This window comes from Craurococcus roseus (genome assembly GCF_039523795.1).
Lineage (GTDB): Bacteria > Pseudomonadota > Alphaproteobacteria > Acetobacterales > Acetobacteraceae > Craurococcus > Craurococcus roseus.
In genome coordinates, this window is the sequence record NZ_BAAAFZ010000050.1 from 2027 (window position 1) to 90070 (window position 88044).

At 73.0% G+C, this 88044-nt stretch carries 79 protein-coding genes and 1 pseudogene; 33 read left to right on the forward strand and 47 right to left on the reverse strand.

What is annotated here, in order from left to right:
* Positions 1-22 precede the first annotated feature (22 nt).
* The 4 genes from ABD067_RS15850 to ABD067_RS15865 all read right to left on the reverse strand — a co-directional run bounded on the left by ABD067_RS15850 (position 23) and on the right by ABD067_RS15865 (position 3855).
* Positions 23-526, reverse strand: a complete 504-nt coding sequence (locus tag ABD067_RS15850) for a hypothetical protein (RefSeq protein ID WP_343896319.1) — start codon at positions 524-526, stop codon at positions 23-25.
* Positions 523-1089, reverse strand: a complete 567-nt coding sequence (locus ABD067_RS15855; protein WP_343896320.1) for a hypothetical protein — start codon at positions 1087-1089, stop codon at positions 523-525. Before ABD067_RS15855 ends, ABD067_RS15850 begins: the two co-directional genes overlap by 4 nt.
* A gap of 265 nt (positions 1090-1354) precedes the next feature.
* Positions 1355-2434, reverse strand: a complete 1080-nt coding sequence (locus tag ABD067_RS15860; RefSeq protein WP_343896321.1) for an ERF family protein — start codon at positions 2432-2434, stop codon at positions 1355-1357.
* Between the two features lie 608 nt (positions 2435-3042).
* Positions 3043-3855: a DUF169 domain-containing protein gene (locus ABD067_RS15865; protein WP_343896322.1), complete on the reverse strand. Its 813-nt coding sequence runs from the start codon at positions 3853-3855 to the stop codon at positions 3043-3045.
* Positions 3856-3957: 102 nt separating this feature from the next.
* Between ABD067_RS15865 and ABD067_RS15870 the strand changes: the two genes are divergently transcribed.
* Entirely contained in the window at positions 3958-5454 is a 1497-nt protein-coding gene (locus ABD067_RS15870; RefSeq protein ID WP_343896323.1) for an amidohydrolase family protein, read from the forward strand.
* Positions 5451-5981, forward strand: a complete 531-nt coding sequence (locus ABD067_RS15875; RefSeq protein ID WP_343896324.1) for an AAA family ATPase — start codon at positions 5451-5453, stop codon at positions 5979-5981. The genes ABD067_RS15870 and ABD067_RS15875 overlap by 4 nt, the downstream gene beginning before the upstream one ends.
* Positions 5982-6208: 227 nt before the next feature.
* On the opposite strand, the gene ABD067_RS15880 is transcribed toward ABD067_RS15875, so the two are convergent.
* Both ABD067_RS15880 and ABD067_RS15885 read right to left on the reverse strand, forming a co-directional pair.
* Positions 6209-7261 carry a DUF5666 domain-containing protein gene (locus ABD067_RS15880; RefSeq protein WP_343896325.1) on the reverse strand — a complete coding sequence of 351 codons (1053 nt, stop codon included), beginning with the start codon at positions 7259-7261 and terminating at the stop codon, positions 6209-6211.
* A complete protein-coding gene (locus tag ABD067_RS15885; protein ID WP_343896326.1) occupies positions 7261-8091 on the reverse strand; it encodes a DUF6502 family protein in 831 nt (276 codons plus the stop codon). Before ABD067_RS15885 ends, ABD067_RS15880 begins: the two co-directional genes overlap by 1 nt.
* 155 nt (positions 8092-8246) lie before the next feature.
* Between ABD067_RS15885 and ABD067_RS15890 the strand changes: the two genes are divergently transcribed.
* Positions 8247-9809: a fasciclin domain-containing protein gene (locus ABD067_RS15890; protein ID WP_343896327.1), complete on the forward strand. Its 1563-nt coding sequence runs from the start codon at positions 8247-8249 to the stop codon at positions 9807-9809.
* 28 nt (positions 9810-9837) lie between these two features.
* Here ABD067_RS15890 and ABD067_RS15895 read toward each other — a convergent pair whose 3' ends face one another.
* The 8 genes from ABD067_RS15895 to speD form a co-directional block, all read right to left on the reverse strand.
* A complete protein-coding gene (locus ABD067_RS15895; protein WP_343896328.1) occupies positions 9838-10803 on the reverse strand; it encodes a Bug family tripartite tricarboxylate transporter substrate binding protein in 966 nt (321 codons plus the stop codon).
* A gap of 75 nt (positions 10804-10878) precedes the next feature.
* Entirely contained in the window at positions 10879-12522 is a 1644-nt protein-coding gene (locus tag ABD067_RS15900) for an acyl-CoA synthetase (RefSeq protein ID WP_343896329.1), read from the reverse strand.
* Between the two features lie 14 nt (positions 12523-12536).
* Positions 12537-12899 (reverse strand): DUF6285 domain-containing protein, encoded by a 363-nt coding sequence (locus tag ABD067_RS15905; RefSeq protein WP_343896330.1) that lies wholly within the window; start codon positions 12897-12899, stop codon positions 12537-12539.
* Complete coding sequence (locus ABD067_RS15910; protein WP_343896331.1) at positions 12892-13893, reverse strand: phosphotransferase family protein; 1002 nt, start codon at positions 13891-13893, stop codon at positions 12892-12894. The genes ABD067_RS15905 and ABD067_RS15910 overlap by 8 nt, the downstream gene beginning before the upstream one ends.
* Positions 13886-15097 carry an acyl-CoA dehydrogenase family protein gene (locus ABD067_RS15915; protein ID WP_343896332.1) on the reverse strand — a complete coding sequence of 404 codons (1212 nt, stop codon included), beginning with the start codon at positions 15095-15097 and terminating at the stop codon, positions 13886-13888. The genes ABD067_RS15910 and ABD067_RS15915 overlap by 8 nt, the downstream gene beginning before the upstream one ends.
* Positions 15098-15110: 13 nt before the next feature.
* Positions 15111-15881: an SDR family NAD(P)-dependent oxidoreductase gene (locus ABD067_RS15920; protein WP_343896333.1), complete on the reverse strand. Its 771-nt coding sequence runs from the start codon at positions 15879-15881 to the stop codon at positions 15111-15113.
* Positions 15882-15919: 38 nt separating this feature from the next.
* Positions 15920-16783 carry a polyamine aminopropyltransferase gene (speE, locus tag ABD067_RS15925; protein ID WP_343896334.1) on the reverse strand — a complete coding sequence of 288 codons (864 nt, stop codon included), beginning with the start codon at positions 16781-16783 and terminating at the stop codon, positions 15920-15922.
* Positions 16780-17220: an adenosylmethionine decarboxylase gene (gene speD, locus ABD067_RS15930; RefSeq protein ID WP_343896395.1), complete on the reverse strand. Its 441-nt coding sequence runs from the start codon at positions 17218-17220 to the stop codon at positions 16780-16782. The genes speE and speD overlap by 4 nt, the downstream gene beginning before the upstream one ends.
* A gap of 278 nt (positions 17221-17498) precedes the next feature.
* Between speD and ABD067_RS15935 the strand changes: the two genes are divergently transcribed.
* A complete protein-coding gene (locus ABD067_RS15935) occupies positions 17499-19184 on the forward strand; it encodes a flavin-containing monooxygenase (RefSeq protein WP_343896335.1) in 1686 nt (561 codons plus the stop codon).
* The gene (locus ABD067_RS15940) at positions 19181-20017 is read left to right on the forward strand and encodes an alpha/beta hydrolase (RefSeq protein ID WP_343896336.1); all 837 of its coding nucleotides are present in this window, start codon (positions 19181-19183) and stop codon (positions 20015-20017) included. The genes ABD067_RS15935 and ABD067_RS15940 overlap by 4 nt, the downstream gene beginning before the upstream one ends.
* Here the strand turns inward: ABD067_RS15940 and ABD067_RS15945 are convergent.
* The 3 genes from ABD067_RS15945 to ABD067_RS15955 are packed head-to-tail and all read right to left on the reverse strand — an operon-like array spanning position 20014 to position 22873.
* The gene (locus tag ABD067_RS15945; RefSeq protein WP_343896337.1) at positions 20014-21300 is read right to left on the reverse strand and encodes a TRAP transporter large permease; all 1287 of its coding nucleotides are present in this window, start codon (positions 21298-21300) and stop codon (positions 20014-20016) included. The genes ABD067_RS15940 and ABD067_RS15945 overlap by 4 nt on opposite strands.
* Before the next feature lie 5 nt (positions 21301-21305).
* Complete coding sequence (locus ABD067_RS15950) at positions 21306-21815, reverse strand: TRAP transporter small permease (protein WP_343896338.1); 510 nt, start codon at positions 21813-21815, stop codon at positions 21306-21308.
* Positions 21812-22873, reverse strand: a complete 1062-nt coding sequence (locus ABD067_RS15955; RefSeq protein WP_343896339.1) for a DctP family TRAP transporter solute-binding subunit — start codon at positions 22871-22873, stop codon at positions 21812-21814. Before ABD067_RS15955 ends, ABD067_RS15950 begins: the two co-directional genes overlap by 4 nt.
* A 99-nt stretch (positions 22874-22972) precedes the next feature.
* Between ABD067_RS15955 and ABD067_RS15960 the strand changes: the two genes are divergently transcribed.
* On the forward strand, positions 22973-23734 hold the full coding sequence (locus tag ABD067_RS15960; RefSeq protein WP_343896340.1) for an SDR family NAD(P)-dependent oxidoreductase: 762 nt from the start codon (positions 22973-22975) through the stop codon (positions 23732-23734).
* On the opposite strand, the gene ABD067_RS15965 is transcribed toward ABD067_RS15960, so the two are convergent.
* A complete protein-coding gene (locus ABD067_RS15965; RefSeq protein ID WP_343896341.1) occupies positions 23731-24705 on the reverse strand; it encodes an alpha-ketoacid dehydrogenase subunit beta in 975 nt (324 codons plus the stop codon). The two genes, ABD067_RS15960 and ABD067_RS15965, sit on opposite strands and share 4 nt — an antisense overlap.
* Entirely contained in the window at positions 24705-25700 is a 996-nt protein-coding gene (locus ABD067_RS15970) for a thiamine pyrophosphate-dependent dehydrogenase E1 component subunit alpha (protein ID WP_343896342.1), read from the reverse strand. Before ABD067_RS15970 ends, ABD067_RS15965 begins: the two co-directional genes overlap by 1 nt.
* Before the next feature lie 65 nt (positions 25701-25765).
* Here ABD067_RS15970 and ABD067_RS15975 point away from each other — a divergent pair, with 65 nt between their 5' ends.
* From ABD067_RS15975 to ABD067_RS16005, 7 genes are all read left to right on the forward strand, one after another.
* Positions 25766-27409 (forward strand): acyl-CoA synthetase, encoded by a 1644-nt coding sequence (locus tag ABD067_RS15975; RefSeq protein ID WP_343896343.1) that lies wholly within the window; start codon positions 25766-25768, stop codon positions 27407-27409.
* Between the two features lie 159 nt (positions 27410-27568).
* Positions 27569-29134 (forward strand): glycoside hydrolase family 16 protein, encoded by a 1566-nt coding sequence (locus tag ABD067_RS15980; protein ID WP_343896344.1) that lies wholly within the window; start codon positions 27569-27571, stop codon positions 29132-29134.
* 64 nt (positions 29135-29198) lie between these two features.
* A complete protein-coding gene (gene proB / locus ABD067_RS15985; protein WP_343896345.1) occupies positions 29199-30353 on the forward strand; it encodes a glutamate 5-kinase in 1155 nt (384 codons plus the stop codon).
* A 22-nt stretch (positions 30354-30375) separates the two neighbouring features.
* Positions 30376-31056 carry an EI24 domain-containing protein gene (locus ABD067_RS15990; RefSeq protein WP_343896346.1) on the forward strand — a complete coding sequence of 227 codons (681 nt, stop codon included), beginning with the start codon at positions 30376-30378 and terminating at the stop codon, positions 31054-31056.
* Between the two features lie 296 nt (positions 31057-31352).
* Entirely contained in the window at positions 31353-31847 is a 495-nt protein-coding gene (locus ABD067_RS15995) for a bactofilin family protein (protein WP_343896347.1), read from the forward strand.
* Between the two features lie 243 nt (positions 31848-32090).
* Positions 32091-32618, forward strand: a complete 528-nt coding sequence (locus ABD067_RS16000) for a hypothetical protein (protein WP_343896348.1) — start codon at positions 32091-32093, stop codon at positions 32616-32618.
* Positions 32615-33547: an AEC family transporter gene (locus tag ABD067_RS16005; RefSeq protein WP_343896349.1), complete on the forward strand. Its 933-nt coding sequence runs from the start codon at positions 32615-32617 to the stop codon at positions 33545-33547. Before ABD067_RS16000 ends, ABD067_RS16005 begins: the two co-directional genes overlap by 4 nt.
* Before the next feature lie 19 nt (positions 33548-33566).
* On the opposite strand, the gene ABD067_RS16010 is transcribed toward ABD067_RS16005, so the two are convergent.
* Entirely contained in the window at positions 33567-34046 is a 480-nt protein-coding gene (locus ABD067_RS16010; protein WP_343896350.1) for a response regulator, read from the reverse strand.
* Positions 34047-34156: 110 nt separating this feature from the next.
* Complete coding sequence (locus tag ABD067_RS16015) at positions 34157-34636, reverse strand: MarR family winged helix-turn-helix transcriptional regulator (RefSeq protein ID WP_343896351.1); 480 nt, start codon at positions 34634-34636, stop codon at positions 34157-34159.
* A 409-nt stretch (positions 34637-35045) separates the two neighbouring features.
* Between ABD067_RS16015 and ABD067_RS16020 the strand changes: the two genes are divergently transcribed.
* The 5 genes from ABD067_RS16020 (at position 35046) to ABD067_RS16040 (ending at position 39393) form a co-directional block, all read left to right on the forward strand.
* Positions 35046-36041, forward strand: coding sequence for a Bug family tripartite tricarboxylate transporter substrate binding protein (locus ABD067_RS16020; protein WP_343896352.1), 996 nt, complete (start codon positions 35046-35048; stop codon positions 36039-36041).
* Positions 36042-36065: 24 nt separating this feature from the next.
* Positions 36066-37190, forward strand: a complete 1125-nt coding sequence (locus ABD067_RS16025) for an SAM-dependent methyltransferase (RefSeq protein ID WP_343896353.1) — start codon at positions 36066-36068, stop codon at positions 37188-37190.
* A 138-nt stretch (positions 37191-37328) separates the two neighbouring features.
* Positions 37329-38711: a hydrolase gene (locus ABD067_RS16030; protein WP_343896354.1), complete on the forward strand. Its 1383-nt coding sequence runs from the start codon at positions 37329-37331 to the stop codon at positions 38709-38711.
* A 79-nt stretch (positions 38712-38790) separates the two neighbouring features.
* Complete coding sequence (locus tag ABD067_RS16035; protein ID WP_343896355.1) at positions 38791-39234, forward strand: Uma2 family endonuclease; 444 nt, start codon at positions 38791-38793, stop codon at positions 39232-39234.
* Positions 39235-39393, forward strand: a complete 159-nt coding sequence (locus ABD067_RS16040; protein ID WP_343896356.1) for a hypothetical protein — start codon at positions 39235-39237, stop codon at positions 39391-39393. It abuts the gene before it with no gap.
* Positions 39394-39462: 69 nt separating this feature from the next.
* On the opposite strand, the gene ABD067_RS16045 is transcribed toward ABD067_RS16040, so the two are convergent.
* From ABD067_RS16045 to ABD067_RS16055, 3 genes are read right to left on the reverse strand one after another with little or no spacing between them, the layout of a single operon-like run.
* Positions 39463-39753 (reverse strand): hypothetical protein, encoded by a 291-nt coding sequence (locus ABD067_RS16045; protein WP_343896357.1) that lies wholly within the window; start codon positions 39751-39753, stop codon positions 39463-39465.
* Positions 39728-40204 (reverse strand): DUF488 domain-containing protein, encoded by a 477-nt coding sequence (locus ABD067_RS16050; RefSeq protein ID WP_343896358.1) that lies wholly within the window; start codon positions 40202-40204, stop codon positions 39728-39730. The genes ABD067_RS16045 and ABD067_RS16050 overlap by 26 nt, the downstream gene beginning before the upstream one ends.
* A gap of 13 nt (positions 40205-40217) precedes the next feature.
* The gene (locus tag ABD067_RS16055; protein WP_343896359.1) at positions 40218-42530 is read right to left on the reverse strand and encodes an NADP-dependent malic enzyme; all 2313 of its coding nucleotides are present in this window, start codon (positions 42528-42530) and stop codon (positions 40218-40220) included.
* A gap of 209 nt (positions 42531-42739) precedes the next feature.
* Here ABD067_RS16055 and mutS point away from each other — a divergent pair, with 209 nt between their 5' ends.
* Together mutS and ABD067_RS16065 are read left to right on the forward strand one after the other, a co-directional pair.
* The gene (mutS, locus tag ABD067_RS16060) at positions 42740-45487 is read left to right on the forward strand and encodes a DNA mismatch repair protein MutS (protein WP_343896360.1); all 2748 of its coding nucleotides are present in this window, start codon (positions 42740-42742) and stop codon (positions 45485-45487) included.
* Positions 45484-48303: a [protein-PII] uridylyltransferase gene (locus ABD067_RS16065; protein WP_343896361.1), complete on the forward strand. Its 2820-nt coding sequence runs from the start codon at positions 45484-45486 to the stop codon at positions 48301-48303. Before mutS ends, ABD067_RS16065 begins: the two co-directional genes overlap by 4 nt.
* 213 nt (positions 48304-48516) lie before the next feature.
* Here ABD067_RS16065 and ABD067_RS16070 read toward each other — a convergent pair whose 3' ends face one another.
* From ABD067_RS16070 to ABD067_RS16080, 3 genes are read right to left on the reverse strand one after another with little or no spacing between them, the layout of a single operon-like run.
* Positions 48517-51504, reverse strand: coding sequence for a hybrid sensor histidine kinase/response regulator (locus ABD067_RS16070; protein WP_343896362.1), 2988 nt, complete (start codon positions 51502-51504; stop codon positions 48517-48519).
* A 3-nt stretch (positions 51505-51507) separates the two neighbouring features.
* Entirely contained in the window at positions 51508-52881 is a 1374-nt protein-coding gene (locus ABD067_RS16075) for a TRAP transporter substrate-binding protein (protein ID WP_343896363.1), read from the reverse strand.
* Positions 52769-53788, reverse strand: coding sequence for a Bug family tripartite tricarboxylate transporter substrate binding protein (locus ABD067_RS16080; RefSeq protein WP_343896364.1), 1020 nt, complete (start codon positions 53786-53788; stop codon positions 52769-52771). Before ABD067_RS16080 ends, ABD067_RS16075 begins: the two co-directional genes overlap by 113 nt.
* Positions 53789-53919: 131 nt before the next feature.
* Here ABD067_RS16080 and ABD067_RS16085 point away from each other — a divergent pair, with 131 nt between their 5' ends.
* Positions 53920-54819, forward strand: a complete 900-nt coding sequence (locus ABD067_RS16085; RefSeq protein ID WP_343896365.1) for an MBL fold metallo-hydrolase — start codon at positions 53920-53922, stop codon at positions 54817-54819.
* Here the strand turns inward: ABD067_RS16085 and urtE are convergent.
* The 6 genes from urtE to ABD067_RS16115 all read right to left on the reverse strand — a co-directional run bounded on the left by urtE (position 54809) and on the right by ABD067_RS16115 (position 61298).
* Positions 54809-55507: an urea ABC transporter ATP-binding subunit UrtE gene (urtE, locus tag ABD067_RS16090; protein ID WP_343896366.1), complete on the reverse strand. Its 699-nt coding sequence runs from the start codon at positions 55505-55507 to the stop codon at positions 54809-54811. The genes ABD067_RS16085 and urtE overlap by 11 nt on opposite strands.
* A gap of 3 nt (positions 55508-55510) precedes the next feature.
* Entirely contained in the window at positions 55511-56248 is a 738-nt protein-coding gene (gene urtD / locus ABD067_RS16095; protein WP_343896367.1) for an urea ABC transporter ATP-binding protein UrtD, read from the reverse strand.
* Entirely contained in the window at positions 56245-57276 is a 1032-nt protein-coding gene (urtC, locus tag ABD067_RS16100; RefSeq protein ID WP_408871566.1) for an urea ABC transporter permease subunit UrtC, read from the reverse strand. The genes urtD and urtC overlap by 4 nt, the downstream gene beginning before the upstream one ends.
* Positions 57277-57344: 68 nt before the next feature.
* The gene (gene urtB / locus ABD067_RS16105; protein ID WP_343896368.1) at positions 57345-58889 is read right to left on the reverse strand and encodes an urea ABC transporter permease subunit UrtB; all 1545 of its coding nucleotides are present in this window, start codon (positions 58887-58889) and stop codon (positions 57345-57347) included.
* Positions 58890-58917: 28 nt separating this feature from the next.
* Positions 58918-60180: an urea ABC transporter substrate-binding protein gene (gene urtA / locus ABD067_RS16110; RefSeq protein ID WP_456305255.1), complete on the reverse strand. Its 1263-nt coding sequence runs from the start codon at positions 60178-60180 to the stop codon at positions 58918-58920.
* A gap of 149 nt (positions 60181-60329) precedes the next feature.
* Positions 60330-61298, reverse strand: coding sequence for a DMT family transporter (locus ABD067_RS16115; protein WP_343896369.1), 969 nt, complete (start codon positions 61296-61298; stop codon positions 60330-60332).
* A 115-nt stretch (positions 61299-61413) separates the two neighbouring features.
* Between ABD067_RS16115 and ABD067_RS16120 the strand changes: the two genes are divergently transcribed.
* Positions 61414-62076: an MBL fold metallo-hydrolase gene (locus ABD067_RS16120; protein ID WP_343896370.1), complete on the forward strand. Its 663-nt coding sequence runs from the start codon at positions 61414-61416 to the stop codon at positions 62074-62076.
* On the opposite strand, the gene ABD067_RS16125 is transcribed toward ABD067_RS16120, so the two are convergent.
* A complete protein-coding gene (locus ABD067_RS16125) occupies positions 62073-62393 on the reverse strand; it encodes a hypothetical protein (RefSeq protein WP_343896371.1) in 321 nt (106 codons plus the stop codon). The genes ABD067_RS16120 and ABD067_RS16125 overlap by 4 nt on opposite strands.
* 202 nt (positions 62394-62595) lie before the next feature.
* On the opposite strand from ABD067_RS16125, the gene ABD067_RS16130 reads away from it, so the two are divergent.
* Positions 62596-63570, forward strand: coding sequence for a Bug family tripartite tricarboxylate transporter substrate binding protein (locus ABD067_RS16130; protein WP_343896372.1), 975 nt, complete (start codon positions 62596-62598; stop codon positions 63568-63570).
* Between the two features lie 57 nt (positions 63571-63627).
* Here ABD067_RS16130 and ABD067_RS16135 read toward each other — a convergent pair whose 3' ends face one another.
* From ABD067_RS16135 to ABD067_RS16150, 4 genes are all read right to left on the reverse strand, one after another.
* On the reverse strand, positions 63628-65040 hold the full coding sequence (locus tag ABD067_RS16135; protein WP_343896373.1) for a homospermidine synthase: 1413 nt from the start codon (positions 65038-65040) through the stop codon (positions 63628-63630).
* A 17-nt stretch (positions 65041-65057) separates the two neighbouring features.
* Positions 65058-66296: a type III PLP-dependent enzyme gene (locus ABD067_RS16140; RefSeq protein ID WP_343896374.1), complete on the reverse strand. Its 1239-nt coding sequence runs from the start codon at positions 66294-66296 to the stop codon at positions 65058-65060.
* A 402-nt stretch (positions 66297-66698) separates the two neighbouring features.
* Positions 66699-67601, reverse strand: coding sequence for an agmatinase (gene speB, locus ABD067_RS16145; RefSeq protein WP_343896375.1), 903 nt, complete (start codon positions 67599-67601; stop codon positions 66699-66701).
* A 13-nt stretch (positions 67602-67614) separates the two neighbouring features.
* A complete protein-coding gene (locus ABD067_RS16150; RefSeq protein WP_343896376.1) occupies positions 67615-67941 on the reverse strand; it encodes an NIPSNAP family protein in 327 nt (108 codons plus the stop codon).
* 131 nt (positions 67942-68072) lie between these two features.
* Here ABD067_RS16150 and ABD067_RS16155 point away from each other — a divergent pair, with 131 nt between their 5' ends.
* Positions 68073-69053: a Bug family tripartite tricarboxylate transporter substrate binding protein gene (locus tag ABD067_RS16155; RefSeq protein WP_343896377.1), complete on the forward strand. Its 981-nt coding sequence runs from the start codon at positions 68073-68075 to the stop codon at positions 69051-69053.
* Between the two features lie 6 nt (positions 69054-69059).
* Here the strand turns inward: ABD067_RS16155 and ABD067_RS16160 are convergent, their stop codons facing one another.
* Positions 69060-70262, reverse strand: a complete 1203-nt coding sequence (locus ABD067_RS16160) for a CaiB/BaiF CoA transferase family protein (protein ID WP_343896378.1) — start codon at positions 70260-70262, stop codon at positions 69060-69062.
* 121 nt (positions 70263-70383) lie between these two features.
* On the opposite strand from ABD067_RS16160, the gene ABD067_RS16165 reads away from it, so the two are divergent.
* On the forward strand, positions 70384-71619 hold the full coding sequence (locus ABD067_RS16165; protein WP_343896379.1) for an MFS transporter: 1236 nt from the start codon (positions 70384-70386) through the stop codon (positions 71617-71619).
* Entirely contained in the window at positions 71616-72713 is a 1098-nt protein-coding gene (locus ABD067_RS16170; RefSeq protein WP_343896380.1) for a mandelate racemase/muconate lactonizing enzyme family protein, read from the forward strand. The genes ABD067_RS16165 and ABD067_RS16170 overlap by 4 nt, the downstream gene beginning before the upstream one ends.
* Positions 72714-72719: 6 nt before the next feature.
* Here the strand turns inward: ABD067_RS16170 and ABD067_RS16175 are convergent, their stop codons facing one another.
* From ABD067_RS16175 to rpsU, 3 genes are all read right to left on the reverse strand, one after another.
* Positions 72720-73925, reverse strand: a complete 1206-nt coding sequence (locus ABD067_RS16175) for a pyridoxal-phosphate-dependent aminotransferase family protein (protein WP_343896381.1) — start codon at positions 73923-73925, stop codon at positions 72720-72722.
* Positions 73926-74008: 83 nt separating this feature from the next.
* The gene (locus tag ABD067_RS16180) at positions 74009-74917 is read right to left on the reverse strand and encodes a hypothetical protein (RefSeq protein ID WP_343896382.1); all 909 of its coding nucleotides are present in this window, start codon (positions 74915-74917) and stop codon (positions 74009-74011) included.
* Positions 74918-75096: 179 nt separating this feature from the next.
* Positions 75097-75300 (reverse strand): 30S ribosomal protein S21, encoded by a 204-nt coding sequence (gene rpsU / locus ABD067_RS16185; RefSeq protein ID WP_007006360.1) that lies wholly within the window; start codon positions 75298-75300, stop codon positions 75097-75099.
* A gap of 590 nt (positions 75301-75890) precedes the next feature.
* Here rpsU and ABD067_RS16190 point away from each other — a divergent pair.
* The 6 genes from ABD067_RS16190 to ABD067_RS16215 all read left to right on the forward strand — a co-directional run bounded on the left by ABD067_RS16190 (position 75891) and on the right by ABD067_RS16215 (position 81887).
* Complete coding sequence (locus tag ABD067_RS16190; RefSeq protein ID WP_343896383.1) at positions 75891-76391, forward strand: QcrA and Rieske domain-containing protein; 501 nt, start codon at positions 75891-75893, stop codon at positions 76389-76391.
* A 77-nt stretch (positions 76392-76468) separates the two neighbouring features.
* Complete coding sequence (locus tag ABD067_RS16195; protein ID WP_343896384.1) at positions 76469-78325, forward strand: methanol/ethanol family PQQ-dependent dehydrogenase; 1857 nt, start codon at positions 76469-76471, stop codon at positions 78323-78325.
* A gap of 97 nt (positions 78326-78422) precedes the next feature.
* Complete coding sequence (locus tag ABD067_RS16200; protein WP_343896385.1) at positions 78423-78998, forward strand: hypothetical protein; 576 nt, start codon at positions 78423-78425, stop codon at positions 78996-78998.
* A gap of 304 nt (positions 78999-79302) precedes the next feature.
* A complete protein-coding gene (gene def / locus ABD067_RS16205; RefSeq protein WP_343896386.1) occupies positions 79303-79809 on the forward strand; it encodes a peptide deformylase in 507 nt (168 codons plus the stop codon).
* Positions 79806-80405: a COQ9 family protein gene (locus ABD067_RS16210; RefSeq protein ID WP_343896387.1), complete on the forward strand. Its 600-nt coding sequence runs from the start codon at positions 79806-79808 to the stop codon at positions 80403-80405. Before def ends, ABD067_RS16210 begins: the two co-directional genes overlap by 4 nt.
* Before the next feature lie 63 nt (positions 80406-80468).
* On the forward strand, positions 80469-81887 hold the full coding sequence (locus ABD067_RS16215) for a mannose-1-phosphate guanylyltransferase/mannose-6-phosphate isomerase (protein WP_408871565.1): 1419 nt from the start codon (positions 80469-80471) through the stop codon (positions 81885-81887).
* A 31-nt stretch (positions 81888-81918) separates the two neighbouring features.
* Here ABD067_RS16215 and ABD067_RS16220 read toward each other — a convergent pair whose 3' ends face one another.
* Complete coding sequence (locus tag ABD067_RS16220; protein WP_343896389.1) at positions 81919-83328, reverse strand: phosphatase PAP2 family protein; 1410 nt, start codon at positions 83326-83328, stop codon at positions 81919-81921.
* 359 nt (positions 83329-83687) lie between these two features.
* On the opposite strand from ABD067_RS16220, the gene ABD067_RS16225 reads away from it, so the two are divergent.
* Positions 83688-84218 (forward strand): Dps family protein, encoded by a 531-nt coding sequence (locus ABD067_RS16225; protein ID WP_343896390.1) that lies wholly within the window; start codon positions 83688-83690, stop codon positions 84216-84218.
* A 12-nt stretch (positions 84219-84230) separates the two neighbouring features.
* Here the strand turns inward: ABD067_RS16225 and ABD067_RS26460 are convergent.
* The 4 genes and pseudogenes from ABD067_RS26460 to ABD067_RS16250 form a co-directional block, all read right to left on the reverse strand.
* A pseudogene (locus ABD067_RS26460) lies at positions 84231-85524 on the reverse strand (serine hydrolase domain-containing protein).
* A gap of 34 nt (positions 85525-85558) precedes the next feature.
* Positions 85559-86776, reverse strand: coding sequence for an NADP-dependent isocitrate dehydrogenase (locus ABD067_RS16240; RefSeq protein ID WP_343896392.1), 1218 nt, complete (start codon positions 86774-86776; stop codon positions 85559-85561).
* Positions 86777-86898: 122 nt separating this feature from the next.
* Positions 86899-87861 (reverse strand): peptidoglycan-binding protein, encoded by a 963-nt coding sequence (locus ABD067_RS16245; protein WP_343896393.1) that lies wholly within the window; start codon positions 87859-87861, stop codon positions 86899-86901.
* Positions 87858-88044: hypothetical protein (locus tag ABD067_RS16250; RefSeq protein ID WP_343896394.1), on the reverse strand; the 187-nt coding region annotated here is incomplete at its 5' end. The genes ABD067_RS16245 and ABD067_RS16250, both read right to left, overlap by 4 nt.

Below are 88044 nucleotides of genomic sequence, written 5' to 3' on the forward strand. Positions count from 1 at the left end.
CCGCCCCCCCCCCCCCCCGCCGCTACTGCAAGCTGCCCCAGCGTTCCGTCGCCGGCTCGGCGGCGGCCCACTTCCAGCCCTCGTCCTGGCGGCAGGCGCTGGCCAGGAACCAGCGGCGGGTCGCGTCCGCCCCCTCGCCGGACTCCACGGAGAACAGCACCTCCTTGCACTCCGCGAGCGGCGTCTCCACCGCCCGCAGCACCCGCGCCTCGCCCTGCTTGTTCCCGAACGGCAGGTCGTGGCGCACCCGCCAGGGCCGGGCCTCGCCGACCGCCATGCCGCCGACGACCTCGGCCAACGCGTCCTGCTCCGTGCGGGACCGGCCGCGGGAGAAGCGCCGGAGGCCCTCGTCGGCCACGGCCCTGGTGCCGACGCCGACCAGGATGCCGACCGCTGGATTGCCCGACCCCACCGCCGCCGCCGTGCCTGTCACCGCGCCCGCGATGCCGCCGACCGAACTGCAACCCGCGGCGAGCGGCGCGGCCGCGAGCAGCGCCAGCAGCGCCGCCGTCCCGAGGCGCCTCACTGCAACGATCCCCAGCGCTCCGTCGCCGGTTCGGCCGAGGCCCATTTCCAGGTTTCGCCGTCGCGGCACACGGCCGCGATGTAAAAGGCCCGCCGCAGCTTCTCGCCGCGGCCGTTGTCCACCGAGAACACGATCTCCTTGCACTCCAGCGGCCCGGCGCTGATGACGCGGCTCACCGCGACCTGGCCGCGCTCGTTCGGCTCGACGGGTACCGTGTGGTCGGTGGCCCAAGCGCCGACGCCGCCCACCGGCAGCGGCCCGGCCACGCCGGCGATGCGGTCCTGCGCCGCCCGGTGCGTCAGGCGCTGCGCGTACTGCAAACCGGCGCGGCCGAGCGCCTGCACGCCAAGGCCGATGCCGGTGGTCGCAGCGGCGTTCGCGCCCACGCTGTCCGCGACGCTCGCGCTGCCGATGCCGGCGACCGTGGAGGTCCCTTCGGTCAACAGCGCCTGGCAGCCCGGCAACGCGAGCAGGGCGAGGAGGGGCAGCGTCGCCGAACGGCGGGGCGCGCGGGCGGGGATGGCGGCGTCATGGGAGGGGGCTTTTCTCGTGGTCCGTTGCATGGCGCCCCGATGGCCCATGCGCGGCGCAGCGGCAACCCTGCGATGCCCCGTTCCGCGAGCGCGCCTCGCCCGTAGCGGCGATCCAAAGGGGGGGCGAAGCGGCCGTTGCACGCCGCGGCGGCCCGCACGGCGCCTTCCGCACGAAGCCGACCCAGGGCGCCGGCTGCGGCAGGCCGGAGCGCTTCGCCTTGGCGCAGGCCCGCATTGTGGGGCCGGACGTGTCCCCGTTGACACGTCCGGCCGAGGCCGCGCCGTCAGGCGCGCATCAAGCGACCGGCTCGGGCCGCCGCCGCGCGGCGGCGCGGCGCGGGCCGCCTTCCGACACCGCGCTGCGCCCGGCTCCAGAATGCTTGGCCACGTCGTCGCCGGCGCCGTTCGCCGCCGCCGCGTCCTCGCCGCCCTCAGACGTCGCCGCCGACGTGGCGCCCGCGCCGCGGCGCGCCCGCCTGATCTGCGCCACCACGTGGCCCTGGAGCGCCCGGTAGGTGTCCGGCGCCTCTTCCTGCATCATCATCAGCGTGTGCGCCCACTCGCCGCCCCAGGCGGTCTCGAAGGCCGCCACGTCGTCCGGCTCCGCCAGCCGCGCCGCGCGCACGAAGGCGGAGGCGCACATCTGGCCGAGGCTGTTGCGCAGGCCCACGCCCACGTGCCGCACGAGCTGCTCCCACTCCGGACGCCCGCGCAGCGCCTCGGTCGCCGCCGTGGCGTTGGCCCAGGCCCGCAGCAGGTCCGTCCCGTCGTCCACGTCGCGCGCCGCCTTGGCCTTGGCGACCAGCGCTTGCACCGGGTCGGTGTGCCGCCCCGCCTCGTCGCGCAGCCGCTCGTGCCGCGGCGTGGTGTCCTTGATGTGGTTGCCGGCGGCGCGGTTGGCGTCGTCGTCCTCGTCGGAGGCGATGCCGAGCAGCGCGGTCACGGCGTAGCGACGCAGGTAGGTGACGGCCGAGCCGAAGCTTTGCGGGTCGCCGCCAGGCGCGGGGAGGGGGATGGAGGTCTCCATCCACTCGCCGCTCCGGTGCAAGAGGCGCGTCACCAGCACCAGCCCGCCCTTCTCGTTGGTCGAGATCGGCTGGAACAGCACCAAGCCCTCCGCCGCCAGCACCGGCCGCGCCAGATCGAGGATCTTGTCGAGCGTCGCGTAGCGGAAGGCGTACTTGCCGCCGCCGCGCGTGCTGACCTCGACGGAGCGGTTGCGCGGCGGGTTCCGCAGCTTGGAGAGCGCGGACACCAGCGCCGACGCGATCTGCCCCGTTTCCGAACTCTCGCGCGCGATGCTGACCGAGTGCGTCGGTGAGGCGTTCCAGCCGGCGTTGGGGTCGGAAGCGGGCGGACGGACGATTTCGTTCATGATATGTTCTCGCTCAACTGCGCTCTTCGGGCGAGCCGTGGTGCCCGCGCGGACGGACGATCCTGGAGAACATATGGTGTCCAGGGGCATCCGATCCAAGCGGAATTTCCTCCCGAAACATTCCCGGTCGGCCCGTCACGGTCGGCAATCGTCCGGATATTATTCCTAGTTAACTGGAAGTGGCAAGCGCAGAATGGCAAGCTCGCCGGATGGCTGAGCGACACGAGCGAAATACACCAAAACACCAAGGCACGCAGCACCCGAGGCGGCCTTTCGGGCCCGACCCCGCCTCCCGTCCGAACAGCCGCCCCGTGCCCTCCCACGGCCGGCCCTCCGGCATTTGTCCGAAAGGAACAAAATCATCCGCGCCGGCCGCCGCCCACCCGCGACGGGCCCAGCCCGCCACTGGCCCCGGGGCGGCTGAAACCCCCGGCCGCCCTCGTGGCATCCGTCCGAAAACGGCAAACCCGCCCCGAACCGCCGACCACTCGCGGCCGCTTGGCCTCGTTGGTCCTCTGGTGCCCGCGCCCAGCGCCCGCGGCCACTCCCGCGGGATTTGTCCGAAAGCGGCAAAACGGCCCCGAGCCGCCGCCCGACCGCCCCGGCCTTCAGGATTTGTCCGAATAGCTCCGCGCCATGCCCTCGCCCGGATCGGCCTGCGGCCCGTAGGGCATGATCGGGTACCGCAGCCCCGACTTGGACAGGCCCTGCAACCCCTCCACCCCGCGCGCGAGGTCCGCCGGCGGGCACGCCATCAGCAGCTCGTCGTCCGCCACCCCGCCGTAGCGCCGCTCCGCGTAGCAGGGGATCGAGAGGCACACCGTCCGGTCCCTGAGCGCCCGGCCCCAACTGTCCGCGCAGGCGCTCTCGCCGGTGATGGAGAAGTCGTAGCGCTTGTAGCTCTTCCACTGGAGCCCGTTGATGAACAGGATCATCTGCGCCGGGTTGGCGTAGAACAGGCAGATGTCCGGCGGGTCGAGCCGCGCGCTCCGCAAGGGCGAGGCCACCAGCCCGTGGAACCGCCCCGCCGGCACCCGCGGCATCTGCGCCTGGTGCGCCGCGGAAGCCTCGCGGTTCTCGAACCACACGCCCTCCATCTTGCGCCCCGACAGGTACAGCTCGGACGGCTCGTTCAGCCCGACGATGCCGCCGCAGTTCGAGAAGGCCGGGACGTTCTCGTGCGCGATGCCGATGGTGAACCCGGCGATGCGCGCCTGCGTCACGAGCTGGCAGGTCGAGAAGGTCTTGCCCTTCGCCGGCCGCCGCAGCCCCGGCACCGCCTGCATCGCCTCGACGCTCTCGAACAGCTTCATGCCGATCGGGAAGGTTCGCAGCCGCAGCAACTGCGTGAGCTGCTCCGCCATCTGCGCCAACGCCTTCGCGTCCGGCGCCGCCGGCGCGGCATCGACGGGTGCGTTCATGGCGGCCGTTCCTCCCCGTGTCCGGCCCCCATCCTACGACCCTTGCGCCCCGGGGAAAGGCGCCGCCAAGCTCGCCGCGCGAACGGAAGGAGATAGGGACCGATGGGCTTCCTGACCGACGAGGAGATCGCCGAACTCCGCCCCGCCCAGGAGGCGATGTTCCCGTCGCCGATCCCGACGCGGGTCGTCTCCTCCGACGAGTTCGCGCCCATCCCGCAAACGGCCGGGCAGCGCGAGGTCGAGGCGCGCATCAAGTCCATGGCCGACGAGATCGGCGCCAAGCAGAACCGCACCCGCCGCGGCTTCCTGGCGACCACCTCCGGCATGGCCGCCGCCTTCCTGGCCATGAACCAGGTCTACGGCCCCGTCTTCGGCGTTTCCGAGGCCGAGGCGCGGGAGCCCGAGCGCGCCGAGGCCCGGGCCGCCTCGCTGCGCGACCAGTTCATCCTGGACGTCCACACCCACTTCCTGCGCGACGACACGCGCATCATGGGCTTCGTGGAGATGCGCAAGGCCGTCGGCCGCGCCGGCTGGAACCCGGCCCTGAACCCCGAGGAGCAGAGCATCGAGAGCCTGAAATACGGCAACTGGTTCAAGGAGGTCTTCCTTGACAGCGACACCAAGGTCGCCCTCATCAGCGGCGCGCCCTCGGACGAGCCGCAGGACTGGTTCCTGACCAACCGGATGAAGTTCGACGCGCGGAAGAAGGTCAACGACGCCGCCGGCACCCGCCGCTGCATGAGCCACGCCATCTTCACCCCGGGCCAGCCCGGCTGGATGGAGCAGGTGGAGAAGGCCATCGAGGAGCTGAAGCCCGACAGCTTCAAGGGCTACACCATCGGCGACAACACCAACAAGAACCTCGCCCAGTGGCCCTGGCGCATGGACGACGAGAAGCTGATGTACCCGTTCTACGAGCGCCTGCTCAAAGCCGGGCACGACATCGTCTGCGTACACAAGGGCCTGTTCCCGCCGCAGATCGAGGCGCGTTTCCCGCACCTGCTGCCCTACGCGACGGTGGAGGACGTCGGCCGCGCGGCGAAGGACTGGCCGCAGATCAGGTTCGTCATCTACCACTCCGCCTACCGCTTCGCCGGCGGCGGCACCGCCGAGCAGGGCCTGGCGCAGTTCGAGCGCACCGGCCGCGTCGAGTGGACCAGCGACCTCGCCGAGATCCCCGAGAAGCAAGGCGTCTCCAACGTGTACGGCGACCTCGGCCAGATCTTCGCGCAAACGACGGTGGTGCAGCCGCGCCTCGCCGCCGCGCTGATGGGTATCTTGGTGAAGGGCCTGGGCGCCGACCACGTCGTCTGGGGCACGGACGCGGTCTGGACCGGCTCGCCGCAGTGGCAGATCGAAGCGCTCCGCCGCCTGGAGATTCCGGAGGACATGCAGCGCCGGTACGGCTTCGCCCCCCTCGGCCCCGCCGACGGCCCGGTGAAGAACGCGATCTTCGCGGAAAACTCGGCGAAGATGTATCGCTACGACATGCGCCGCGCCGACCTCGACGCCGACGAGGTCTCGCGCGTGAAGAAGGAGTACGCCGCGGCCGGCGGCGAGCGCAGCAACCTAGCCTACGGATACGTCGCGCCAGGATGAGGCCGCCGGCGCCCGTGCTGGTCGTCCTCGGCAGCTTGCCCGGCACGGGCAAGACCACGATCGCCCGGATCGCGGCCTCCCGCCTGCGCGCCGCCTACATCCGGATCGACGCCATCGAACAGGCCATGCGCTCCGCGGGCGTTTTGGCGAGGCCGGACGGCGTCGGCCCCGCCGGCTACATGGCCGCCTACGCACTGGCGAAGGAGAACCTGCGCCTCGGCCTCCCCGTCGTCGCCGACTGCGTCAACCCGCTCCCCGAAACGCGCGCCGCGTGGCGGGAAGCGGCGGCGCCCCTGCCCATCGTGGAGGTGGAGGTCGTCTGCTCCGACCCCGCCGAACACCGACGCCGCGTCGAGGCACGCACCGCCGACCTCCCCGGCTTGGTCCCGCCGACCTGGGCATCGGTGCTGCGCCACGAGTACGCGCCGTGGACCGGGCCGCGCCTCGTCCTCGACACCGCCTCCCTCGGCGCCGAAGACGCCGCGTCGCGCGTCTGCGGCGAGGCGGCCGGCCTGTGCGCCGGATGACGGGCGAGGCGCACGCGGCGGCGCGCGCGGGCCGGGCACCGGCGCGGCGGGAGCGGAAGCCGCGGCCCGCCGTTCCTGAGGCGCACGCGCCATGCGGCCCACCCCGCCGCCCCGTCGGCCGAGCGGCTGGGCACGGTGCGCCCCGTCGCGCGGCGGACCGAGAAGCCCGCGCCGCGCCGTCCGGCAATCGGTGCCCGCCGCGGAAAGGCCGCGGCGCAGCAGCGGCATCAGCGGAGCGACGACAGCCAGCGCGCGATCGCCGCCTCCGCCGCGGCGCCCTCCAAGGCCCGCCGCCGCGCCTCATCGTCGGCCGGCAACGGCAAGCCCTGTTCCACGCGGAACAGGTCGCGGTAGCGGCCCAGCAGCACCTGCCGCACGCCGAGCCGCGCCGGCGCCGGGCTCGACGGGTCGAGCTGCAAGCCGAAGCCCGAGAGGTGGTGGCCCGGGGCGTCGCGGTTCGGGGACACGAAGCCCTCCACCGAGAGCGCGGAAACCCGCCCGGAGAACACGGCGAGGGGCCTTTCCTCGAACCCCTCGGCCACCAGGCCGCCGCCCCCGGCGGGCCGGCCCTGGACGGTGACGAACCGCCCGACCGAAGCGCCTGCCGCCGGCACGCCCCGCGCGTCCACCCTCGTCCCGCCGACCACCAAGCCGCCGCCCTCGGCCCGCAACAGTCCGCGGAGCGACGCCGCCGCCGGGGCGCCGCTGTCCAGCACGCGGAGCGAGGTCGCGACCACCGCCTCGTCCCGCCACAGCCCGCTCACCGCGACCGTTCGGCCCGGCCGCAGCTCCGCGGCCGCTCCGCCCCGCGCGTCGCGCACCGGGACGCCGGGCGCGAGCACCAGCCGCGTGCCGAGCACCGACCAGCCGCCGCCGTCATCAGCCGCCCGCTCCAGCGGCCCGGTGACCGGGTGGAACACCGCGACGCGCGTCGCCAGCAGGCGGCCGGCCCCGCCGCCGCCCTCGCGCGGCGCCGCTTCGGCCGCGACCGTGTCGCCCGGCAGCACCGGCGCGCCGCCCGGCGTTTCGAAGGCCGTGGCGGGGGAGGTTTCCAGCAGCAGCCCGTTGACGCGCAGGCTGCCGAGCCCGGTGACGGAGCCGAAGACGCCGGTGCCGCCGATCCCGCCGTCGTCGGAACCGTGCTCGGCAGCGGCGAACCGCCCTGTGCCGCCGATGCCGCCATCGTCGGGGGCGCGACGGTCCGCCACGCCGCCGCCGACCCCGCGGCACGCGGCCTGGAGCAAGGGCAACGCCGCCAGGAACAGGTGGCGCCGACGCATCAAGCCTTCTCCTCCGGCGGCGCGGCACCGTCCGCCTCGCGCTCGGCGCGGAAGAAGTACACGCCGAAGCGGAAGCGCTCTCCCGCGCCCGCGTCGTCCTGCGCCGCCTGCTGCATCTCCAGGGCGAGGCCGTTGAGGTGCCGCAGCGCCGCCAGCGCCAGCGTCCGCGCCTCCGCCTCCAGGCGGTCCACGTCGGCCGGCCGCAGGTTGTTGTAGTACACGGCGCGCTCCAGGAAACGGCGGTCGTCCGGGCCGGCCAGCAGGTTGCCCGCCGCGGCCGCCATGTGGTCGTGCAGGTTGCGCTCGAAGAAGGCGAGCATCTCCTCGCCGCCCTTCGCGGGCACGAAGGCGTCGGCGAGCAGGCGCACCGCGCCGCCCTCGCCGCCCTCCACGAGCCCGAGCCGCACCAGTTCGTCCAGCACCGTGCGGGGCCGCACGTCCTTGCTGACGCCGGCCACCAGCGCGTCGAAGGCCGCGCGTGGCAGGGCGCGCGGGCGCCCATCGGCGTCCAGGTGGTCGGGGTGGCCGAGCCAGCGGCCGACCACCGTCGCCGCGACCCCCCCCGCGCGTGGGGTTGAAACCGGGTGCGACCGCTCGCGGATGGCGCGCACGTCCTTGCGGTGGACGCCGGTGACGAGGCTGACGCGGCTGTCGGAAGGCTCGCGGCCGCCGAGCCGGAAGTCGCGGGAGGCGACCTCCACGAAGCACTCCTTCAGCGCCGCCACCACCGCCGGCAGCGTGGCGCCGGAGGCGATCAGGACGCGCACCAAGGGACGCAGCAGGGCTTTGGTGGCCGCCAGGACGGACGCGGCTGAGTGGGTAGGACTCACGGAACGATCCGGTACCATTGTGGGAGAATTTCTCGGCGTGTTACAGTAGAGGGCGCGAGGATCACTGATATGTGAGGATATGGATGCAATCTGTCACGCGACAAAGAAGTTTTGTGGGATATTTACCCACAATCGCCAATACAGGAGACCTTGGCATGAGCAGCCTGCTTCCCGCCGACGGCCGTTTCGACCTCCTCCAGAGCGCCCTCGAACTCACCGGCCTCGACAGCGCCCTCGCGGCGCCCGGCGCGGATCTGACCGTGCTCGCGCCGACCGACGAGGCGTTCCTCCGTCTGGCCCAGGGCCTCGGCTACGCCGGTGACGACGAGGACGGGGCGTTCGCCGCCATCGCCACCGCGCTGGCCGGCCTGGCGCCCGACGGCGACGCGGTGCCGTTGCTCGCCGACATCCTGCGCTACCACGTGCTCCCCGGCGCCCAGACCCGCGACGAGATCGAGGCCGCGCGTTCGGTGCCCACCCTGCTCGGCGGCGTGCCGCTCGCGCCCTTCGGCGACGCGATCGGCGACAGCGACCCGGACGCCCGCGATCCCCGCTTCGTGCCGGGCGAGGGCGACATCGCGGCCGGCGACGGCGTGCTGGTGCAGCCGATCGACGGCGTGCTGCTGCCGATCGACGTCCCGGGCCTCGGCGGCGACGAGCCGGCGCCGCCCACGGTCGCCGGCGTCGCCGCGGCCGCGTCCGGCGAAGGCTTCGACTCCGACGGCGGCGACTTCGACATCCTGCTCGCCGCCGCGGGGGCCGCGGGCCTGACAGGCGCCCTGGCGGACCCGGGCGCGAACCTCACCGTGTTCGCGCCGACCGACGACGCCTTCGCCGAGCTCGCCCGCACGCTCGGCGCCCACCCCGATAGCGAGCAGGCGACCTTCGAGGCCATCGCCTCGACCCTCGCGGAGTTGGCGCCGGACGGCGACCCGATCCCGCTGCTGCGCGACGTGCTGCTGTACCACGTGGTGGACGGCCGGTTCGGCCAGGCGCAGGCCGGGGCCGCAGGCCCGCTCGCCACGCTGGCCGGCGGGACCATCGAGGTTTCGGGCGTTTCGACCGCCGACGCCGACCCGGATGTGCGCGACGCCCGCTTCGTGCCGGGCGCAGGCGACATCCTCGCCTCCAACGGCGCCGTGCAGCCGATCGACCGGGTGCTGCTGCCGCTCGACCTGGAGACCGCGAACGACGGCGTCAGCCTCTCCATCGCCGGCGAGCTGGCGAAGTCGGGCGACGGCTTCGACGCCAACGGCGAGGACTTCGACCTGCTGAACGCGGCGCTGGACGCGGCCGGGCTGACGGGGGCGCTGGACGACGCCTCGGCGCACCTGACGCTGTTCGCGCCGACGGACGCGGCCTTCATCGGCCTCGCGCAAGCCTTCGGCTTCGAAGGCGACGGCGAGGAGGAGGCGTTCGGCGCCATCGTGGGCGCGCTGACCGAGGCGGGCCACGGCGACCCGATCCCGCTGCTCACCGACATCCTCACCTACCACGTGGCGCCGGGCCTGCTGGCGGCCGAGGACGTCGTCGCGGCCGAGAGCATCGCCACCCTCTCCGGCGAGGCGATAACGCCGGACGGCGCGGTGCTGGGCGACCTCGACCCGTTCGTGCCCGACCCGGAGGTGATCGTGGCGCGCGCCGACCTGCCGGCGACGAACGGGCTGGTCCACGCGATCGACGGCGTGCTGCTGCCCTTCGACGCGCCGCTGGTGTGACGGCCGGCGCGCGGCGGGGCCGGGGCGTCTATTCCAGCTTCAGCCCCGCCGCGCGGATCACCGTCCCCCACTTGTCCAACTCGTCGCGGACCAGCGCGGCGAACTGCGCGCTGTCCCGCGGCCAGACGGTCGCGCCGCCGGCGCGGATGCGCTCGGCGGTCTCCGGCCGCTGCACGATGCCGAGGATCGCCGCCGCCAGCCGGTCGCGCATCGCCTGCGGCAGCGCGGCGGGGCCGACGAAGCCGAACCAGACGTAGACCTCGAAGTCCGCGAGCCCCGCCTCCTGTAAGGTCGGCACCTCCGGCGCCGCCGGATCGCGCTCGCGGCCGGTCACGGCCAGGATGCGCAGCTTGCCCGCTTGCGCTTGCGGCAGGACGTTCGGCAGGTTGTCCATGGTCCAGTCCACCCGGCCGCCGATCAGGTCCGCGATGCCGGGCGCGCTGCCGCGGTAGGGCACGTGGACGCCTGGGATGCCGGTGCGGTGCTTCAACAGCTCCGCCGCGAGGTGCGGGCTGGAGCCGGTGCCGGAACTGGCGAAGGACAGGCCGCCCGGCTTGGCTTTCGAGCGCGCGATGAGGTCGGCGAGACTCGCCATGCCGCTCTCGGCCGAGACGGTCAGCGCGTTCATCAGCCGCGCCGCCACGCAGATCGGCGACAGGTCGCGCCGCGGGTCGTAGCCGGTGTTGGCGAAGAGGAAGGGGTTCATGGTCAGGTTGGCGGTGTTGGCGACGGCGATGGTGGTCCCGTCCGGCGCCGCCTGGGCCGCAGCGGCGATGCCGATGGAGCCGCTGGCGCCCGGGCGGTTCTCGACCACGCCGATTTGGCCGAGCGCGCCCTGCATCCCGTCCGCCACCAGCCGCGCCAGGGCGTCGTTGAAGGCGCCGGGCGTGTAGGGGACGATGATCCGCACCGGCCCGGCCTGGGCGGCGGCGGGCCGTGCCACGAGCAAGGCGGGCGCGGCGAGGAGCAGGTGGCGGCGGCGCGGCGCGGTCATGCTGGAACCTCCCTGGCCGGTCCTCCAGGCGGGACCGTTGCGGGGCAGGTTAGACCGCGGCCGGGCCGCTTGTCCTCAGCCTTCGGCGCCGCCGTCGTGCAGGCGTTGCCGCAGTTCGTACTTCTGGATCTTGCCGGTCGAGGTCTTCGGCAGCGGGCCGAAGGTGACGCCCTTCGGCGCCTTGAAGCCGGCGAGCCGCGCCCGGCACCACGCGACCACCTCCGCCTCGGTGAGCGCCGCCCCCGCCGCGCCCGGCGACGGCGTGACGAAGGCGTGCGGCACCTCGCCCCATTTCGGGTCGGGCCGCGCCACCACCGCCGCTTCCATGATGGCGGGGTGGGCGTAGAGCACCTCTTCCACCTCCAGCGTGGAGACGTTCTCGCCGCCGGAGATGACGATGTCCTTGGCGCGGTCCTTCACCTCGATGTAGCCGTCCGGATGCGTCACGCCGAGGTCGCCGGTGTGGAACCAGCCGCCGGCGAAGGCCGCCTCCGTGGCGGCCGGGTTGCGGAGGTAGCCCTTCATCACCGTGTTGCCGCGCAGCATGACCTCGCCGAGCGTGACGCCGTCCGCGGGCACGGGCCGCATGGTGTCGGGGTCGAGCACCGCCGCCTCCTCCAGCGTCGGGTGGTTCACGCCCTGGCGCGCCATGAAGGCGGCGCGCTCCTCCAAGGGCAGCGCGTCGAGCCCCGGTTGCGGCATGCAGATGGTGGCCGGGCCGTAGCATTCGGTGAGGCCGTAGAGGTGCGTCACCGCGAAGCCCAGGCCCTCCATGCGCGCGATCACGGCGGAGGGCGGCGCGGCGCCGCCGGTGGCGATGCGGCAGGTTTGGGAGAAGGCCTGGCGCTGCTCCGCCGGCGCGTGGATCAGCATGGTGAGCACCACGGGCGCCGCGCACATGTGCGTCACGCCGTGCTCCGCCACCGCGGCGAAGATCGCCGCCGGTTCAACCCGCCGCAGGCAGACATGGGTGCCGCCCTGCAAGGTCACGGCCCAGGTGTAGGTCCAGCCGTTGCAGTGGAACATCGGCAGCGTCCAGAGATAGACGCTCTCCGGCGAGAGCCCGAAGGCGAGCGCGTTGCCGCAGGCGTTGAGGTAGGCGCCGCGGTGGTGCGTGACGACGCCCTTCGGGTCGCCGGTGGTGCCGGAGGTGTAGGAGAGCGCGATGCTCTCCCACTCGTCCGCCGGCATCCGCCCCGGCGTGGCGGCGTCGCCGGTGGCGAGGAAGGCTTCGTACTCCGTGCCGCCGATCGCCTCGCCGGCGGTGGGCGCCTCCGGGTCGGCGATCTCGACGACGAAGGGTTTCGGCTCCGGCATCTCCGCGAGCGCCGCGCGCGCCACCGCGCCCCACTCCCGGTCCACGACGAGGGCGCGGGCGCTGGAGTGACGCAGGATGAAGCCGACGGCCGGCGCGTCCAGGCGGATGTTGATGGTGTTCAGCACCGCGCCGGCCATCGGCACGCCGTAGTGCGCTTCCAGCATCTCCGGGATGTTCGGCGCCAACACCGACACCGTGTCCCCCGGTTCGATGCCGGCGGCGGCGAGGGCCGAGGCGAGTCGGCGGCAGCGCGCCAGCATCTCCGCATAGGCGAAGCGCCGCGCGCCGTGGATGACCGCCACGCGATTCGGGTACACGCGCGCGCTGCGCAGCAGGAAGGAGAGGGGGGTGAGCGGGACGTGGTTCGCCGGCAGCCGCGGCAGGGTCTCGTGGTCGCGCATGGCGCTCCCTCCTCCTAGCGGCTGCCGCCGAGCGCCCGCGGGTTGCTGATCGAGCAGCGCAGCCGCGTCAGCTCCACCAGCGCCTTCGCCGCCGCGGCATGGCCGGGCGTGCCGGGGTCGCGCTCCCCCGAGCGGATCTCCGCCGCGAGGAGGTTCAACAAGGCGTCGGGCTCGGCGTGCGGCGCGTCGAGCAGCGCGCGCAGCCGGGCGAGGGCCGGCGCGGCGTCCGCCGCCATGCCGCGCCGCGCGATGGCCATGGCGTTCGCCACCATGCGCGCTTCGAAGCGCTTCGACTCCGGCAGGTGCGGCAGCAGCTCGCGCAGCAGCACGTCACGCGCGGTTTCCAGCAGCCCGGCGGCGTCCGGCCGCTCAAGCATCGAGGGCGCCCGTCATGCGCAGCACGTCCATCTCCAGCTCCGGCACGATGTGCCCGGTGAGCGCCAACTCAAGGTTGTTCTCGCGCCCGGACAGGTGCCGCTCCGCCTGGTCTGCCGCGATCACCGCCCAGCGGATCGTGGCGGCCAGCTCCCACCAATGCACGCGCCCCGGGTCCACGCGCCGGCCGCTCGCCGCTTCGTAAGCCTCGTAGAGCGCGGAGCGCGGGCCGATGCCGCCGGCCTCGTGCGCGCCGCCGAAGCGCCAGCACGGCGCGCAGAGCCAGCCGAGGTCGGCGTGCGGGTCGCCCCAGGCCGCGAATTCCCAGTCGAGGACGGCGGTGACGCGGCCCTCGTGGACCATGTAGTTGCCGGTGCGGAAATCGTTGTGGTTCAACACCACATCGCCGGGCGGCGGCGAGCCCCGCTCCAGGTGCCGCAGCCCCCATTCCAGCACTGGCCGCGGCGTGCCGGCGGCGTCGAGCGCCGCGCGCTGCTTCACCACGAAGTCGCGCGCCGGGTCGTCCGGCGGCGGCGCCAGCATCGCCAGGTCGTCGCGCGGCGGCCGGATGGAGTGGATGGCCGCCAGCTCGCGTCCCAGCGCCGCCGCCAGCGCCGGGTCGCCGCCCGACGCCGCGGCCTGCCGCACCAGGACGTGCCCGCGCGCCACGCCCTCGGCGCGGCGCATGACGAAGAAGGGGGCGCCCGTGACTTCGCGGGCGTCGCAGCAGAACAGCGGCTCCGGCACCGTCACGCCCGCGCCGAAGGCGGCGCGGAGCAGCGCGAACTCGGCCGTGCGCGGCAGGCTGACGGCGAGCACGGCGGCGTTGTCCGTGCGCAGCACCCAGCGCTCCGGCGCGCCGCCGCGCGAGACGTCCATCGCCCAGTTCTGCTGGACCGCGCCGCCGGAGAGCAGCGCCATGGACGCGATCTCGACCGGGGCGCCCGCCGCCGCCGTCAGCCAATCGGCGAGGCGGGCGCGCGCCGCTTCATCCACGCCCGGCGGCCCCCCAGGCGAAGAAGTCCTTGCCCTGCTTGCGGAGGAAGTTGGCCAGCACCATGCGGTGGACCTCGCTGGCGCCGTCCACCAGCCGCGCCTGCCGGGCGTAGCGGTAGATCCACTCCACCGGCTCGTCCTTGGAGTAGCCGCGGGCGCCGAGCAGTTGGAGGGAGGTGTCCACCGCCCGGTGCAGCGCGTCGGCGACCACGACCTTGGCCATGGAGACCTCCTTGCGCGCCAAGCTGCCCTGGTCCAACAGCCACGCGGCGCGCATGGTGAGCAGCCGGCCGATGTCCAATTCCATCGCCGCCTGCCCGACCATCTGCTGCACGCTCTCCTTGTCGGCGAGCTTCTGGCCGAACGCCATGCGGTTCTCGATCCGCGCCATGGCGATCTCCAGCGCCCGGCGGCCGAGGCCGGTCCAGCGCATGCAGTGGGTCAGGCGGGCCGGGCCGAGACGGATCTGCGTCAGGCGGAGGCCGTCGCCGACCTCCATCAGCCGGTTCTCGTCGTTGATCTCCAGCCCGTCGAACTCCAGCTCGCAATGGCCGCCGTGCTCCTCTGGCCCCATGATCGGAATGCGGCGGAGGATGCGCCAGCCGGGTTGGTCGGCGTGGAACAGGAAGGCGGAAAGGCCGCGGCGGTCGTCGTCCGAGGTGCGGGCGATGAGGATGAAGTGCTTCGCCTCTGCCGCGCCGGTGATGTAGTGCTTGCGGCCGTGGACCACCCAGCGGTCGTTGCCGCGCCGTTCGGCGCGCGTGTAGGTCATGGAGGGGTCGCTGCCGCAGCCGTCGGGCTCCGTCATGACAAAGGAGGACTGGACCTTCCCGTCGATGATGGGCTGGAGCCAGCGCTCCTTCTGGTCGTCCCGCGTCACCTGCTCCAGGACGCGCATGTTGCCGTCGTCCGGCGCCGCGCCGTGGAACACGACGGGGCCGAAGATGGAGCGGTTCATCTCCTCGTAGCAGGGCGCCAGCTCCGCCATCTTGAGGCCGCCGCCGCCGCGGCTTTTCGGCATCCCCAAGGCCCAGAGGCCCTGCTTCTTCGCCTCCGCGCGCATCTCCTCAAGCAACGGCTTGGCGATGTTCTCGTGCTCGTCGTAGCTGGCGGGGTCGCGCTCCAGCGGTATCAGCCGCTCCTCCACGAAGGCGCGGATGCGGCTCCGGATGGCGTCGGTCTCGGGGGAGAGGGCGAAGTCCATTGGGTGTGCGTCCCTAGAGCGGGTTCACGGAATGGCCGCCGTCCACCACCACGGTGGCGCCGGTCATGTGCGCGCCCGCGTCGGAGGCGAGGAGGAGCAACGGGCCGGTCAGGTCCTCGGGCTTGCCGAGGCGGCGCTGCGGCGAACGCTTGATGAGCGCCTGGCCGGCGTCGGAGGCGAAGAACTCGGCGTTGATCGGGGTGAGCACGTAGCCGGGCGCGATGGCGTTCACCCGGATGCCGTGCCGCGCCCACTCCACCGCGAGCTGCCGCGTCAGTTGCAGCAGCGCCGCCTTGGACGCGGTGTAGCCGGCGACGCCGCCGAGGACGCGCAGGCCGCCGACGGAGGCGATGTTGACGATGCTGCCCGGCTTGCCCGCTGCGACCAGGCGCTGCGCCGCGGCTTGGGCAACGAGGAAGCAGCCGCGCAAGTTCACGTCGAGGACCTTGTCCCAGTCTTCCTCGGTTTGTTGCAGGGCGGGGCGGGTCACGGCGACGCCGGCGTTGTTGACCACCACGTCGCAGGGGGCGCCGAAGGCGGTCTCTGCGGCGTCGAAGGCGCGGGACACGGCCGCGGCGTCCGTCACGTCCAGGGCCACGGGGGCGGCGCGCTCGCCCAGCTCGGCGGCGAGCGCCGCCAGCGCGTCCGCGCGGCGAGCGGCCAAGGCCACCCGCGCCCCGGCGGCGTGCAGCACCCGCGCGAAGTGCTCGCCCAAGCCACCGGAAGCGCCGGTGACCAGGGCCGTGCGGCCCTCCAGGGAGAAGAGCTGCATGGGGTCGGTCATGGGCTGCAGTTCACCACCGGCTCCGGAGGCCGGCAAGGCTATGCCGGCCGCAGGCAGTCCGCGACGTAGGGCGGCAGGTTGAAGGCGCCGGCGTGGATCTCCGGCGTCCAGTAGCGTGTGGTGCCGAGGACGCCGGCCGCGGCCGCGCGCCGCTCCACCTCGGCCGGTGCCAGGGCGCGGCAGGCCGGGTCCTTGGCGCCCCAGCCGATGGCCATGAAGCCGCCGACGTAGGTGGGCACGGCGATGCAGTAGGCGTGGGTGTCCGGGAAGAAGGCCGCCCGGCGCGCCGAGGACCGGCGCAGCTCGTCGCCCTGCATGAAGGGCACGCCGCCTTGGTTCACCACGACGCCGCGGCCGGTCAGGACACGCGCGCACTCGCGGTAGAAGTCCTCGGTGAACAGCACCTCGCCGACGCCGGCCGGGTCCGTGCTGTCCACGATTATCGCGTCGAAGGCGCCGGTCGGCGCCTCGGCAACGTGATGGATGGCGTCGCCGACCACCACCTCGGCGCGGGGGTCGGCCCAGGCGTCCCCGCCGATGCCGGGCAGGTGCGCCTTCGACAGCGCGATCACCTGCTCGTCGATCTCCACCAGCACCGCCCGCCGGACGTTCCGGTGCTGGAGCACGCGGCGGAGGATGCCGCCGTCGCCGCCGCCCACCACCAGCACGCGCTCCGCCGCGCCGTGGGCGAGCAGCGGCACGTGCGCCATCATCTCTTGGTAGACGAACTCGTCCGCTTCGGTGATCTGCACCACGCCGTCGAGCATCAGCACCCGGCCGTGCGAGGCGCTTTCGAATACCAGGATGTCCTGGTAGGGGCTGCGGGCGCGGGCGACCTCCGCCTTGCAGGCGAAGCGCTGCCCCCAATCGGGGTACAGCGCCTCTTCGACCCAGGAGGTCAAGGCTCGTCCGAAAGGCCGCGCTTGTGCTCGGCGAGCTGCACGCGGCCGGGCGAGAAGCCGGCCTTCAGCGCGGGCAGGGCGCGGTAGGGATCGCAGCCGCCGCACACGAAGATGTCCAGCGCCGCGTAGCCCCGCTCCGGCCAGGTGTGGATGGAGACGTGGCTTTCCGCGAGCACGAGCACGCCCGACACGCCGCAGCCTTCGCCGAAGTGGTGGAAGTGGCCGTGCAGGATCGTCGCGCCGGTGTCGGCCGCGGCCTGCCGCAGCACGCGGTCCACGTGCTCAAGTTCAGTCAGGCGATGGGCGTCCCACAAGTCGATGATGAGGTGCGAACCCGCGTAGCGCACGCCGTCGCGTGAAACGAAGTAGTCCTTCGGCTCCGGCTCCGGCTGTGCGGTGGTGGTGGTCGAGGTGTCCGGGTTCCCCGGTTCGGTCAGAGCGTTCAATCCTTGCCCCTTTCCAACGGCAGATGACCAGGGCCTCAGCCTTTCGCCGCGCCTTCCTGTTCGGTGGGAGAGGGCGGGCATATGGGCCAAGGGGGGCCGAGACGCAACCCGCATCGGCCATTTTTCGTTTCAGCTATGGATGCCGGCCGGCCGCTTGGATTGCCCGGCGGCGGAGGCGCGCCGTAGGTTACGCGGGACGGCGCCCGGCTCCGATGACGGAGCGCGCCGACCAGAACGCCAACAGCCCGGCCGTAGGGAGGCCAGAGTCCATGCCCGACGCGCAGCCGCATTCCGACGCCTCGCCCGCCGACCGCCCGCCGGAGATCGCCGCCTTCGACGTCGTGGTGGTCGGCGCCGGATTCGGCGGCCTCTACATGCTCCACCGCCTGCGCGGGCTCGGCCTTTCGGCGCGGGTGTTCGAGGCGGCCGACGGCGTCGGCGGCACTTGGTACTGGAACCGCTACCCGGGCGCGCGCTGCGACGTGGAGAGCATGCAGTACTCCTATTCCTTCTCGGAGGAGCTGCAGCAGGAGTGGCACTGGCCGGAGCGGTTCTCGGCGCAGCCCGACATCCTCCGCTACGCGAACCACGTCGCCGACCGCTTCGACCTCCGCCGCGACATCCGCTTCGAGACCCGCGTCACCTCCGTCGCTTGGGACGAAGCGGCGGAGCGGTGGACGGTGGAAACGGACCGCGGCGACCGGATCACCGCCCGGTTCTGCATCATGGCGACGGGCTGCCTTTCCGCCGCGCGGATGCCGGACATCCCCGGCCTCGACTCCTTCGAGGGCGACACCTATCACACCGGCCACTGGCCGCACGAAGGCGTGGACCTCGCCGGCCGCCGCGTGGCCGTGATCGGCACCGGCTCCTCGGCCATCCAGGCGATCCCGGTGATCGCCGAACAGGCGGGGCACGTCACCGTCTTCCAGCGCACGCCCAACTTCAGCATCCCGTCCCGCAACAAGCCGATGGACGCGGAGTACGAGAACCTCTGGAAGTCGGATTACCGGGCGCGGCGGCTGAAGGCGCGCACCATGCGCAACGGCATCCTCTACCACTTGAACGACAAGGGGGCGATGGAGGTCTCCGAGGAAGACCGGCTGCGAGAGTACGAGGCGCGCTGGGAGGGCGGCGGCATCGCCTTCATGGCCGCCTACAACAACCTGGCGCTCGACGCCGAGGCCAACCGGACGGCGGCGGACTTCGTGCGCGAGAAGATCCGCTCCATCGTGCGCGACCCCGCGAAGGCCGAGGCGCTGATGCCGCGCGACTACCCGATCGGCACCAAGCGCATCTGCGTGGACACGGACTATTTCGAGACCTTCAACCGCGACAACGTGTCGCTGGTGGACCTCCGGAAGACGCCGATCGAGGCGATCGCCCCGAAGGGCGTGAGGACGACCGACGGCACGGTCCACGAGGCGGACGCCATCGTCTTCGCCACCGGCTTCGACGCGATGACGGGCGCGCTGCTCAAGGCCGGTATCCGCGGGCGGGGCGGCCTGGCGCTGGCCGACAAGTGGGAGGAGGGGCCGCGTTCCTATCTGGGCTTGATGGTGGCCGGCTTCCCGAACCTGTTCACCATCACCGGGCCGGGCAGCCCCTCGGTGCTGAGCAACATGATGGTGTCCATCGAGCAGCACGTGGACTGGATCGCGGATTGCCTCGCCTACCTGGGCGCGACCGGGGTGCGGACCATCGAGGCGACGCAGGAGGCCGAGGACGCCTGGGTGGCGCACGGGATGGAGGTGGCGAACCGCACGCTCTACCCGCGGGCGGCGTCCTGGTACATGGGCGCGAACATCCCCGGCAAGCCGCGGGTGTTCATGCCATACATCGGCGGCGTGGGCGTGTACCGCGAAAAGTGCGACGAGATCGCCGCCAAGGGCTACGAGGGCTTCCGCCTCTCGCCGCCGCCCGCAACCGCCGCCCGCGCGGAGGCCGCCGAGTGAGCGCGCCGCCCGCGCCGGACTGGCGCGACATGGACCCGGCGGCGCTCGACGCGGCCTACAACAACCGGCAGGCGGTGCCGGACGCGCAGGCCCTGCTCGACGATTGGGCCGCCGCCTCCGCGCGCCTGCGTGCCGACCGGCCGGAAGGGCTCGACAAGCCCTATGGCGGCTCCGAGCGGGAGCGGTGGGACCTGTTCCCGGCCGCCGACCGCGGTGCGCCGTGCCTGGTGTTCATCCACGGCGGCTACTGGCAGCGGAACCGGCGGGAGGACTTCGCCTGCTTCGCCGAGGGCGCGCTCGGGGCCGGATGGTCCGTGGCGCTGCCGGGCTACACGCTGACGCCGGACGCGACCATCGAAGGCATCGCCGGGGAGATCGGCCGCGCGCTCGACTGGCTCGCCGCCGAGGGGCCGGCGCACGGCATCGCCGGGCCGGTGCTGCTCTCCGGTTGGTCGGCGGGCGGGCACCTGACGGCCCTGCACGCCGGGCACCGCTCGGTGCGCGCGGCCCTCGCCATCTCCGGCATCTTCGACTTGGAGCCGATCCGCGACACCACGCTCAACGACAAGCTGGCGCTGACGGACGACCAGATCGCGCGGTTCTCGCCCATGCGTCTTCCGCACACGGCGGCGCCGATGGGGGTGGCCTACGGCACGGGCGAGTTGCCGGAATTGCAACGGCAGTCGCGCGACTTCCACGCCGCCCGGAGCGCGGCCGGGGGCGCCGGGCCGCTGCTACCCGTCGAGGGCAAGAACCACTTCGACATCATGGAGGAGCTGCGCCGGCCGGACGGGCGACTCCTGGCCGCGGCGCGAGACCTCCTAGGCCCCTAACCCAGCCCCATCACCCGCGGCAGCCAGAGCGCGATATCCGGGAACACCACGACCAGCGCCAATGCCAGGAACATCGCCAGGATCATCCACACCACCCAGGGGATGGTGCTCTCCATTGTCACGCCGGCGATGCGGCAGGAGACCATGAGGTTGACCGCCAGCGGCGGGGTGAACTGGCCGATGGCGATCTTCATAGTGAGGATGACGCCGAACCAGGTGAGATCCCACTTGTAGGCGGTGGCGATCGGGATCAGCACCGGCAGCAAGATCAGGAAGGTCGAAACGCCGTCGAGGAACATCCCGATCACGATCAGCGCCAGCATGAGCAGCGCGATGGTGCCGTACTCGCCCAGGCCGAGGTTGATGATCCAGGCCGCGATCGGCTGGACGATGCCCAGCGTCGAGGTGCTCCAGGCGAAGACGGAGGCGAGTGCGATGACGATCAGGATGACGGCCGACAGCTCGCCCGCCTCCACCAGCATCTCGTACAGGTCGCGCAGGGTCAGGGTGCGGTAGATGACGAAGCCGACGAACAGGCCGTAGGCGACGGCCATCACCGCCGCCTCGGTGGGCGTGAAGGCGCCGCTCCGCATCCCGCCCAGGATCACCACCGGCGCCAGCAGGCCCCAGATCGCCTCCTTGAAGGTTTGCCAGACGGAAAGCCCTTCGCCCACCGGCGCCTTGCCGCCGAAATCCCGCAGCATCGAGATGGCGACGATGGGCACGATGATGGCGAGGCCGGCCAGGATGCCCGGCAGCATCCCGGCCATGAAGATCGCCGGCACCGAGACGCCCGGCACCAGCAAGGCGTAGACGATGAAGGCGATGGAGGGCGGGATCAGGATGTCCGTCGCGGCGGCGGCGGCGACCGTGCTGGCGATGAAGGGGCGCGGGTAGCCGTCGCGCACCATGGAGCGCGTCACCACCTGTCCCACGGCGGCCGAGGTGGCGGGGCCGGAGCCGGAGATGCCGCCGATCACCATCGCCACCAGCACCGCCACGGAGGCGAGCGCGCCGCGCCCGGCGCCCACCAACGCCGTGGCGAAGCGCACCAGCCGCAGCGCCACGCCGGTCCGGTCGAAGACACTCCCAACGAGGACGAACATGGGTATGGCGATCAGCGGGTACTTGGCGATGCCGGCGTAGACGTTGGTGGGCACCGCCAGGATGGGCTGGTCGGCGAGGAAGATGGCGAGCGTGCCCGCGAGGCCGAGCGCCACCGCGATCGGCACGCCGCCGAGCAGCATGATGGCGAAGCCGGCGAACAGGATGGTGCCGGTCATGTTTTTCAGCCGTCGCCGCCGCGCAGCAGCCGCGCGACGCGCCCGAGCGCCCGCAGCACCACGGCCACCGAGAGCACCGGCAGGAAGGCCGTGTACCACCATTGCGGGTGGCCCAGGCCGCTCGACATCACCTCGTATTCGTACTCGTCCCAGGCCAGCATCCCGCCCCATACCGCCAGGACGCCGAAGCAGAGCACGCAGAGCGCCAGCGCCGCCACCTCGGCGGCGCGGCGCGCGGGCGGCGCAAGCCCGTCCACCAAGGTCCCGATGCGGACGTGGCGGCCCGCCGCCATCGCCAGGGAGGTGCCGAGCAGGGCCACCACCACCATCAGCGCCACCGAGTATTCCTCGGTGAAGGCGAGGCTGACATTGGTGAGATAGCGCGTGGCGACGTTGGCGAAGGTGATGAGCGCCATCGCCGCCATGGCGGCGGCGACCAGGACCTTCTCGAACGACAGCGGGACGCGCGTCGGCGGGTCCGGGACCGGGTCGGTCGGGTCGAGCTCGGCGCTCAAGCCGCCGCCGAGCGGACCGCCGCCTCCGCCTTGCGCACCAGCTCCGCGCCGACGGTCGATGCCCACTTGTCGTAGACGGGCTTCGTCGCGGCGGCGAAGGCGCGCTTCTCCTCGGCCGAGAGTGCCGCGACCTCCACGCCGCGCTTCTGCAACTCCTCCAAGGAGGCGCGGTCGGTGCCCGGCGCGCCGAGGCCCTTGCGGGTCAACGCGATCTGCTGCTTGCCGGCTTCCTCGGCGCATTCGCGCACGAGCTGCTGGTCGGCGGCGGAGAAGCTTGACCAAACCTGTTTGGAGAGCGCGAAGATCAGCGGGTCGTTGACGTAGTTCCAGATGGTGAGGTGCTTCTGCGCCAGCGTGTCCATGCGGAAGGCGAGGAAGAGGTTGATCGGGTTCTCCTGGCCGTCCACCGCTCCGGTGGAAAGGGCGGGTTGCAGATCGGCGAAGCTCATCTGCACCGGGTTCGCGCCGAGCGCCTCGTAGATGTCCTTGAAGATGTTGCCGGCGGCGAAGCGGATCTTCAGGCCGCGCAGGTCCGCGGGCGTGCGGAGCGGGCGCTTGCTGTTGGAGATCTCGCGGAAGCCGTTCTCGCCCCACGCGAGCGGCACCACCTCCCGCCGCTCCACCACGCCGAAGATGTCGCGCCCGACCTCGCCGGTGATGAGCGCGTCCAGCGCCCGGTGGTCGGGCATCAGGAAGGGGAGCTGGAACAGGCTCGCTTCGCGCACCTGCGGGGCGATGTTGATGGTGGAGAGCACGGCGAAGTCGATCACGCCCTGGCGCATGGCCAGGAGCTCGCGCGTCTGGTCGCCGCCCACGAGCTGGCTGCCGGGGTAGACCTTGACGTTGATGCGGCCGTTGCTGCGCTGCGTCACCAAATCGGCCCAGATGAAGGCGCCCTCGGCGAAAGGGATCGGCCGGTTGCCGACGACGGACATCTTGTACTCGGGCCGGTATTGCCCCTGCTGCGCCCGCGCCACCCAGGGTGCCGAGAGGGCCGCGCCCGCCCCGGCGGCGAGCAGCGCCGCGCCGCGGCGGCGCATGATGGCCGTCGTTCGCATGGTTCCGGAGTCCCTCCCGTCGCTTCGTGGATTCTCGGCTTGCGGCGCGAAGATGCACCGGCGAGAGGGATGGGGAAAGCAGGGCTGGGAGGAAAAGCCGTGGCCGACGAAAAGGTGCTGGCGATCACGGGCGGGGCGTCGGGCATCGGCCTCGCCATCGCCGGGGCGGCGCTGGCGGAGGGCTGGCGCGTGGCGGTGGCGGACCGGGACGAGGCGGCGCTTGAGCGGGCGCGGGGCGCGCTCGACCCGGCCCGTTCGACTCTCACGGCGCTCGACGTCACCGACGAGGCGGCGGTGGAGGGCTGGATCGCCGGCGCCGCGGGTCCGGGCCGGTTGGCGGGCGCGGTCTCGGCCGCCGGCATCGCCGCCGACGTGCCGGCGCTCGACACGCCGGTCGACCTGTTCCGCCGCATCTTGGACGTGAACGTCGCCGGCACCTTCCTGCTGGCCCGCGCCGCGGGGCGTGCCATGCGCGATTCGGGGGAGGGCGGCGCGATCCTCCTGATCGCTTCCGTGTCGGGCTTGCGCGGGGCGAAGGGGCGCGCGGCCTACGGCGCGTCCAAGGCTGCGGTGATCAACCTGGCCCAGGTCATGGCGATCGACTGCGCGCCGCACGGCATCCGGGTGAACGCGCTCTGCCCGGGCCCGGTGGAGACGCCGCTCGTCGCGCGGGTTCACACGCCGGAGGTCCGCGCGCAATGGCTGCGCCACGTGCCGATGCGCCGCTACGCCGCGCCGGAGGAGATCACCCCGACCGCGCTGTTCCTGCTGGACGGGAACAAGAGCGGCTACCTGACGGGGCAGGCCATCGCGGTGGACGGCGGCTACGCCGGGGCCGGGCTGATGCCGCCGTCGAACTAGCCACGCACCATCGCCTCCGCGGTTTGGACGATGCGCTCCGGGGTGACGCGCAGTTCGGCTTCCAGCGGCGGCGCGAAGGGCACCGGCACGCGCGGAAAGCCCAGGCGGCGCACCGCCCTGACGTTCCCGGGGCCGAGGCGTTCCACCACGCGCGCGGCCACCTCGGCGCCGAAGCCGGCGGCCGTCACCGCTTCCTGCGCCACCAGGAGGCGGCCGGTGCGGGAGACGGAGGCGCAGACCGCCTCTTCGTCCCAGGGCCAAAGGCTCCGGAGGTCGAGGAGGTCCACGCCGATCCCGCGCTCCGCCAACGCGGCCGCGGCGCGATCGGCCGCCGGCACCAGGGCGGACCAGCACACCAGGGTCAGGTCGCCGCCCTCCCGCACCCGACGCGCCACGCCGAAAGGCAGGGGCTCTATCCGCTCCGGCACGGGGCCGACCGATTGCCAGAGGTCCTTGGCCTCGAACACCAACACCGGGTCGTCGCTGCGGATGGCGGCCACCAGGAGCCCGGCGGCGTCGGCCGGCGTCGCGGGCGCCACTGCCACCACGCCGGGCAGGTGGACGAACCACGCTTCCAGCGACTGGCTGTGCTGCGCGGCGGAGGAGCGCCACATGCCGTGCGGCATCCGCACCACCAGCGCCGGCCGCGCCTGCCCGCCGGTCATGTAGCGGATCTTGGCGATCTGGTTCGCCAGTTCGTCCATGGCGCAGAGGGTGAAATCGAAGATGCGCATCTCGATGACGGGGCGCGTGCCGACCAACGCGGCGCCGAGGCCGGCGCCCATGATGGTGCTTTCCGAGATCGGCGTGGACACGGCGCGGGCCTCGCCGAACTCCTCCGGGAAGCCGCGGTACTGGCCGAACAGGCCGCCGCGCGCGACGTCCTCGCCCAGCACCCACACGCGCGGATCGCGCCGCATCTCCTGCGCCACGGCGAGGCGCGTCGCCTCCACCAGCGTGACCTCCGGCATCAGGCGGCCCTCCCGGCGGCGCCGGTGTCCTGCACGTCCGCCCAGGCGGAGGCGGGATCGGGCCAGGGCGCGGCCCGCGCGGCCTCGCGCGCGTCCCGCATCTCGGCCTCCGCCTCGGCGTGCACCACCGCCAGCGCTTCGGCGGATGCGCCCTGCCGCAGCAGCGCGGCTTCCAGCGTGGCGATCGGGTCGCGGGCCTGGAGGGCGGCGACCTCCTCGGTGCTCCGCCACGCCGCGGCGTCCGTGCTGGTGTGGCCGGAAAGGCGTGTGGTGCGGGCGTGGAGCAGGCGCGGGCCGGCCCCGCCTCGCACCGCCGCGAGCAACCGGGCAGCGGCCGCGTCCACCGCCGCGGCGTAGTTGCCGTCCACGGTTTCGGCGGGCACGCCGAGCGCTTCCGCCCGCGCGGCGATGCCCGGGCCGGCGGTGGTGCTTTCGGTGCGGGTGAAAGCGGCGACGCCGTTGTCCTCGCACACGAACAGCACCGGCAGGCGGTACAGGGCGGCCCAGTTCAGCCCTTCGAGGAACGGCCCGCGGTTCACCGCGCCGTCGCCGAAGAAGCAGGCGACCACGGCGTCCGAGCCGAGCAGGCGCAGCCCCTGCGCCGCGCCGACCGCGATCGGGATGCCGCCCGCCACCACGCCGTTGGCGCCCAACATGCCCGCGCCGAAATCGGCGATGTGCATGGAGCCGCCCTTGCCGCCGCAATGGCCGCCGGCGCGCCCGTGCAGCTCCGCCATCATGCCGGCCACGCCCGCGCCCTTGGCGAGGGCGTGGCCGTGCCCGCGGTGGGTGGAGGTGATTCGGTCGTCGCGGCGGAGGTTCAGGCACACGCCGGCGGCGACGGCCTCTTGCCCGATGGAAACGTGCAGCGGGCCGGGTATCTCGCCCGTCCCGTGCGCCGCCACCGCCGCTTCCTCGAAGGCGCGGATGCGGCGCATGAGCCGGTGCAGGTCGAGCAGCCGGGCGGAGTTGCCGGCGGCCTTGGCGTCACTCATGCGGCGTTCCCTCCCGGCCCTCGCCCCGCGAGGATGGGACAACCGGCGCGGCCCGGCGAGGGGTGATGGCCGAAGGGTCGGCTCGTGGCATTGTGGCCGCGGCACGTCCGAATGCGGGAGGGGACATGGCGGGCAGCGCGACGGCGATGAACCTGGGCCGGCTGCTGACGCAAACGGCGCGGCGCCTGCCCGGCCGCGCCGCCCTGGTCTGGGGCGAGCGGCGGTGGACCTGGGCGGAGCTGGATGCGCGCGTGGACCGCTTGGCCGCCGCGCTGCGGGCGAGGGGCGTCGGCAAGGGCGACCGGGTGCTGGTGCATTCGCGCAACTCGAACGCGATGTTCGAAAGCCAGTGGGCCTGCTTCAAGGCGGGAGCGGTTTGGGTGCCGACCAACTTCCGCCTGACGCCGCCGGAGGTCGCCTACCTCGCCGCGACCTCGCGCGCCCGCGCCATGTTGCGCGACCGAGGCTTCGCGGCCCACGCCGACGCGGTGCGCGCCGCCGGGCCGTGGTGCGAGCAGGTGCTCGCGGTGGGCGACGCGCGGCCCGGCGAGGTCGACTACGAGGACGCTCTGGCGGACGCCGACCCGCCGTCGCCCGACCACGAGGCCGATGTGGAGTACGCCGACCCCGCTTGGTTCTTCTTCACCTCCGGCACCACCGGCCGGCCCAAGGCTGCGGTGCTGACGCATGGCCAGCTCGCCTTCGTCGTCACCAACCACTTGGCCGACCTGTTCCCCGGCACGACGGAGCGCGACGCGTCGCTCGTGGTGGCGCCGCTCTCCCACGGCGCGGGCATCCACCAACTAGGGCAGGTCGCGCGCGGCGCCCGCACGGTGCTGCTGCCGGCCGAGCGGCTCGACCCCGAAGCGGCGTGGCGGCTGGTGGAGGAGCACCGTGTCTCCAACATGTTCACCGTGCCGACCATCCTCTCGGCCTTGGTCGAGCACCCGGCCGTCGAACGGCACGACCATTCCTCGCTGCGCCACGTGATCTACGCCGGCGCGCCCATGTACCGCGCCGACCAGAAGCGGGCGCTGGAGCGCCTCGGGCCGTGCCTCGTGCAGTATTTCGGCTTGGGGGAGGTGACGGGGAACATCACGGCGCTGCGCCCGGACCAGCACAGCCTGGACGACACCGACCCGGATTGCCCCGTCGGTTCGGTGGGTGCGCCGCGAACGGGCATGGACGTCGCCATCCTCGACAGCGGGGGGCGTCGTCTGCCTCCGGGCGAAACGGGCGAGATCTGCGTCCGCGGCCCCGCCGTGTTCGCCGGGTACTTCGAAAACCCGGAAGCCAACGTCAAAGCCTTCGCCGGCAACTGGTTCCACACCGGCGACCTCGGCCACCTGGACGCGCGCGGCTTCCTCTACGTCACCGGGCGGGCGAGCGACATGTTCATCTCCGGCGGGAGCAACGTCTACCCGCGCGAGGTGGAGGAGGCGGTGTTGACCTGCCCCGGCGTGGCGGAGTGCGCCGTGGTGGGGATGCCGCACCCGCGCTGGGGCGAGGCCGGCATCGCCGCCGTGGTGCCGCAGCCCGGCGCTGCCGTGGGCGAGGCCGCCGTGCTCGCGCACCTGCAAGACCGCCTCGCGCGCTACAAGCACCCGCTGCGCGTGGTTGTGTGGGACGCGCTGCCGCGGTCGGGCTACGGCAAGGTGCCCAAGGCGATGGTGCGGGAACGCCTCGACGCTGAGGGTGTCGGCTTCTGAAACGGAACCGCTCCGGCACGCGCGCCGGTCACCGCCATTTCAACGTGTCGTCGCAGACACGGCCCGGACCGTTCCATGAAGAAATAGAACTTTGCGTGGCACGCAAGCTTCGCTCCACGACCAAATAAAGTCGACGAGACAGCAACTCTGGCGGGGCACATGGGTACATTAAACGACGTTAATCCGACACCGCTGCCGACCGCTGGGTGGAAACTCACCTTTTCCGACGGCTTCAACAGCACGTACATCGACCGCGGCGCTTGGCCCCTGGTCTTCCAGGGCGGCTCCGCCAACGGCGCCTACACCTTTCGACCCGAAAACGTTGTGGTGTGGGACGGCGAGGCTTCGGTCAACAACGTCAATACACCGTCCGGATGGACGAGCGGCGCATTCCAGCAGGGGTGGAACGGCCAGCTCTACGGACGGTACGAGGTGCGGGCGAAATTCGACCCGGGGCAGGGCTTCTCCGGCGCCCTGCTCCTCTGGCCGACCGACAACGAGGGCGGCGCGGAGGTCGACATGGTCGAGCCCCGCTTCGCCGACAAATCGGTGAACAACATATCCGTCCACGGCGAGGGCGGGCCCGGCCCGTTCGACAGTTGGGAATTCCGCTTCGACGCGACCCAATGGCACACCTACGCCGTGGACTGGTTGCCCGGACAACTGGTGTTCTACCTGGACGGACAGGAGATCCACCGCACCACCCGCCGCGTCCCGGACGAGCCGATGTCGTTCGGCGTGCTCGGCTACGTCAACGCGCCGGGCGACGACTGGCACGGCGGCCCGCCCGACGCGAGTTCGCCCGGCTTCAACAGCATCCACGTGGATTGGGTGCGGGCCTACACGCCGGAGAACCTCTACCCCGGCGCGCTGCCCACCGCCTTTTACGGCACGCCCGGTGCTCTGCGGCCATCGACCGAACCCTGGACAGGCGCTTGGAGCGCCGGGGACACTGGCGAAGTCGCCCGGAGCGCCGTGCGCAGCGTGGACGGCGTGACCTACGCCGCCACCTGGAACGCGGCGCAGTGGAACGACCAAGTGCCGGTTGCGACCTCCGCGCCGGCGGCGTGGAACCCGGCCTACGCGTCCCGGCTGCTCTACGCCAACTTCGCCGACGTGGAACTCGACTTCGCCGCCGCCGGCGCGACCGGGCTGTCGGTGGTCGCGTCGGGCGCGCAACGGGGCAACATCCGGACCGGCGACGCCGGCGACGCCGTGACCTGGGTGGCGCATTCCTCGCCGGCCGCCGGGCCGGACAACGTGATGACGGTTGTGACCGGGGCGGGGCACGACAGCGTCGTCGTCACCGCGGCGGGGCGATCGAACATCGACCAACCCTTCGGATGGGGTTCCGAGTGGCGCGGCGACTACGACGGCCTTTCGTCGGTGTACCGGGTGAACCTCGGCGCTGGCGAGGACTGGGCGACCCTGGCGGCGGGCGGGGGCGTGGTGGACGGCGGCGCCGGCGTCGACACGGTCGTGTTCTGGGGACCCGTCTCGCGCTTCGCCGTGACCGCCCTGTCCGACGGCTCCACCCGGGTCGACGACCGCACCGGGGCGCAAGGCGGGGCCGTGCTGTGGGGCGTGGAGCGCTTGAACTTCACCGACGCGGAGATCGCCGCCCCCGGCCAAGCCCCCGCGCCCTCCGCCATCGGCATCGCCCCGGTGGGCGCGACGCCGGCGCTCCCCGTGGCGGCCGTGGCTGCCGCGGACTGGCAGCTCTGACGGGCGCGGCGGCCGCCGGCCTTCGGCCATGGGCGGCCGCTTACGCCACGGTCGCGGATCGTCTATGCGCGCCGGCATGGAAGCGGTGCGCGGAGAGGCCGCCGCGCCACCGGACCTCCGGCGGGCGCGGCGCGTGGTGGTCAAGGTCGGTTCCGCCCTCGTGGTGGACGATGGTAGCGCCGCGCCGCGCGAGGCGTGGCTCGCCTCCGTGGCGGCGGACATCGCCGCCATGCGGGCGCGCGGCGCGGAGGTGCTGCTGGTCTCGTCCGGCGCCATCGCCTTGGCGCGCCGCGCCCTCGGCTTGACCCGCCGCCGGCTGCGGCTGGAAGAGAAGCAGGCCGCTGCCGCGGTGGGCCAGATCCGCCTCGCCGGTGCCTGGGACGCCGCGCTCTCCGCGCACGGCCTGGCCGCGGCGCAACTGCTGCTCACGCTGGAGGACAGCGAGGACCGGCGCCGCTACCTCAACGCGCGTGCCACCCTCGGCACCCTTTTGGAACTGGGCTGCGTGCCGGTCATCAACGAGAACGACACGGTGGCCACCGCCGAGATCCGCTTCGGCGACAACGACCGCTTGGCCGCCCGCGTGGCCGAGATGGTGGAAGCGGACGCTCTGGTGCTGCTGTCCGACATCGACGGCCTGTTCACCGCCGACCCGCGCCGGGACCCTGAAGCGCGCCACCTGCCGGTGGTGGAGCGCGTCACGGACGAGATCATGTCCATGGGCGGGGAGCCGCCGCCCGGCTACTCCTCCGGGGGCATGCGTACCAAGCTGCTGGCGGCCCGCATCGCCACCGGCGCCGGTTGCGCCATGGCCATCGCGCTCGGCGCGCGCGACCACCCGTTGCGGGCCATGGAGGACGGGGCGCGCTGCACGTGGTTCCTGCCCCAGCCGGAGGGCCGCTCTTCCCGCAAGCGCTGGATCGCCGGCAGCCTGGCGCCGCTCGGCGCCCTTTCGGTGGACGCGGGCGCGGCGCGGGCGTTGGCCCGCGGCAGTTCCCTGCTCCCCGCCGGAGTGCGGGCTGTGGCGGGCGAGTTCGGGCGCGGCGACCCCGTGAGCCTGCTCGATCCGGAAGGCAGGGAGGTGGCGCGCGGCCTGTCCGCTTACGACGCGGACAGCGCCCGGCGGATCGCCGGGCGCCGCTCGGATGAGATCGAGGCCATCCTCGGCTGGCGCGGCCGGGACGAGATGGTGCGCCGGGACGACTTGGTGCTGCTTTGAGGGCCGAGGACCGAAGCGCGCGATGATCGCTCCCCTTGTGCTCGCCCTGCGCCAGATCGGCGACCGGGCGTTCCTCGGGTCGCTGCTGAAGGGGCTCGGATCGGCGCTGCTGGTGTTCGTCGGCTTGGTGGCGATCGCCGCCTGGGGCGCGGAGGCGCTCGCCGGCGGCTCCGGCTGGCTGGCCGGCGCGGCGGCGGCGCTCGGCGGGCTTTTGGCGCTCGGCCTAGGCATCTGGTTGTTCGTGCCGGTGATGCTGGCCGTGGTCGGCTTGTTCTTGGACCCTGTGGCCGAGGCGGTGGAACGGCGCTTCTATCCCGGGCTGCCGCCGGCGAGGGGCACGGGCTTGGCCGCGCAGGTGCGTTTCAACCTTTGGTTTAGTTTGCGCTTGGTGGTGCTGAGCCTCGCCGCGTTGCCTTTCGCTTTCGCCGTGCCGCCGGTGGGTACGGCGCTGCTGTGGATGGTCTCGGCCTACGGCCTCGGCCACGGCTTGTTCGAGGGCGTGGCACAGAGGCGGATGAGCGTGGAAGAGGCGCGCGCTTCGCGCCGGCAGCGCGAGGCGCGCGTGCTCGGCATCGGCGCCATACTGGCCGCCATCGCGTTGATTCCGGGCGTGAATCTGCTCGTGCCCGTGCTCGGCACAGCGGCGATGACGCACGTGCTGCACAGGAACGGCGCCGTAATATCCAATGGAAACCGCACTTGATTGATCACTTCCTGTTGTGCGGCGTGACGCCCGCATGGTAGCCCAAAGACCAATCAGAGGCCGCGACGCGCGACCCACGCGCCGACGCGCAGCCGCCTCGGCCGCGAAGGGGAAGCATTCAGATGGCCATGGGCATTTTCAACCGTAAGAAGGAAGACGGTTCGCCGGCCGATCCGGCTTCGGCCAGGTCCGCGCCGGCCGGCGGGGCCCCCGCCGCCGCTCCGCCGCCGGCTTCGGCTGCGCGCGACCCCGACATCGGCGTCCCGCCGTTCCGTCCCGCCACGAAGGATACCCCCATGATGAACTCCGCGCCCAAGCCGTCCGCCGCGCCCGCCGCCCCGTCCGTGTCCGGCCCGCGCCCGGCGCCGATCGCCACCGCGCCGGCCCGGCCGGTGGGCCGCATCGAGCCGTCCGAGCGCCGGACCCTGGTGGTCGGCCGCGGGATCAGCCTGCAGGGCACGGTCGCCGACGCCGAGCGGCTGGTGGTCGAGGGGACGGTCGAGTCGCAGATGATCCAGGCGGCGGAACTGTTCGTCGCCGGCTCCGGCGTGTTCAAGGGCGAGGTCGAGGTGGAAGACGCCGAGATCGCCGGTGCCTTCGACGGCACCATCACCGCGCGCGGCAGCCTCATCATCCGCACCACCGGCAAGATCAGCGGCACGGCGCGCTGCCGGAAGCTGTCCGTCGAGGAAGGCGGCCAGGTGTCCGGCAAGATGGAGATGCTGACCGACGCCGCCGCCCTGGTGTCGCCCGCCCGCGTCCCGACCCAGTCGGTGCCCGCCGACGCCTGACGCCGCAGGCCGGGCTTGGCCGCTGGACGCCGCCGAGGCGCGGCGGCCGGCGGCCACGGCCGGGGGCGCCGTGCGGCGGTCCCCGGTGACGCCGCGCCGTGGCGCGAACCCCGCCTTCCCCGGTGCCGTGCCGCCTTAAGCGCTTTGACCGTGCCCTCGCCGCCGCTTCGCGCGCGCCGCTTCCGCCGGCCGCCGCTCCCTTTTTCCCGCCCCCTCCGCCGCGCTTCGCTGGCCACCGCGGCGATGCTCCTCGCCGCCGCCGTCGCGCCGGTCGCCTGCGGCGAAAGCCGCGACCGGGCGCGCGTGGCAGCGCTGGAGGCCGGGATCGCCAGCGCGCAGGCGAGCCTCGCCGCCATGTCCGCCGACGCGCCCGCGGCGCCGTCCTTCTCGCAGGCGTCGTCCGGCGCCCCCGCGCCGGTCCGCCCCGCGCCGGCGCAAGTGGTCGCGCGCTTCCCGGCCGGGGCGAAGCCGCTCGCGGCGGCGGAACTCTTCGGCGCCGGGCCGGACGCGCTAGTGCGCTGGTTCGGCGAACCCGACCTGCGGCGCGCCGAAGGCGACGCGGAGGTCATGCTCTTCCTAGGCCCCGGCTGCGCGCTCGACGTGGTGTTCTACGCGGCCGCCGGCGGCGCCAAGCGCGTCGCGCACGCATCGGCGCGCGCGGACGGCCCGGCGGCGGTGACGGAGGCGGATTGCCTCCGCAGCATCGGCGACGGCGGCGCGAGGGGAGGGGTTGGAGGCGCCGTGGCGGCCGGGCACACTCCGCGGCGGTGACGGCCTACTTCGACGTATTCATCCCCGCCTTCGGACTGCTCGCCCTCGGCTCGCTCCTGCGCCGGTTCCTGCTGCGCGACGGCGCGGTGTGGGCGGGCATAGAGCGTCTCGTGTTCTGGGCGCTGATGCCGGCGCTGTTGGTCTCGTCCATCGCGTCCGTCAACCTCGCGGAGCTGCCCCTCGGGCGGATGGCGTTGGCGATCTGGCTGGCCCTGCTCGGCGGGACCGCGCTGAGCCTGCTCCTCGCGGGCGCCGCCCGGCTGGACCACCCGGCCACCACCTCCGTGCTGCAAGGCGGCATCCGTTTCAACAACCTGATGGGTTTCGCGCTCGTCGGCGGGCTGTACGGCGCGCCGGGCACGGCGCTCGGCTCGGTGGCGACGGGGCTGATCGTGCCCTTCGTGCAGGTGGTCACGATCACCGCCTTCGCGTTGGCGCCGGCGCCGGCGGGCGGGGCACGCTTCTCCCCGCTCCGGGCGCTGAAGCAACTCGCCACGAACCCGCTGCTCCTGGCGTGCGTGCTCGGTTTCGCGGTGGCCGCGCTCGGCGGCTTGCCGCCCGGGTTGAACCCGCTGCTGCGGAACCTGGGCGGGGCGTCGATCGCGCTCGGGCTGCTGTGCGTCGGGGCGGCGTTGTCGCCGGGGGCGCTGCGCGACCGCATGGGCCTCCAAGCGGCGACCTGCGTCGTGAAGCTCGTGCTGGTGCCCGCGATGACCCTGGCGCTCGGGCGCGCGTTCGGCCTCGATCCGCTGTCGCTGGCTGTGGCGCTGGTGTTCATGGCGCTGCCCACCGCCACCACGAGCTACGTGATGGCGCGTGCGCTGGGCGGCGACGCGCCGCTGATGGCGGCGCTGACCACGACGGAGCACGTTATATCCGTGGCGACGCTGCCGCTCTGGATCGCGCTGGTCGGCAGGCTGCCCGGCTGACGGCGGCCGGCGCCAGCCGTCAGCAATTGGCCCCCACCGCCGGCGAAGCCGCGAGGTCCAGCACCGTGGCGACCAGCTCGGAGTTGGCGAAAGGCTTGCCGATCACGCGCTCGCGGAACCCGGAGCCGCCGGACCGGCCGAAGACGCGCTCCGGGTTGCCCGTGACGTAGATGACGCGGATGTTCGGGGCGTGCCCGCGCGCCAAGGCGGCGAGGGCCACCCCGTCGAGGCCCCTCCCGAGGTTCACGTCCGTCACCAGCACGCGGTAGCGCCCCCCGACCTCAGCCGCGACGGAGAGGAGGCAAAGCGCGGTCTCGGCGTCCTTCGCGTCCTCCACGTGCATGCCCGCGTCCTCGAGCAGGTCGCGGAGGAGCATGCGTATGGCCGGCTCGTCCTCCACGACGAGCACGCTCGGCCGCCAGTGGACCGCGACCGGCGGCATCGCGCCGACGGCGGGGGAGATGGCCCGCATAGCTGGGGCGGGGGTCGCGCTGTGCAACTCGTGCTCCTCCCTTCTCTGCCCGGCATTCCAAGCCGGGCGGTTTTCCCAGAGGGGCCGGCCGCCCCAAGCCCTCGGTGCCCGGCGGCCGCCCGAACAGCCTTCGAGGATCAGTCGGCCGCGACGTTCGCGGCGAAGCCGTGCCCGTACCCGTTGCGGTGCGTGACGACCTCCTTCGGCCAAGCGCGGCTCGTGCCCCGTGGCGCGGCGCCTCCCCATGCGCCCGCGCCGCCTGAGTCTCGGTCGATGGCGGTCCGCAACTCCCCGAGAAGCCTCCACCCGGCCCCGGTGCGCTGCGCCTGCAGGCTGCGCCGGTCTTGCGGGTCCAGCCTGCGCCGGACGAGGTCCAACTCCCCGAGCCGGTCGAGCGCGCGGCTCACGGCCGGCTTGCAGATGCCGAACCGCGCCGAAAGGTCCCGCACGGTGTGCGGGCCGGCTTCGAGGTAGACGGTCAGGAAGACGCCCAATTGCCGGGCCGACAGGTCGGTGCCGCGCGTCACCATCGCGGTGATGGTCTTGTGGAGCACAGGCATCGGGTCTTCGTCGTTGGCCGGATTGCGGATTTCAAACGCTCCTGCGTAGTACGCCATCGCATCGCCTCCATGCGTCCATCCGAGGCGCAGATCATTGCATATGATGTATAATAATGACATCACAATGAGTTGTGATCACGTGATGAATACAACTCTGGATAGTAGGGCCGCGATGCAAGGTCTCTGGCCGCGTCGAGCAGCGTGGTCCAGACCATCAGGCGCGCAACACGGCCGGTAACCCCGCGCCGTTCTCAGCCGTTGCCCGTCGCAGGGCTGTCACCGCCACCTGCGACGTAGGAGGCGGACTCGAGTGCCTGCATGCAGCGCAGCGAACTGGGATGGCCGCGAGCCGCGCGTGCTGCGCGGAACACGGGGCGGTGAATTTGCCCGTGAGGGCGTGGCGCCGGAGCCCCTCCGGCCCGATACCGCCCCGCGAGGCGCAATGGCACCGGGAGCTTGGCCCATCATGTTCGGACGACGCGGTTTCACCTTGGGCACGGCCGCCTGCCTCGGCGCTCTGGGGAGCGCCGCCGCCGGAGATCGGGCGGCGGCGCAGCAGACCGCCGGTTGGCCGAACCGCCCCCTACGCTGGCTGGTCGGCTACCCGCCGGGCGGGCCGAGCGACACCTTCGCCCGGTTGACGGGCGCGCACATCGGGACGCGGCTCGGCCAAAGCGTGCTGGTGGAGAACCGCCCGGGCGGCGGCGCTGTGCTGGCCAGCGAGGCCGTGGCGCGCAGCGCGCCCGACGGCTACACCATGCTGCACGTGGACAACGGCATCCTGGTGTACAACCCGGCGCTCTACGCGCGCCTGCCCTACGACCCGGACCGCGACCTCCAGGGCGTCGGCTTCATCGGCCGCTTCCCGCTGTTCATCGTGGTGCGGCCCGACGACCCGGCGCGCGACTTCGCCGATTTCCTCCAGCGGTCGCGTGCCCGGGCGCCCAACTACGGCACGCCGGCCGTCGCCTCGCCGCACCACCTGGCGATGGAGATGGTCAAGCGCCGCACCGGGTTGCAGGCCAACCACGTGCCCTACCGCGGCGGCCCCGCCGCCATGCAGGACCTGCTCGCGGGCCAAGTGGATTCGGTGATGATCGACTGCGCCACAGGCATCCCCTTCATCACGGGCGGGCGCGCCCGCGCCTTGTGCGCGCTCAGCGAGGCGCGCAGCCCGCGCGCGCCGGACGTGCCTACGCTGCGGGAGCTGAACGCCGGCGACGTGGTGGCGTACGGCTGGCAGGGCATGAGCGTGCCGGCCGGCGTGCCCGCGCCGGTGCTGGGCCGGCTGAACGACGCCCTGCGGGCGGCGGTCGCGGCCGACGACGTGCGGGCGCGGTTCGACACGCTGGGCATCGAAAGCGCGGACTGGAGCCCGGCGGAGTTCGACGCCTTCGTCCGCCGCGAGAACGCCGCGTGGCGGCCCTTGATCCGCGAGCTGGGCATACGGCTCGACAGCTAGCGGCGCCGCGCCACAAAGCCCCACATGCTCGAACCCTTCCGCCGGCTGGCGCGGTGGCGGCGGCGCCACCCGGCGCTGCCGCTGATCGGCGACACGCGCACGCGCGGCGAGCGCGAAGCCGCGGTGCTGCGGGCGAGCGTGAAGGCGCTCGGGGCGGAACTGGTCCGGCAGCGCTGCGACGCCGGGATGGCGGGACCCGCCGCGAAGCTGCCGCCGGAGCCGGTCCGCGCCGGCCTCGGCAGCCGCACCTGCCGGCAGGCGGACATCGAGGCGGACTGGCTGCGGCACTGGTGCGGCCGGATCGGCATCTGGCCCGCCTACCATCGCAAGGTCTGGGAGGTGTGCTTCATCGCCCAGGCCGCCTGGGAGGCGGGCGCGCTGGCGCCCGGCCGCCGCGCCTTGGGCTTCGCGGTTGGGCGGGAGGTGCTGCCCTCGCTCTTCGCCGCCGCCGGCATGGAGGTGGTGGCGACCGACCTGCCGGCCGGCGACGCGAGGGCGCGGGAATGGCGCCGCACCGGCCAGCACGCGGGCGAGGGGGGCGAGGACGCGGCGCGTGCGGCGCTGTTCCGGCCCGGGCTGGTCGGCGCCGAGGAGTTCGAGCGGCGCGTGTCCTTCCGACCTGTCGACATGCGCCGCATTCCGCCCGACCTGCTCGGGGGCGGCTTCGACCTCGTGTGGTCCTCCTGCGCGATGGAGCACCTCGGCAGCCTCGAACGCGGGGCGGCCTTCGTGCTGGACGCGATGCGCTGCCTTCGGCCCGGCGGGGTCGCGGTCCACACCACCGAGCTCAACACGGACGCGGCCGGCGGCACGCTGCGCTGGGGGACGACGGTGCTGTACCAGCGGCCGCACCTCGACGCCCTGGCGCGGCGCCTCGCGCAGGCGGACCACGCGATGCTGCCGTTGGACGACACGCAGGGCGACGGACCGCTCGACGCCTTCGTGGACCTCCCCCCCTTCGCCGGCGACGGCGTCCCCGGCGCCGCGACCCTCGCGGCCTTGCCGCAACCGCCGCACCTCCGGCTCTCCATCCGAGGCTTTCCTGCAACATCCGTGGGGATTGTCGCTCGCGCCCAGGTTATACGAGCCGGAACGTTCTCAATGCATTATAAAGGCACGGTCGCGTCCGTTGCCGTCGGCGACGCGTAGGAACAACGACAGTCCGCGGGTCGGCCATGCTGAAACAGATCGTCGAACGGTTGCGCCACTGGCTCAGCTACCGGCCCGAGCGCCGGTACATGCGCGGCGGCGGCTGACCGCCGGCCGGGCGGGCGTTAGACCCCGCCCATGCACCCGTCGTCCCGTCGCTTCCTGCTCCGCTTGGCCCTGCTCGCGGGGCCCTCCGCCGCCGGCCTCCGCCAACGGCCTGCCCTCGGCCAACGGTCGTCCGGCGGCCCGGACCTCCCGCCGGTGCTCTTCCTGCACGGTAACGGCGACCACGCCGCGCTGTGGTTGACGACCCTTTGGCGCTTCGAGAGCAACGGTTGGCCGCGCGGACTCCTGCACGCCGTCAACTTTCCCGACCCATCGGCGCGCGACGACGACGCCGTGCCGCAGCCGGGGCGCTCCTCCAGCGCCGAGCAGACCGCGTTCTTGGCCGAGCGGGTCCGGGAGGCGCGGGAGCGGACGGGCGCAGCGCGGGTGGCGCTCGTGGCGAACAGCCGCGGCGGCAACGCCATCCGCGACTTCGTGACGCGCGTGGAGGGAGGGGCCGGTCAGGTCTCCCACGCCGTGCTCTGCGGCACCCCGAACCGCGGCGTGTACGACTGGCCGGAGATCCGGAACCGCGAATTCAACGCGAACAGCGATCTGCTCCGTCGCTTGAACGGCGGCGAAACCGACGCGGTGCCGGGCACCGCATTCCTGACGCTCCGCAGCGACAGCAACGACCTCTTCGCCCAGCCGCGCGCCATCTGGTCCGCGACGCCGGACCGCCCGACCGGCACGGACGCCGCCGGGCCGGAGCTGCGCGGCGCGACCAACCTGGTGCTCCCGGGCCTCGACCACCGCGAGGTCGCCTACCACCCGCGCGCCTTCGCCGAGATCTTCGCCTTTGTCGCCGGCCGCCCGCCCGACCGGCTGGCCGTGGTGCCGGAAGCGCGGCCGGTGCTCGACGGCTCCGTGACGGGCACGCCGGGCGGCGTGCAAACCAACCGCCCGGTGGAAGGCGCGACGGTGGAGGTGTTCCGGACCGACCCCGAGACCGGCGCCCGGATGGGAGAGGGGCCGCTGCACCGGCGCGTGACCGCGGCCGACGGCCGCTGGGGCCCGGTGGCGGTGGCGCCCGATTGGGCGCTGGAGTTCACGCTCGCCCAGCCGGGCGGCGCGCCGACCACGCACATCTACCGCTCGCCCTTCCCACGCTCCTCCGCCGTGGTCCACCTGCGGGCGGCGCGGCCGTTGACCGACGCCGACCGGGCCGCGGGCGGCGTGGTGCTGATGACGCGCCCACGCGGCTACTTCGGCGTCCCTCGCGACTTCCTGGCGCTGGACGGGCGGCTGCCGCCCGAAATTCCGCGCGGCGTCCCCCGCGTGTCCGTGGCGACGCTCAGCTTGCCGGTGGCCGAACTGGGTCGGCCGGTGGCGGCGCTGTTCAACGAGGAGCGGATCGTGGCGCGGGCTTGGCCCTCGGCCGAGAACCGGATCGCCGTGGCGGAGCTGACGGGGTAGGGGCGGCGGTGAGAGGCCTCGCGCCCCCGTGCGCGGGGCGCGCTCGTCCGGCGGCCGAATTACCCATTATAACTGAACCATGGTCGCAGCCCTCAAGCTCCCCCCGCGCCGCATGACGGTCGCGGAGTTCCTGTCCTGGGACCCCGAGGACGGCACCGGCGCGTTCTGGCAACTGCGCGACGGCGAGCCCGAGATGATGGCGCCGGCCACCGACGCCCACGGCAGCATCCAGAACCGGTTGTCTTTCCTCCTTACCAGGCACCTGGAGGCTGGCGGGGACCGCAGCCGCGCCGTGGCGAATCCGGGTGTGGTGCCGCGCGTCCGCTCCGACCGGAACATGCTCATCCCCGACATCGGGATCACCTGCGCGCCGCCCTCGACGGAGCGGGCGATTCCGGAGCCGGTGGTGCTGATCGAGATCCTGTCGCCGTCGAACGAGGCCGAGACGCGGGCCAACGTGTGGGCCTACACGACGATTCCATCGGTCGCCGACATTGCGATGGTCGGCAGCACGGAGGTGTAGGTGGAGGTGCTGCGGCGGCGCCCGGACGGGACCTGGCCCGAGCGGCCGGAGGCGGTCGGCCCTGGCGGCGAACTCCGCTTCGAGAGCATCGGCTTCGCCGCGCCGCTGCTAGCGGCCTACGCGACCACGCCGCTGGCGGGCGCCGCCGCCGCGGGCTGACCGCGGCGGGCGCGGTCCGGTTCCGGCGGCCGGGAAGGAACAGCGACGGAACAGGCGAGGCAGCGCTCCTCAATCGGCCTCGCCCGCGATCCACTCCTCGCCCTCCGGCGGAATGCCGTGCCACGCCGCTCCGTTGGACAAAGGCGTCACCAGGAGCAGGCCGGGCGGGGCGCCGGCGCCGTCCAGGGCGCGCCGCAGGTGGTCGCGCAGGTAGCCCGGGGACAGGTCGGTCCCGAGCAGCGTCGCCCCCGGCGCGACCCGCCAATGGCTGGAGGCCACCTCGAAGACGGCGTCGAAGAACGCCTGTTCCGGCGCCGGCCCGCCGAGGCCCGGCTCATGCAGGACGAGGCAGATCGGCATCGGGCTCTCCCAAGTGGAGGTGGTCGATGGCGCCGCCGGCGCGGGCGGCCACCGCTTCAGCGACCAGGGTGCGGTGGCAGTTCCGCGGGTCCGCTTCCAGGCAAAGGAGGCACACCGGTTCGCGCGCCGCCCGGTCGGTGAGGTCGGCGAGCGCCGCCTGCGCCTCCGTGCCGGCGAGGCGGCGGGCGAAGATGCGCCGCATCTCCTCCGGCCGGCCGGCGCGGACGGCTTCGCGCCCTTCCGGGGGCGTGCCGAGGGCCGGGAGGTGCAGGTAGCCGATGCCCGCCTCCTCCAGCGCCGCGGACAGGGCGCGCTTGGCGAAGCCGGGGCGGCGGCTGTTGGCGAGCGCCCGCACATCGACCACCCGCCGCACGCCGGCGGCGCGGAGCGCCGCCAGCAACGAGGAAGGCGTCGCGCGCTCGTACCCGATGGTGAAGACCGCCGGTGTCACCGGGCCGGGCGTCTCACCGGGCTATGGCCGCGTGGGCGGCGAGGCAAGCCATGTCCAGGAGCTGGTTCACCCCCGCATCCACCGGCACGATCTGCACCGGCCGGCTCATGCCCATGAGCAGCGGACCGATGGTGGTGGCGCTGGTGAGGCGGGGCACCGCCTTGGTGAGGATGTGCGCGGCGTGCAAGCCAGGCATCACCAGCACGTTCGCCGGCCCGGTCAGGCGGCAGAACGGGTAGAGGTGCGCACGGAGCGCCGGGTCGAGCGCCACGTCCGCCGCCATCTCGCCGTCGTACTCGAAGTCGGCGCCGCGCTGGTCGAGCAGCTTCACCGCTTCGCGGATCGAGCCCGGGATGGAGCCCTTCGGGTCGCCGAACGTGGAGAAGGACAGGAAGGCCACGCGCGGTTCGTGCCCCAGGCGCCGCGCCGCCGCCGCCGACTGCTCAGCGATGTCGGCCAGCGCCGCGGCGCCCGGCCGCTCGTGGATGGCGGTGTCGGCGATGAACACGGTGCCGGAGACGCGCGCCAGCATCAGGGTGAGGCCGAACAGCACCTGGCCCGGCGCCGGGTCGATCGCCGCGCGGATGCCCTCCAGCGCCACCGAATAGGAGCGCGTGGCGCCGGTGACGAGGGCGTCCGCGTCGCCGGTCGCCAGCATGCACGCGGCGAAGACGTTGCGGTCGGTGTTGACCAGCCGCTGGCAGTCCCGGAACAGGAAGCCCTCCCGCTGGCGGCGTTCGTACAGGAACTCCGCGTAGCGCCGGTTGCTGTGCGACAGGCGCGCGTTGTGGATCTCGATGCCGTCCGGGAAGGGGATGCCGAGCCCCGCCACGGTGGCCTGGATGCGGTCCTCGCGCCCGACCAGCACCGGCGTGCCGTAGCCGGCGTTGCGGAAGGCGATGGCGGCGCGGATCACCTTCTCTTCCTCGCCCTCGGCGAAGACCACCTTGCGCGGATTGGCCCGCACCCGCTCGTTGATCAGCTCCAGCGCGTTGGCCGTGGAGTCGAGCCGGCCGGCCAGCTCGCGGGCGTAGCGCGTCATGTCCGCCATGGGCTTCCGGGCGACGCCGGAATCGACCGCGGCCTTGGCCACGGCGACGGGCACGCGCGAGATCAGGCGCGGGTCGAAGGCGTTGGGGATGATGTACTCGGGGCCGTAGCGGAGCGACTTGCCGGCGCCGGCGGTGTTGACCTCCTCCGGCACGTCCTCCCGCGCCAGCAGCGCCAGCGCGCGCGCCGCGGCGATCTTCATGGTGTCGTTGATGGTGGAGGCGCGCACGTCCATGGCGCCGCGGAAGATGAAAGGGAAGCCGAGGACGTTGTTGACCTGGTTCGGGTAGTCGCTGCGCCCGGTGGCGACGATGCAGTCCGGCCGCGCCGCCTTCGCTTCCTCCGGGGTGATCTCCGGGTCGGGGTTGGCCATGGCGAAAATGATCGGCTTGTCCGCCATGGCGCGGACCATCTCCTGCGTCACCGCGCCCTTGATGGACAGACCGAAGAACACGTCGGCGCCTTCCAGGGCCTGCGTCAGCGTCCGCGCCTTGGTCTCGACGGCGTGGGCGGACTTCCACTGGTTCATGCCCTCGGTGCGGCCCCGCCAGAGCACGCCCTTGGTGTCGCACATGATGATGTTCTCGGGCCGCATCCCCATGGCGCGCAGCAACTCGGCGCAGGCGATGGAGGCGGCGCCGGCGCCGTTGATGACCAGGCGCGTGTCCTTCAGGTCGCGCCCGGTCAGGTGGGCGGCGTTGATGAGGCCGGCGGCGGCGACGATGGCGGTGCCGTGCTGGTCGTCGTGGAACACCGGGATGTCCATCAGCTCGCGCAGGCGCTGCTCGATGACGAAGCACTCCGGCGCCTTGATGTCCTCCAGGTTGATCCCGCCGAAGGAAGGGCCGAGGAAGCGCACCGCGTTGACGAACTCGTCCGCGTCCTCGGTGTCGATGCAGAGGTCCATGCCGTCCACGTCGGCGAAGCGCTTGAACAGCGCGACCTTGCCCTCCATCACCGGCTTGGAAGCCAGCGCGCCGAGGTTGCCGAGGCCCAGGACCGCCGTGCCGTTGGACACCACGGCGACGAAGTTGCCCTTGCTCGTGTAGTCGTAGGCGAGGCTGCGGTCGCGGTGGATGTGCAGGCAGGGCTCGGCGACACCGGGCGAGTAGGCGAGGGAGAGGTCGCGCGCCGTGGTCAGCGGCTTGGTGAGGCGCGTTTCCAGCTTCCCGGGCCGGCCCGCGGCGTGCATGGCCAGCGCTTCCTCGGGCGTGGTGCGCGCCGTGCGGTTGTCCACGATGGCTTCGGCCGGGCCGGGCGCGGGTGTGATGTCCATGGTCGAGACGTTCCCTCGGAGGATTTTTGGGCGCCGCCGCGGCGGGCCGCCGTCTTGGTCGGTGCTGTTCCCGGGTCCGGAGGCCCGGCCGGCCAGTCTTGCAGCCGCCGCCGGCTCGCGGAAGTCCGGCGGCGACACGTTCCGCCGCCCCGCCCGCCGGGCCCCTCGGCTGTTCCCAGGGCGGCGAGTCCTGCTCTAGGAAGGCAGGCATGGACTCCCCACCCGCCCCGGCGCTCGGCCCGGTGCCTCCCGCCGAGGGCGCCTCGCCCGCCATGGCGCAGTGGTTCGCGGCCAAGGCGCAACACCCGGACGCGCTGCTCTTCTTCCGCATGGGCGATTTCTTCGAGCTGTTCTTCGCCGACGCGGAGGCGGCGTCCGAGGCGCTCGGCCTGGCGCTCTCCTTCCGCGGGGAGCACCGCGGCCAGCGGGTGCCGATGTGCGGCGTCCCGGCCCACGCGCACGAAGCCCACCTCGCGCGGCTGATCCGGCGCGGCTTCCGGGTCGCGGTTTGCGAACAGATGGAGACGCCGGAGGAGGCCAAGAAGCGCAAGGCGTCGACGCTGCGGCGCGAGGTGGTGCGGCTGGTGACGCCGGGCACCGTCACCGAGGACGCGCTGTTGGAGGCCGCCCGCCCCGCTTGGCTGCTGGCCCTGGCGCCGGGTGAGGGGGGCGCGGTCGGCGCCGCGTGGCTCGACGTCTCCACCGGCGCTTTCGAAACGGAATCGCTGCCCGCAGCCGCCGACCTCCCCGGCTTGCTGGCCCGGCTGGAACCCGCCGAACTGCTGGCGCCGCCCGACTTGGCCGCGGTCCTGCCCGCGCTCGCCGGGGAGCGCGCGACGGAGGCGGTGCCGCCGCGCGACGCGCCCGGGTTGGTCGCGGCCGCCTACGGCGTGGCCACCCTGGACGGCTTCGGCGCCTACACCGCGGCGGAGGTGTCCGCGGCGGCGATGGCGCTGGATTATGTCCGAACGACGCAGCGCGGCGGCCCCGAAGCCCTCGCGCACCTGTCGCGCCCGATGCCGCGGGGGACGAAGGGCGTGTTGCAGATGGACGCCGCCACCCGGCGCAGCCTGGAGATTCTCCGTAGCGAGCGCGGCGACACGCGCGACTGCCTGCTCGGCGCGGTGGACCGCACCCTGACCGCCGCGGGCGGGCGGGAGCTGGCCTCGCGCCTAGCCTGCCCGCTGGCGGAAGCGGGGCCGGTGCTCGCCCGGCACGACGCGGTGGCGGCGCTGCTGGCCTCGGCGCCGCTGCGGACCGCGGTGCGCGACGCGCTGCGCGGCGCGCCCGACATGGCGCGCGCCCTGGGCCGGCTCTCGCTCGACCGCTTCGCGCCGCGCGACTTGGCGGCGATCCGCGACGGGCTCGGCCGCGCCGCCGCCGGTGCCGCCGCCTTGGAAGCGGCGGGCCCGGCCCTGCCGCCGCTCTTGCGGGAAGCGGCGGCGGCGCTCCGGCCCGAGCCGGACCCGGCACCGGAACTCGGACGGGCGTTGGTGGAAACCTTGCCGGCGCGGCTGGACGACCCTGGGCTGGTCGCCGCCGGGTACGACGGGCAGCTCGACGGGCTGCGCCGGCTGCGGGACGACGCGCGCGGCGCCATCGCCGCCATGCAACTCGACCTCGCCCAGGCCTGGGGTGTGGCGAGCCTGAAGGTCCGGCACCACCAGCAATTCGGTTATCTGGCCGAGGTGCCGGCCGCGGCCGGCGAAAAGTTGCTGCGCGAGGCGCCGAAGGGCGCGGCGGGACCGCTGGCGCCGGTCCACCGGCAGACCATGGCGAACGGGCACCGCTTCACCTGCGCCGCGCTGGCCGACCTGGACCGCAAGCTGGCCGAGGCCGGCGATGCGGCGGCCAAGCGCGAGCGGCAGATCGCCCGGCACCTGCGCGGCCTCTGCCTCGGCGCTGCCGCCGGCATCGGCGGGGCGGCGGCGGCGCTGGCCGAGGTGGACGTCCACGCCGCCGCGGCCGCGCTGGCGGCGGAAGGCGGCTGGTGCCGGCCGGAGATCGTGGAGGACCGGCCGGATTTCGCGGTGACGGCCGGGCGGCACCCCGTGGTGGCCGCGGCGCTGGCGCGGGCGGGGACCAAGGCGGGCGGCGGCGCCTTCGTGCCCAACGATTGCGACCTTTCGCCCGGCCGGCGGGTGTGTCTGCTCACCGGCCCGAACATGGCGGGCAAATCAACCTTCCTCCGGCAGAACGCCCTGGTCGCCGTGCTGGCCCAGACCGGTATGTTCGCGCCTGCCGAGTCGGCGCGCCTGGGCCTCGTTGACCGGCTGTTCTCCCGCGTCGGCGCGGCGGACGACATCGCCGGGGGGCGCTCCACCTTCATGGTGGAAATGGCGGAAACGGCGGCCATCCTGAACCAGGCGGGGCCGCGCAGCCTGGTGGTGCTGGACGAGGTGGGGCGCGGGACCGCCACCTGGGACGGACTGGCCGTGGCCTGGGCGGTGCTGGAGGCGCTGCACGACCGACTGCGCTGCCGCACCATCTTCGCCACGCATTTCCACGAACTTACGGCGCTCGCGGGACGCCTCCCCGAATTGTCCCTTTCCACCATGCGGGTGCGGGAATGGCGCGGGCAGGTGGTGTTCCTGCACAGCGTCGGCGCGGGCGCGGCGGAGCGGAGCTGGGGCCTGCACGTGGCCCGGCTCGCCGGGGTGCCGAAGGCGGTGCTGGCCCGAGCGGGGGCGGTGCTGGAAGCGCTGGAAGAGCGGGCGCGAGGGCTTGAACCGCTTTCGGAAGAATTGCCGTTGCTGTCGCGGGCGGCGGCCCCGGCAGTGGAGCCGGAGCCGGAAGAGGTTTCGGAGGGCCGGCACCACCCGGCCTTGGAGGCCCTGGCCGTGCTCGATCCGGACGCCCTTTCGCCACGGGAAGCGCAAGAAGCGCTTTACCGGCTGCGATCCATGCTTGACGACGCTGTTTTTGCGCCGCAGCACGCGCTAAGTTCACCGGGATGAAACCTGCGGCCGCCCTTCCCGACGGGCCGTCGGCGCGCCGCGCGCCGGCGTTGGCCGAGGTCAACCTCATCATCCCCGACCTCATCGCGGAACTGACCGGAAGCGCGGGGAGCGGCGGTCCGGTGCGGCGCGAGGTGGCGCTGGACCTGCTGCGCCGGCACCTCGGGGGCATCCAGGAGAGCGTGCAAGCCGCCTTTGAGGCGCGCCAGCTCTCGGGCCTCGCCGCCGCGCGCTGGCTGGCGGCGCTGTCCGATGGTCTGATGCAGGCCATCCACGCCTACGCCCAAGCGATGGTGCCGGCGGCCATCCCGGCCGAAGAGCCGCCCTTCGCGCTGGTGGCGACCGGCGGCTACGGGCGGGGCGTGCTGGCGCCGTTTTCGGACATAGACCTGCTTTTCCTCACCGAAGGGACGGCGGGGCCGCGGTCGCAGCGGCTGGTGGAGTTTGTTCTGTACCTGCTCTGGGACCTGGGGCTGAAGGTCGGCCACGCGACCCGCAGCGTCCGCGAGTGCATGGCCGAAGCGGGGCGCGACACCAGCGTGCTCACCGCGCTGGTGGACGCGCGCTTCCTGGTGGGCGACCGGGCCGTTTTCGACCGCTTCGGCGACGTGTTCGACCGCGCCCGGCGGGAGCGCGGTCTCGCCCCCTTCCTGGCCGCGAAGCGGGAAGAGCGCGCCGCCCGGCACGCGCGGTACGGCGACAGCCCGTACATGGTGGAACCGCACGTCAAGGAGGGACGTGGCGGCCTGCGCGACCTCCAAACCCTTTACTGGCTCGCCCGCTACGCCTTCGGCACGGAGCGGATGCCGGAACTGGTGGGGCCGGACAGCCCCGGCGGCGGCCTGTTGTCCGAGCACGAGGCGCGCGCCATCCGCCGCGCCTGGAACTTCCTCTGGACCGTGCGCTTCCACCTCCACTACGTCGCGGGCCGCGCCGAGGAGCGATTGACCTTCGACCTGCAGCCGGTGGTCGGCGCCCGCATGGGCTACGCGCCGCGCGGGCGGCAGGACGGCGTCGAGCGCTTCATGAAGCACCTGTTCCTGACGGTGCGGGACGTGAACCGGCTGACCCGCGTGCTGGAGCCCGCCATCGAGCGCGCGGCGCTGGGGCCGCCGGCGGCCCGCAAGCAGGGGAACGCCGCGCTGGCCGCGGCGGGCTTGGCCTTGGCCGATGGCAAGCTGGTGGCGGCGCCGCCCAACCGCGACTTCTCGCGCGAGCCGGTGCTGATGCTGCGCATCCTGCGCGCGGCCCGCGATCGCAGGCTGGAAATCCACCCGCTGGCGGTGCGGGCGCTGATCCGCAACGCCCACCACGCCGCCCGGCTGCGCGGCGAGCCGGAGGCGAGCGGCCTCTTCCTCGACCTGCTCACCGGCCGCGGCGCCGCGCAGTGGCTGGGCTTCATGAACGAGACGGGGTTCCTGTCCCGGTTCATCCCCGAATGGTGGCGGATCGTCGGGCTGATGCAGTTCGACACCTACCACGTGTTCACCGTGGACGAGCACACGATCCAAGCGGTCGGCGTGCTGGAGCAGCTCGGACGTGGCGAGCTGGCGGAGGTGGCGCCGGTGGCGAGCGAGCTCATCGGCCAGGTCCACTCGCGCCGCGCCCTCTACATGGCGACCCTGCTGCACGACATCGCCAAGGGCCGGGGCGGCGACCATTCGGAACTGGGCGCGCGAATCGCGCAGGAGGTCTGTCCGCGCCTCGGCATGACGCCCGAGGAAACCGAGACGGTGTCCTGGCTGGTGCTGCACCACCTGCTGATCAGCCAGAGCGCCTTCAAGCGCGACATCGAGGACCCGAAGACCATCCTCGACATCGCCGACCTGGTGCAATCGCCCGAGCGGCTGCGGCTGCTGCTGGTGCTGACGGTGGCCGACATGCGCGCCGTAGGGCCGAAGGTGTGGAACGGCTGGAAGGCGACACTGCTGCGCGAGGTGTACTGGCGCGTGGCGGAGGTGCTGGCCGGCGGCCTCTCGGTGCCCGAACGCGACGTGCGCGTGGCGAGGGCCCGGGACTCGGCCGCGGCGCTGCTCGCCGCTTGGCCAGGGGCCGACCGCGAGCGCTTCCTCGGCCTCGGCTATCCGGGCTACTGGCTGTCCTTCGACGCCGAGACCCACGCCCGCCACGCGGCGCTGGTCCGGGAGGCCGAAGCGTCCGGCGTCCCGCTGACGCTCCGCACCCGCGTCCTCGACTCCCGCGCGGTGACGGAGGTGACGGTCTACGCCGCCGACCACCCCGGCCTGTTCAGCCGAATCGCGGGGGCGCTCGCGGTGGCCGGCGCCTCCATCGTGGACGCGCGCATCCACACGCTGACCAACGGCATGGCGCTCGACACCTTCTGGGTGCAGGACGCGGCGGGCGGCGCCTTCGACCAGCCGCACCGGCTGGCGCGGCTGTCGGCGCTCGTGTCCCAAGCGCTGTCCGGGCAACTGCGCCTGCGCGAGGAGATCCGCAAGGTCCGCCGGGAGCCGGCGCGGCTGCGCGCTGTGACGGTGCCGCCGCGGGTCGTGTTCGACAACCATGCCAGCAACACCCATACCGTGATCGAGGTGAACTGCCGTGACCGGCCCGGCCTGCTGCACGACGTCACGGGAGCGATCAGCGCGCAGGGGCTCCAGATCGCCTCGGCCCACATCACCACCTACGGCGTGCGGGCGGTGGACGTGTTCTACGTGAAGGACGTGTTCGGGCTGAAGGTGGAGAACGAGCGCAAGCTCAACGCGCTGCGCGCGGCGCTGCAAACCGCCCTGGCGCCGCCGGCCGACCCCGCCAAGGAAGCGCCGGTGCGCCCGGCGACGAGCGCCGCGGGCTGAGGCGCTCCGGGCCGGAGGTCCGAGGCGCGGCGTTCCGGCGCGGCGACCGGTCCCGGACCGATCCGGCCGGTAGAAAGGGGATCGTGCCATGGCGCTCCGGTCCCCGCGCTCGGGGAAGGTCGACACGCACTTCTCCATGGGGGGCACGGCGCGCTTCTCGTTTTCGCCCCACCGGCCCGGGCCCGGGTGGCCGCCGCCACGCGGCGGCCTTCGCTACACCAGGGCGGCGTTCCGGCGGTCGTCCGCCGGCTCGGCCAGGGCGGCCTGCAACGCCGCGACGGTCTCGGCCGCGACGTCCAACACCTCGCGCCGCAGCGCCACGGCGCCCGGCCGCGCGGTGCCGCCGTGTTCCGGCTCTGCGGCGGGGGCGGCCAGCGCCGAGTGCAACCGCCGCGCCGCCCCGGCCAAACGCTCCGCCCCAAGCGTGGCCGCCGCCCCGGCCAGCCGGTGCGCGGGCTGCGCGAAGGCCGGCCCGGCGTCGTCTGGGAGGTCCGCGAGCAGCGTCGCAGCGGCCTTGATCTCGTCCACGAACTCACCGGCGAGGGACAGCGAGGCGCGCCGGTCGAGACCGGGCACCACGATCATCGCCGCGGCGGCGCGCGCCAGGATGGGCAGCGCCGCGACAGGCGGCGGCTCCGCCGCGCCGGCGGCCGCGCCGCCACCGCAGTCCCGCCCGGGGGACGCGCCGGGAAGGCGCGCCACGGCCGCATCGAGCGCCGCGAGGAGCGCGCCGCGCTCGATCGGCTTGGCAAGGTGCGCGTCCATGCCGGCGGCCCGGCACGCCGCGATGTCCTCGGGGAAGGCGCCCGCGGTGACCGCCAGCACGGGCACGCGGCCGGCTGCGCCCGGGAGGGCGCGGATGCGCCTGGTCGCTTCCCGCCCGTCGAGCCCCGGCATCATCACGTCCATCAGCACGGCGTCGAATGGCGGATGGGGCATGTCGGCCACCGCCGCGACCGCGTCCTCGCCGCGGCTGACGCAGCTCACCCTGTGCCCCGCCGACTCCAGCAGGGCGCGCACCACCGCGAGGTTGGCCGGCACGTCGTCGGCCACCAGCACCCGCAGCGACCGCTCCCGCGGCGCGCCGCCTTCGGCCCCTCCGCGCTCGGCGGCCGGTTGTCCCCCATCCGCCGGCGCGGGGGCGGGCTCCAGCGGCAGTTCCGTCCAGAACAGCGCCCCGCGGCCCGCGGGCGCCGCGGGATTCGCTTCGCAGCCGATGCGCCCTTCCATGCGCGCCGCGATGTGCGCGGCGATGGCCAAGCCGAGGCCGGCGCTGTCGGGCCTTTCCCCGAGCTGGACGAAATCGCCGAAGATTTCGGTGCGGAGCGCTTCGGGCACCCCCGGCCCGTCGTCGCCCACCTCGATCCTGACGGGCACGCGCCCGGACGCGTCGGCCGCCTGCGCGGCGGTTGCGCGCAGTTCCACCCGGCCGCCGGAAGACGTGAATTTCACCGCGTTAGAGAGGAAGTTGAGGACGAGCTGGCGCAGCCGCGTCCCGTCGGCCACCACCACGCGCGGGACGTCCGAGGAAACCGCGACGTGCAGGGTCAGCCGTTTGTCCGCCGCGGTGGCGCGCACCCAATCGACGCATTCCCGGACGAGGTCGGGCAGGGAAACAGGCGTCGGCCGCAGCTCGAACCGCCCGGCTTCGATCTTGGCGAGGTCCAGCACGTCGTTGGCGACCGCGACGAGGTGGCGGCCGGCCGCCTCCAAGGTGCGCGCGCGTTCCCGCTGCGCCGGCGCGAGCGCGGGGTCGGCGGCCAGCGCCTGCGCCAGGCCGAGCACGCCGTTCAGGGGCGTGCGCAGCTCGTGGCTCATGTGCGCCAAGAACCGGGATTTCGCCTCCGTCGCGCTCCGCGCCGCGTCGCGCGCCGCGGCGGTGTCGGCCAACGCGGCCTTGAGGGCGGTGATGTCCGTGCGGATGCCCACCGTGCCGCCGTCCTCGGTGCGCCGTTCCGTCACCAGGAGCCAGCGCCCGTCGGGCAGCAAGCGCTCCATCGGCGCGTGGTCGCCGCGGTGCCACGCCGTGATGTCCCTGACGAAGCCGTCTATGTCGTTGCCGGCCTGCGGGTACTGGCCGCGCTTGGCGCCCTCGCGGATGATGTCCTCGAACAGCGCCCCGGGTCGGATGAAGGGGGCGCTGACGGCGTAGAGTTCGCGGTAGCGGCGGTTGCAGACCACCAGCCTGTCGTAGGTGTCGAACATGACGAAGCCGTCGGACATGGCTTCGATCGCGTTCTCCAGCACCCGGCGCGCCCGCGCCCGTTCAGCCTCGATCTTCTCCCGCTGACGGAGGGCGGCCAGGAGCGCCAAGGCCAGGGCCGCCAGCATCAGGGCGGCCGCGGCAGCCACGAGTTGGACGCGCTTCCGGTCCAGCATCCACTCCGCGAAGGCGGCGTGCTTTTCCAAGGTCGCCACAACAACCACGTCGGAGTACAGCGTGGCCCGCGCCGACGCGACGACCGGAGCGTCGGAGAAGCGGCTGTGCATGGCGAAAGCCGAGCCGTCCGTCGGCATGTCGGCCGTGGCGCGGGAAAGCCGCTCGCCGACCCTCGCCTCGTCGTGCGGCTGGCTGACCAAGAGCCTCCCTTCTGCCGTTTCGACGGTGATGCGCAACCCTTCCTGCTCGCCGGCGGCGCCCAGCACGGTGGCGAGGAGCGGCACCGGCACCTCCGCCAGCGCCAGCATCTCCCCGATCTCGGGCACCTCGACCGGCCGGCCGAGGAACAGCGCCCATTCGCCGGTCAAGGGGTTGCGCACCGGGCCAAGGATCGAAACCGCCCCCTGGCCCGGCCGGATGGCCGACGCGCCGGGCGGCAAGGGCGGCGGCCGTTCGCGGGAGGCCGGCAGCGCCGCCGCCCATGTGGTGCCGTCGGGGCGCAAGAGGAGCAGGTCGCGGAATTGGAAGTTCTGGAAGTCCAGTTCCAGGAGCAGCCGGTCGGCCGTTTGCGCGTCCAGGCGGCGGTCGCGCGCGAGGTGGGCCAGGAGCGCGGGGAGGCCGGCGAGCGTCCCGTCGACCGACAGGAGGTGCCGGTTGAGCGCGCCCTCGGCCACGCGCGCCACCCGCTGCACCGTGGCCCGCGCGGCGGCATCCGCCGTGCGGTGCATCCGCTCGACGAGCAGCGCGGCGCCGGTCAGGACCGCCAGCAGCAGCACGGCGACCGAGACGCCGATCGCGAACCGGAGGCCGCGCGCCAGCACCCGCTACCGCTCCTTGGCCCAAAGGCCGAGCGCCGGGGCGATGTGGCGGTTCCAAGTCTCGGCGCAGCCGGCGCCGCAGCGGCGGACCCAACTCGGCAGCACCACGTCCCGGAGGAGTTGCGCCCGGAGCGCCTCGTCCTGGTCCCGTTCCTCCACGATCGTCATGCGGCCGCGCCGGCCGTCGACGCAGTCGTCAGACCCGGCGTTGCAGGCCAAGCCGTTCTCCGTTTCGACCTCCGCCGACCGCCAGATCTCGTCTTCGAGCTGCCGCAGCCCCTCGCCGAGGCTCGTCCGCACGTCTTCCGGCAGCGCCAGCCAAGTTGTGCGGTTGACGGCGAAGACCGAAACGCCCCACCCGACGGCCAAGCGCGACAGGTGCGACGTCAGCTCGTGCAGGCCGATCGCGTTGCCGGACATGGCGGCGGTTATCGCGCATTCCACCACGCCGCTGCGCATCGCCCCTAGGGTCTCGGCAAAGGGGATCACCACAGGCGCCGCGCCGAGGGCGGAGACCAGCTCCGATTGCCCGACCGACGAGGTGCGGACGCGGCGCCCGGCGAGGTCGGACAGGCCCGAGAAGGGGCGGCGGCAGAACACCACCTGCGCGGGGTAGGTGTACACGGCCAGCAGCTCCACCGCGTAGCGGTCCCGGAGGAGGGCCTTGAGGCCCGGCCGCCACAGGGCGGCGGTGCGCCTCAGGCTCGCCACGTCCGGGTTGAGCACCGGCAGGTCGATGCCGTTCAGCTCCGGATCGTCCGCGGCGGCGAGGCTGAGGAGCACGTTCCCGAACGGGACGACCCCAAGCCGCATGAGCTGGAGCATCTCCTGCCCACGGATGCCGCTGCGATCGAACGGGGCGATTTCCACCTTGACCCGCCCGCCCGTCAGCTCCGGCACGCGCCGGCTCCAGAACGGCTGCTCGTGCCGGACATATTGGCGGAGGTCGGCGAGGCCGCCCGCCACCCGGAGGCGTATGGACGGCGGTTGCGAATCGCCCGCGGCGACGGCCGGAGGCGGCGCGAAAAGCAGCGCCGCCCCGAGGGCCAGGAGCGGCCCGGCGGCGAAGAAGGCCCGGGAACGCGTCCGGAATGGGCTGATTGGGCACGTCATTTCACTCGGTCCCGCAACCTCCGTCACCTCAACGCCGGCGTAGCACAACTTTCCGGTGCGCGCCGCACTATCTCGCGTGCGACGGCCTCGAAGATTATCGCGTTCTGGTTGCGGAACGGCGAGGAAGGTGGTCGGGCCGCTGCCCGGCCGCCGGTCAGGACTCCAGCCGGACGCCGGTGCGCCGCACGATCTCGCGGTAGCGCGCCACCTCGCGCTCCACGAAGGCACGGGCTTCGGCCGGCCCGTTAGGGGCCCGCCACGTATCATGGCCGGCGGCGAGCATGCGGTCGCGCAGCGATTCCTCGGCCAGGGAGGCGACCAGCGCCCGGTTCAGGGCTTCCGACACCGCCGGCGCCATGCCGGGAGGCCCGGCCAGGATGTAGAAGTGCGTGAACTCGAAGCCGGGAACGCCGCTCGCGGCCAAGGTCGGGGTGTCGGGATAGGTGGGGAAGCGCTCCGTGCCCGTGACGGCGACGCCGCGCGCCAGCCCGTCGCGGACCATGGCGTTGGCGGAGGCGAGGGCGGCTATGCCGAACTGCGCTTCCCCGGTGTGGATGGCCTGCATCATCTGGGCGCCGCTGCGGTAGGGCACATGGACGAACTGCGTGCCCAGGTGCTGCGCCAGCATCTCGGTCGCGAGGTGCAGGATGCCGCCGACGCCGGAGGTGGCGTAGGTGACGCTGCCACGCGGCGCGTCCCGCAGCTTGGCGACAGTGGCCGCCGGGGTGGCGGCGGCGAAGGCGTTGTTGGCGACCAGGATCAGCGGCGGCGTCCCGATCACGCCAAGGTGGGTGAAATCCGCCACCGCGTCGTACTTGTTCCAGCCGACCAGGGCGTTCTGGGCGATGGCGTGGGAGCCGGTCTCGGCCAGCATGACGGTGTGGCCGTCGGGCGCTTGCCGGCGCAGCCAGTCGGCCGCGATCACGCCGGACGCGCCGGGCCGGTTCTCCACCACCACGCGGGCGGCAGGGTCGAGGTGGGCGGCCAAGCGGTCTGCGAGCAGGCGGGCGGCGATGTCGGTGGAGCCGCCGGGCGAATAGCCGCTCACCACGGTGACGGGCTTGGACGCCGGCGCGAAGGCGGTTCCTTGGGCCTGGACGGCGGCGGGCCGCCCGGCCGCCACCGCGGCGGCGAGCGAGCCGGCGCCCGCGGTAAGGAAAAGGCGTCGGCGCATCCGTGTCCTCCCGTGTGTGTGTCGTTTTGCCGGGCGCAAGGAAGCACCGGCGCCGGCCGGCAGGGAAGGGGTGGCCTTTGCAAGCCTCGGCGCCGATCCGGCATGCTCCCGGCCCAAACAGGGAGGGGAGCATGGTTGCGGCGGCGACCGGCGGCCCGGCGGTCCGGGCCTTCTTCGACGAGGCGACGAACACCGTCACCTACTTGGTGTGGGACCCGGCCACCAAGCGGGGCGCAGTGATCGATCCGGTGCTGGATTGGGACAACCGCAGCGGCGAAGCAGGCACGGCCAGCGCCGACGCTGTGCTCCGCGCGGCGGGGGACGAGGGCGTCGCGCTGGACTGGGTGCTGGAGACCCATGTCCATGCCGACCACCTGACCGCGGCGCCCTACGTGAAGGCGCGCACCGGCGCCCCGATCGGCATCGGCGAGCGCATCAAGGACGTGCAGACCATCTTCCGCCCGGTGTTTAACGCCGAGGACTTGGCGCCGGAGGGCGGCGACTTCGACCGCCTGTTCCGCGACGGCGAGGAGTTCGCCCTCGGCTCGCTCACGGCCCGGGTCATGCACGTGCCCGGCCACACCCCGGCCTGCGTCGCCTACCGCATCGGCGACGCGGTTTTCGTGGGCGACACCCTGTTCATGCCGGATTACGGCACCGCGCGCTGCGACTTCCCGGGCGGCAGCGCCCGGGCGCTGTGGCGCTCCATCCGCCGGCTGCTGGACCTGCCGCCGGCGACGCGCGTGTTCACGGCGCACGACTACAAGGCGCCGGGGCGCGACGCTTACGCCTGGGAGAGCACGGTGGCGGAGCAGCGGGCGCGCAACCCGCACGTCAAGGACGGCACCACGGAGGAGGAGTTCATCGCCATGCGCGAGGCGCGGGACGCGAAGCTGTCGCCGCCGGCGCTGCTGGTGCCCTCCATCCAGGTGAACATGCGCGCCGGGCGCTTCCCGCCCGCCGAGAGCAACGGCGTGCGCTACTTGCGCATCCCGGTGAAGATGCGGGAGGGCCCCGCCCTCACACCGTGAGCAGGCGGCGAACCGCCTCGTCCTCCAGTTCGCCCACCGGCCCGCGGAGCGCGACCTCGCCGCGCACCATGACGGCGACCCGATCGGCGAGGTCGCGGGCGAATTCGAAGTATTGCTCCACCAGCACCACCGCGAGGCCGCGGTCCCGGGCCAAGTGGCGGATCACGCGGGCGATGTCCTTGATGACGCTCGGTTGGATGCCCTCGGTCGGCTCGTCGAGGATGAGCAGGCGGGGGCGGGCGGTGAGCGCGCGGGCGATGGCGAGCTGCTGCTGTTGGCCGCCGGACAGGTCGCCGCCGCGCCGGCGGAGGAACTGCTTCAGCACAGGGAACAGGGCGAAGACCTCCTCCGGCACGAAGCGGGCGCCGCGCGAGGCGGCGGCGAGCGCGGTTTCCAGGTTTTCCTGCACCGTCAGGAACGGGAAGATCTCGCGCCCTTGCGGCACGTAGCCGATGCCGGCGCGGGCGCGCTCGGCCGGGGGCATGGCGGCGATGTCTCGGCCTTCCCAGACGATGCGGCCGGACTGCGCGCGCTCCAGGCCGACGATGGCGCGCATGAGGCTCGACTTGCCGACGCCGTTGCGGCCGAGGACGCAGGTGATGCGGCCGGGGTCGGCTTCCAGCGACACGCCGCGCAGGCACCGGCTGGCGCCGTAGGAGAGGTCCAGGGCTTCGACGCGCAGCGCCACCGATCAGCGCCCCAGGTAGACTTCGACCACGCGCGGGTCGTTCTGAACGTGGTCAATACTGCCTTCCGAGAGCACGCTCCCCTCGTGCAGCACGGTGACGCGGCGGCCGAGCGCGCGGACGAACTCGAGGTCGTGCTCCACTGCCACCACGCTGCGGGTGCCGGCGATGCGGCGGAGCAGGGCGGCGGTGTGCTCCGTCTCCTGGTCGGTCATCCCGGCGACGGGCTCGTCCACCAGCAGCAGCTCCGGGTCTTGCATCAGCAGCATCCCGATCTCCAGCCATTGCCGTTGGCCGTGCGAGAGGATGGCGGCGCGGTCCTGCGCGCGGGCGGACAGGCCGGTCTCGTCCAGCACGGCTTCGACCCGGCGGCGCGCCTCGCCGGACAGGGCCCAGCGCAGGCACGCCAGGGGACCACGCGGCGCTTTCAGGGCCAATTCCAGGTTCTCGAACACCGTCAGCGCGTCGAACACCGTGGGCTTTTGGAACTTGCGGCCGATGCCTAGGGTGGCGATGGCGGCCTCGTCCAGCCGCGTGAGGTCGTGGTCGCGGAAGCGCACCTGCCCGGCGCTGGGGCGGGTCTTGCCGGTGATGACGTCCATCATCGTGGTCTTGCCGGCGCCGTTCGGGCCGATGACGGCGCGCAGCTCGCCCGGCTCCACGACCAGGGACAGGTTGTCGAGGGCGCGGAAGCCGTCGAACACGACCGAGACGCCGTCCAGGTACAGGACCGGGGCGCTCAAGGCTCGCGCCTCCGCAGCAGCCCGACCAGGCCGCGCGGCAGGAACAGGGTGACGGCGACGAAGAGGCCGCCGAGCGCGAACAGCCACAGGTCCGGCGCCACGGAGGTCAGCCACGTCTTGAGCGCGTTGACGGAGAAGGCGCCGAGCACGGCGCCGACCAGCGTGCCGCGGCCGCCCACCGCCACCCAGACCACGGCCTCGATGGAGTTGCCGGGGCTGAACTCGCCGGGGTTGATGATGCCGACCTGCGGCACGTACAGCGCGCCCGCCAGCCCGGCCAGCACGGCGGAGAGGACGAAGACGAAGAGCTTGATGCGCGTGGTGTCGTAGCCGAGGAAGCGCAAGCGGCTCTCGGCGTCCCTGACCGCCACCAGCACCCGGCCGAGCTTGGAACCGACCACGCGGGCGCAGATCCAGTAGGCGCCGAGCAGGGAAGCGAGGGAGGCGTAGAACAGCGCCGCCCGCGCGCCCGGCGTGTTCAGCGGCATCCCCAACAGCTCCTTGAAGTCGGTGAAGCCGTTGTTGCCGCCGAAGCCCATGTCGTTGCGGAAGAAGGCCAGCATCAGCGCGTAGGTCAACGCCTGGGTGATGATGGAGAAGTAGACGCCGGTGATGCGGCTCCGGAAGGCGAGGAAGCCCACCACCGCCGCCAGGAGTCCCGGCACGGCCAAGGCCATCAGCAGCGCGAAGGGGAAGTGGTCGAAGCCGAGCCAGTACCAGGGCAACTCGCGGTAGCCGAGGAACACCATGAAGTCCGGCAGCACGGGATGCCCGTAGACGCCGCGCGGGCCAATCAGGCGCATCAGGTGCATCCCGATGGCGTAGCCGCCGAGCGCGAAGAAGGCGCCGTGGCCGAGCGAGAGGATGCCGGCGTAGCCCCAGGCGAGGTCGATCGCCAGCGCCAGGACGGCGTAGGTGATCCACTTGCCGGTGACGGACACGACGAAGTCCGAGACGTGCAGGGCGCTGTCCGCCGGCAAGCGGTTAAGGATCGGGAGCAGCGCCAGCAGCAGCACCGCGCCGACCAGCGCCCAACGCAGGACGTCCCGCGCCCTGCCGGCGGCCCGTGGCGCCGCAGGGGAAGCCACGGTGGCGCTCACGCGTCGGCGGCCCGGCCGCGGAGCGCGAAGAGGCCGCGCGGGCGGCGCTGGATGAACAGCATCAGCGCCACCAGCACCGCCACCTTGGCCAGCACCGCGCCGGCCCAGGGCTCCAGCACCTTGTTCACCACGCCCAGCGTCATGGCGCCGACCAGCGTGCCCGCCAGGCTGCCGACGCCGCCGAACACCACCACCATGAAGCTGTCGATGATGTAGCCGGTGCCGAGGTTGGGCGAAACGTTATCGATCTGCGACAGCGCCACCCCGGCCATGCCGGCGACGCCCGAGCCGAAGGCGAAGGTCAGCGCGTCCACCCGCCCGGTGCGGATGCCCATGGTGGCCGCGATTCGCCGGTTCTGCACCACCGCGCGCATCTCCAGCCCGAAGCGCGTCAGGCGGATGGCGGCCACCACCGCGAGCAGCACCGCCAACCCGAAGACGATGATCCAGAGGCGGTTCTGCGTCACCGCCACGCCGCCGGGCAGGGTGAGGGTGCCCTGCATCCAGGCCGGGCTCGTCACGTCCCGGTTCTGCGCGCCGAACAGGGTCCGCACCGCTTGTTGCAGGATCATGCCGACGCCGAAGGTCATCAGCAGGGTTTCGAGCGGCCGGCCGTAGAGGTGCCGGATCAAGCCGCGCTCGATCGCCGCGCCGACCAGGGCCGTGACGAGGAAGGCGGCGGGCACGGACAAGGGCAGGGACCAGGGCAGCAGGGCCGGCACGCCGCGCAGCGCTTCCTGCACGACGACGGCGGTGTAGGCGCCGAGCATCACCATCTCGCCGTGCGCCATGTTTATGACGCCCATCACGCCGAAGGTGACGGCGAGGCCCAGCGCCGCCAGCAGCAGCACGGAGCCGAGCGAGAGGCCCTGGAACAGCGTCTCGGCCGCGCGGCGCAGCGCCAGCCGGCGGTCGATGGCGGCGACGGCGGCCTCGATCTCGGCGGAGAGGCCGGGATCGGCGGCGCGGGCTTCGAGCAGCAGCGCCCGCGCGTCGGTGCTGGCGGTGGCGCCGAGCGCGAAGACGGCGGCGCGCTTTGCTTCCCCGTCGTCGGCGACGAGGCGGGAGGCGGCGAGGGAGAGCTCCATCTGCGCGCGGATGCGCGGCACCGACTCCCGCGCCAGGGCCGCTTCCAGCAGCGGCGCGTTCGCGGCGTCGCGGCTGCGGAATACCGCTTCGGCCGCGGCGAGGCGCTCGCCTGGGTCGGGCGAAACGAGCTGGAGCCGCCCGAGCGCCCCGCGCAGGGCCACGCGGACGCGGTTGTTGACGCGAACCGGCTCGGCCCCCGGCGGTGCCGGTTCGCTGGGCTGGACCACGCCGCCGCCGTCTGGGCGCTTGAGCAGCCGGCCGTCGGCAAGGGCGCGCAGCACCGGCACGGCGCGCGGGTCGCCGAGCGCGCCGAGCCGTTCCACCGCCTCGGCCTGCTGGTTGAAGTTGCCGGCGAGGCCGGCGAGGGCCGCGTCGAAGGCGTCCTGCCCCTGTGCCGCCGCCGGGAGGGCGAGGGCGAGCAGCACCAGGACGGCCCGGATCAGGTTTCCCATGCTCTTCGGCGGAACGGAGCGGCGGCTCTCACCCGCGCCGGCGGTTGGCGTTCTCCGGGATGAAGGGGGACCAGTTCTCCGCCGGGATGGCGGCGGGCGTCTTCCAAACGATGTTGAACTGGCCGTCCGCCTGCACCTCGCCGATCATCACCGGTTTGGACAGGTGGTGGTTGCGGTGCATCTCCTCCGCGTAGCCGCAGGGCGCGTCCACCTTCTGGCCGTACATCGCCTCGCGCACCGGGTCCACGGCGGTCGTGCCGGCTTTCGCCACCGCTTGCGTCCACATCCTGAACCCGGTGTAGGTGGCCTCCATCGGGTCGTTGGTCACGCGGCGCGGATTCTTGATGTACGCGCTCCACATCTTCTTGAACTCGTCGTTCGCCGGCGACTGCACGCTCATGAAGTAGTTCCAGGCCGCGAGGTGCCCGACCAGAGGCTTGGTGTCGATGCCGGCCAGTTCCTCCTCGCCCACCGAGAAGGCGACGGAGGGGATGTCCTCCGCCTTGATGCCCTGGTTGCCGAGTTCCCGGTAGAAGGGGACGTTGGCGTCGCCGTTGATGGTGGAGACGATGGCGGCCTTCTTGCCCTCGCCGGCGAAGCGCTTCACGCGGGAGACGATGCCCTGCCAGTCGGAGTGGCCGAACGGCGTGTACTCCTCCATGATGTCCGCGTCCGCGATGCCCTTGCTGCTGAGGAACGCGCGCAGGATGCGGTTGGTGGTGCGCGGGTACACGTAGTCGGTGCCGAGCAGCGCGATGCGCTTGGCCTCGCCACCGTCGGCGCTCATCAGGTACTCGACGGCCGGGATCGCCTGCTGGTTCGGCGCGGCGCCGGTGTAGAAGACGTTGCGGGACTGCTCCTCGCCCTCGTACTGCACGGGGTAGAACAGCAGGCCGTTCAGCTCCTCGAACACCGGCAGCACCGACTTCCGGGACACCGAGGTCCAGCAGCCGAACACCACGTCCACCTTCGCCACCTGGAGCAGCTCGCGCGCCTTCTCGGCGAAGAGCGGCCAGTTGGAGGCGGGGTCCACCACCACGGCCTCGACCCGCCGCCCGAGCAGCCCGCCGCGGGCGTTGATCCACTCCACCATCATCAGGACGGTGTCGCGCAGCGCCGTTTCGCTGATCGCCATGGTGCCGGACAAGGAATGCAGCACGCCCACCTTGATCGGCGCGCCTTGGGCGAAGGACGGGCGGATCGACGGCCCGGCCAGCGCGGCGGCGCCCAGGCCGGCCGCCAGCGCGGCGCGGCGCGTCATGGGGTGATGGGCGGCGGCGTTCGTGGTCATCGGCATTCCCCTCCGTCGTTTTGCGCGGCGAGAGGAGCGATGCGAAAGCTGTGCCACGCTAGGGTTCGCTGCCTATCGGCGCCCCGGAACGGCGCCATGCCCCAGCCGTGTGCATCCCCGAGTCTTCCCAGGCCCCGCTTGCGCAAACCCTAGGCAGACCGGGCCGTGGCGCCGCCGCGGCCGTCGGGCCGGTTCACCAGCCAGAGGCCGGCCGCCACCAGCGCGACGGCCACCCCGAACAGCGGCCCCACCCGCTCGCCGAGCAAAGCCACGCCCGCCAGCACGCCGAAGATCGGCGTCAGGACGCTGAAGGCGGAAAGGCGCGAGGTGGAATGGCGCGCGATCAGCCAGAACCAAGCGAGGTAGCTGACCGCGGCCACGCCGACCGCCTGGTACAGGAAGGCGGCCGCGACCAGCGGCGTGAGGGACAAGGCGAAGCCTTCGCCCAACAGGACGGAGGCCAGCAACAGCAGCGGCGCCGACACGACGAGCTGGTACAGCAGCGCTAGCGCCGGCGTGGCGGACCGCAGCCGCGTCGCCTTCAGGATCAGGGTCGTGGCCGCCCACAGCGCGCCCGCCAGGAGGCACATCGCGTCGCCGAGCAGGGTCGCTTCGCCCCCCGGCGCCAGCAAGCCCTCCGCGAAGGCCGTGACGAGGCCGAGGAAGGCGACGCCCAGCCCGGCGGCCTTGGCCGGCGTCAGCCGGTCGTCCGGCAACAGGAAATGCACGCCCAGCGCCACGAAGAACGGCGCGGTGTAGAGGAACACCACAGCGCGCGACGCGGTGGTGAAGCCGAGCCCGGTGTAGAGGAACAGGAACTCCAGCCCGAACACCGCGCCGATCGCCAAGCCTGGTAGGAGCGTGCCGTCCCGGCGCCAGCCGCCGAGGTCCACGCCCCGCCAGCGGCACCATAGGAGCAGCAGCGGCGCAGCCACGGCGGAGCGCAGCCCCGCTTGCAGCACGGGCGGGATGCCCTCCGTGCCGACCTTCATGGCCACCATGTTGAAGCCCCACGCGCCGCAGAGCAGCAGCATGGCGAAGACGGCGCGGGGCGGCAGCGCCGCGCCGCCGGCACCGCCCGCGGAAAGGACGCCCCGCGGGCGGGCTTGGCCGGACATGGGCCGGGGTTTGCATCGCGGGCAGCCGGCGGTCCAGCCCGCCCGCTGCCCGCCTTGCCGGCGGCCGCAGCGCTGCCTAGGGTTCGCCGCTCGTCAGGGCAGAAAGGGCGCCGGCATGGGCCTCAAGGCCGCGGTCATCCCGGTCACGCCGTTCCAGCAGAACTGCGCGTTGCTGTGGGACGAGGACACCGGCAGGGGCGCCGTGGTGGACCCGGGCGGCGACGTGGACCGCATCATGGCCGCCGTCGGCGAAACGGGCGCGACCGTCGAGCGCATCCTGCTGACGCACGGCCACATGGACCACGCCGGCGGGGCCGCGGAGCTGCGCGACGCGCTCGCCGCCGGCCGGCCGACGGCGCCGCCGATCATCGGCCCGGACGAGCGCGACCGCTTCCTGTTGGAAGGCTTGGCCGAGCAGGCGGCGCGCTTCGGCATCGAGGGCGCCCGCGACGTGCTGCCGGACCGCTGGCTCTCCGAGGGCGACGAGGTGGAGGTCGCGGGCCTCCCGTTCTCGGTGCTGCACTGCCCCGGCCACACGCCCGGGCACGTGGTGTTCGTGAACGCGGCGCTGCGGTTCGCGCTGGTGGGGGACGTGCTGTTCCAGGGCTCGGTCGGCCGCACCGACTTCCCCTACGGCGACGGGCCGGCGCTGATCTCTTCGATCCGGAGCAAGCTGCTGCCGCTCGGCGACGACATCGTGTTCCTTTGCGGCCACGGGCCCGGCTCGTCCTTCGGGCAGGAGCGGCTGCGCAATCCCTTCCTGCGCGCCGGCGGTTAGCCTCCCGCGCCGTCGAACGCGGCGGCGGCGAAGCCGAGGACCAGCTTGCCAGAGCGCAGGAAGTGTTCAACGAAGGCCGCCGCCTCGCCGTCCGCGTCCCATCGCCCGAGGTCGGTCACGGCGCAGGGCAGCAGCACCGCGTCGTAGAGGTCGGGCTCCGCGCGGCCGACCGGCATCCCGTCGCCATCGCGGGCCGAGACCACCTGTACCTCGGCTCCCGCGCCGCGCAGGAGCCGCACGGCCTCGCCCATCTCGCCGCGCCCCGGGCCGTCCAAGGCGAGGGCGGCGACGCAGCATTGCCCGAGGTCACGCAGCACCACGCTTCTCCTTGCGACAGCGCAAGGACATAGCCCGGCCACCGCCGGCGATCCACAAGGCCCGGTCGCAACAAGCCGCGCGCGGATGCCGCGGCAGGCATCCCGGCCGCGCTTGACCCTCGCGCGGCGGCATCGGACGCTCCGCCGCAACCACGCCGGGCGGGCCTCCGCGCCCGCACACGGCGCAAAGAGGGAGGCAACGATGCCGGAATCGACGCGCCGCGCCGCGTTGGCGCTCGCCGCAGGCGCCGTCGCCGCCGGACGCCCCTCGCGCGCGCAAGGGAACTGGCCCGACCGCCCCGTCCGCCTCATCATAGGCTACCCCGCGGGCGGCCCCACCGACTTCGGCGGGCGCCTGTTGCAGGAACCGTTGCAGCAGCTCTGGGGCCAGCCGCTCGTCATCGAGAACCGCGCCGGCGCCAGCCAGATCATCGCCGCCGAGCTGGTCGCGAAATCGCCGCCCGACGGCTACACGCTGTTCCTGTGTGCCAGCACCCACACGAGCAACCCGGCGCTGCACGCGAAGCTGCCCTATGACACGCTGAACGACTTCACGCCCATCGTGCTGCTCTACAACTCGCCGACCGTTCTCTTCACCGGGGCGGACCAGCCCTACCGCACGGTGGCGGAGGTCGTGGCGGCGGCGAAGAAGCCGCCAGGGCTCACCCACGCCTCGTCGGGCGTCGGTGCGTCCGGGCACTTCGCGATGGAGCTGTTCCGGCGCAAGGCCGGGGTGGAGCTGACCAACGTGGCGTACCGGGGCGCGGCGCCCGCGCTCCAGGACGTGATCGGGGGCCGCATACCCATCACCTTCAGCACGCTCTCCGGCGCCATCGGCCTGGTGCGCGACGGCAAGCTCCGCCCCTTGGTCATCGCCGGACCGAACCGCTCGGAGGTGCTGCCTGGCGTGCCCACCTTGGCGGAACTCGGGCTAGAGATCCCGGACACCAGCCCATGGTACGGCTTCGTCGGCCCGGGCCGGATGCCCGACCCGATCGTGCGCCGGGTCGCCGCCGACGTGCAGGGGCTCCTGCGGCGGCCCGACATCGCCAAGCGCATCGTCGACCAGGGCGGGATCGTGGAAGGCGAGGGGCCGGAGGAATTCGCCGCACGCATGAAGCGCGAGGTCGCCTCGAATGCCGAGATCGCGCGGGCCGCCGGGATGCGCGTGGAGTGAGGGCTGTCCCGCCGCCCCCGGCCGGCTGGCCAGGAGCAGCGGATCGAGCGGGTGTCCTCACACCACCCGGACGTTGGAGAACTGCCAGGGATCGGACTCGTCCAACTCCTCCGGGAACGGGAAGTTCCGGTCCTGGAGGGGCGTCCAGTCGGAGTACACGCCGACCACCTCGCCCAGGTAGGGGCGCATGATCTCCATGCAGCGGGCGTGGTCGATCTGGTCCGCCTCCAGGATGCCCGCACGCGGGTTCTCCATGGCCCAGACCAGCCCGGCCAGCACCGCCGCCGTCACTTGCAGGCTGGTGGCGTTGTTGTGCGGGACCAGCTCGCGCGCCTGCTCGATGGAAAGCCGCGAGCCGTACCAGTAGGCGCCCTTGGCGTGGCCCATCAGCAGCACGCCCAGCTCGTCCAAGCCGGAGGTGATCTCGTCCATCATCAGGCGCTGGCGGGATTGCATCTGCCAGTTCTTGCCCGCCAGCTCGTGGACGGAGAGCACCGCGTCGTCGCACGGATGGTAGGCGTAATGCACGGTCGGCCGGTAGCGCACGGAGCCGTCCTCGCCTTTCGCCGTGAAGTAGTCGGCGATCGAGATCGACTCGTTGTGCGTCACCAGGAAGGCGTGCATCGGCCCCTCCAACGGCGTCCAGCTCCGCACGCGCGTCCCCGCGCCGGGCCGCAGCAGGTAGATGGCCGCGTCGCAGCCGAACTCGTGCCTGTGCCCGTCGGCGGGGATGACCTTCTCGTGCGTGCCCCAGCCCAGCTCCGCCGGCTGGCGGCCCTCGCCCACGAAGCCGTCGATGGACCAGGTGTTGACGAACTCGCCCACCTCCTTCGGCCGGTGCTGCGCCACCTGGGTGTCGCGCTCGGCGACGTGGATGGCCTTGACGCCCGCCTTCTCGGCCAGCGCCGCCCAGCCCTCGCGGTCGGCCGGCACGGCTTCGCCGAGGCCGGTGTCGCGGGCGATGTCGAGCAGCGCCTCCTTCACCAGATGCGAGACGAGGCCGGGGTTGGCGCCGTGGGTCAGCACCGCCGTCGGGCCGTTCGGGTGCTTGCGGGCGACCGCCAGCGCGCTCTCCCGCAGCGCGTAGTTGGAACGCTGCGAGGGCGTCAGCGACGGGTCGGTGTAGCCGCCGGGCCAGGGCTCGATGCAGGTGTCGAGGTAGAGCGCGCCGATCTCCTGGCACAGCTCGATCAGCGCCACGGAGGACACGTCCACCGAGAGGTTGAGCAGGAAGTCGTCGCGGTCTAGCAGGGGGACCAGCAGGTCGCGGAGGTTGTCGCGGGTCGCCGGCTCCTCGATGAAGCGCACGCCGTACTCCGCCGCCACGTCGCGGCCGCGCGCGTCGGCGGTCACGACCGTGATGCGGTCCTTCGGCATGCCGATGTGCCGCAGGATCAGGGGCAGCACGCCTTGGCCGATGCTGCCGCAGCCGAGCATCACCAAGCGGCCGGGAAAGGAAACGTGCTTCATCGGTGGAACCTCCAGTCTCAAGCGGCCAGGGCGGCCGGGTCTTCCGTGTCGATCATCGGCCGGTCGCGCACTTCGACGATGCGGGCGCGGTCGAAGCCGTTGAAGCCGGTGCGCAGGCAGGCGCCGTAGGCGCCGAGCTGGCCGATCTCGATCCAATCCCCCTCCCGGACGTCCTCCGGCAGGGGGAAGGGGCCGCGCATCCGGTCGGCGCTGTCGCAGGTCGGGCCGAACAGCGCAAATTCCCGCAGCACGGGTGAGGGCGCGGGGCCGTCCGGCCGGATGAGCCGCACCGGGAACACGAAGCCCGGCAGGCCGGCATCCGAGAGCGCGCCGTACACCCCGTCGTTCACGTAGAGCGCGCCGTCGCGGCGGCCTTGCACCTGCACCACCACCGATCCGCCGGCGGCAACCAGCGCGCGCCCGGGCTCGGCCCAGAGCGCGGTGCCTTCCGGCAGGCCGAGCGCCTCGAACCCCGCCTCGATCTCGGCGAAGAAGGCGCCGAGCGCCGGCGGCTCCACGCCGGGGTAGGCGACCGGGAAGCCGCCGCCCACGTCCACGATGTCCACCGGCACGCCGGCCTCGCGGACGACCTCGCCCACCAAGGCGAGCGCGCGCCGCCACGCCAGGGGCTCCAGGCATTGCGAACCGACGTGGAACGAAACACCGAGCCGCGCCGCGTGCGGACGCGTTGCGCGCAGCAGCGCCGCCGCCTCGGCGGGCTGGGCGCCGAACTTGCCGGACAGGTCGTACACCGCCTCGCCCTTCGGCAGCGCGAGCCGCACCACGAGGCCGAGCCCCTCGGCAGCGCCGGCGCCCGTCTCCGCCAAGATCTTCGCCAGCTCCTCCGCGCTGTCGAGCACGAAGTCCTTCACGCCGTGCAGCGCCAAAGCCTCGCGGATGGCCGAGCGGGCCTTCACCGGGTGCATGAAGTGGATGCCGGCCTCCGGGAACATGGAGCGGACCAGCGACACTTCGGCCGCCGAAGCGCAGTCGAAGCGGCGCACGCCGCCCTCCCACAGCGCGCGCAGCACGGCGGGCTCCGGGTTGCACTTCACGGCGTACAGGGTCTCGCCCGGGAAGCCGGACACGAAGAACCGCGCGGCGGCGGCGATGGCGGCCGGGCGCAGGCAGTGCATCGGCTCCTCCGGCCGCTCCACGGCGACCAGCGCATCCACGGTCGGCATGACGCGGGCGGCGTCGCCGAGGTCGCGGCGGCGGAGCGGGGACACGGCGGTGCGGGAACGCAACAGGCTCATGGGACGGCACCTCGCGGCAAGGCGAGTGCGCGCAGGGCGGCGCGCGGCAACGGGCGGAAGGGGAGAACCGGGTGGACCCGGCGTCCTCAGGCGATGCTGGGTGTTCGCGCCCCAGCGGACCGTGAAAGCAACATAGGCAATCCCTTGCGACCCCGGTCCCGGGCTTGGCGCCCGCAGCCGGCATGGACGAAAAGGACGCGTCCCGTCGTTGCTGTGCCCTTGGAGGATGGTCCGCAGGGCTCGCGGCACGTGCGCTGGCGTCAACGCAACCCGTTCCGGTGTCGCGCGACCGGAGAAATAGGGGGTAACGGCCGCGAATGCTAGAGAATTTTTGCGTCGGGCCGCAAATTTCCGGAGAAGCCGCCCGTAAGGGTCAGGGACGGGCGGAAAATAGCCGGCCCGTTAGCCGCCCTCCGCCCCGAGCAGCGCTAGGTACTCCCAAGCGACGGTGGCCGCCGCCAGCGAGGTGATCTCCGCCACGTCGTGCGCCGGCGCCACCTCCACGACGTCCATCCCGGCAAACCGGACGCCGCCGAGCCGCCGGAGGATGGCCTGCACCTGCCAAGTGGCGAACCCGCCCACCTCCGGCGTGCCGGTTCCGGGCGCGAAGGCGGGGTCCAGCGCGTCGATGTCGAAAGAGAGGTAGGCCGGGCCGCCGCCCAGCACCGCCCGCACCCGCTCCGCCACCGCCGCCGGGCCGGTCTCCAGCGCCTCCTGCGCCGCGATGATCGTGACGCCGCGCGCCAGCGTCCAATCCCGCACGTCGCGGCCCATGGGCGAGCGGATGCCGACCTGCACCATCCGCCGCGGGTCCACCAAGCCCTCGTCGAGCGCGTGGTAGAAGACAGAGCCGTGCGCGAGGCGCTGGCCGAAATTCTCCGGCCAGGTGTCCAGGTGGGAGTCGAACTGCACCAGCCCGAGCGGCTCGCCGACGCGCTTCCGCAGCGCGCGCAGCAAGGGCAGGGTGACGCCGTGCTCGCCGCCCAACGCGACCAAGTGCTTGAGCGGCGCCGCCTGCGCCTCGATGGCCGCGAGGCTCGCCGCGAGATCGCCGAGCACGATGGCGAAGTCGCCCGCGTCGGCGATGTCCATGGTCGCCGCCGGCTCCACCCAATGGTGCGGGTGCGCGCCGTCCACCAGCATCCGGCTGGCGCGGCGGATGGCGGAAGGGCCGTCGCGGGCGCCGGCGCGGTTGGTGGTGCCGATGTCGAGCGGGATGCCGGCGATCGTGAAGGCGGCGCCGGGGTCGCGGCGCTCGATGCCGAGGAAGCCCGGCGGCGTGGCGAAGGTGGGGATCAGGGCCAAGCGGCGACCGCCCTCAACGCACGGAGGAGAAGGCGGTCGGCACCAGCATCTGGTTGCTGACGTTGGCGACGATCTGCCCGTCCTTCTCCGTCTCGGCGCGCTTCTCCAACCACTCGGGATCGGTGGCGAAGGCGTTCCACGTCTTCTCCCGCTCGGCGAGCGACTCCCATTCGAGCAGGTAGTAGAGGTCCTGGTTCGACTCGCCGATCGCCACCGTCCAGAAACCGGCCTGGCGGATGCCGTGCTTCTCCCAAAGCTTGAGGGTGATGGTCTCGAAACGCTTCAGCAGCGCCGGCAGACGGCCAGGGACGCAACGGTAGACGCGAAGCTCGTGGATCATGCCGGCGGGCTCCTCCTCGTGGCACCGGATGCTAGCCCGGCTCGCCTGCGTTGCGGAAGCCGAGCGCCAATGGAAAGTCGTGGGCGAAACGGGCAGGATGCGCGCCGCGACCCCTCTGGAGACCGCTCCCGATGCGCTTCGACCGCCGCGGCCTGATGCTCGGAACCTTGGCGGCCACCGCCGTCTCGCCCGGCCCGTCGCCGGCGCAAGGGGTGCCGCCTGACCGGCCGGTGACGCTGGTGGTGCCCTTCCCGCCGGGCGGCTCGGTGGACGGCGTGGCGCGCATCCTGGCGCAGGAGCTGGGCGAGCAGACCGGCGGCACCTTCGTGGTGGAGAACCGGGCCGGCGGCGCCGGCGGCGCGGTGGGCTCGGCGTCGGTGGTGCGGGCGCGGCCGGACGGCGCGACCCTGCTGTTCAACGCCTCCATCCACGTCGTCGTGCCGATGATCAACCGGAACGTCACCTTCGACGTGGTGAACGACTTTTCCCACATCTCCCTGGTGGCGGACGGGCCGCTGATCGTCAGCACGCACCCGTCCGTGCCGGCCCGCACCCTCGGCGAATTCTTCGCCTTGGCGAAGAAGGAGCCCGAGAAGTACGCTTTCGCCACCACCGGCCTCGGTTCCGCCGGGCACCTCTGCGTCGAGCAGCTCAAGATGCGGGCGGGCGTGGCGCGGGAGGTGGTGGCCTATCGCGGCGGCGGCCCCGCTCTGGCCGACCTCGCGGCCGGCAACATCCACCTGCTCGCCGACCCCATGCTTTCCTCCCTGCCGCTGGTGAAGGCCGGCCGCATCAAGGCGCTGGCGGTCACGACGCGGGAACGCACGCCGCTCGCGCCCGAGATCCCGACGGTCGCCGAGAGCGGCATGGAGCCGCTGGAGATGGTGTCCTGGTACGGCCTTTGGGGCCCGAAGGACATGGAGCCGGCGCTGGTGCGGGAGCTGGCGCGGCGCGTCGGCGTCGTCACCGCCTCGGCCAAGTTCCGCGAGCGGCTGGAGCAGCTCGGCTTCGTGCCGCGCTCCACGACGCCGGAAGGGCTGCGCGCCTTCGTGGAGAAGGAGATCGCGCAGTACAAGCCGATCGTGGAGGCGGCGAAGATCCGGGTGGAATAGCGCGCCCTACACCGCGCCGCTCGCCCTGAGCGCGGCGATGTCGCCCGGCGCGTAGCCCAGCTCCGCCAGCACCGCGTCCGTGTCGGCGCCGAGGCGCGGCGGCGGCGCGTCCACCCGCGGGCCGCCGTGCGCCAGGCCGAAGGCCGCCACCGGCACGCCGAAGGCGCCCTCCACGCCCGGCGCGCCGTCCGGGAAGCGGTGCAGCAGGTGGCCGCGCTCGGCCAGGTGCGGGTCCGCCATCGCCTCCGCCGTGCTCCGCACCCGCGCCGCCGGGACGTGGCGCGCTTGCAGGTACTCTTCCCACGCGTCGGCGGTGCGCGTCCGCATGATCTCCCGCAGGAGCGCCGCCTCCGCCTCGTGCGCCGCGAGCCGCGCCTCGTTGTCCGCCTTCGCCACCTCCGGCCGGCCGAGCGCGGTCCACAGCCGCCGCTGCTGCCGCAGGTTGCTGGCGCCGAGCATCACCAGCGAGCCGTCCTTGGTGCCGTAGGCGCAGTTGGTCGCGTAGGGGTGCGTGTTGCCGTGCGGCTTCGGCCCCTTGCCGGTCCGCATGAGGGCGGTGAGGTGCGAGGCCTGCATCATCATGGCTACGTCCAGCATGGCGAGGTCGATGCGCTGGCCATGCCCGGTGCGCTCGCGCTGGAACAGCGCGGCTGCGAGGGCGAAGGCACCCATCGTCCCCGTCGCGTAGTCGATCACCGGCGCGCCGAACTTGATCGGGTTGGCCTCCGGCGTGCCGGTCGCCGCCATCACGCCGGAGGTCGCCTGGACGACGTGGTCGTAGGCCGTCTGCCCGCGGCGCGGCCCGTTCTGCCCGAAGGCGGAGATGGAGCAGTAGATGAGGCGCGGGTTCAGGGCCGCCACCGCCTCCGGCCCGAAGCCCAGCGCCTCGAAGGCGCCGGGGCGGTAGTTCTCCACCAGCACGTCGGCCCCGGCGAGCAGGCGCCGCATCACCTCTTTCCCGCCCTCCCGCTTCAGGTCGAGCGTGACCGAGCGCTTGTTGGCGTTCTGCGTCAGCGCGTAGGTGCCCATGCCGAGCCGGTTCAGCGCGAGGTCCGCACCGGTGCCGCGGCTCTGGTCCGGCTCCTCCGGGTGCTCGACCTTGACGACGTCCGCCCCGAGCAGCGCGAGCTGGTACGCGGCGAACGGCCCCGCCAGCACGTGCGTCGCATCCACCACGCGGACGCCGTCGAAGGGCCTGCTGCTGTCCATCGCCGCGCGCTCCCGGCCGTGAACTCCCCGCCGACTATGGCCGCGTGCGGCGCCGAGCGCCATTGCCGTCCCGCGGCCGGCCCGGCACCCTGCGCGCGAACAACCGGAGGAAAACGCAGCCTTGTCCCGGCAAGCCGCGGCGGCGCGGCGCGGCGTGTTCGCGGAACCCGATTTCCGCCGCCTGTGGTTCGTCGGCCTCGTCGTGTTCCTGGTGCGCTGGCTGGAAACGCTGGTGACCGGCCTGTTCACCTGGAACGCCACCGGTTCCGCCTTCCTGGTCGCCACCATGACCATGCTGCGCCTGCTGCCGATGGGCCTGTTCGGCGCCTTCCTCGGCGCCTGGGCGGAGCGGGTGGAGGGGCGGACGGCGTTGCTGCTCACCGTCGCCGGCAGCCTGCTCGGCTCGCTCGCCGTCGCGCTGCTGGCGGGCGCGGGCGTCCTCGCGGTGTGGCACTTGGCGGCGCTGAGCTTCGTCAACGGCCTCGCCTGGGCCGCCGACAACCCGGTGCGCCGGCTGATGATAGGCCGGGCGGTCGGCGCCGACCGCATGGGCGCCGCCATGTCGGTGGACGTCGGCACCAACAACGCCAGCCGCCTCCTCGGTCCGACCCTCGGTGGCGCGATCCTCGCCGGCGCCGGTGTCGCTGGCGCGTTCTGGGTGAGCGTCGCGCTCTACGCCGCGGCGCTGGTGGCCGCGTTGGCCGTGCGCGGCCGCAGCCCCCCGCGCGCGCCGAACGGCGACGGCGTGCTCGCGCGGATAGGCGAAGGCTGGGCCGTGGTCCGGCGCGACCGGCGCTTGGCCGGCACCCTGCTTGTGACGGTGGTGTTCAACCTGTTCGGCTGGCCCTTCAACAGCCTGGTGCCGGTGGTGGGGCAGGAGCACCTGCGCCTCGGGCCGGAGGCGGTCGGGCTGCTCGCCGGCATGGACGGCGTCGGCGCGCTCACCGGTGCGCTGCTGATCGCGTGGCTGGTGCCGCCGTCGGCCTACGGGCGGTGCTACCTCGGCGGCATCGCGCTGTACCTGGCGAGCGTGGCGCTGTTCGCCCTGGCGCCGCACCCGGTCGCGGCGGGCGCGGCGCTGGTGCTGAACGGCCTGGGCGGCTCGGGCTTCAGCATCATGCAGGCGACCCTGGTCTACATGGCCGCGCCGCCGGAGCTGCGGAGCCGGGTGCTCGGCATCCTGTCGGTCTGCATCGGCCTCGGCCCGATCGGCTTCGTCCACCTCGGCCTGCTCGCCGAATGGCTCGGTGCGCCCGGCGCCTGCGTCGTCTCGGCGCTGGAGGGCTTGGCGGCGTTGGCCTTGACGCGCCGGTGGTGGCGCGAATTGTGGACGGGCGAGGGGAGGAGGCCGGCATGAGCACGGACATGACCATCCGCGAGGTGCGCACCACGCTGCTGCGGACGCCTTGGCCGGACGACCCCTGGCTCGCCGGCCATCCGCTCGGCCCGACGCGCGACCTCGTCGTGGTGGAGGTCGTCACCCAGTCCGGCACCACCGGCATGGGCTACCTGCACCCGCTCCACCTGCACGTGACGCGGACGCTTGGCGCCTGCCTGGAGGAGATGGTTGCACCGCGGGTAGTCGGCCGCGATGCGACGGAAGTGGAAGCCATCTGGCACGGGCTCTGGCGCGAGGCGATCACCGCCGGCCGGGCTGGCATCGTGATGATGGCGATTTCCGCCCTCGACATCGCGCTTTGGGACGCCGTGGGCAAGAAGGCCGGGCTGCCGCTGCACCGCCTCTGGGGCCACTTCCGCCCGTCCATCCCCGCCTACGGCAGCGGCTGCTTCCGCGCCTCGGGCGGCGACGGCATGATCGCCAAGGCGAAGCACTACGTCGGCCAGGGCTACAAGGCCATCAAGATGCAGGTCGCCCACGTCCACGACCTGCGCACCGACCTCGACAACGTGCGCCGGATGCGCGAGGCCGTCGGACCGGACGTGGAGATCATGATCGACGTCAACATGGGCTGGAGCGCCGACACCGCGATCCTCATGGGCCGCAAGTTCGAGGAGTACGACGTCTACTGGCTGGAGGAGCCGGTGCTGCCGGACGACTACGCCGGCTACCTCCGCATCGCCGAAGCGTTGGACCTCCGCGTCGTCGGCGGCGAAACGCACTGGGGCCGCGCCGACCTCAAGCCCTTTCTGGAGAACCCGCGCCTGCCGATCCTCCAGCCCGACCCGATGCGCGGCGGCCTGACGGAGCTGCGCAAGCTCGCCGCCGTCGCCGACACCTGGGGCATGACGATCGCGCCGCACCTCTTCCCGGAGCTGAACGTCCACCTCCTGGCGTCCATCCCCAACGGCATCTGGATCGAGCAGATGGGCCTGCTCGACGACCTGTGGGTGGAGCCGGTGCCGGTGGTGAACGGCATGATCACCGCCCCCGAGCGGCCCGGCCACGGCCTTTCCTTCAAGCCGGAGGTGCTGCGCGACTTCCGGCTGTGAAAGCGCTCAGGCCGCCATGCCATCCGCCAGGAACGCCATCGCCGCGTCCACCCCGCCCGGCGCGTGCGGCACGCCGTTCAGCTTGAGCGACATCTCCACGGCCGCCAGCGTCCCGAGGACCATCGGCTCGTTCAGGTCGCCCAGGTGGCCGACGCGGAACACCCGGCCGTCGAGCTTCGACAGCCCGGCCCCGAGCGAGACGTTGAAGCGGTTCAGCGCCGTGCCGCGCACGGCTTCGCAGTTGTGGCCCTCCGGCATCAGCACGGCGGTCACGGAGTCCGAGAAGCGGCCAGGGTTGGTGCAGAAGAGTTGCGGCCCGTTGTTGCCGGACCAGTGGCGCACGCAGCGCCGCACGGCCTCGCCGAGCCGCGAATGGCGGCGGAACACCTGCTCCAGCCCTTCTTCTTCCTCGATCAGCCGGAGCGACTCGCGCAGGCCGTAGAAGAGGCCGATCGGTATGGTGCCGACGAAAGAGCGCTGCTTGCGCCCCAGCATGCGCGTCCAGTTGAAATAGAACTTGGGCAGCCGCGCCTTCTCGTGCGCCGCCATCGCCTTCTCGGACACGCCGGTGAAGCTCATGCCGGTCGGCAGCATCAGCCCTTTCTGGCTGCCGCCCACCGCCGCGTCCACGCCCCACTCGTCCATGCGGAAATCGATGGAACCGAGCGAGGAGATGGTGTCCGCCAGCAACAGCGCCGGGTGCCCCACCTCGTCCATCGCCGCCCGCACCTCGGCCAGCGGCAGCGCCATGCCGGTGGAGGTCTCGTTGTGGACGGCGCACACGCCCTTGATCGCGCGGTCCTTGTCGGCCGCGAGCGCCGCGCGCGCCGCCTCCATGTCCACGCCTTGCCGCCAGTCGGCCGGCACCTGCCGCACCTCCAGACCCATGTCGCGCGCCATGCTCGCCCAGGAGTCGGAGAAGTGCCCGGTTTCCAGGATCAGCACCGCGTCGCCCGGCGAGAACAGGTTGACGAGGCTGGCTTCCCAGGCGGCGTGGCCGGAGCCGGTGTACATGAACAGGTGCTGCCGCGTCTTCAGCACGCGCTTCAGGCCTTCGACGCAGGCGTCGTACACCTCCATGAACGCCGGGTCGTTGAAGTCGACCGTGCTGTGCGCCACGGCCAGGAGCACCGAATCCGGGATGTTGGTCGGGCCGGGATTGGCGAAGAACTGGCGGCCGCGCGGGCGCGTCGATGTTCCGGTGGCGCTCATGGCGGCGTGGTCCCCTCCCGCGGCGTGGCTGCCCTGCCGTCTTCCCACGAACCGGCGCGCTTGGCCATGCGCGCCCCGCCGGGTCAGCGCAACTCCGGCGCCGGCCAGGCCAGGGCGGAGAGCGGCGGGCCGCCCGGCGCGGCGCGCACCATGTTGGTCCAGGTGCGGCAGTCCACGAGCTGCCACCCGGCCGCCGGCGGCTCGCCGAAGGCGATGCGCGGGCAGCGGCCGGACTCGGCGATCAGCCGAGCCATCCGCTCCCGGTTGGGCAGGCGGCTGCGGGCGGCGTGCTCCCACCGCTCCCACCGCGTCAGGCCGAGGCCGCGCACGAACCAGAAGCGCTCCAGGTGGTCCGCCGTCCCGATGCGGCCGGTGCCGTAGTGCTCCGACACCAGCGCCTCCACCGGCGCGATGGACACGGCGCCCGTGGCCGCCTCCCGCCAGGGCAGGTCGATGCGGGCCGTCCGCCAGCGGGTGAGGCTCTGGTTGAAGGCCGTCGGGCACTGGTCGGGGCTGCGCGTCTTGTTGAGGCGCACCACCCGCTCCCGCCAAGCGCCGTCCAGCGGCAGGGCGGCGAAGAGCCAGCCCGCGGCCGGGCCACCGCCCGAGACGCGGCAGTCGGGGGACTGGAACCACTGCACGCCGTCGCCCCCGTCCTGCGTCAAGGGCGACGCCGCCGTGCCGTTCCCGAGCAGGACCGCCTGCCCGCCGTCGCCGGCGTCGAACCGGCCGAAGGCGCGGGCGGCGACGTTGTCGCCGAAGTCGAAGGTCTGCAACACGGCGGGACGACCGAGCAGCGTGCCTTCGAGCGAGTCGCTAGCTTGGTAGCCGCTCGGCTGCGCCGCCGCGTGGGACCGGCCCGGCCAGTCGTGCTTGCGGTACGGCAGCGCGTCGCCGCTCGAAAGGCGGCGGATGCGGTAGCATCCCGGCTCGAAGGGCAGCCGGCCGGGCTGCGGCGCGTCGCGCTCATCGAGGCAGACGGCCTGCGCCATGAACGGCGCCAAGGGATCGTCGGGCGCCGTGGCGTCCGCGGTACCCGCAAGGAGCAGCGGAACAAGGAGGCCGGCGGCCCGGAAAAGCGAAACCGCGGCCCGCGGGGCATCGCCCCGCGCCGCGGCTGCCTGCGGTGGTGTGCGTCTCGCCGGGCCGGAAGGGCCGTCGGCGGCCGGGTTCAGAAGCCCTCGCGCTCCAGGCGCTTGCGCTCGACCTTGCGGGCGCGGCGGACGGCCTCAGCGGCTTCGCGGGCGCGGCGCTCGGACGGCTTCTCGTAATGGCGGCGGAGCTTCATCTCGCGGAAGACGCCCTCGCGCTGCAGCTTCTTCTTGAGCGCCTTGAGCGCTTGGTCGATGTTGTTGTCACGGACGACGACTTGCACGCGGCACAGCCTCCTGTCGTTGTTGCGAGGACGCGAAAAGCCGCGCCAGAGGGCGGATCGAACGGGACGAATCCCGGAGTGCCGCCCCGGCACGGAGAACTATCACTCTAGCAGGCCCACGGCATGCGCGGGAAGCCCCGCCGTTCAGAATGGCCGCGGCGCCACGTTGCACGGCCCGACCATCGGGGGCCATACCTACGGACGGAACCTTGCTGGTCACACAACCATCCCGTGCGCCGCTCGCGGACTCACACCAGAGTGATGCAGCGCGTAGCCAGATGCGTGCATAGTTGCTGGTATATGAGTTGCAAATAAATGCCTCGCCGGGCGCCGAGCCTATGGGCGGGGTGGGAGGCGTCGTTTTGCGGATACCTGCGACCTCGGCTGATGCTCGCAACGACTCGACGGGGCGCGACGCCGTCTCGGCGGAACTGAACCAAGGCAGGCGCGACGTGGCCGGAATGCCATCCAGGCCCGACCGGCGGGGCGTCTTCGCAACAGCCGCCGCTGTCGCAGCGGCGGCAGGGCTCCCCCCGGCCGCGATGGAAGCGTCGGCGCAACAAGCGGTCCCGTCGGCGCAGGCGCCCAGGATGGCGCGTCCGGCGGCTGGCGACGTGCTGGTCTTCGCCACGGGCGAGAAGGCCGGCAAGCCGATCGGCCCGTCCGACCTGGAGCGCGGTGGGCCGCAGGTGCTCGCCTGGGCGATGGAGCCCACGTCCGGTGTCGTCCGGAACGGCTCCCGGCTCAACCAAGTGATCCTCCTCCGTCTCGACCCGGCGGCCTTGGACGAAACGACCAGCGGCCGCTCAGCGGACGGCGTGGTGGGTTATTCCGCGGTTTGCACCCACGCCCAGTGTCCGGTGTCCGAATGGCGGCGCGACACGGGCGTCCTGCACTGCCCCTGCCACCAATCGGAATTTGACCCGAAACAGGGCGGGAAGGTGGTGGGCGGACCGGCGCAGCGCCCCTTGGCGGCGCTGCCGCTCAAAGTCGGCGAGAGTCCGAAGAGCGGCGAAACGGGCGAAGGCGCGCCGGGCGCCGTGCTGGTCGTCGCGCGGCCGTTTAGCGGCCGGATCGGCGCCGGGACCTGACGACGGCGGCGTGCCCGCTTCCGGCCCCCTTCCGGGCCGGCTTGGGGCGGATTCGAACCCCGAAGGAGGATCGGACAATGGTCAAGCGGAACACCAGGGCGCCCTGGTTGGGGGTGGCCGCGGCCGTCCTCCTCGGCGCGGCGATGCCCGCCGCGGCGCAGCCGCAGAGCACCGGGCCGTCGGCCGGCGGCGTCGCGCCCCCGTCGACGCCGCCCTCGCAGCAGCCCGGCACGCAGGCGCCGCGGGCCGAGCAGGCCGAGCGCCGCTTCACCCCCGTGACCGACCAGCGGCTGCGCAACCCCGAGCCGCGCAATTGGCTGATGTACCGCCGCACCTACGACGGCCAGGGCTACAGCCCGCTCGACCAAATCAACACGAACAACGTGCAGGACCTGGTGCCGGCCTGGAGCTTCTCGACCGGCGTCAACGAGGGGCACCAGGCGCCGCCGATCGTCAACGACGGCATCATGTACATCACGACGCCGCAGGCGCAGGTGATCGCGCTCGACGCCAAAACCGGCGACCTGCTTTGGCGCTACAAGCGGCAGCTCCCCGAGGACCTGACGCAACTCCACCCGACCAACCGCGGCGTCGCGCTCTACGGCGACCGGCTCTTCGTGGCGACGGTCGACTGCTTCCTTGTCGCTCTGGACGCCAAGACGGGCAAGGAGATCTGGGCCGAGCAGGTGGAGGACTACCAGAAGGGCCACTACATGACGCTCGCGCCGCTGGTGGCGGGCGGCAAGGTCATGGTCGGCGGCTCGGGCGGCGAGTACGGGGTGCGCGGCTACGTCGCCGGCTACGACCCGGACAGCGGCAAGCAGGCTTGGCGCACCTTCATGATCCCCGGACCCGGCGAGCCGGGCCACGAGACGTGGCAAAAGGGCTGGGAAACGGGTGGCGGCTCCATTTGGATCACCGGGCACTACGACCCGGAGTTGAACCTCGCCTACTGGGGCACCGGCAACGCCGCGCCATGGATGGGCGACGCGCGGCCCGGCGATAACCTCTACACCACGTCCGTCGTGGCGCTGAACCCCAATGACGGCAAGATTCGCGGCCATCACCAGTACCACCACAACGACAGTTGGGACTGGGACGAGGTGAGCGCGCCGCTCTTGATCGACGTGCAGCGCGACGGACGCACGATCAAGGCTCTCGTGCATCCGGGCCGGAACGGGTACCTGTGGACGCTGGAGCGCGGCCAGGAGGGCATCCGCTTCGTTTCCGGCGTCCCCTACGTGAACCAGGACGTGTTCACCGGGATCGATCCTAAGACCGGCCGGCCCTCCTACAACGAGGCGCGCAAGCCGCGGCTCGACGCCAAGGTGGATTTCTGCCCTTCGCTCTGGGGCGGCAAGGACTGGCCGCCCGCGGCCTACAGCCCGCGGACGCGCCTGCTCTTCGTCCCCGCCAACGAGAATCTCTGCGGCGCGCTGACGGGGATACGCATGGACTACGTGCCGGGCCAGTTGTTCCTCACCGCCGGCATTGAGGACATAGCCTTGTCTGTGCGGCCGGGCGCGACCCACATCGGCGAACTCCAGGCCTGGGACATCGCCAACAACCGCAAGGTCTGGTCCCACAAGTTCGAGAAGTCGCAGCTCTGGGGGCCTGTCATGGCGACCGGCGGCGACCTGGTGTTCATGGGCGGCACCAACGACCGCTACTTCCGCGCCTTCGACGCCAAGGACGGCCGCGTGCTCTGGCAAGTGCGGACCAACTCCGGGGTGACGGGCGTGCCGTCCTCCTACGAGGTCGACGGGACGCAGTACATCGCCGTGCAGTCCGGTTGGGGCGTGGACGCGCAGCGCATGCAGGACGCGCTCGCCAACGCGGACCCGGCGAATTACAAGCGTGACGTGCCGCAGGGCGGCGTCGTGTGGGTCTACGCCCTGCGGCAAAGGACGCAGCCGCAACCGCAGCGGCGCTGACGCACGCCGGCGGGAGGCGTTGCCCCGGGATGCGCAGGCGGGCTCAGGCTCCCGACGCGCCCCGGCGGGGCGCGGAAGGTCCGGAAGGAGGGTGAAGATGGGCGCGCGGCGGTTCTTCTTGGCGGCGGCCTCGCTCATCGCGACCTCCTTCCTGGTGGTCCAGACGAAGGGGACGGCCGCGGCGGAGGGCACCCCGGCCGCCCAGGGCGATGCGGCGGCCTGCGCCGCGGTGAAAAGGGCGGCCCAGGCCCTCGGCGAAGCGGAACGCTTCCATTCCAAGCTCCTCGCCCGCACGCCCGGGCGGCGGCGGCCGAAGGATGTGGAGCAAGTGGTCCTGGGCGACGTGGTGTACGCCAGTTCCCCGGCTTCCGGACGCTGGGTGAAGCTGCCCTTGACGGCGGAGGGCCGGCGCGCCCTCTCGGCCAGCATCGTCGCCTACCCACCGCGCGACTGCCGCGACGGGGGCGCCGCCGAAACGGACGGCGTGGCCACCCGCGTGTACGAGTACACCCAGGTGTTGCCGGTTCAGGAGGGCGCGCCCTCCACGGCGCAAGGGCGGCTCTGGGTCGACGTCGCCGACGGCCGCCCGCGCCGGTACGAGGGCCAGCACGGCGAGGTGCGCGTCGTGCTCACCATCGGCTACGACGCGGTGGAACCGCCCTTCGGCAAGTAGCCCGGCGCAGGAAAGAACGGTCGGCCTTGCGAGCGGCGGCCCGGGACGGGCCGTGTCCGCGAGCCTCCTGTGCGCGTCCCCTCCCGTCCGTGATCCCCTTCCGGGCCCCTGGCGCCGCCGGTACACCCGATCAGGGAGGCTCGCCCCGACCCGGGCATCCGGCGGCGTCCGCGCCTGACCGGCGGCGCCCACCCCCGCGGCGACCGGGCCACGCGCGGCGCGCAGGGTTGCCATCGCCACTACCCGTCCAGCATACGCCTGCCCAACTGAGGCAGCGGAAAACCGCGACACCCTGGAGCCTTCCATGGCCATCCTGAAGATCGCGCGCATGGGCCACCCGGTCCTGCTACGCGAGGCTGACCCCGTCCCCGACCCCACGGCGCCCGAGATCCGGCGCCTGATCGCCGACATGGCCGAAACCATGCGCGACGCCCAAGGCATCGGGCTGGCCGCGCCGCAGATCCACGTCCCGCTCCGCCTCTTCGTGTGGCGGGGCGACGGCAGCACGGTGTCGGCGCTCATCAACCCGGAAGTGGAGCCGCTCGGCGACGAGGTCGAGGCGGCCTGGGAGGGCTGCCTTTCCATCCCCGGCATGCGCGGCTGCGTGACCCGCCCGCGTCGCGTCCGCTACCGCGGCCTGGACGGCGAGGGCCGGCCGGTCGAGGGGGAGGCGGAGGGCATGGCCGCCCGCGTGATCCAGCACGAGACGGACCACTTGGACGGCGTGCTCTACCTCATGCGGATGGAGGATTTCGCCTTGTTCGGCTTCACGGAGGAACTGGCCCGCGCCGCCGCGGATCAGGCGCGGTGACGGCGGTGGAGCGGAGCGAGGTGCGCGACCGGGCGATCCGGGCGATGCTCCCGGTCGCCGCCGACAACGGCTGGAACTGGGGCACGGTCCGGGCCGGCCTCGCCGCCATCGGCGAGGACCCGGGGCTCGCCGAGAGTCACTTCCCGGGCGGGCCGGTTTCGGCCGTCGCCGCTTGGGTGGACCTCGCCAACCGGGAGATGGAGGCGGCCGCGGCGGCCGAGGACATGGCCGGGCTCCGCACGCCGGGCCGCATCCGCCGGGTGGTGGAACACCGCCTCGCCGCCTCCGCGCCGCACAAGCGGGCGCTGCGCCGGGCCGTGGCGCTGCTGTCCCTGCCCTGGAACGCCGGGGTGGCGCTCCGGAGCACGGCCCAGACCGCGAGCGCCATCTGGTACGCCGCCGGCGACCATTCGTCCGACTTCTCCTGGTACACCCGCCGCGCCTCCTTGGGCGCGATCTACGCCGCGACCCTGGCCTACTGGCTCCGCGACGACGACCCGGATACATCCGACGCCTTGGCCTTCTTCGACCGCCGCCTGGCGGACCTGGCGCGGTTGCAACGCGGTATGCGCGGTAACAAGGCGGCGCCCGCCTAGCGCCGGTCGTTCCAGTCGGCGTTCATTTAGTGTAATGCGGGTTTGTCAAAGGGGAATGTGCGCGTGACGGTTGTACCGGTGATCCTGTCCGGCGGCTCCGGCAGCCGGCTCTGGCCGCTCTCCCGCGAGGGCTACCCGAAGCAGTTCTGGCCGCTGCTCGGCGGCGGTCGGACCATGCTCCAAGAGACCGCGTCCCGCGCGTCGGGCCCGGGCTTCGCCCCGCCGGTCGTCGTCTGCAACGAGGCCCACCGCTTCCTGGTGGCCGAGCAGCTCCGCGAGGCGAAGGTCGAGGGCGCGCGCATCCTGCTGGAGCCGGCCGCGCGCAACAGCGCCCCGGCCATCGCCGCCGCCGCCTTGCTGCTGCGCCAAGCCGACCCCGAATCCGTGCTCTGGCTGCTGGCGGCCGACCACGCCATTGCCGACGTCCCTGCGCTGCACCGGGCGTTGGAAGGCGCGGTCGCTGCGGCGCGGGCCGGCCGCATCGTCACCTTCGGGATGCGGCCGGACAAGGCGGAGACCGGCTACGGCTACATCGAGACCGGCGCCGATCTGCCCGGCCTGCCGCGCGTCCACGCCGTCGCCCGCTTCATCGAGAAGCCGGATGCCGCGACCGCCGAAAGGTTCGTCGCCGGCGGGCGGCACCTGTGGAACAGCGGCATGTTCGTCGCCACCGCCGCCACCCTGCTGGACGAGCTGTCGCGCTACGCCCCCGAGGTCGTGCAGGCGGTGGAGCGCGCGATGGCCGCCGCCAAGCGCGACCTCGACTTCGTGCGCCTCGGCGAAGCCGAGTTCACCGCGGCGCCCGCCATCTCCATCGATTACGCGGTGATGGAAAAGACGGAGCGCGCCGCGGTGGTCCCGGCCGCCATCGGCTGGTCCGACATCGGTTCCTGGGACGCGCTGTGGGACGCCGCGGAGAAGGACGGCGCCGGCAACGCCACGGTGGGGCCGGTGGAACTGCTGGACGCGGAGGGCTGCTACGTCCGCTCCGAAGGGACGCTGACCGCGGCCGTCGGCCTGAAGGACATGGTGGTCGTCGCCACGGACGACGCCGTGCTGGTGGCGCCGCGCGCCCGCGCGCAGGACGTGAAGGCGCTGGTGGAGCGGATGAAGGCCGCCGGCCGCCCGGAGGCCAAGGGCCACCGCCGCGTGTTCCGCCCCTGGGGCCACTACGAGGGGCTGATCCTCGGCGAGCGCTTCCAGGTGAAGAAGATCCAGGTGCGGCCGCGGCAGAAGCTCTCCTTGCAGAAGCACTTCCACCGCGCCGAGCACTGGGTGGTGGTGAACGGCACCGCGGTCGTCGAGCGCGACAACGAGAGCATCCTGCTCCGCGAGAACGAGAGCGTGTACCTGCCGCTGGGCTGCGTCCACCGGCTGGAGAACCCGGGGATGATCCCGCTGACGCTGATCGAGGTGCAGTCCGGCGCCTACCTCGGCGAAGACGACATCGTCCGCATCGAGGACACGTACGGGCGGGCCTGAGGCCCGCCCGCCGCGCCGCGCCGGAACGCCGTCAGGGCGCGGCTTGCTCGCCGCCGTCGGCGCGCGCCCGCTCGATGGCGCGGGCGGCGACACGCCGCGCGATCTCCTGGCCGGCGGCGACGTCGCTCGGGTAGTGGATGCCCGCCCAGACGCGCGACTCGCCGGACTCCCGCCCGAGCGCGCGCAGCGCCTCCGCGTCGCGCGGGAACAGGTGCGACTGCACCAGCGCCGAAGTCATCGAGTAACAGGCGTGCGCGGCCGGGTAGCTCGGGTGGTTGGGCGTGGCGAACACGGTGCGGAACTCGCGGTCGAGCTGGAACGGGCGGATCGCCCAGTAGGCGTACTTCGCGTCCCAGCAGGCGATGCCGGCGTCGGACAAGGCGACGTTGAGCAGGGCGTAGGCGCGGGCGGCGCGTGGCGGGTTCGCGGCCTGGCCGTGCTCCAGCAGCAGCCGGCCGAGGTGGTTGTTCCAGTACTCGTATTGCCGCAGGCCGCCGACCGCGGCTTCCCAGAACAGCGCCCGCGCGTTGGTCAGGGGCGTGCGCTGGAACGCCCGCAGCGCGGCCATCTCCGCCGCGCGCTCCAACGAGTCGTGCGCTGCCGGCGGCGGCGGGCGGAACTCATCCTGCGAAGCGAGCATCCACGGCACCCAGGTCGCCGCCTGCGGCGTGGCGGGGTTGGTGCCGTTCCATAGGCCCGGCCCCACCGGCACGCTGCCGGACCAGGGCTGGTCGGACCGGTCCCGCCGCCCGCGCTCCAGCACCGCCGCTGCGACCCGGCGGCCGAGTTCGGCGCCGGCCTCGACGTCGCTCGGGAAGGCGACGCCGGCAAGGAGGCGCATCCGGCCGGCCTCTTCCGCCATCTTCGCAAAGGCGGTGGCGCGTTGCGGGAAGATTTCGCCGAGCACGGCGGCGGCCGTGGCCCCCGCGACGGCGTGCTCGTCGGGGTAGGACGGACTGGGCGGCGTCGCGACCACCGTGCCGAAGGCCGGGTCCGCCGCGCCCGGCCGCGGGCGGTTGTGCGCGTGCTTGCTGTCCCACGCCGCTACGGTCGCGTCGGCCAGGGCGACGTGGAGCAGCGCGAGGTGGCGGTAGCCGAAGTTCGCGGTGAGGCCGGCCTTCAGCGCCTCCTCCACCGCGATCCGGTTCCACCGGTAGGCGGGCGCCGCGGCGTCCCACCAGCCGATGCGCTCGCGCGCCTCCGCGTCGCGGGACGCGGCCAAGGCGCGGAGCTGCTCCATCTCGGCGCGGGTGGCCGCGGCGTCGGGCGGCGGCGGCAGGCGGAACTGGGCGCCCGACGACAGCACCCAAGTCCGCCAGCCGCCTGCGCCGGGCTCGGTGGTTCCCGAGGGTTGCGCGTCGGCCGGGCCCGGGAGGAACAGGGCAGCCCCGATGAGCAGCGCGGCACCGGCGGCGCGGCGCGCGAGCGTCGGACGAATCATGGCATCCTCCTCCCGCGCCGGGTTCGGCCGGGGCGGCAGGGGAGTGTGGACCCGCGCGGTAGCGGAATATGTGACGGGCCGCACAGGTGCGGACTCCCGCGCGGGATGCGGTGTCCCCCCCGCGACCCGGCAGCCGCGGGGCCGTTGCAGCCCGCGAACCCGCCAGCCGGAGTTCCCGATGCGCCTTGCGCCCGAGATGCTGCTCCTCACGCTGGCCGCGCCCGACGCGCGCCCGGGCGCCGGCGGATCGCGACGGCGGCGGGCAGCCCGAACGGGCGCCGATCCGGCGGTTCCAGCCGCCCGGCCCGTTCCCGAGCAACCCGCTGACGAACCGGCCCTTCGCCGGCCCGGAGGCGAACGTGGACGAGCAGCGCCGGACAGTGGCGGCGATGCGGGGCCTGCTGGTGGAGTTGCAGCAACCCGTGTCGCAGACCAAGCAGGCGCATCGGAACGTGTCGGACACGCCCTGGCATTCGCTGCACGGGCTGTCGCAGGAGCACTACAAGGGCATCTTGGCCATCGCCGACCGCGTCGCGGAGCGTATGTTGGCGATCGGCTCCGCCGCCGACGGGCGGCCGACGACCCTGGTGCAGCGCTCCGCGATCCCGGAATTCCCGGCCGGCTTCGTGGACGCCGCACAGGTGATCCTCTGGTTCGCGGAGGCGTACCGGGTGGCCGCCAACGTCGCGCGCCAGGGCATCAAGGAAACGGAGGATCCGGACCCCGCCACTTCGAAGCTCTTGCAGGAAGTGGACGCCCTCGTCGCCAAGTACCGATGGCGGATGCGGGCGCACTTCCAGCCGACGCCTACGGACCCTAACCGCGGCGCGGACCTGAACAACGGGCGGGCTGTGGAGGTGCCCGGCGCGCGGCCTGTGCAGCCGCGCTGATCCGGGGGGCCTCTACTCGGGCGCGTAAAAAGCTTCTCGCACCGCGTTGGCGACCGGGCCGGAGCCGATGATGGAGGTCTGGGTCATCACGACGCCGACCACGCGGTTGCGCGGGTCCACCCAGAACTGGGTGCCGTAGATGCCGCCCCAGCCGTAGCTGCCGGTGGGCAGGCGGGTCTTCGCCGCGGCCGGGTCCGTGACCACCGCCACGCCGAGGCCGAAGCCCCAGCCGGGGCCGCGGAGCGTCACCATGTCGCCGGTGAGATTGGTGGTCATTTGCCGCACGGTTTCCGGCCGCAGGACGCGGGCGCCGTCCAGTTCGCCGCCATTCAGCAGCATCTGGCAGAAGCGGGCGTAGTCCTGCGTGTTGCCGCTCATGCCGGCGCCGCCGGAGTGGTAGGCGGTGTTCGAGAAGGCCCGGCCGGGGTCGAGCAACGCTTCGCCGCGCGTGAGCGGGTAGGGCACGCGCTCGGCCGCCGTGACCGGGACGAAGCCCGTCCCGAGCGCGCCCGTCCCCTGCGCCGGGCGCGTCACCGGCACGAAGCGCTCGCGCATCCCGGGGGTGGCGCGGAACACCCAGCTTTCGAGGCCGAGCGGCCGGGCGATGCGCTCCGCCACGAAGGAGCCGAGCGGGCGGCCCGTGGCCTTCTCGACCACGGCGCCGAGCACGTCGGTGGCGAGGGAGTAAGTAGTGCCACTCGGCCCCGGGCTGGAAGGCGAGCGGGGCGGCGGCCAAGCGGCGCATCGCCTCCTCGGTCGTCACCTCCGGGTCTGCCAAGCCGTCCACCACCTTGGCGTCGCGGTAGGCTTCCACGAAGCCGGGGCGGTTGATGAAGTTGTACGAGAAGCCGGCGGTGTGGGTCAGCAGCTCGCGCACGGTCGGCGGGCGGCTGGCCGCTACCAGCGAACCGTCGGGCTGGCGCACCTTGAGGGAGCCGAACTCCGGCAGGTGCTTGCTCACCGGGTCGTCGAGGCCGATCTTGCCGTCCTCGACCAGGATCAGCGCGGCCACCGAGGTGACGGGCTTGGTCATGGAGGCGTAGCGGAACAGGTCGTCGGTGCCGATCGGCGCCTGTCCGCCCGGCTCGCGGACGCCGAACGCCCGGCTGTAGACCGGGCGGCCGTCCTGCACGATCAGCGCTACGATGCCGGGGGTGGAGCGGCCTTCCACCAACTGCCGCAATTGCGCGTCGAGGTGCGACGTGCGCGCGTCGGGCGTCCGCGCCAGTGTCGGCGCGGGCGCCCAGGACAGCCCGGCGACGCCGCCCCCGAGCAATCCTTGCAGCAGCAGGCGGCGTGTGGGCATCGGCGTTTCCTCCTGTTCCGGCCTTCGTCGGGCCTTAGCGCTTCATCGCCTTTTGCAGGTTCTCGTCGATCTTCGCCAGGAAGGCCTGGGTGTTGAGCCAGGGCTGGTCCTTGCTGATGAGGATGGCGAGGTCCTTGGTCATGTCGCCGCTCTCCACCGTCTGGACGCAGACCTTCTCCAGCGTCTCGGCGAAGGCGGTGACGTCCGGCGTGTTGTCGAAGCGGCCGCGGTAGGCCAGCCCGCGCGTCCAGGCGAAGATGGAGGCGATCGGGTTGGTGCTGGTCTCGCGGCCCTTCTGGTGCTCGCGGTAGTGGCGCGTCACCGTGCCGTGCGCGGCCTCGGACTCCACCGTGTTGCCGTCGGGGGAGAGCAGCACGGAGGTCATCAGGCCGAGCGAGCCGAAGCCCTGGGCCACGATGTCCGACTGCACGTCGCCGTCGTAGTTCTTGCAGGCCCAGACGTAGCCGCCTTCCCACTTCAGCGCGGCGGCCACCATGTCGTCGATCAGCCGATGCTCGTAGGACAGGCCGCGCTTCTCGTACTCGGCTTTGAAGTCGCAGTCGTAGGTGTGCTGGAACACGTCCTTGAACATGCCGTCATAGGCCTTGAGGATCGTGTTCTTGGTGGAGAGGTAGACGGGGTAGTTGCGCGCCAAGCCGTAGTTGAAGCAGGCGCGGGCGAAGCCCTCGATGGAGGCGCGGGTGTTGTGCATCCCGAGCGCCACGCCCGCGCCCCGGAAGTTGAACACCTCCAGCACCTCCGCCTCGCCGCCGCCGGCCGGCTGGAATTGCAGGGTCAGCTTGCCCGGGCCGGCGATCTTCGTCTCGACCGCGCGGTAGATGTCGCCGTAGGCGTGGCGGCCGACCACGATCGGCTTGGTCCAGTGCGGCACCAGGCGCGGCACGTTGGAGCAGATGATCGGCTCGCGGAAGATGGTGCCGTCGAGGATGTTCCGGATGGTGCCGTTCGGGCTGCGCCACATGCGCTTGAGGCCGAACTCCTTCACCCGCGCCTCGTCGGGGGTGATGGTCGCGCACTTCACGCCGACGCCGTACTGCTTGATCGCGTTGGCCGCATCCACCGTCACCTGATCGTCCGTCCGGTCGCGGTACTCGATGCCGAGGTCGTAGTACTTCAGGTCCACGTCGAGATAGGGCAGGATCAGCTTGTCCTTGATGAACCCCCAGATGATGCGGGTCATCTCGTCCCCGTCGAGCTCGACGACCGGGGTCTTCACCTTGATCTTGGCCATGCGCTGTCCTTGCCGTGCCGCGGCCCACGGCGCGGCGGGTTCGGCACGCGGCGGGGCGTCTGTCCTCGGATGGGCGCGGACATTCGCACCGGGGCGGGTGGGGGGCAAGCCTCGCGCGGCCTTCATGCCGTTTCGGACAAAAGCGCCGCGAAGGAGGGGGCGTCCCCGTCTGGCGGGTCGTCGGCCAGTACCGCCACGCCGTCGTTGAAGAAGGCCACGAAGGCGTCGGCGTGCCAGTGGCGGGCGTCGCGCCGGGTCTGGGCGAGGCCCCAGGGGCAATCCCCGGCGCCGTTCTCGCGCAGGCTGCCGGCGTTGTAGGCGACGCAGACGAGCGGCGGGTCGAAGGCGGTGGGGCGGCGGCCGGAAACGGCTTGGCGGCGGATCACCGCGGCGCCGGCGCGGAGCGACACCGCGGGGTCGAGCAGGCGGGCGCGGTCGAGCGACGGGTCGCCCAGCGCTTCCCGCGCGGTGCCGATCAGGGTCTGCATGAGGCCGGGCGAGACGCGCTGGGGCGTGGCCTCGTCGCTGGCATAGCCCGGTTCTTCCCGCACCGCGTCGGCGCGGCCGCCGCTCTCGGTGCAAGCGGTGGCGAGCAGCAGTTCCACGGGCACGCCGGAGTGCCGGGCGGCGTCCTGCATCGGGGTGCGGAAGCGCTCCCAGGCGAGGGCGGCGGTGCGGGGCGGGCCGGGGGTGCGGGGCGGCGCTTCGCCGCCTTCGAGGAGCACGCCGATCGGGGAAAGGCGCCAGCGGCGCGAGCCGCGGCCCATGGGCGGGCCGTGCGGGACGCAAAGGCGCGGCAGGAAGGGGCGGAGCACGGCCCGCCAATCGGGCGGCGCGGCGCGCGGGGCCGGCGGCACGGCGGGCAGGAGCCGTTCCCAGGCGCCGCGCCGGAGCACGCCGTCGGCGGGCAGGCCGGCGCGGCGCTGGAGCGCGGCCACGGCGTCGCGGGTGAGAGGGCCGAACACGCCGTCCGCCTCGGCGCGCATGGCGCCGGCGCGGACCAGCGCTTGCTGCACGGCGCGGACGTCCTCGCCGCTGAGCAAGGGGAAGCGGAAGGACAGGTCGCGTTCGAGGGCGATCGTCATCGGGGCGGCTCGCAGGTGCGGGGGTGGAGGAGGGCGGCGTCGGTTTCGAGCCGCGCGCGGTGCTCCGACGGGGCGGCAGCGGAAAGGGCGAGGGCGCGGCGGATTGCGGTGCAGCGCCCTTCGGCGGGACCGACGCGCGCCAGCAGGAGCGCGGCGCGTGCGCCGAGCAGCGCGGCGAGCGCG

Excerpts from the sequence above, each read along its gene's own strand:
- ABD067_RS15855 (WP_343896320.1), bottom strand. The coding sequence starts at position 1,089 with ATGCAACGGACCACGAGAAAAGCCCCCTCCCATGACGCCGCCATCCCC.
- ABD067_RS15860 (WP_343896321.1), bottom strand. The coding sequence starts at position 2,434 with ATGAACGAAATCGTCCGTCCGCCCGCTTCCGACCCCAACGCCGGCTGG.
- ABD067_RS15865 (WP_343896322.1), bottom strand. The coding sequence starts at position 3,855 with ATGAACGCACCCGTCGATGCCGCGCCGGCGGCGCCGGACGCGAAGGCG.
- ABD067_RS15870 (WP_343896323.1), top strand. The coding sequence starts at position 3,958 with ATGGGCTTCCTGACCGACGAGGAGATCGCCGAACTCCGCCCCGCCCAG.
- ABD067_RS15875 (WP_343896324.1), top strand. The coding sequence starts at position 5,451 with ATGAGGCCGCCGGCGCCCGTGCTGGTCGTCCTCGGCAGCTTGCCCGGC.
- ABD067_RS15880 (WP_343896325.1), bottom strand. The coding sequence starts at position 7,261 with ATGCGTCGGCGCCACCTGTTCCTGGCGGCGTTGCCCTTGCTCCAGGCC.
- ABD067_RS15890 (WP_343896327.1), top strand. The coding sequence starts at position 8,247 with ATGAGCAGCCTGCTTCCCGCCGACGGCCGTTTCGACCTCCTCCAGAGC.
- ABD067_RS15895 (WP_343896328.1), bottom strand. The coding sequence starts at position 10,803 with ATGACCGCGCCGCGCCGCCGCCACCTGCTCCTCGCCGCGCCCGCCTTG.
- ABD067_RS15900 (WP_343896329.1), bottom strand. The coding sequence starts at position 12,522 with ATGCGCGACCACGAGACCCTGCCGCGGCTGCCGGCGAACCACGTCCCG.
- ABD067_RS15905 (WP_343896330.1), bottom strand. The coding sequence starts at position 12,899 with ATGCTTGAGCGGCCGGACGCCGCCGGGCTGCTGGAAACCGCGCGTGAC.
- ABD067_RS15915 (WP_343896332.1), bottom strand. The coding sequence starts at position 15,097 with ATGGACTTCGCCCTCTCCCCCGAGACCGACGCCATCCGGAGCCGCATC.
- ABD067_RS15920 (WP_343896333.1), bottom strand. The coding sequence starts at position 15,881 with ATGACCGACCCCATGCAGCTCTTCTCCCTGGAGGGCCGCACGGCCCTG.
- ABD067_RS15935 (WP_343896335.1), top strand. The coding sequence starts at position 17,499 with ATGCCCGACGCGCAGCCGCATTCCGACGCCTCGCCCGCCGACCGCCCG.
- ABD067_RS15945 (WP_343896337.1), bottom strand. The coding sequence starts at position 21,300 with ATGACCGGCACCATCCTGTTCGCCGGCTTCGCCATCATGCTGCTCGGC.
- ABD067_RS15955 (WP_343896339.1), bottom strand. The coding sequence starts at position 22,873 with ATGCGAACGACGGCCATCATGCGCCGCCGCGGCGCGGCGCTGCTCGCC.
- ABD067_RS15965 (WP_343896341.1), bottom strand. The coding sequence starts at position 24,705 with ATGCCGGAGGTCACGCTGGTGGAGGCGACGCGCCTCGCCGTGGCGCAG.
- ABD067_RS15970 (WP_343896342.1), bottom strand. The coding sequence starts at position 25,700 with ATGAGTGACGCCAAGGCCGCCGGCAACTCCGCCCGGCTGCTCGACCTG.
- ABD067_RS15975 (WP_343896343.1), top strand. The coding sequence starts at position 25,766 with ATGGCCGAAGGGTCGGCTCGTGGCATTGTGGCCGCGGCACGTCCGAAT.
- ABD067_RS15980 (WP_343896344.1), top strand. The coding sequence starts at position 27,569 with ATGGGTACATTAAACGACGTTAATCCGACACCGCTGCCGACCGCTGGG.
- proB (WP_343896345.1), top strand. The coding sequence starts at position 29,199 with ATGCGCGCCGGCATGGAAGCGGTGCGCGGAGAGGCCGCCGCGCCACCG.
- ABD067_RS15990 (WP_343896346.1), top strand. The coding sequence starts at position 30,376 with ATGATCGCTCCCCTTGTGCTCGCCCTGCGCCAGATCGGCGACCGGGCG.
- ABD067_RS15995 (WP_343896347.1), top strand. The coding sequence starts at position 31,353 with ATGATGAACTCCGCGCCCAAGCCGTCCGCCGCGCCCGCCGCCCCGTCC.
- ABD067_RS16000 (WP_343896348.1), top strand. The coding sequence starts at position 32,091 with ATGCTCCTCGCCGCCGCCGTCGCGCCGGTCGCCTGCGGCGAAAGCCGC.
- ABD067_RS16015 (WP_343896351.1), bottom strand. The coding sequence starts at position 34,636 with ATGGCGTACTACGCAGGAGCGTTTGAAATCCGCAATCCGGCCAACGAC.
- ABD067_RS16020 (WP_343896352.1), top strand. The coding sequence starts at position 35,046 with ATGTTCGGACGACGCGGTTTCACCTTGGGCACGGCCGCCTGCCTCGGC.
- ABD067_RS16025 (WP_343896353.1), top strand. The coding sequence starts at position 36,066 with ATGCTCGAACCCTTCCGCCGGCTGGCGCGGTGGCGGCGGCGCCACCCG.
- ABD067_RS16030 (WP_343896354.1), top strand. The coding sequence starts at position 37,329 with ATGCACCCGTCGTCCCGTCGCTTCCTGCTCCGCTTGGCCCTGCTCGCG.
- ABD067_RS16035 (WP_343896355.1), top strand. The coding sequence starts at position 38,791 with ATGGTCGCAGCCCTCAAGCTCCCCCCGCGCCGCATGACGGTCGCGGAG.
- ABD067_RS16045 (WP_343896357.1), bottom strand. The coding sequence starts at position 39,753 with ATGCCGATCTGCCTCGTCCTGCATGAGCCGGGCCTCGGCGGGCCGGCG.
- ABD067_RS16055 (WP_343896359.1), bottom strand. The coding sequence starts at position 42,530 with ATGGACATCACACCCGCGCCCGGCCCGGCCGAAGCCATCGTGGACAAC.
- mutS (WP_343896360.1), top strand. The coding sequence starts at position 42,740 with ATGGACTCCCCACCCGCCCCGGCGCTCGGCCCGGTGCCTCCCGCCGAG.
- ABD067_RS16065 (WP_343896361.1), top strand. The coding sequence starts at position 45,484 with ATGAAACCTGCGGCCGCCCTTCCCGACGGGCCGTCGGCGCGCCGCGCG.
- ABD067_RS16075 (WP_343896363.1), bottom strand. The coding sequence starts at position 52,881 with ATGATACGTGGCGGGCCCCTAACGGGCCGGCCGAAGCCCGTGCCTTCG.
- ABD067_RS16080 (WP_343896364.1), bottom strand. The coding sequence starts at position 53,788 with ATGCGCCGACGCCTTTTCCTTACCGCGGGCGCCGGCTCGCTCGCCGCC.
- ABD067_RS16085 (WP_343896365.1), top strand. The coding sequence starts at position 53,920 with ATGGTTGCGGCGGCGACCGGCGGCCCGGCGGTCCGGGCCTTCTTCGAC.
- urtB (WP_343896368.1), bottom strand. The coding sequence starts at position 58,889 with ATGGGAAACCTGATCCGGGCCGTCCTGGTGCTGCTCGCCCTCGCCCTC.
- urtA (WP_456305255.1), bottom strand. The coding sequence starts at position 60,180 with ATGACCACGAACGCCGCCGCCCATCACCCCATGACGCGCCGCGCCGCG.
- ABD067_RS16115 (WP_343896369.1), bottom strand. The coding sequence starts at position 61,298 with ATGTCCGGCCAAGCCCGCCCGCGGGGCGTCCTTTCCGCGGGCGGTGCC.
- ABD067_RS16120 (WP_343896370.1), top strand. The coding sequence starts at position 61,414 with ATGGGCCTCAAGGCCGCGGTCATCCCGGTCACGCCGTTCCAGCAGAAC.
- ABD067_RS16130 (WP_343896372.1), top strand. The coding sequence starts at position 62,596 with ATGCCGGAATCGACGCGCCGCGCCGCGTTGGCGCTCGCCGCAGGCGCC.
- ABD067_RS16135 (WP_343896373.1), bottom strand. The coding sequence starts at position 65,040 with ATGAAGCACGTTTCCTTTCCCGGCCGCTTGGTGATGCTCGGCTGCGGC.
- ABD067_RS16140 (WP_343896374.1), bottom strand. The coding sequence starts at position 66,296 with ATGAGCCTGTTGCGTTCCCGCACCGCCGTGTCCCCGCTCCGCCGCCGC.
- ABD067_RS16150 (WP_343896376.1), bottom strand. The coding sequence starts at position 67,941 with ATGATCCACGAGCTTCGCGTCTACCGTTGCGTCCCTGGCCGTCTGCCG.
- ABD067_RS16155 (WP_343896377.1), top strand. The coding sequence starts at position 68,073 with ATGCGCTTCGACCGCCGCGGCCTGATGCTCGGAACCTTGGCGGCCACC.
- ABD067_RS16160 (WP_343896378.1), bottom strand. The coding sequence starts at position 70,262 with ATGGACAGCAGCAGGCCCTTCGACGGCGTCCGCGTGGTGGATGCGACG.
- ABD067_RS16170 (WP_343896380.1), top strand. The coding sequence starts at position 71,616 with ATGAGCACGGACATGACCATCCGCGAGGTGCGCACCACGCTGCTGCGG.
- ABD067_RS16175 (WP_343896381.1), bottom strand. The coding sequence starts at position 73,925 with ATGAGCGCCACCGGAACATCGACGCGCCCGCGCGGCCGCCAGTTCTTC.
- ABD067_RS16180 (WP_343896382.1), bottom strand. The coding sequence starts at position 74,917 with ATGGCGCAGGCCGTCTGCCTCGATGAGCGCGACGCGCCGCAGCCCGGC.
- ABD067_RS16190 (WP_343896383.1), top strand. The coding sequence starts at position 75,891 with ATGGCGCGTCCGGCGGCTGGCGACGTGCTGGTCTTCGCCACGGGCGAG.
- ABD067_RS16195 (WP_343896384.1), top strand. The coding sequence starts at position 76,469 with ATGGTCAAGCGGAACACCAGGGCGCCCTGGTTGGGGGTGGCCGCGGCC.
- ABD067_RS16200 (WP_343896385.1), top strand. The coding sequence starts at position 78,423 with ATGGGCGCGCGGCGGTTCTTCTTGGCGGCGGCCTCGCTCATCGCGACC.
- def (WP_343896386.1), top strand. The coding sequence starts at position 79,303 with ATGGCCATCCTGAAGATCGCGCGCATGGGCCACCCGGTCCTGCTACGC.
- ABD067_RS16220 (WP_343896389.1), bottom strand. The coding sequence starts at position 83,328 with ATGATTCGTCCGACGCTCGCGCGCCGCGCCGCCGGTGCCGCGCTGCTC.
- ABD067_RS16240 (WP_343896392.1), bottom strand. The coding sequence starts at position 86,776 with ATGGCCAAGATCAAGGTGAAGACCCCGGTCGTCGAGCTCGACGGGGAC.
- ABD067_RS16245 (WP_343896393.1), bottom strand. The coding sequence starts at position 87,861 with ATGACGATCGCCCTCGAACGCGACCTGTCCTTCCGCTTCCCCTTGCTC.